The organism is Streptomyces rectiverticillatus (assembly GCF_013394065.1).
GTDB lineage: Bacteria > Actinomycetota > Actinomycetes > Streptomycetales > Streptomycetaceae > Streptomyces > Streptomyces rectiverticillatus.
Genome location: NZ_CP040752.1, coordinates 4850081 through 4963502, shown reverse-complemented (window position 1 = coordinate 4963502; position 113422 = coordinate 4850081). Strand labels below are relative to the sequence as shown.

102 protein-coding genes, 2 tRNA genes and 1 riboswitch (2 of these 105 cut by a window edge) are annotated in these 113422 nt (G+C 72.5%); of the genes, 42 read left to right on the top strand and 62 right to left on the bottom strand.

Features of this window, described 5'->3' with window-relative positions; translation table 11 throughout:
• A protein-coding gene (locus FGW37_RS21810; RefSeq protein WP_179082594.1) for an alkaline phosphatase crosses the window boundary here: on the top strand, positions 1-583 show its 3' end. 794 nt of this gene lie to the left of the window's left edge; only the last 583 of its 1377 coding nucleotides appear in the window; the start codon falls outside the window, past its left edge; it ends in the stop codon at positions 581-583.
• A 342-nt stretch (positions 584-925) separates the two neighbouring features.
• A complete protein-coding gene (locus tag FGW37_RS21805) occupies positions 926-1864 on the top strand; it encodes a beta-ketoacyl-ACP synthase III (protein ID WP_179082593.1) in 939 nt (312 codons plus the stop codon).
• Positions 1865-1912: 48 nt separating this feature from the next.
• Here the strand turns inward: FGW37_RS21805 and FGW37_RS21800 are convergent, their stop codons facing one another.
• Positions 1913-2824, bottom strand: coding sequence for a glutaminase (locus FGW37_RS21800; RefSeq protein WP_179082592.1), 912 nt, complete (start codon positions 2822-2824; stop codon positions 1913-1915).
• A gap of 187 nt (positions 2825-3011) precedes the next feature.
• Between FGW37_RS21800 and FGW37_RS21795 the strand changes: the two genes are divergently transcribed.
• Together FGW37_RS21795 and FGW37_RS21790 are read left to right on the top strand one after the other, a co-directional pair.
• Entirely contained in the window at positions 3012-3602 is a 591-nt protein-coding gene (locus tag FGW37_RS21795) for an N-acetylmuramoyl-L-alanine amidase (protein ID WP_179082591.1), read from the top strand.
• A gap of 43 nt (positions 3603-3645) precedes the next feature.
• On the top strand, positions 3646-4593 hold the full coding sequence (locus tag FGW37_RS21790) for a 1-aminocyclopropane-1-carboxylate deaminase/D-cysteine desulfhydrase (protein WP_179082590.1): 948 nt from the start codon (positions 3646-3648) through the stop codon (positions 4591-4593).
• A 6-nt stretch (positions 4594-4599) separates the two neighbouring features.
• Here the strand turns inward: FGW37_RS21790 and FGW37_RS21785 are convergent, their stop codons facing one another.
• Positions 4600-6201 carry a Na+/H+ antiporter gene (locus FGW37_RS21785; protein ID WP_179082589.1) on the bottom strand — a complete coding sequence of 534 codons (1602 nt, stop codon included), beginning with the start codon at positions 6199-6201 and terminating at the stop codon, positions 4600-4602.
• A 94-nt stretch (positions 6202-6295) separates the two neighbouring features.
• Between FGW37_RS21785 and FGW37_RS21780 the strand changes: the two genes are divergently transcribed.
• From FGW37_RS21780 to FGW37_RS21765, 4 genes are all read left to right on the top strand, one after another.
• Complete coding sequence (locus tag FGW37_RS21780; protein ID WP_179082588.1) at positions 6296-6556, top strand: UBP-type zinc finger domain-containing protein; 261 nt, start codon at positions 6296-6298, stop codon at positions 6554-6556.
• A 22-nt stretch (positions 6557-6578) separates the two neighbouring features.
• Entirely contained in the window at positions 6579-7103 is a 525-nt protein-coding gene (locus FGW37_RS21775; RefSeq protein ID WP_179082587.1) for a GNAT family N-acetyltransferase, read from the top strand.
• A gap of 230 nt (positions 7104-7333) precedes the next feature.
• The gene (locus FGW37_RS21770; protein ID WP_030366270.1) at positions 7334-7747 is read left to right on the top strand and encodes an ATP-binding protein; all 414 of its coding nucleotides are present in this window, start codon (positions 7334-7336) and stop codon (positions 7745-7747) included.
• 40 nt (positions 7748-7787) lie between these two features.
• Positions 7788-8678: an RNA polymerase sigma factor SigF gene (locus FGW37_RS21765; RefSeq protein WP_058046202.1), complete on the top strand. Its 891-nt coding sequence runs from the start codon at positions 7788-7790 to the stop codon at positions 8676-8678.
• A gap of 65 nt (positions 8679-8743) precedes the next feature.
• On the opposite strand, the gene FGW37_RS21760 is transcribed toward FGW37_RS21765, so the two are convergent.
• Positions 8744-9223: a hypothetical protein gene (locus FGW37_RS21760; RefSeq protein ID WP_179082586.1), complete on the bottom strand. Its 480-nt coding sequence runs from the start codon at positions 9221-9223 to the stop codon at positions 8744-8746.
• Positions 9224-9315: 92 nt separating this feature from the next.
• Between FGW37_RS21760 and FGW37_RS21755 the strand changes: the two genes are divergently transcribed.
• Both FGW37_RS21755 and FGW37_RS21750 read left to right on the top strand, forming a co-directional pair.
• Positions 9316-10284 (top strand): diacylglycerol/lipid kinase family protein, encoded by a 969-nt coding sequence (locus FGW37_RS21755; RefSeq protein WP_179082585.1) that lies wholly within the window; start codon positions 9316-9318, stop codon positions 10282-10284.
• Between the two features lie 322 nt (positions 10285-10606).
• Positions 10607-10864 carry a WhiB family transcriptional regulator gene (locus tag FGW37_RS21750; RefSeq protein ID WP_004937597.1) on the top strand — a complete coding sequence of 86 codons (258 nt, stop codon included), beginning with the start codon at positions 10607-10609 and terminating at the stop codon, positions 10862-10864.
• 171 nt (positions 10865-11035) lie between these two features.
• Here FGW37_RS21750 and FGW37_RS21745 read toward each other — a convergent pair whose 3' ends face one another.
• Together FGW37_RS21745 and FGW37_RS21740 are read right to left on the bottom strand one after the other, a co-directional pair.
• A complete protein-coding gene (locus FGW37_RS21745) occupies positions 11036-12505 on the bottom strand; it encodes a sensor histidine kinase (protein WP_179082584.1) in 1470 nt (489 codons plus the stop codon).
• A gap of 359 nt (positions 12506-12864) precedes the next feature.
• Positions 12865-13515, bottom strand: a complete 651-nt coding sequence (locus tag FGW37_RS21740; RefSeq protein ID WP_179082583.1) for a TetR/AcrR family transcriptional regulator — start codon at positions 13513-13515, stop codon at positions 12865-12867.
• An 83-nt stretch (positions 13516-13598) separates the two neighbouring features.
• On the opposite strand from FGW37_RS21740, the gene FGW37_RS21735 reads away from it, so the two are divergent.
• Entirely contained in the window at positions 13599-14354 is a 756-nt protein-coding gene (locus tag FGW37_RS21735; protein WP_179082582.1) for an SDR family oxidoreductase, read from the top strand.
• 57 nt (positions 14355-14411) lie between these two features.
• Here FGW37_RS21735 and FGW37_RS21730 read toward each other — a convergent pair whose 3' ends face one another.
• Positions 14412-15491: an SIS domain-containing protein gene (locus tag FGW37_RS21730; protein ID WP_179082581.1), complete on the bottom strand. Its 1080-nt coding sequence runs from the start codon at positions 15489-15491 to the stop codon at positions 14412-14414.
• A 204-nt stretch (positions 15492-15695) separates the two neighbouring features.
• Between FGW37_RS21730 and nagB the strand changes: the two genes are divergently transcribed.
• Complete coding sequence (nagB, locus tag FGW37_RS21725; protein WP_179082580.1) at positions 15696-16481, top strand: glucosamine-6-phosphate deaminase; 786 nt, start codon at positions 15696-15698, stop codon at positions 16479-16481.
• A 74-nt stretch (positions 16482-16555) separates the two neighbouring features.
• Here the strand turns inward: nagB and FGW37_RS21720 are convergent, their stop codons facing one another.
• From FGW37_RS21720 to FGW37_RS21705, 4 genes are all read right to left on the bottom strand, one after another.
• Positions 16556-18046, bottom strand: coding sequence for a glycoside hydrolase family 3 protein (locus FGW37_RS21720; RefSeq protein ID WP_179082579.1), 1491 nt, complete (start codon positions 18044-18046; stop codon positions 16556-16558).
• Between the two features lie 25 nt (positions 18047-18071).
• Positions 18072-18902, bottom strand: coding sequence for a carbohydrate ABC transporter permease (locus FGW37_RS21715; protein WP_179082578.1), 831 nt, complete (start codon positions 18900-18902; stop codon positions 18072-18074).
• Positions 18899-19879 (bottom strand): carbohydrate ABC transporter permease, encoded by a 981-nt coding sequence (locus FGW37_RS21710; RefSeq protein WP_179082577.1) that lies wholly within the window; start codon positions 19877-19879, stop codon positions 18899-18901. The genes FGW37_RS21715 and FGW37_RS21710 overlap by 4 nt, the downstream gene beginning before the upstream one ends.
• Positions 19880-19971: 92 nt before the next feature.
• Positions 19972-21240 carry an extracellular solute-binding protein gene (locus tag FGW37_RS21705; RefSeq protein ID WP_179082576.1) on the bottom strand — a complete coding sequence of 423 codons (1269 nt, stop codon included), beginning with the start codon at positions 21238-21240 and terminating at the stop codon, positions 19972-19974.
• 241 nt (positions 21241-21481) lie between these two features.
• On the opposite strand from FGW37_RS21705, the gene FGW37_RS21700 reads away from it, so the two are divergent.
• Positions 21482-22252, top strand: coding sequence for a GntR family transcriptional regulator (locus FGW37_RS21700; protein ID WP_179082575.1), 771 nt, complete (start codon positions 21482-21484; stop codon positions 22250-22252).
• Positions 22253-22406: 154 nt separating this feature from the next.
• On the opposite strand, the gene FGW37_RS21695 is transcribed toward FGW37_RS21700, so the two are convergent.
• The 7 genes from FGW37_RS21695 to FGW37_RS21665 form a co-directional block, all read right to left on the bottom strand.
• Positions 22407-23729, bottom strand: a complete 1323-nt coding sequence (locus FGW37_RS21695; protein WP_179082574.1) for an MFS transporter — start codon at positions 23727-23729, stop codon at positions 22407-22409.
• 37 nt (positions 23730-23766) lie between these two features.
• Entirely contained in the window at positions 23767-24297 is a 531-nt protein-coding gene (locus FGW37_RS21690; RefSeq protein ID WP_179082573.1) for a glycine-rich domain-containing protein, read from the bottom strand.
• 42 nt (positions 24298-24339) lie between these two features.
• Positions 24340-25581, bottom strand: coding sequence for a hypothetical protein (locus FGW37_RS21685; RefSeq protein WP_179082572.1), 1242 nt, complete (start codon positions 25579-25581; stop codon positions 24340-24342).
• A 129-nt stretch (positions 25582-25710) separates the two neighbouring features.
• Complete coding sequence (locus FGW37_RS21680; RefSeq protein ID WP_179082571.1) at positions 25711-25863, bottom strand: hypothetical protein; 153 nt, start codon at positions 25861-25863, stop codon at positions 25711-25713.
• 146 nt (positions 25864-26009) lie between these two features.
• Positions 26010-27515 carry a SulP family inorganic anion transporter gene (locus FGW37_RS21675; protein ID WP_179082570.1) on the bottom strand — a complete coding sequence of 502 codons (1506 nt, stop codon included), beginning with the start codon at positions 27513-27515 and terminating at the stop codon, positions 26010-26012.
• A 35-nt stretch (positions 27516-27550) separates the two neighbouring features.
• Complete coding sequence (locus tag FGW37_RS21670) at positions 27551-28168, bottom strand: carbonic anhydrase (RefSeq protein WP_179082569.1); 618 nt, start codon at positions 28166-28168, stop codon at positions 27551-27553.
• A 497-nt stretch (positions 28169-28665) separates the two neighbouring features.
• Positions 28666-29568 carry a Gfo/Idh/MocA family protein gene (locus FGW37_RS21665; protein ID WP_179082568.1) on the bottom strand — a complete coding sequence of 301 codons (903 nt, stop codon included), beginning with the start codon at positions 29566-29568 and terminating at the stop codon, positions 28666-28668.
• Between the two features lie 157 nt (positions 29569-29725).
• Here FGW37_RS21665 and FGW37_RS21660 point away from each other — a divergent pair, with 157 nt between their 5' ends.
• The 5 genes from FGW37_RS21660 (at position 29726) to FGW37_RS21640 (ending at position 35986) form a co-directional block, all read left to right on the top strand.
• Entirely contained in the window at positions 29726-29983 is a 258-nt protein-coding gene (locus FGW37_RS21660) for a DUF3311 domain-containing protein (protein ID WP_179082567.1), read from the top strand.
• On the top strand, positions 29980-31605 hold the full coding sequence (mctP, locus tag FGW37_RS21655; protein ID WP_179082566.1) for a monocarboxylate uptake permease MctP: 1626 nt from the start codon (positions 29980-29982) through the stop codon (positions 31603-31605). Before FGW37_RS21660 ends, mctP begins: the two co-directional genes overlap by 4 nt.
• 227 nt (positions 31606-31832) lie before the next feature.
• A riboswitch (adenosylcobalamin-variant (AdoCbl-variant) riboswitch) is annotated at positions 31833-31933 on the top strand.
• 172 nt (positions 31934-32105) lie between these two features.
• The gene (locus FGW37_RS21650; protein ID WP_179082565.1) at positions 32106-34514 is read left to right on the top strand and encodes a ribonucleoside-diphosphate reductase subunit alpha; all 2409 of its coding nucleotides are present in this window, start codon (positions 32106-32108) and stop codon (positions 34512-34514) included.
• On the top strand, positions 34514-35530 hold the full coding sequence (locus FGW37_RS21645) for a ribonucleotide-diphosphate reductase subunit beta (RefSeq protein WP_058046180.1): 1017 nt from the start codon (positions 34514-34516) through the stop codon (positions 35528-35530). Before FGW37_RS21650 ends, FGW37_RS21645 begins: the two co-directional genes overlap by 1 nt.
• Positions 35531-35620: 90 nt before the next feature.
• On the top strand, positions 35621-35986 hold the full coding sequence (locus tag FGW37_RS21640) for a YciI family protein (protein WP_179082564.1): 366 nt from the start codon (positions 35621-35623) through the stop codon (positions 35984-35986).
• A gap of 62 nt (positions 35987-36048) precedes the next feature.
• Here the strand turns inward: FGW37_RS21640 and def are convergent, their stop codons facing one another.
• The 8 genes from def to FGW37_RS21600 all read right to left on the bottom strand — a co-directional run bounded on the left by def (position 36049) and on the right by FGW37_RS21600 (position 44028).
• The gene (def, locus tag FGW37_RS21635; protein ID WP_179082563.1) at positions 36049-36687 is read right to left on the bottom strand and encodes a peptide deformylase; all 639 of its coding nucleotides are present in this window, start codon (positions 36685-36687) and stop codon (positions 36049-36051) included.
• 68 nt (positions 36688-36755) lie between these two features.
• A complete protein-coding gene (locus tag FGW37_RS21630; RefSeq protein WP_058047142.1) occupies positions 36756-37742 on the bottom strand; it encodes a tetratricopeptide repeat protein in 987 nt (328 codons plus the stop codon).
• A 276-nt stretch (positions 37743-38018) separates the two neighbouring features.
• Positions 38019-39281, bottom strand: a complete 1263-nt coding sequence (locus FGW37_RS21625) for an HD domain-containing protein (RefSeq protein ID WP_179082562.1) — start codon at positions 39279-39281, stop codon at positions 38019-38021.
• Positions 39282-39298: 17 nt separating this feature from the next.
• A complete protein-coding gene (locus FGW37_RS21620) occupies positions 39299-40666 on the bottom strand; it encodes an HD-GYP domain-containing protein (protein WP_179082561.1) in 1368 nt (455 codons plus the stop codon).
• A 256-nt stretch (positions 40667-40922) separates the two neighbouring features.
• Positions 40923-41336 (bottom strand): mycothiol system anti-sigma-R factor, encoded by a 414-nt coding sequence (rsrA, locus tag FGW37_RS21615; RefSeq protein WP_246430490.1) that lies wholly within the window; start codon positions 41334-41336, stop codon positions 40923-40925.
• Positions 41333-42064, bottom strand: coding sequence for a sigma-70 family RNA polymerase sigma factor (locus FGW37_RS21610; protein ID WP_425506571.1), 732 nt, complete (start codon positions 42062-42064; stop codon positions 41333-41335). Before FGW37_RS21610 ends, rsrA begins: the two co-directional genes overlap by 4 nt.
• A gap of 382 nt (positions 42065-42446) precedes the next feature.
• The gene (locus FGW37_RS21605; protein WP_179082559.1) at positions 42447-43106 is read right to left on the bottom strand and encodes an alpha/beta hydrolase family protein; all 660 of its coding nucleotides are present in this window, start codon (positions 43104-43106) and stop codon (positions 42447-42449) included.
• Between the two features lie 91 nt (positions 43107-43197).
• Positions 43198-44028 carry an SOS response-associated peptidase gene (locus FGW37_RS21600; RefSeq protein ID WP_179082558.1) on the bottom strand — a complete coding sequence of 277 codons (831 nt, stop codon included), beginning with the start codon at positions 44026-44028 and terminating at the stop codon, positions 43198-43200.
• Positions 44029-44070: 42 nt separating this feature from the next.
• On the opposite strand from FGW37_RS21600, the gene FGW37_RS21595 reads away from it, so the two are divergent.
• From FGW37_RS21595 to FGW37_RS21580, 4 genes are all read left to right on the top strand, one after another.
• On the top strand, positions 44071-44784 hold the full coding sequence (locus FGW37_RS21595; protein ID WP_179082557.1) for a M50 family metallopeptidase: 714 nt from the start codon (positions 44071-44073) through the stop codon (positions 44782-44784).
• 119 nt (positions 44785-44903) lie between these two features.
• Positions 44904-46274, top strand: coding sequence for a 3-phosphoshikimate 1-carboxyvinyltransferase (gene aroA / locus FGW37_RS21590; protein WP_179082556.1), 1371 nt, complete (start codon positions 44904-44906; stop codon positions 46272-46274).
• A gap of 20 nt (positions 46275-46294) precedes the next feature.
• Positions 46295-47302, top strand: coding sequence for a ribosome small subunit-dependent GTPase A (gene rsgA / locus FGW37_RS21585; RefSeq protein WP_179082555.1), 1008 nt, complete (start codon positions 46295-46297; stop codon positions 47300-47302).
• 87 nt (positions 47303-47389) lie between these two features.
• Positions 47390-47713 carry a DMT family transporter gene (locus tag FGW37_RS21580; RefSeq protein WP_030366234.1) on the top strand — a complete coding sequence of 108 codons (324 nt, stop codon included), beginning with the start codon at positions 47390-47392 and terminating at the stop codon, positions 47711-47713.
• A 430-nt stretch (positions 47714-48143) separates the two neighbouring features.
• Here the strand turns inward: FGW37_RS21580 and FGW37_RS21575 are convergent, their stop codons facing one another.
• On the bottom strand, positions 48144-48794 hold the full coding sequence (locus FGW37_RS21575) for a TetR/AcrR family transcriptional regulator (protein WP_179082554.1): 651 nt from the start codon (positions 48792-48794) through the stop codon (positions 48144-48146).
• A 126-nt stretch (positions 48795-48920) separates the two neighbouring features.
• Between FGW37_RS21575 and hisN the strand changes: the two genes are divergently transcribed.
• On the top strand, positions 48921-49727 hold the full coding sequence (hisN, locus tag FGW37_RS21570; RefSeq protein WP_179082553.1) for a histidinol-phosphatase: 807 nt from the start codon (positions 48921-48923) through the stop codon (positions 49725-49727).
• Between the two features lie 166 nt (positions 49728-49893).
• The gene (locus FGW37_RS21565; protein ID WP_179082552.1) at positions 49894-50316 is read left to right on the top strand and encodes a CBS domain-containing protein; all 423 of its coding nucleotides are present in this window, start codon (positions 49894-49896) and stop codon (positions 50314-50316) included.
• Positions 50317-50477: 161 nt separating this feature from the next.
• On the opposite strand, the gene FGW37_RS21560 is transcribed toward FGW37_RS21565, so the two are convergent.
• Complete coding sequence (locus FGW37_RS21560; protein WP_179082551.1) at positions 50478-51968, bottom strand: catalase; 1491 nt, start codon at positions 51966-51968, stop codon at positions 50478-50480.
• Between the two features lie 205 nt (positions 51969-52173).
• On the opposite strand from FGW37_RS21560, the gene FGW37_RS21555 reads away from it, so the two are divergent.
• A complete protein-coding gene (locus tag FGW37_RS21555; protein ID WP_179082550.1) occupies positions 52174-52590 on the top strand; it encodes a Fur family transcriptional regulator in 417 nt (138 codons plus the stop codon).
• Between the two features lie 65 nt (positions 52591-52655).
• On the opposite strand, the gene FGW37_RS21550 is transcribed toward FGW37_RS21555, so the two are convergent.
• The 4 genes from FGW37_RS21550 to FGW37_RS21535 all read right to left on the bottom strand — a co-directional run bounded on the left by FGW37_RS21550 (position 52656) and on the right by FGW37_RS21535 (position 57983).
• A tRNA-Met gene (locus FGW37_RS21550) sits at positions 52656-52729 on the bottom strand.
• Between the two features lie 99 nt (positions 52730-52828).
• Positions 52829-54706 (bottom strand): tetratricopeptide repeat protein, encoded by a 1878-nt coding sequence (locus tag FGW37_RS21545; RefSeq protein WP_179082549.1) that lies wholly within the window; start codon positions 54704-54706, stop codon positions 52829-52831.
• A gap of 236 nt (positions 54707-54942) precedes the next feature.
• A tRNA-Met gene (locus tag FGW37_RS21540) sits at positions 54943-55016 on the bottom strand.
• 42 nt (positions 55017-55058) lie between these two features.
• The gene (locus FGW37_RS21535; protein WP_179084835.1) at positions 55059-57983 is read right to left on the bottom strand and encodes a UPF0182 family membrane protein; all 2925 of its coding nucleotides are present in this window, start codon (positions 57981-57983) and stop codon (positions 55059-55061) included.
• A gap of 144 nt (positions 57984-58127) precedes the next feature.
• Between FGW37_RS21535 and FGW37_RS21530 the strand changes: the two genes are divergently transcribed.
• Positions 58128-58727 carry a PPA1309 family protein gene (locus FGW37_RS21530; protein WP_246430488.1) on the top strand — a complete coding sequence of 200 codons (600 nt, stop codon included), beginning with the start codon at positions 58128-58130 and terminating at the stop codon, positions 58725-58727.
• Positions 58728-58823: 96 nt separating this feature from the next.
• On the opposite strand, the gene FGW37_RS21525 is transcribed toward FGW37_RS21530, so the two are convergent.
• From FGW37_RS21525 to FGW37_RS21510, 4 genes are all read right to left on the bottom strand, one after another.
• On the bottom strand, positions 58824-59912 hold the full coding sequence (locus tag FGW37_RS21525) for a YlbL family protein (protein WP_179082548.1): 1089 nt from the start codon (positions 59910-59912) through the stop codon (positions 58824-58826).
• 111 nt (positions 59913-60023) lie between these two features.
• Entirely contained in the window at positions 60024-60266 is a 243-nt protein-coding gene (locus FGW37_RS21520) for a hypothetical protein (RefSeq protein WP_179079115.1), read from the bottom strand.
• A 174-nt stretch (positions 60267-60440) separates the two neighbouring features.
• A complete protein-coding gene (locus FGW37_RS21515; RefSeq protein WP_425506570.1) occupies positions 60441-60899 on the bottom strand; it encodes a molybdenum cofactor biosynthesis protein MoaE in 459 nt (152 codons plus the stop codon).
• Positions 60900-61009: 110 nt separating this feature from the next.
• The gene (locus FGW37_RS21510) at positions 61010-62137 is read right to left on the bottom strand and encodes an SDR family oxidoreductase (RefSeq protein ID WP_179082546.1); all 1128 of its coding nucleotides are present in this window, start codon (positions 62135-62137) and stop codon (positions 61010-61012) included.
• 191 nt (positions 62138-62328) lie between these two features.
• Here FGW37_RS21510 and FGW37_RS21505 point away from each other — a divergent pair, with 191 nt between their 5' ends.
• Positions 62329-63756, top strand: a complete 1428-nt coding sequence (locus FGW37_RS21505; RefSeq protein ID WP_179082545.1) for a zinc-dependent metalloprotease — start codon at positions 62329-62331, stop codon at positions 63754-63756.
• A complete protein-coding gene (locus FGW37_RS21500) occupies positions 63753-64274 on the top strand; it encodes an NUDIX hydrolase (protein ID WP_179082544.1) in 522 nt (173 codons plus the stop codon). Before FGW37_RS21505 ends, FGW37_RS21500 begins: the two co-directional genes overlap by 4 nt.
• 96 nt (positions 64275-64370) lie before the next feature.
• Here the strand turns inward: FGW37_RS21500 and FGW37_RS21495 are convergent, their stop codons facing one another.
• The 4 genes from FGW37_RS21495 to FGW37_RS21480 form a co-directional block, all read right to left on the bottom strand.
• Positions 64371-65129: an AIM24 family protein gene (locus FGW37_RS21495; protein ID WP_179082543.1), complete on the bottom strand. Its 759-nt coding sequence runs from the start codon at positions 65127-65129 to the stop codon at positions 64371-64373.
• 17 nt (positions 65130-65146) lie between these two features.
• Positions 65147-65830, bottom strand: coding sequence for an AIM24 family protein (locus tag FGW37_RS21490; RefSeq protein WP_168094117.1), 684 nt, complete (start codon positions 65828-65830; stop codon positions 65147-65149).
• A gap of 16 nt (positions 65831-65846) precedes the next feature.
• Positions 65847-67622 carry a TerD family protein gene (locus FGW37_RS21485; RefSeq protein WP_179082542.1) on the bottom strand — a complete coding sequence of 592 codons (1776 nt, stop codon included), beginning with the start codon at positions 67620-67622 and terminating at the stop codon, positions 65847-65849.
• Positions 67623-67762: 140 nt separating this feature from the next.
• Positions 67763-68359, bottom strand: coding sequence for a M48 metallopeptidase family protein (locus FGW37_RS21480; RefSeq protein WP_179082541.1), 597 nt, complete (start codon positions 68357-68359; stop codon positions 67763-67765).
• A gap of 269 nt (positions 68360-68628) precedes the next feature.
• Here FGW37_RS21480 and FGW37_RS21475 point away from each other — a divergent pair, with 269 nt between their 5' ends.
• Both FGW37_RS21475 and FGW37_RS21470 read left to right on the top strand, forming a co-directional pair.
• Positions 68629-69753: a ThiF family adenylyltransferase gene (locus FGW37_RS21475; RefSeq protein ID WP_179084833.1), complete on the top strand. Its 1125-nt coding sequence runs from the start codon at positions 68629-68631 to the stop codon at positions 69751-69753.
• 42 nt (positions 69754-69795) lie between these two features.
• Entirely contained in the window at positions 69796-71178 is a 1383-nt protein-coding gene (locus FGW37_RS21470) for an ABC1 kinase family protein (protein ID WP_179082540.1), read from the top strand.
• Between the two features lie 18 nt (positions 71179-71196).
• On the opposite strand, the gene FGW37_RS21465 is transcribed toward FGW37_RS21470, so the two are convergent.
• The 5 genes from FGW37_RS21465 to FGW37_RS21445 form a co-directional block, all read right to left on the bottom strand.
• Complete coding sequence (locus FGW37_RS21465; RefSeq protein WP_058046146.1) at positions 71197-71412, bottom strand: hypothetical protein; 216 nt, start codon at positions 71410-71412, stop codon at positions 71197-71199.
• A gap of 111 nt (positions 71413-71523) precedes the next feature.
• Positions 71524-71850 (bottom strand): hypothetical protein, encoded by a 327-nt coding sequence (locus tag FGW37_RS21460; RefSeq protein WP_058046145.1) that lies wholly within the window; start codon positions 71848-71850, stop codon positions 71524-71526.
• Positions 71847-72209, bottom strand: coding sequence for a WhiB family transcriptional regulator (locus tag FGW37_RS21455; protein ID WP_030366211.1), 363 nt, complete (start codon positions 72207-72209; stop codon positions 71847-71849). Before FGW37_RS21455 ends, FGW37_RS21460 begins: the two co-directional genes overlap by 4 nt.
• A gap of 131 nt (positions 72210-72340) precedes the next feature.
• Positions 72341-72667, bottom strand: coding sequence for a hypothetical protein (locus tag FGW37_RS21450; protein ID WP_179082539.1), 327 nt, complete (start codon positions 72665-72667; stop codon positions 72341-72343).
• Between the two features lie 160 nt (positions 72668-72827).
• Positions 72828-75032, bottom strand: a complete 2205-nt coding sequence (locus FGW37_RS21445) for an ATP-dependent DNA helicase UvrD2 (RefSeq protein ID WP_179082538.1) — start codon at positions 75030-75032, stop codon at positions 72828-72830.
• A 191-nt stretch (positions 75033-75223) separates the two neighbouring features.
• Between FGW37_RS21445 and FGW37_RS21440 the strand changes: the two genes are divergently transcribed.
• A complete protein-coding gene (locus FGW37_RS21440) occupies positions 75224-75481 on the top strand; it encodes a mycoredoxin (RefSeq protein ID WP_179082537.1) in 258 nt (85 codons plus the stop codon).
• A gap of 94 nt (positions 75482-75575) precedes the next feature.
• On the opposite strand, the gene nudC is transcribed toward FGW37_RS21440, so the two are convergent.
• From nudC to FGW37_RS21415, 5 genes are all read right to left on the bottom strand, one after another.
• A complete protein-coding gene (gene nudC / locus FGW37_RS21435; RefSeq protein ID WP_179082536.1) occupies positions 75576-76517 on the bottom strand; it encodes an NAD(+) diphosphatase in 942 nt (313 codons plus the stop codon).
• A gap of 56 nt (positions 76518-76573) precedes the next feature.
• Positions 76574-78001 (bottom strand): dipeptidase, encoded by a 1428-nt coding sequence (locus tag FGW37_RS21430; protein ID WP_179082535.1) that lies wholly within the window; start codon positions 77999-78001, stop codon positions 76574-76576.
• An 82-nt stretch (positions 78002-78083) separates the two neighbouring features.
• Positions 78084-82058, bottom strand: coding sequence for a UvrD-helicase domain-containing protein (locus tag FGW37_RS21425; RefSeq protein ID WP_179082534.1), 3975 nt, complete (start codon positions 82056-82058; stop codon positions 78084-78086).
• A 72-nt stretch (positions 82059-82130) separates the two neighbouring features.
• Positions 82131-85550, bottom strand: a complete 3420-nt coding sequence (locus FGW37_RS21420) for an ATP-dependent helicase (protein ID WP_179082533.1) — start codon at positions 85548-85550, stop codon at positions 82131-82133.
• Positions 85551-85756: 206 nt separating this feature from the next.
• Complete coding sequence (locus FGW37_RS21415) at positions 85757-86125, bottom strand: MGMT family protein (RefSeq protein WP_246430486.1); 369 nt, start codon at positions 86123-86125, stop codon at positions 85757-85759.
• A 197-nt stretch (positions 86126-86322) separates the two neighbouring features.
• Here FGW37_RS21415 and FGW37_RS21410 point away from each other — a divergent pair, with 197 nt between their 5' ends.
• From FGW37_RS21410 to FGW37_RS21380, 7 genes are all read left to right on the top strand, one after another.
• Entirely contained in the window at positions 86323-88980 is a 2658-nt protein-coding gene (locus FGW37_RS21410; protein ID WP_179084832.1) for a lysylphosphatidylglycerol synthase transmembrane domain-containing protein, read from the top strand.
• A gap of 65 nt (positions 88981-89045) precedes the next feature.
• On the top strand, positions 89046-89438 hold the full coding sequence (locus tag FGW37_RS21405; RefSeq protein ID WP_030366201.1) for a TOBE domain-containing protein: 393 nt from the start codon (positions 89046-89048) through the stop codon (positions 89436-89438).
• 13 nt (positions 89439-89451) lie between these two features.
• Positions 89452-90207, top strand: a complete 756-nt coding sequence (gene modA / locus FGW37_RS21400) for a molybdate ABC transporter substrate-binding protein (RefSeq protein WP_179082531.1) — start codon at positions 89452-89454, stop codon at positions 90205-90207.
• Positions 90204-92210 carry an ABC transporter permease gene (locus FGW37_RS21395; protein WP_179082530.1) on the top strand — a complete coding sequence of 669 codons (2007 nt, stop codon included), beginning with the start codon at positions 90204-90206 and terminating at the stop codon, positions 92208-92210. Before modA ends, FGW37_RS21395 begins: the two co-directional genes overlap by 4 nt.
• Positions 92211-92339: 129 nt before the next feature.
• Positions 92340-93908 carry an alpha/beta hydrolase gene (locus FGW37_RS21390; RefSeq protein WP_179084831.1) on the top strand — a complete coding sequence of 523 codons (1569 nt, stop codon included), beginning with the start codon at positions 92340-92342 and terminating at the stop codon, positions 93906-93908.
• A gap of 137 nt (positions 93909-94045) precedes the next feature.
• Complete coding sequence (locus tag FGW37_RS21385; protein WP_179082529.1) at positions 94046-95086, top strand: hypothetical protein; 1041 nt, start codon at positions 94046-94048, stop codon at positions 95084-95086.
• Between the two features lie 52 nt (positions 95087-95138).
• On the top strand, positions 95139-96722 hold the full coding sequence (locus FGW37_RS21380) for an alpha/beta hydrolase (protein ID WP_179082528.1): 1584 nt from the start codon (positions 95139-95141) through the stop codon (positions 96720-96722).
• Between the two features lie 73 nt (positions 96723-96795).
• On the opposite strand, the gene moeZ is transcribed toward FGW37_RS21380, so the two are convergent.
• From moeZ to FGW37_RS21325, 12 genes are all read right to left on the bottom strand, one after another.
• Positions 96796-97974 carry an adenylyltransferase/sulfurtransferase MoeZ gene (gene moeZ, locus FGW37_RS21375; RefSeq protein WP_179082527.1) on the bottom strand — a complete coding sequence of 393 codons (1179 nt, stop codon included), beginning with the start codon at positions 97972-97974 and terminating at the stop codon, positions 96796-96798.
• A gap of 87 nt (positions 97975-98061) precedes the next feature.
• On the bottom strand, positions 98062-98835 hold the full coding sequence (locus tag FGW37_RS21370) for a spherulation-specific family 4 protein (RefSeq protein ID WP_246430830.1): 774 nt from the start codon (positions 98833-98835) through the stop codon (positions 98062-98064).
• Positions 98832-99746: an NAD-dependent epimerase/dehydratase family protein gene (locus tag FGW37_RS21365; RefSeq protein WP_030366193.1), complete on the bottom strand. Its 915-nt coding sequence runs from the start codon at positions 99744-99746 to the stop codon at positions 98832-98834. The genes FGW37_RS21370 and FGW37_RS21365 overlap by 4 nt, the downstream gene beginning before the upstream one ends.
• A gap of 94 nt (positions 99747-99840) precedes the next feature.
• The gene (locus FGW37_RS21360; RefSeq protein ID WP_179082525.1) at positions 99841-100956 is read right to left on the bottom strand and encodes a hypothetical protein; all 1116 of its coding nucleotides are present in this window, start codon (positions 100954-100956) and stop codon (positions 99841-99843) included.
• Positions 100953-102518 (bottom strand): DUF3492 domain-containing protein, encoded by a 1566-nt coding sequence (locus FGW37_RS21355; RefSeq protein ID WP_343067146.1) that lies wholly within the window; start codon positions 102516-102518, stop codon positions 100953-100955. Before FGW37_RS21355 ends, FGW37_RS21360 begins: the two co-directional genes overlap by 4 nt.
• Positions 102519-102695: 177 nt before the next feature.
• Positions 102696-104396 carry a dipeptide ABC transporter ATP-binding protein gene (locus FGW37_RS21350; RefSeq protein ID WP_179082523.1) on the bottom strand — a complete coding sequence of 567 codons (1701 nt, stop codon included), beginning with the start codon at positions 104394-104396 and terminating at the stop codon, positions 102696-102698.
• On the bottom strand, positions 104393-105382 hold the full coding sequence (locus tag FGW37_RS21345) for an ABC transporter permease (protein ID WP_179082522.1): 990 nt from the start codon (positions 105380-105382) through the stop codon (positions 104393-104395). Before FGW37_RS21345 ends, FGW37_RS21350 begins: the two co-directional genes overlap by 4 nt.
• Positions 105379-106383 carry an ABC transporter permease gene (locus FGW37_RS21340; protein WP_179082521.1) on the bottom strand — a complete coding sequence of 335 codons (1005 nt, stop codon included), beginning with the start codon at positions 106381-106383 and terminating at the stop codon, positions 105379-105381. Before FGW37_RS21340 ends, FGW37_RS21345 begins: the two co-directional genes overlap by 4 nt.
• Complete coding sequence (locus FGW37_RS21335; protein WP_179082520.1) at positions 106380-108101, bottom strand: ABC transporter substrate-binding protein; 1722 nt, start codon at positions 108099-108101, stop codon at positions 106380-106382. The genes FGW37_RS21340 and FGW37_RS21335 overlap by 4 nt, the downstream gene beginning before the upstream one ends.
• Positions 108102-108285: 184 nt before the next feature.
• A complete protein-coding gene (locus tag FGW37_RS33995; RefSeq protein WP_311766081.1) occupies positions 108286-108378 on the bottom strand; it encodes an Ms4533A family Cys-rich leader peptide in 93 nt (30 codons plus the stop codon).
• An 85-nt stretch (positions 108379-108463) separates the two neighbouring features.
• Entirely contained in the window at positions 108464-110074 is a 1611-nt protein-coding gene (locus FGW37_RS33410) for a DUF3152 domain-containing protein (RefSeq protein ID WP_246430484.1), read from the bottom strand.
• Positions 110067-111050, bottom strand: a complete 984-nt coding sequence (locus FGW37_RS21325; RefSeq protein ID WP_179082519.1) for an alpha/beta fold hydrolase — start codon at positions 111048-111050, stop codon at positions 110067-110069. The genes FGW37_RS33410 and FGW37_RS21325 overlap by 8 nt, the downstream gene beginning before the upstream one ends.
• A 141-nt stretch (positions 111051-111191) precedes the next feature.
• Between FGW37_RS21325 and FGW37_RS21320 the strand changes: the two genes are divergently transcribed.
• From FGW37_RS21320 to FGW37_RS21305, 4 genes are all read left to right on the top strand, one after another.
• Positions 111192-111422 (top strand): hypothetical protein, encoded by a 231-nt coding sequence (locus tag FGW37_RS21320; RefSeq protein ID WP_179082518.1) that lies wholly within the window; start codon positions 111192-111194, stop codon positions 111420-111422.
• Positions 111423-111596: 174 nt separating this feature from the next.
• Positions 111597-112235 carry a TetR/AcrR family transcriptional regulator gene (locus tag FGW37_RS21315; protein WP_179082517.1) on the top strand — a complete coding sequence of 213 codons (639 nt, stop codon included), beginning with the start codon at positions 111597-111599 and terminating at the stop codon, positions 112233-112235.
• 60 nt (positions 112236-112295) lie between these two features.
• Positions 112296-112523, top strand: coding sequence for a DUF3107 domain-containing protein (locus tag FGW37_RS21310; RefSeq protein ID WP_179082516.1), 228 nt, complete (start codon positions 112296-112298; stop codon positions 112521-112523).
• A gap of 211 nt (positions 112524-112734) precedes the next feature.
• Entirely contained in the window at positions 112735-113013 is a 279-nt protein-coding gene (locus FGW37_RS21305; RefSeq protein ID WP_179082515.1) for a hypothetical protein, read from the top strand.
• 42 nt (positions 113014-113055) lie between these two features.
• Here FGW37_RS21305 and FGW37_RS21300 read toward each other — a convergent pair whose 3' ends face one another.
• Positions 113056-113422, bottom strand: the end of a protein-coding gene (locus FGW37_RS21300; protein WP_179082514.1) for a ferritin-like fold-containing protein. It continues 380 nt past the right edge of the window; 367 of the gene's 747 nt are visible here — the last part of the coding sequence; its start codon lies off the right edge, out of view — the gene reads right to left on this strand; it ends in the stop codon at positions 113056-113058.

The following is a 113422-nucleotide window of genomic DNA, read 5'->3' as shown; positions in this document are numbered from 1 at the left end:
CGGCAACGTGCCGGTCGAGTGGACCGGCAAGGCCGCGGCCAAGGGCGGCACCGAGCCTCAGCGCTGCGTGACGAACAACCCCGAGCGCAAGGCCGGCACCCCGAGCCTTGCGAACCAGACCCGCAAGGCGCTGCAGCTGCTGGAGGCCAAGCAGAAGGGCGCGGGGTCCGAGAAGGGCTTCTTCCTGCAGGTCGAGGGCGCCTCGATCGACAAGCGCGACCACGCCGCCGACCCGTGCGGCCAGATCGGCGAGACCGCGGCCCTCGACCGCGCCGTGAAGGTCGCCCGCGACTACGCCGCGCAGCACCCGGACACCCTGGTCGTCACCACCGCCGACCACGCGCACACCAGCCAGATCGTCCCGCTGGAGGCCACCCCGCCCGGCCTGTCCTCGACGCTGGTCACCGACGAGGGCGGCAAGCTGAAGGTGAACTACTCCACCAACACCCCGGGCAAGGCGCAGGAGCACACCGGCACCCAAGTGCGCATCGCGGCCCAGGGCCCGCAGGCGGAGCGCGTCCTCGGTCTCACCGACCAGACGCAGCTGTTCACGACGATCCGCAAGGCGCTCTCGCTGCGCTGACGCCGGAGCGTGGCCGGCGCCGCACCGAGCGGCACCGGGCGGCTCCGGCCGTGCCGCAGTCGACAACGTCACAGATCACCACAGGGGGGACAGGGCCCGGCCGCTCCAGCGGCCGGGCCCTGCGGGTTGTGCCAGTTATCCCGGCAGAACATTGGGCGGATCACATACCCGGTTGCGGGCGTCCAGCGTCAAGACTGTGAATTCCGTACCGGATGCCGGTGGGCCGATGCCCTGCGCCGCTCTCGTACATCCCCTTCCGTACGTCTTCACGTCTTCGCCCCGCACGTCTTTCGCACCACCCCGCTCGTACCACCCCGCCAGCCCTCGCAGGAGGAACCGCCGATGACCGGGTCCCGCGTCCTCGCCCTCGGCCACTACCAGCCCGCCCGGGTGCTGACCAACGACGAGCTGTCGACCATGGTCGACACCAGCGACGAGTGGATCCGCTCCCGCGTCGGCATCCGCACCCGCCGGGTCGCCGCGCCCGACGAGACGGTCGCCGACATGGCGGCCGAGGCCGCCGGGAAGGCGCTGGCGAACAGCGGGCTCGCGGCGGAGGAGATCGACCTCGTCCTCGTCGCCACCTGCACGGCCGACGACCGCAGCCCGAACACGGCCGCCCGGGTCGCGGCCGCGCTGGGCCTCGCCACGCCCGCCACCATGGACGTCAACGTCGTCTGCTCCGGCTTCACCCACGCGCTGGCCAGCGCCGACCACGCCATAAGGGCCGGCGCGGCGACGAACGCCCTGGTCGTCGGCGTGGAGAAGTTCACCTCGGTGACCGACTGGACCGACCGGACCACGTGCGTCCTGACCGGCGACGGTGCGGGCGCCGCCGTGGTCACGGCCTCGGCCGAAGCGGAGATCGGCCCCGTGGTGTGGGGCTCGGTGCCCGGCATGGGGCACGCCGTGCGGATCGAGGGCACGCCGTCCCGCTTCTCCCAGGAGGGCCAGTCGGTCTACCGCTGGGCCACCACGCAGCTGCCGCCCATCGCCCGCCGGGTCTGCGAGCGGGCCGGGGTGGCGCCGGAGGAGCTGGCCGCGGTCGTCCTGCACCAGGCCAACCTGCGGATCATCGAGCCGGTCGCGCGCAAGCTCGGGGCGGTCAACGCGGTCGTCGCGACGGACGTCACCGAGTCGGGCAACACATCCGCCGCGAGCATCCCGCTCGCGCTCTCCAAGCTGGTCGAGCGCGGGGAGGTGCCGTCGGGCGCGCCGGTCCTGCTCTTCGGCTTCGGCGGCAACCTCTCGTACGCGGGCCAGGTCATCCGCTGCCCGTAAGGGGCGCGATCCATTGCGGTGCGCCCCTTACCGGACCTCCGGCACCTCTCAGAACACCGACCACCCGGTCAACGTGGTGAAGTGGTCCAGCGCCGCCACACCGGCGACGGAGTTCCCCCGCGTGTCGAGCCCGGGGCTCCACACACACAGCGTGCACCGGCCCGGTATGACGGCGACGATGCCGCCCCCGACGCCGCTCTTGCCGGGCAGCCCCACGCGGTAGGCGAAGTCCCCGGCCGCGTCGTACGTGCCGCACGTGAGCATGACGGCGTTGACCTGCTTCGCCTCGCGGCGCGGCAGCAGCCGTGAGCCGTCGGCCCGCAGGCCGTGGCGGGCCAGGAAGCTGCCCGCACGGGCGAGGTCGCGGCAGCTCATCTCGATGGAGCACTGCCAGAAGTAGTGCTCCAGGACGGTGGGGACGGGGTTGTCGAGGTTGCCGTAGCTGGCCATGAAGTGGGCCAGGGCGGCGTTGCGGTCGCCGTGCTCGGTCTCGGAGGCGGCGACGGCGGGGTCGAAGGCCAGGTCGGGATTGCCGCTCTCGGCGCGCAGGAACTCCAGCATGGTGGTGCTGGCGTCGCCGGTGAGCGTCTGCAGCCGGTCGGTGACGACGAGCGCGCCCGCGTTGATGAACGGATTGCGCGGGATGCCGTTCTCGTATTCGAGTTGGACCAGCGAGTTGAAGGGATTTCCGGACGGTTCCGTTCCGACCCGGTCCCAGATCTTCCCGCCGCCCTCGGCCAGCACGAGCGCCAGGCTGAAGGCCTTGGAGATGGACTGCACGGAGAAGGGCTTCTCCCAGTCCCCGACGCCGTAGACGCCACCGTCCACGTCCGCGACGGCCAAGCCGAACTGATTGACGTCCACTTCGGCGAGGGCGGGGATGTAGTCGGCGACCTGGCCGCGGCCGACGAGGGGGCGGGCGAAGGCGGTGACCTCTTCGAGGACGGCCTGGTAGTCCACAGTCCTTGGTCCGTACTTCCGTGTCGACGGCGCTGTCGACGATGCGATCGGTGGGATATTCGGCCAACGGCCGGATCGGCTCGCACGATATCCGAACGCCCGGCCCACCTGCGAACTTTTGGGTACAAGGGGGTCATTCGGCCTACGCGACCGGCGTACGCCAGCTGCCGAACCGAGGGAGGGCGGCATGGCCCCACCCATGTCCGCGAACGAATTCCTGGCCGCGCTCAGACGCGAGGGCGCCACCGTCGTCGAAGTGGACGGCTGGCGCAACCACAACCGGGCCGGGCACGGCCCCTGGGGACCCGTCAACGGCGTGATGATCCATCACTCGGCCACGTCGGGCACCGACAGCACCGTGCGCCTGTGCTGGAACGGCTACGACGAGCTGCCGGGGCCCCTGTGCCACGGGGTCATCGCCAAGGACGGCGCCATCCACCTCGTCGGCTGCGGGCGCGCCAACCACGCCGGGGGCGGCGACGGGGACGTCCTCGATGCGGTGATCGCCGAGAAGCGGCTGCCGCCCGTCCGGTGGGCGGACACCGACGGGAACGTCCACTTCTACGGTTTCGAGTGCGTCAACCGCGGCGACGGCGAGGACCCCTGGCCGCAGGACCAGCTGCTGGCCGTCGAACAGGTGGCGGCCGCGATCTGCCGGCACCACGGCTGGACCGAGCGCTCCGTCATCGGCCACCTGGAGTGGCGCCCGGGCAAGTGCGACCCCGTGGGCTTCTCCATGGAGTGGCTGCGCGAGCGGGTCCGTGAGCGGCTGAAGTGAGGCTCCCCGTGGCCCGCCCGCCCGCTCACGCGACAATGGGGGCGTGACCAGCCATCCCCCCGCCGCCGGCAGCGCCGGGCTCGCCGGCCTGCGGCCGCGGCTGCCGTCCCCGCTCGTGGAGCTCCCGGACGAGAGGTTCGCCCGGCACGGCGTACGGCTGCTGCTCAAGCGGGACGACCTGATACACCCCGAGCTGCCCGGCAACAAGTGGCGCAAGCTCGCGCCCAACCTGCGGGCCGCTGCGGAGGAGGGCCGGCACACCCTGCTGACGTTCGGCGGCGCCTACTCCAACCACCTGCGGGCCACCGCCGCGGCGGGCCGCCTGCTCGGCTTCGCCACCGTCGGCGTCGTGCGCGGCGAGGAGCTCGCCGACCGCCCGCTGAACCCGTCGCTGCGCTACTGCGCCGCCTCCGGCATGCGGCTGATGTTCACCGACCGCTCCACCTACCGCCGCAAGGCGGAGCCCGAGGTGCTGGCCCGGCTGATCGAGCGGGCCGGCGGCGACTGCTTCGTCGTGCCCGAAGGCGGCTCCAACGCGGCGGCCGTGCTCGGCTGCGCGGAGCTCGGGCGCGAGCTGCGCGGGATGGCGGACGTCGTCGGGGTCGCGTGCGGCACGGGCGGCACACTCGCCGGCCTGGCCGCCGGGCTGGGCGAGGGGCAGCGGGCCATCGGCTTCCCCGTGCTCAAGGGCGGCTTCCTGAGCGCGGAGACCGAGCGCCTGCAGGGCGAGGCCTACGGCGGGCGGCGCGGGACGTGGCGGCTGGACGAACGCTTCCACTGCGGCGGCTACGCCAGGACGTCCGCCGCGCTGGAAGCCTTCGCCGACGACTTCACCGCCCGCCACGGCCTGCCCCTGGAACGGCTGTACGTGGCGAAGATGCTGTACGGCCTGACGACGCTGGCGGAGGAGGGCGCGTTCCCGAGGGGAACGACGGTGGCGGCGGTGATCACGGGCCGCGGGGGCCCGGAGCCTGCGGCTCCGGCGCGGTGAACCGCGTCAGCCCGCCTCCCCCTCGCGGTACGCGGCGGCCTCTTCCAGGTCGAGACGGCGCAGGAGCGTACGGAGCATCTCGTCATCGATCCGCCGCTGATCCCGCAGAGCGACGAAGACCTCCCGCTCGGCCCCGATCATCTCCCGGGCGAGCCGCCGGTAGATGTCGTCGGCCGACTCCCCCGTCACCGCACTGACCGTCCCGAGCCGCTCCCACACCGCATTGCGGCGCCGCTCCATGACGACGCGGAGCCGGTCGGCGAGCGGCGGGGGAAGCGCGTTGCGCTCGTCGGCGAGCAGCTCGTCCAGGCGGCGCTCGGCGGCGAGGGAGGCCTCGTTCTGCGCCTGGGCCTCCGCAAGGGTCTCCGCGGCGCTGTCGCGCCCGGGCAGCCGCAGCACGCGGATCAGCGGAGGCAGGGTGAGCCCCTGGACGACGAGGGTGCCGATGACGGTCGTGAAGGTCAGGAAGAGGACGAGGTTGCGGTGGGGGAAGTCCTCCCCGGCGTCCGTGGTGACGGGGATGGAGAAGGCGATGGCGAGGGAGACGACGCCCCGCATGCCGGCCCAGCCGACCACGAGCGGGCTCTTCCAGGTGGTGTCGGTCTCCCGCTCGCGGATCCGCGCGGACAGGGCGCGCGGCAGGAACGTCGCCGGGTAGACCCAGACGAAGCGGGCGGCCACGACGGCGAGGAAGACGGCGACCGCGTACCAGGCGGCCGCCCCCGCTCCGTAGGTGCCGAGGCCGCGCAGCACCACGGGCAGCTGCAGTCCGATCAGGGCGAAGACGGCGGACTCCAGGACGAAGGAGACCATCTTCCACACGGCGGCCTCCTGCAGCCGGGTGGCGAAGTCGACCTGCCAGGCGCGGTGTCCGAGCCAGAGGCCGACGACCACGACGGCGAGCACCCCGGAGGCGTGGACCTCCTCGGCGGCGGCGTAGGCGGCGAAGGGGATCAGCAGGGAGAGGGTGTTCTGCAGCAGCGGTTCGCGCAGGTGTTTGCGCAGCCAGTGCAGCGGCACCATGAGGGCCAGGCCGACGCCGATGCCGCCGAGGGAGGCGACGGCGAACTCCCTGATGCCCTCGCCCCAGGTCGCGCCCGCGCCGACGGCGGCGGCGAGGGCCACCTTGTAGGCGGTGATGGCGGTCGCGTCGTTCACGAGGGACTCGCCCTGCAGGATCGTGGTGATGCGCGAGGGCAGGCCGAGGCGGCGGGCGATGGCGGTGGCCGCGACGGCGTCGGGCGGGGCGATCACGGCGCCGAGCACGAGGGCGGCCGTCGGCGGCAGCCCGGGCACGACGAGGTAGGCCGCGTAGCCGACGGCGAGCGTCGCGAAGAGGACGTAGCCGACGGACAGGAGCGCGACGGGGCGGATGTTCGCCCGCAGGTCGAGGTAGGAGCTGTCGAGCGCGGCCGTGTGCAGCAGGGGCGGCAGCAGGAGGGGCAGCACGATGGCCGGGTCGAGCGTGTAGTCCGGTACGCCGGGGAGCTGGGAGGCGACGAGGCCCGCGGCGACGAGCAGCAGGGGCGCGGGCACGGGGGTGCGCCGCGCCGCGCCGGCGACGGCGGCTCCGCCCGCGACCAGCATCAGCAGTGGCATGACGTCCATCGGTGCGGGCCTGTCTCCTCGTGGGTGCGGTGCGGTGGCGCGTGCCGACGGTGCGGGCGCTCGCGCCTCGGCGGTGCGATCTAATCTGGCAATCATGAGCGAGTGCCTGCATCTTCCCGGGCTGCCGCGCCCCGAGCCCGTCGCCGTGCACCCGACGTGCCCGGAGTGCGAGGCGGCCGGCAGCCACCCCGTGCAACTGCGGCTGTGCCTGGTCTGCGGCCACGTCGGATGCTGCGACTCCTCGCCGTACCGGCACGCCACGGGCCACTTCCGGGAGACGGGGCACGCGGTGATGCGCAGCTACGAGCCGGGTCAGAGCTGGCGCTGGTGCTACGTGGACCAGCGGCTGGTCTGACGGCGCCCGCTAGCATGCACGCATGATCCGAGCCGCGACGCCCGCCGACGTGCCCGCCCTCCATGTGATGATCCGCGAACTCGCGGCGTACGAACGGTCGGTGGAGGACGCCCGGGCGACCGAGGAACAGCTGCACGAGGCGTTCTTCGGAGCGCACCCCGCGGCGTTCGCCCTGATAGCGGAGAGTGACGGAGCTGGGGGCGGTGAGGCGCCCGGGGCGGCGGAGCCGGTCGGCTTCGCGATCTGGTTCCGCAACTTCTCCACCTGGACGGGCACGCACGGTGTCTGGCTGGAGGATCTCTACGTGCGCCCCGAGGCGCGCGGCGGCGGGTACGGCAAGGCGCTCCTCGCGACCCTCGCCGGGATCTGCACGGACCGCGGCTACCAGCGTTTCGAATGGTCAGTGCTGGACTGGAACACGCCCTCGATCGGGTTCTACAAATCCCTCGGAGCCGAACCCATGGACGAATGGACCACCTACCGCTTGTCCGGAGAACCCCTCCGCGCCCTTGCGGCGCTCGCGCAGAGTGACGAAAATCCCAACTAGGCGACAGCTCTTTCGATTTGGGACCGCAAGCCCCTAGCCACTGTCCGTGCTCATGGGTTTACCATGAGTGACAGTCGCGGGGCTGCTCCACGGACCCGCAGATCGCGATAGCGTCGCAGCCGAACCATGTGCCGCACCGGCCCGCGCGCGACCTTCGACCGAAGGGCGGCCGAGGGCGGGGGCCGGCGCTCGTAACAGCTCAAGAAGCTTGTGCCACCTTGGAGGTGAGGGTGTCCCCAATCGCAGGCGAGCCCGGGACCCAGGACTTCGTGGAAGTCCGGCTGCCCGCTGCGGGTGCCTACCTGTCGGTGCTGCGAACGGCGACAGCCGGTCTCGCGGCCCGCTTGGACTTCACCCTCGACGAGATCGAGGACTTGCGCATCGCGGTGGACGAGGCGTGCGCGATCCTTCTGCAACAAGCCGTGCCCGGCTCCGTTCTCAGCTGCGTCTTCCGCCTGGTGGGCGATGCGCTGCGGGTGACCGTCTCGGCACCCACCACGGACGGCCGCGCACCCGAGCGCGACACCTTCGCCTGGACGGTGCTCTCCGCCCTGGCCGGTGAGGTCGACTCGACCGTCGCCGACGACCGTACGGTCAGCATCAGCCTGCACAAGAAGCGCGGCGCCGGCCCCGGACAGCCGTGACGGAAGAGGGGGCTCCGTGAGTACTGCATCGTCGCGGGGGGTGCGTACCCCGGCCATCCCGCAGCAGCCTGCCCGACAGCTGCCGGGCGATCCTGCGAATCCCGCGCCGGACGAGGCGAGCGACCCACCAGAGCGGGCGGACCACATGGACCAGCACCAGCACCGGCACTCCACCGCGCAGGACCGCAGTGGTGCCCGGGCCCTGTTCATCGAGCTGCGGGCGCTGCCGGACGGTTCGCCCGAGCGGGCCGAGCTGCGCAACCACCTCGTGCGGATGCACCTGCCGCTGGTGGAGCACCTGGCCCGGCGCTTCCGCAACCGCGGGGAGCCGCTGGACGACCTCACCCAGGTCGCCACCATCGGCCTGATCAAGTCGGTGGACCGCTTCGACCCGGACCGCGGCGTCGAGTTCTCCACGTACGCGACCCCCACGGTCGTCGGGGAGATCAAGCGGCACTTCCGCGACAAGGGCTGGGCGGTCCGCGTCCCGCGCCGGCTGCAGGAGCTGCGGCTGGCCCTGACCACGGCCACCGCCGAGCTCTCCCAGCGGCACGGCCGCGCGCCCACCGTCCACGAGCTGGCCGAGCACCTGGGGATCTCCGAGGAGGAGGTGCTGGAGGGGCTGGAGTCCGCCAACGCCTACAGCACCCTCTCCCTGGACGTCCCCGACACGGACGACGAGTCCCCGGCGGTCGCGGACACCCTCGGCGCGGAGGACGAGGCGCTGGAGGGCGTCGAGTACCGCGAGTCCCTCAAGCCGCTCCTGGAGGACCTGCCGCCGCGGGAGAAGAAGATCCTGCTGCTGCGCTTCTTCGGCAACATGACCCAGTCGCAGATCGCCCAGGAGGTCGGGATCTCGCAGATGCACGTGTCACGGCTGCTGGCGAGGACGCTGGCGCAGCTGCGGGACAGGTTGCTGATCGAGGAGTAGCGGTTTCCTTCACCGGCCCGCCCGGCGGGTGGGAACCGGCGGTCCGGGGCGGGGCGCCCCGGCGCTCACTCCCGCGGACCGATCCCGAGGGCCTCGGTCGCCGTCGGGTTCACGAGCAGCACCAGCGTGCCCAGGGCCACGACGACCAGCGCCACTGCCGCAGCGATCATGGCGCCCCCGGCGACGTACAGCGTCCAGGCGACCGGCAGCGCCATGATCTGCGTGATCATGGCCGGTCCCCGGCTCCACCGGCGGCGCAGCCACAGCCCGCGCGCGGCCACCAGCGGCAGCACGGCCAGCGCGAGCACGGTCAGGCCGCCCGTCTCCGCCTGCTGAGGGCTGTCCGGCTTGCCGAGCAGGCCCATGACCAGCAGATAGACGCCGGCGGCGGCGAGCGCCACGCCCTCCAGGCCGGTCAGCACGGCCGCGGCCGTCAGCCGGGCCGGACGGGGCCCGGCGGGGGCGGGGGCCCCGGCGGCCTGCTGCCGGGGGCCGGCGGGGCCGCTCTTACGGGCGTTCTTCGGCGCGGACTGCTTGCTGCTCACCCCAGCAGGGTAGCCGTACCGCAGGCGATGCGAGGGGGCCCGAAGGCGGGCCGGGGCCGATCGTGTACCGACAGGTAGGTAGGCTGGCGCGCATGCGTGCGCTTCTCGTGGTCAACCCCTCGGCCACCACCACCAGTGCCCGTACCCGTGATGTCCTGGTCCACGCGCTCGCCAGCGATCTCAAGCTGGAGGTCGCCACCACGGAGTACCGGGGCCATGCCCGCGATCTGGCCCGGCGGGCGGCCGAGAGCGGGAACACCGGACTGGTGGTGGCACTCGGCGGCGACGGCACGGTCAACGAGGTCGTCAACGGCCTCCTGCACGCCGGCCCCGACCCCGAGGGCCTGCCCCGGCTCGCCGTGGTGCCCGGCGGCTCCACCAACGTCTTCGCCCGCGCCCTGGGCCTGCCCAACGACGTCGTGGAGGCGACCGGCGCCCTGCTGGACGCCCTGCGCGAGGGGACCGAGCGCACGGTCGGCCTCGGCCTCGCGGGCGGCACGCCCGGCACCGAGGACGAGGGGGTCCCGTCCCGCTGGTTCACCTTCTGTGCGGGCTTCGGCTTCGACGCAGGGGTCATCGGCCGGGTGGAGCAGCAGCGCGAGCGCGGCAAGCGGTCGACGCCTGCGCTGTACGTGCGACAGGTGATGCGGCAATTCGTCGGGGAGACCCACCGCCGGCGGGGCACGATCACCCTCGAACGGCCGGGCGAGGAGCCACTCGAGAATCTCGTCATGTCGATAATCTGCAACACGGCGCCGTGGACGTACCTCAACAACCGTCCGGTCTACGCGTCGCCGCAGGCGTCCTTCGACACCGCCCTTGACGTGCTGGGATTTACCAGGCTGTCGACGGCGGCGGCCGGCCGCTACGTCACCCAGCTGCTCACGTCCACGCCCGAGCGCGGCCCCCGGGGCAAGCACACCGTGTCCTTGCACGACCAGACGCAGTTCACCTTGCATTCGCAGGTTCCGCTGCCGTTCCAGATGGACGGTGACCACCTGGGAGTGCGGAGCAGCGTGACGTTCACAGGCGTTCGCCGTGCACTGCGTGTGATTGTGTGAGTGCTAGGGCCGAAAGTCCTTCCACTCGAACGTTTAGGCTGGGTTCCACCCCCTGGAAGTACGGCTGTGACCTAGCCGACACCGAGGAATCAAAAAAAACTTTCCAGAAGGGGTTGTATCCGCCGCCGAGGTTTGCGAGTCTCTTCATGGCGATCGGGACGTCCGCTCTTCCGGCCTTCCGATACAGCCCGAACCCCTCCCTTTTCCTGATGGACCGCACCAGTTTCACGACTGGGCGTCGGCCCTTCCCCCGCGGAGGGATTCGTGAAAGCGTTCACATTCACAAGCAACGTAGCCGCAATAACGAGGAGATGGAGCAGCCATGGACTGGCGTCACAACGCCGTTTGCCGCGAGGAAGACCCCGAGCTGTTCTTCCCCATCGGCAACACCGGTCCTGCGCTGCTGCAGATCGAGGAAGCCAAGGCCGTCTGCCGCCGCTGCCCCGTGATGGAGCAGTGCCTGCAGTGGGCGCTCGAGTCCGGCCAGGACTCCGGCGTCTGGGGTGGCCTCAGCGAGGACGAGCGCCGCGCCATGAAGCGCCGCGCCGCTCGCAACCGGGCGCGCAACGCCACCGCCTGACGACGCCCCTCGGCCCCCGAGCCGCAGCGCGCAGTACCCCCTGACGCTCCCCCCGAGCTTCGCCTGGGGGCGCCCCACATCACGTGAGCTTTGAGCCCCGGACCTGATGGTCCGGGGCTCAGTGCTGTTCTCCTCGACAGACCCCGACAGGCCTCGACAGACCCCGACAGGTCAGCCCTTCTCGGCCCGTACCGGGATGTCGAGGACGACCCTCGTGCCCTGCCCGGAAGCGGGCACCATGTCGAACGTTCCACCCATCTCGCCCTCGACGAGGGTGCGGACGATCTGCAGGCCCAGGTTGCCGGCGCGCTGCGGGTCGAAGCCCTCGGGCAGTCCGCGGCCGTCGTCCTGCACCGAGATCAGCAGGCGGGCGTCGCGCCGGGTGCCGCTGCGCACGGCGGTGACCTCCACCGTGCCCCGCTCCCCCGGCCCGAACCCGTGCTCCATGGCGTTCTGCAGCAGCTCGGTCAGCACCATCGACAGCGGGGTCGCCACCTCGGCGTCGAGGATCCCGAAGCGGCCCGTGCGCCGTCCGGCGACCCGGCCGGGCGAGATCTCGGCGACCATCGCCAGCACCCGGTCGGCGATCTCGTCGAATTCGACCCGCTCGTCCAGGTTCTGCGAGAGCGTCTCGTGGACGATGGCGATCGAGCCGACCCGGCGGACGGCCTCCTCCAGCGCCTCGCGCCCCTCGGCCGAACCGATCCTGCGGGCCTGGAGCCGCAGCAGGGCCGCTACGGTCTGCAGATTGTTCTTCACCCGGTGGTGAATCTCCCGGATGGTCGCGTCCTTGGTGATCAACTCTCGCTCGCGGCGTCGCAGTTCGGTGACGTCGCGTAGCAGTACGAGCGAACCGATGTGATTTCCCTTGGGTTTGAGGGGAATCGCCCGGAGCTGGATGACTCCGTCGTTGCCCTCGACCTCGAACTCGCGCGGCGCCCAGCCGCTGGCCAGCTTGGCGAGCGACTCGTCGACCGGACCGCGTGAGGGCGCCAACTGAGCGGTGGTCTCGCCCAGATGATGCCCCACGAGGTCGGCGGCGAGGCCGAGGCGGTGGTAGGCGGAGAGGGCGTTGGGGCTCGCGTACTGCACGATGCCGTCGGCGTCCAGCCTGATGAGACCGTCGCCGGCGCGCGGGGAGGCGTCCATGTCGACTTGTTGACCGGGGAAGGGGAACGCGCCGTTGGCGATCATCTGGGCCAGGTCCGAGGCGCTCTGGAGGTAGGTGAGCTCCAGCCGGCTCGGGGTGCGCACGGTCAGCAGGTTCGTATTGCGGGCGATGACGCCGAGCACCCGGCCCTCGCGGCGGACGGGGATGGACTCGACGCGGACGGGGACCTCCTCGCGCCACTCGGGATCGCCCTCGCGGACGATCCGGCCCTCGTCGAGGGCGGCGTCCAGCATGGGGCGGCGGCCGCGCGGCACGAGGTGGCCGACCATGTCGTTCTGGTAGGAGGTGGGGCCGGTGTTGGGCCGCATCTGCGCGACCGACACGTAGCGGGTGCCGTCGAGCGTGGGTACCCACAGGACGAGGTCGGCGAAGGACAGGTCGGAGAGCAGCTGCCACTCCGAGACCAGCAAGTGCAGCCACTCCAGGTCGGAGTCGCAGAGGGCCGTGTGCTGACGTACGAGGTCGTTCATGGAGGGCACAGTGGTGAGCCTACCCGGGGCCGGGACGCTCATCCCGGGGCGGCCGTGGGCCCGGTGCGGGCCTGCCGTGGGCCCGGTGCGGACGGCCGAGGGGCCGTGCGGACCTCGGTGGATACCCGGGGAAACCCGGGCGGGAGAACCATGGACAGAGAAGAATGGTCTAGTCCACAATGGGTAAGCAAAGTTTCCGCCTTCCCCGCACAGGAGGGCGGAGCGAGGCCCGGCGCTCTCTGCCCTGATCGCGCCACGGCCTCCAGTCGGCCCACTCAGGCTGCGAGGTCCGCACACCCCGCAGCCCGGCGGGCCGATACGGCTCCGGGCTGCGGTGCCGGCCGGGTCGAGGGTCCCGGTCAGGCGCCGCGGCCCGAAGTGACCCCTCCGGGGCCCGCCTCTCCCGCCCGCTCCCGCGGCCAGGCCTGCATCGCGACGTCGGCGACCGCCTCCAGGGTGGCGCGGTCCGCGCCGTCCCGCGCCTGCTGCGACATGCCCTGCAGAACGGCACCCGTATAGACGGCGAGGGTGTGCGCGTCGGTGTCCGCCGGCAGGACGCCCGCGGCGACGTCGGCGGCGATGCGGCCCTCGATGAACGCGACGCCCTTGTTGCGCCGCTCCTGAAGCGCCTCGACCACTTCGGCCGACTGCTCGGTGCAGTTCGTGGCCGCACTGATGATCATGCAGCCGCGCGGCAGGCCGGGAAGGGTGTGGGCGACCGCGGCCTCGTGCAGGAGGCGGTCCGCCGCACTGCGGGCGGTCGGCGCCTCGGCCAGGGCCTTCGCCGTGAAGAGGCCGTAGTTCCGCACGTAGGCCTCGATCGCCTCCTCGAACAGGGTGCGCTTGTCGCCGAACGCCGCGTAGAGGCTGGGCGCCTTGATGTCCATGGCGCGAGTGAGGTCGGAGATGGAGACGGCCTCGTAGCCGTGCTCCCAGAAGGCCTTCATCGCCTGCTCCAGGGCCGTCTCGCGGTCGAAGGACCGGGGCCTGCCCCGCTGTTTGGTCGCCATGCCCCACATTCTATAGCGCTCGCTAAAAAACCTGTGCTACGTTCTTTCTGTAGCACTCACTAAAGAAAGAGGGGGGCGCGGCCATGGGCACGCTCACGGGCAGGACGGCACTGGTCACAGGCGGCAGCCGGGGCATCGGGCGGGGCATCTCGGAGCGCCTGGCCGCGGAGGGGGCCCGCGTCGCCGTGCACTACGGGCGGGACGCCGCTTCCGCCGAGCAGACGGTGAAGGCGATCGAGGCCGCGGGCGGCGAGGCCTTCGCGATCCGGGCGGAGCTGGGGGCGGCGGGGGACGCCGAGGCCCTGTGGGCCGCTTTCGACGAGCGGGCGGACGGCCTGGACATCCTGGTGAACAACGCCGGCATCGACGGCGTGCGGGTGCCGATCGGTGAGGTGACCGAGGAGGACTTCGATCGGGTCTTCGCCGTCAATACGAAGGCGCCGTTCTTCGTCACCCGCCTCGGCCTGGACCGCCTGCGCGACGGCGGGCGCATCGTCAACGTCTCCACGGGGCTGACCCACGGCGCGGCGATGCCCCAGCTGATCGCCTACACGATGACGAAGGGCGCGGTGGACGCCTTCACCTCGGTGCTGGCCAAGCAGCTGGGCGAGCGCGGCATCACGGTCAACGCCGTGGCGCCTGGCGTGATCGACACCGACATGAACGCCGCGTGGCTGAACAGCGGCGCGGAAGTGCGGGCGGGCGTCGCCGCCCTGTCCCCCTTCAACCGGGTGGGCGAGCCGCGCGACGTCGCCGGCATCGTGGCCTTCCTCGCCTCGGACGACAGCCGGTGGGTGACGGGGCAGTGGATAGACGCGACGGGCGGCGCGCTGCTCTGACACCCGCCAGCAGGCGGCCGCGGGACGGGGGGCCGCGGCCGCCGGGGCGGTGTCCGGTCAGCGTGTCTCGGTGACCTTGGCGAGGGCCCGGGGTGCGTCCGGGTCCTGGCCGCGGGCGATGGTGATCTCGTAGGCCAGCATCTGCAGCGGCAGGATCTCGAGGAGGGGCTGCAGTTCCTCGGGCACGCCGGCCGTGGGGAGGGCGAATCCGGTCGTCGCCCGGGCCACCTCCGCCTCGGTGCCGACGATCATGAGGTCCGCACCCCGGCCGCGCAGCCGTTCGAGCACCGGCTGCAGGGCCGCGCCGCCGCGGCCCTCGGTGACGATGGCGATGACGGGCGAGATGTTGTCGACCATGGCGAGCGGGCCGTGCAGCAGATCGGCGCCCGAGTAGGACAGGGCGGGGATGTAGCTGGTCTCCATCAGCTTCAGCGCCGCCTCCTTGGCGGTCGGGTAGCCGTAGCCGCGGGAGGTGAGGACCATCCGTTCGGCGAAGCGGTAGCGGGCGGCGAGCTGTCTGACCTCGGGGCCTCGGTCGAGGATGCGTTGAGCGAGGCCCGGCAGGGCCCTGGCCGCGGTCGTGCCGTCTCCCCCGCCGGGGCGCAGGCCCTGGACGAAGAGGTAGAGGGTCAGCAGGGAGGCGGTGTAGGTCTTGGTGGCGGGCAGGGCGCGCTCGGGGCCGGCCAGGATGCCGATGTGGTGCTCGGAGACGGCGGCGAGCGGGGAGTCGGCGTTGTTGGTCACCGCAAGGGTGATCGCCCCGGCCTCGCGGGCGGCCTTGGTGGAGGCGACGAGGTCCGGGGAGCCGCCGGACTGGCTGACGGTCACGGCGAGTACGTCCGTCAGGTCGGGCCGGGCGCCGTAGGTCGTGACGGTCGACATGGAGGTCAGGCCGCAGGGCTTCCCGAGCTGCACTTCGAGGAGGTACTTGGCGTAGAGGGCGGCGTTGTCGGAGGTGCCCCGGGCGGTGAGGAGCACGAAGCGCGGCCGGCGAGCGGCGATGAGCCGGGCGGTCTCGGCGATGACGGGGGCGCCGTCGTCGAGGATGCGGTGCAGGACGGCCGGCTGCTCCGCCATCTCGCCGGACATGATCCCGCCCGGCTGCTCGCTGTGGTGGGCGGGGGTCGAGACGCTCATGTCCGGTTACCTCCCGGGCGGGGCTGCGGGGGTCACGGTCCGGCGGCCCGCCGCGTGGCGCCGGGACCCTCTCAGTCGAGCACGGAAAGGGCCGCGCCCGCCAGCCGGAAGCGGGCTCCGGGAGGCTTCCCCGTACACATCCCTCTGTTAGATTGGTCTATACCACACGATCCGCTCCACTCTTTAAGATCGGCAGGCCCCAGCGTGGAAGTTGTCATCGTCCCGGACGCCAAGGCAGGCGGCGAACTCATCGCGGAGGCCATGGCCGCCCTCCTGCGCCGCAAGCCCGGCGCTCTGCTCGGCGTGGCCACCGGCTCGACGCCGCTGCCCGTCTACGAGGCCCTGTCCGCCAAGGTCCGCTCCGGCGCGGTGGACGCCTCGCGCGCCCGCGTCTGCCAGCTCGACGAGTACGTCGGCCTGCCCGCCGACCACCCCGAGTCCTACCGCTCGGTGGTGCTGCGCGAGGTCGTCGAGCCGCTCGGCCTGACCGAGGCGTCCTTCATGGGCCCCGACGGCACCGCCGAGGACGTCCAGGCCGCCTGCGAGGAGTACGACCGCGCGCTGCCCGCGGCCGGCGGGGTGGACCTCCAACTGCTGGGCATCGGCACCGACGGGCACATCGGCTTCAACGAGCCGTGCTCCTCCCTGGCCTCCCGCACCCGGATCAAGACGCTGACCGAGCAGACCCGCGTCGACAACGCGCGCTTCTTCGACGGCGACATCGACCAGGTGCCCCACCACGTCATCACCCAGGGCATCGGCACCATCCTGGAGGCCCGCCACCTGGTGCTGCTGGCCACCGGCGAGGGCAAGGCGGACGCCGTGGCGGCGTCCGTCGAGGGCCCGGTCTCGGCCCTGGTGCCGGCCTCGGCGCTGCAGCTCCACCCCCACGCGACGGTCGTCGTCGACGAGGCGGCCGCGTCCAAGCTGAAGCTGGCGGACTACTTCCGCGCCACGTACGCGGCGAAGCCGGCCTGGCAGGGGCTGTAAGTCCTGCGCCCGGTAACGGCGGAAGGGGAGCCCGGCAGTGCCGGGCTCCCCTTCCGCCGTTACCGGACCGGCCGTCAGTCCCGCGCCCCCGCGATGACCTCCGCCGCAGCCGCCCCGCACACGCGGGCCGCGCCGTGCGTCGCCACGTGCAACGCCCCCCGCGGCGGGGCCTCGTTCAGGCCCATCTCCACCACGACCGTGTCCGGCCGCGCCACGAGCAGCGCGTCCAGGGCCTCCGCCATCCACCCGTGCCGGTGCGCGTCCCGTACGACGGCGACGATCCGCCGTCCGCGCGCCGCATCGAGCACGTCGGAGGCGCGGGCCGCGTCGTGACCGTAGGTGCCGGTCTCCGTGCCGGGCAGCAGCCGGGCCAGTTCGGCGCCGACGCCCCAGGGGGTCTCGTCACCGACGGCGATGTTCGCCAGCGGGGTGAACGCGGCCACGTAGGCGGGCCCGGCGAGGGGCTCGTGCGCGGGCGAGGCGGTCACCCGCAGGGCGCGCCGCGCCGCGGTCAGCCCCACCTCGGGGGCAGGCGCGTTCCCCTCCTCGGCCGCACCCGCCCCCGAGGTCCAGCGCGCCAGGGCGCGCACCCGTGCCGCGGCGTCGGCGAGCCGCTCCTCCTGCAGCTCGCCGGCGCGTACGGCTGCGACGAGCGCGTCGCGCAGCCGCAGCACGGTGTCCTCGTCGGCCAGTCCGCCGCCGACGCAGATGGCGTCGGCGCCCGCGGCGATGGCCAGCACGCTGCCGCGCTCGATCCCGTGGGTGCCGGCGATGGCCCGCATCTCCATGCCGTCGGTGACGATCAGGCCGTCGAAGCCGAGGCCCCCGTCGGCGACGGGCGCGCGCAGCAGTCCGTGCAGGGCGGCGGGGCTGAGGGTCGCCGGCAGGTCCGCGTCGAGCGCGGGCAGCAGGATGTGCGCGCTCATGACGGCTTTGGTGCCGGCGGCGACCGCGGCGTGGAAGGGCACCAGTTCGCGCGCCCGCAGCGTGGTGAGGTCCGCGTCGATGCGGGGCATGTCGTGGTGGGAGTCGACGGCCGTGTCGCCGTGCCCGGGGAAGTGCTTGGTGCAGGCGGCGACGCCCGCGGACTGCAGGCCCTCGACGTAGGCGGCGGTGTGCCGGGCGACGAGCTGCGGGTCGGCGCCGAAGGACCGGACGCCGATGACCGGGTTGTCCGGGTCGGAGTTGACGTCGGCGGACGGCGCCCAGTTGAGGTTGACGCCGCACGCGGCGAGCCGGCGGCCCAGCTCCCGGGCGACGGCCCGGGTCAGTTCGGTGTCGTCGACGGCGCCGAGGGCGAGGTTGCCGGGGAAGGAGGAGCCGTTGCGCACCTCCAGCCGGGTGACGTCACCGCCCTCCTCGTCGATCGCGACGAGCACGTCGCCGCACTCGGCGCGCAGCTGTGCGGTGAGCTTGGAGAGCTGCTCGGGCGAGGTGATGTTGCGGCCGAAGAGGCCGACGGAGGCGAGCCCTTCGCCGAGCCGGCGCAGCAGCCACGCCGGGGCGGTGGTGCCGGTGAAGCCGGGCTGCAGGACGGTGAGGGCGTTGCGCGTGAGCGTGTCCATGTCCGTGTCCATGAGAAGTGGGCCCCTAACCCTTCACTGCGCCGGAGGTGAGGCCGCCGACGGCCTTGCGCTGGAGGATGACGAAGAGGATCAGGATGGGCACGGCGAAGAGCGAGGAGGCGGCCATGGTGGCGCCCCAGTCATCGCCGAAGGCCGTGCGGAATCCGGTGAGCCACACGGGGAGGGTCTGGGCCGAGGCGTCCTTGTTGAGGATCAGGACGTAAGGGAACTCGTTCCAGACGGTGATGAAGCCGAAGAGCGAGGTGGCCATCAGGCCCGGCGCCAGCAGCGGGAAGATCACCTTGATGAACGCCTGGGTGCGGGTGCAGCCGTCGACCATCGCGGACTCCTCCAGCTCCTTGGGCACGGCGGCGACGTAGCCGCGCAGCGTCAGGACGGTGAAGGGGAGCACCATGACGGTGTAGATGGCGATCAGCGGCACGAGGCTGTTCAGCAACTCCGCGTCCCTCACGATGATGTAGTACGCGAGGGCCATGACCTCCCAGGGGGCCATCTGGGCCATCATCATCACCAGGATGAAGCTCTTGCGCCCCTTGAAGCGCATCCGCGCGACGGCGAACGAGGCGAACAGGGCGATCACCAGCGACAGTGCGACGGCGACGAGGGTGACGGTGAGGGAGTTGCGCACAAGCGTCCAGAAGCCGTCCGCCTCCACCGCCCGCTCGAAGTGCTCGAAGGTGGGGCTGGCCGGGAACCAGACGGGGTCCTCACTGACGATGTCCTTGTTGGCCTTGAAGGCCGTGCTGAACATCCAGTAGACGGGGAACACGAACGCGAGGAAGAGAACGACCGCGGTCGCTCCCGGCCAGATCCGGCCCAGGGTCGATCGCCTCACAGCTCGTCCTCCTCTTGCTTGAGCACCAGGCGCAGGTAGTACGCCGTCAGGGCCAGCAGGATCACGATGGTCAGGATGGAGATGGCGGCGCCCATCCCGAAGTGCTGGCTGCCGAAGCCTTCCTGGAAGGCGTAGACGGGGAGGGTCTCCGTGAGCCGGTCCGGCCCGCCCTCGTTGATCGCGAACACCTGGGTGAACGACTTGAAGATCCAGATGACTTCGAGGAACGTCGTGGCCAGGAAGAAGGGCTTGAGGAAGGGGAAGGTCACCGAGGTGAACTGCTTCCGGGCGCCTGCGCCGTCCAGCGCGGCCGCCTCGTAGAGCTCCTTGGGGATCGTGGTGGTCGCCGCGTAGAGGTTGATGGCCACGAAGGGCACCGACTGCCAGACGATCAGCACGGTGATCACGAAGAAGGTGGAGAACTGCCCGCTGGTCCAGCTGTAGCCGGCCATGGAGTGCCAGCCGAGCTTGTCCAGCACGTGGTTGACGACGCCGAAGCGCTGGTCGAACAGCCACTGGAAGACGGTGGTCGCCGCCACGACGGGCATGGCCCAGGCGAGGACGAGGCCGAGCGAGAGCAGCAGCCGCAGGGCGGTGCCGAGGCGGGCGAGGAGCAGGCCGATGAAACAGCCCAGCGCCATGATGAGGACGACGTTGGCGAGGGTGAAGACCACCGAGCGCCCGGTGACACCCCAGAACTCGGAACTTCCCAGCTGCTCGGCGTAGTTGTCCGTGCCGGTCCACTCCGTGAGGTGCTGGATCAGCTGGCGCGGGCCGAGGTTCTGGAACGACAGCAGGCCGTTCTTCAGCAGTGTCCAGCCGAGCAGCAGCACCGTGACGGCGGCGGCGGGGAGGATCAGCAGATACGGCACGCCCCGGACGAGCCGGCCCGGTCCGCGGCGGGGCGGCGGAGCGGCGCCCTTGCCGGTCCGGGAGGCGGGCCCGGTGGCCGCCACCTCTTCGATCTGCGCTGACATCGTCGTCCGCCTTCTCCCCTGTCGAACGGTATTGCTGTGGTGCGCGGCCGGGTAGGGGGCCGTCGTTCACGGCCCCCTACCCGGCCGTCGGGTCACTGCTTCTGGCTGAGGCGCTTGTTGATGTCCGCCTCGACCTGCTTGGCGGCGTCCTCGGGGGACTTGCCGTTGAGCACGGCCGTCATGTACGCCTTGATCGGGTTCGGGGCGTTCTCCACCGCGGCCCACTCGGGGATCAGCGGGGTGGTGCCGCCGCCCTTGGCGGCCGGGGCCGCGGCCTCGGCGGCCGGGTTGCCCTTCACCTGCGCCAGCAGGGACTCCTTGTTGGGGAGGGAGCCGACCTCCTTGGCCAGCGCGCCCTCGTTCTTGTCGGACAGCGCGATCTTCAGGAACTCCTTGGCGAGCTCCTGCTTCTTGCTGCCCGCGGCCACGGCGAGGTTGGAGCCGCCGAGGAAGACGCCCTCGGGCTTGCCGGCGGTCTCACCGGGGATGGTGAAGTAGCCGAGGTCCTTCTCGATGGCCGGGTTGGCCTTGACGGCGGTGCCCGCCTCCCAGCCCATGCCGATGAAGGCGCCGGTCTTGCCCTTGGCGAAGACGTCGGCCTGCTGCGGGGTGGCCTCGTCCTTGTCCTTGGGGGCCTTGCTGAAGGCCTGGTACTGCTTGTAGATCTCCATGGCCTTGGCGACCTTGGGGTCGGCGAGGTTGGACACCCACTTCTTGCCGTCCTTCTTCACCAGGTCCGCGCCGGTGCCGATGGTCAGGCCGTCGAAGAAGTACCAGTTCTGGCCGGGCAGGTAGAGCGGCTCGGCCTCGCCCTTCTTCTGGATGGCCTCCAGGGCCTTGAAGAAGTCGGCGCGGGTCTTGGGGACCTCGGTGACGCCCGCGTCGGCCCACACCTTCTTGTTGTAGATGACGACGCGGCTCGCGGCGTACCAGGGCGCGGCGTACTGCTTGCCCTCGAAGACCGAGGGCTTGTTGAGCGACTCGGACCAGTCGGCGCCGATCTCCTTCTTCAGGTCCCCGAGGTCGGCGAGGCCGCCCGTCTGCGCGTAGGAGGGGGTCTGGGTGTTGCCGACCTCGACCACGTCCGGCGGGCTGGACTCGGAGAGGGCCGTGGTCAGCTTCTGCTGGATGCCGTCCCACTTCTGGACCTGGACGTCCAGCTTGGCGCCGGTCTTCTGTTCGAACTCGGCCTGGACGGACTTGGTCCAGCCCGGCGGGTTCGAGCCGTCCATGAACCAGACGGTCAGGCTCTTGGCCTTGCTCCCGTCACCCGATCCCCCGTCACCGTCGCTGGACCCACAGGCAGCAACACTCACCAACATGGCCGCGACGCCCGTCGCCGCTATGAGCCCTCGCTTCACAGCACTCTCCTCAAGGACCGAATGTGGTCTTTAATGGTTTAGACCAGTGCCCGCAGCTTGGCCTAGACCTTTTGGGGTGTCAAGGGTGTATAAGAGTCGCTGTCGGCTCCGTTACCGGACCGACACCTCGAGGTCGACCTGGGCGTCTCCGGGCCCCTCGGGCTCTGCCCGTGCCACCATGTGACCGCGACAGACGGAGGAGCCGGTGACAGCAGCAGGATCGGAGTCGGGAAGGCGGACGATGGCGACCGACGGTGGTACGGCCGAGGGCGGCAGCGCGTCGGGCGGCGCGCGGATCGCGCGCGTTCCCAAGTACTACCGCCTCAAACGCCATTTGCTGGACATGACCGAAACCATGCCCCCCGGCACCCCCGTGCCGCCGGAGCGGACCCTGGCCGCGGAGTTCGACACCTCCCGCACGACCGTCCGCCAGGCGCTCCAGGAACTGGTCGTGGAGGGGCGGCTGGAGCGCATCCAGGGCAAGGGGACGTTCGTCGCCAAGCCCAAGGTCTCGCAGGCGCTGCAACTGACCTCTTATACGGAGGACATGCGCGCCCAGGGCCTGGAGCCGGCCTCCCAGCTCCTGGACATCGGCTACGTCACCGCCGACGACCGGCTCTCCAAGCTGCTGGACATCGCGACGGGCGGCCGCGTCCTGCGCATCGAGCGGCTGCGGCTCGCCAGCGGCGAGCCGATGGCGATCGAGACGACCCACCTGTCGGCCAAGCGGTTCCCGGCGCTGCGGCGCAGCCTCGTGAAGTACACCTCGCTGTACACCGCGCTCGCCGAGGTCTACGACGTCCGGCTCGCCGAGGCGGAGGAGACCATCGAGACGTCCCTGGCCACGCCGCGCGAGGCGGGCCTGCTGGGCACGGACGTGGGCCTGCCGATGCTGATGCTCTCCCGCCACTCCCTGGACGCCAAGGGGGAGCCGGTGGAGTGGGTCAGATCGGTCTACCGCGGCGACCGGTACAAGTTCGTGGCGCGACTGCGGAGGCCGGCGGAGGAATAGGGGGCACCCGGCCCCGGCTGGGGGTCCGGGGGTTATCCCCCGGAACAACACAGCGTGGCGCGGCTGCGGAGGCCCGCGGGGGAATAGGCGGCCCCCGGCCTGGCTGGGGGTCCGGGGGTTATCCCCCGGAACGACACAGCCCGGGGCCCGGGCGTCAGCCCTCGGAACGCCGCAGCGTCGCGCGGCTGCGGAGGCCCGCGGAGGAGTAGGCGACCACCGGTACGATCGCCAGGGCCAGCAGGCCGCCGCCGGCGGCGAGGGCCGGGTAGCCGCTGCCGGCGACGACCAGGCCCGAGGTCATCCCGCCGGTGGAGCCCGCGATGGCGATGCCGACGTCGACGAGGCCCTGGGTCGAGGCGCGCGTGGCGAGCGGCACCGCTTCGGTGATCATGGCGGTGCCGCTGACCAGGCCGAAGTTCCAGCCGAGGCCCAGCAGGACGAGCGCCGCGGCGAGGGCCGCGCCCTGGTGCGGCGGGGCGAGGGCGGCGAGCAGTCCGGCCAGGAGCAGGGTGACCCCGGCGGCCGCGGCGACCCGCGGCGCGCCGAAACGGTCGACGAGCCTGCCGGTGAGCGGGGACGGCAGGAACATCGCCGCCACATGGAGGGCGATGACCAGGCCGGTGGCCTGCGTGCCGTGCCCGTGGGCGCTCATGTGGACGGGCGTCATCGTCATGATGCCGATCATCACGAGCTGGCTGAGGACCATCACCGCCGTCCCCGTGGCCACCCCGCGCACGTGGGCCCTCTCCCCCGCAGGGCCACCCTCCGTACCCCCGGCATCCGCACCGCCCGCGGCGGCCCGGTCGGCCGCCTCCGCCGCGGCCAGTTCGCGGGCCCGCAGCAGCGGGTCGGGCCGCAGCGAGGTGCCCATGACGACCGCGGCCGCCGCGTAGGCGACGACGGCCAGGAGGAACGGCCCGGCGAGCCGGGGTATGCCCCAGGCGTGCGCGACGTCCCCGGTGACGGTCACCAGGTTGGGGCCGACGACCGCGCCGAACGTGGTGGCCAGGAGCACGGTGCTCACCGCGCTCGCCCGGCGCGCGGGCGGCGCGAGGTCCGCGCCCGCGTACCGGGCGAGCAGGTTGACGGCCGTGCCCGCCCCGTAGACGAAGAGGGAGAGGAACAGCAGCGGCACCGTGTCCAGGGCGGCCGCCACCACGACCCCGAGGCTGCCGAGGGCGGCGGTCGCGTGGCCGAGGGTGAGGCCGGGCCGGCGGCCCCAGCGCTCGCTGAGGCGGCCGATGACCATGGCTCCGAGCGCCGCACCGGCGGTGAACAGCCCGCTGGGCACGCCGGCCAGGCCGGTCGAGCCCAGCATGTCCTCCGCGAGCAGCGCGCCGACGGTGATCCCGGCGGCGAGGCCCGCTCCGCTGAGCACCTGGGAGATCACCAGGACGGACATGATCCGCTTCTGTTCGGGGCCGGTGGCGCTCCCCGGGGTGCCGTGCGTGGCCGGTGCAGCGGGCCGAGCGCCCATGGCTTTTCCCTCTCCCTGCGTGTCGGTGGACGGCGTGCTACGCGGCCTGCAGCGGCTCCAGCGCGGCTATCTCCTCCAGCGGCATGTCCAGCTGCCGGTGCAGGAAGCGCACGATCGTCCAGTGGGGCAGCGCGCCCTCGTCGAACGGGCCGAACTCCGCGACGTACAGCGGGATCCAGCGCAGCGCCTCCTCGATGACCTGCTCGCGGCCGGGCTCCTGCTGGTAGTCCTCGTAGGCGATGCTGCGGTGGTGGATGAAGAAACGTCCCGGCAGACGCTCCTCGCACAGCTCCCGGTACTCGCGCGTCTGCAGGATCAGGTAGTGCCAGATCTCGTCGATCTCCTGCTCGACCGGCAGGAAGAGGCCGCTGAGCCGCTCGCGGTGGCGGGAGACCAGGTAGAGGTAGCGCAGGGCCTCCAGGACCTGGCGCTCGACGTAGTCGGGCTCCCCGCCCGTGCTGCCGGTGAAGTACCGCACCACTTCGGCGTGCAGCTGTTCACCGAGCAGCGCCTTGAGGTCGTCGGCGGAGACCTTCGGGGGCGTGTTCGGCTGCGGAGTAGTGGCCATGATGGGGTCGTCCCGTTCCCGTAGTCCTGATGTTCAGAGGGTTCAGAGGTCGCGTGCGAGCCAGGCGTACTTGCCGGACTTCCCGATGGGAATGTGCTCCCGGTGCTCCAGGGCGCACGGCAGCCCGGTCAGCTCGCGGACGCCGAGCTCCAGCGCGGCGCTCTGCGCCTGCCCGAGCGGACCGCCGTCGAAGGTCGTGTACAGCAGGCGGGCCGTGGTGCCGCCGTCCTCCACGCGCAGCTGGTGCAGGAAGATCCCGGGCGCGGCGGCGCTGATGCGCTCGTCGAGGTCCCCCTGGGCCACGGGCCCGTCCGGCGCGGCGAGCAGTTCCTTCTCCCGGCCGCAGAAGCTGGAGATCTTGGTGGGGTCCGGCGTGCCGTCCAGGGTGCGCGCGCAGTCGCCGGAGCGGTAGCGGATCAGCGGCATGTACGGATTGCGGACGCTGGAGACGATGAGGCTGTAGAGCGTGCTGCCGGGGGCGACCGGGATCAGCTCGACGCTCATCTTGTCGAGGTACGGCCGGTAGCGGCCGTGACGGTCGCTGTAGTAGAGGTAGCCGAGCTCGGTGCTGCCGAAGAGGTCGATGACCGGGCAGTCGAAGTGCTCGTGCAGGTACCGCCGGACGTTGGCCGGAGTGTATTCGTAGGCGTGGATGATGCTGTCGGGCCGCGGGAAGGCCTCCCACAGGCCCCACGCCCGGGCCTTGTGCACCAGATGCGCCAGGTGGTAGCCGGAGCAGTCGAGGTGGTAGCGGCCTTCGGGGTGTTCCCGGCGGGCCGTCTCGATCTCCCCGAGCATCCGCTCGACCTCTTCGCGCGTCCACAGCGCGGGATCGAGGCGGAGGTTGACGTAGAGCGTCCGCTCGTCGAGCCGCCGGTCGTCGAGGTCCGGGACGGGGCTCGGCTCGGCCCCGCGCTTCTTGGCGTTCACCCGTGCCACGTGCTCGGTCGCCAGCACCGTGGTCAGCGAGACCCTGCGGCAGCCCTGCTCCCAGGTGCCGGAGATATCGGGGTGTTCGCTCCACAGCCGGTAGTACGAGTTGAGCAGGAAGTAGGGAGGCCGGATGATCTGCATCCGGGCGTGGTTGGTGCCCGTGGAGAGGACGAACTCGGCCTCGCCCGCCTCAAGCGCCTTCTCCAGGGCGGGAGTCATCCAGTTGTCCGGGAAACCGTCGGCTATCTCGGGTTTCTCGAGTACGGGGAAGTGTCCCCGCTCGATCGACGCGCGGTAGATCGGTATGTCCCTGATCTGCTCGACGACGCCGGCCGTCGGCTGCCCATCCATGTGCCACCCCGGGAGTGATCGGAGAACGGAAGGCCCCGCACGGCGCTGACGGGGCCGGTACGCACGGAGTGGACCGCGCACACACGGTGGTCACGGTCCACTCCGCTCGCTTCGGTCAGTCTCCGGTGGTCAGGAGATACAACCCGCCTTGGGCGCCGCGCTGATGCAGCCGGCCTTGGGGGCGGCGCTGATGCAGCCGTCCTTCGCGGCCTGGGCCGAGTTGGCGGCCACCCAGCCGCGCCAGACGTTCTCCTGCGCCATCTTCTTGATCAGCTTTTCCATAACGCACCTCCGAAAAGTGAGGAATTGCGGCGATGACAGTGCATTTGTGCCGCCGCAACAGACAGTAAAGCGTTGGCCAAGCCAGTGTCAACGGTTTACCAAGTGACGCGCACTCACTTGGCTGTGGTACGACTGCAGTTGGCCTGTTACACCACTGCCTTCTCCGGCTCGGGGGCCGGCTCCGGCTCCGGGTGCCGCATCCGCACCGGCTCGATGCCGGGGCCGTTGTGCCGGGCCGCCCAGCCCTCCAGGGCCGTACGGCACGCGTGGTCCAGATGGCGCACGCCCGACAGGTCGATCTCGATGGGCCGGTCCTGCGGGAGGGCCTCCAGCGTCTCCAGGATCCGGGGCAGCCGCAGGAACGTGGCGTTCCCCACCACCGTCGCGACCATCCGGCCGTCGGTGAGTTCACGGACGTCGAGCTGGACCTTCGAGGTGTCCCACGCCGTCTTCACCACGGCCAGCAGGATGCCGAGCACCACACCCTCGAACATGCTGGTCGTCACGATGGCGACGGCGGTCACGCCGAGGACGACGACCTCGCCGCGGTGCTCGCGCCACAGCGGGCCGAGCTCCTTCACCGGCACCAGCTTGCAGCCGGCGTGGACCAGCACGCCCGCCAGCGCCGCCAGCGGGATGACACCGATCGCCGCCGGCAGCAGCACGGCGAAGAGCAGCAGCCACGCGCCGTGCAGGACGCGGGAGAGCGACGTCTTCGCGCCCGCCTGGACGTTGGCGGAGCTACGGACGATCACCGCCGTCATGGGGAGGGCGCCGAGCACGCCGCACACCGCATTGCCCACGCCCTGGGCCAGCAGCTCCTTGTCGTAGTGCGTGCGCGGCCCGTCGTGCATACGGTCGACCGCGGCCGCGCTGAACAGCGTCTCCGCCGACGCGATCAAGGTGAAGGCGATGACGGTGCCGAGGACCGCGAGGCCGCCCAGCGACGTCAGGTCGTTCAGCCCGGGCGGCTGGATGGCATCGGCGAGCCCGCGCACCTCGACGTTGGCCACGTCGAGGCCGCCCAGCGCCGTCACGGCCGTGGCCAGGGCGACCGCCACCAGCGGCGCCGGCACCAGCTGCGCCTTGGCGGGCAGCTTCTTCCACACGACGAGCACGGCGATGGTCCCGGCGCCGACCGCGAAGGCGGTCAGGGCGGCGCTGTGGGTGGCGATGTCGCCGACCAGGCCGGGGATGCCGGCGATCTTGTCCACGCCGGAGCGCGGCTGTTTGACGCCGGCCATCGTGTACAACTGCCCGAAGATCAGGACGAGCCCGATACCGGCGAGCATGCCGTGCACGACCGAGACGGAGATCGCACGGAACCAGCGTCCGAACTTCAGGAATCCGAGGACGAGTTGCAGCACGCCGGTGGCCAGCACGATGGCGCCGAGCATGCCCAGGCCGAATTCCCGGACGGCCTCGAAGACGAGCACGGTCAGCCCGGCCGCGGGGCCGCTGACCTGGAACGTACTGCCGGGCAGGGCGCCGACGACGATGCCGCCGACGATGCCGGTGATCAGGCCGAGTTCGGCCGGAACCCCGGAGGCCACGGCCACGCCGACGCACAACGGCAGGGCCACGAGGAAGACGACGAGCGAAGCGAGCGCGTCCTGACGCAGGACGGCGGGCTGCTTGAGGGCGGAGAACATGGGTGAGGGTCCCTTGGAGGTCACGTGAGGACGGATCACAGGGGTCCGAACGACACCGGGTCGCTCTCGGGGAGGTGGACTTCGACCGCGCCGGTATGCACCTCGTAGTACCAGGCGTGCAACCCCAACGTGCCCTGCTCCATGCGCTCTTGGACGCAGGGGTAGGAGCGGAGCGTCTCCAGCTGGGCGACGGCGTGCCGCTGCACGGCCTCCGCCATGTCATCGGTGAACGTCTCGACCGCCCGGGCGGGGGCGTCGGCGGGAACGGACCGCTCGAGCCAGCCCTGGACGGCGGGGACGGAGGAGAGATCGTCGCCGCGGACGACGGCGGTGACGGCACCGCAGTGGGAGTGGCCGCACACGATGATGTCGCGGACGCCCAGCACGCGCACCGCGTATTCGATCGTGGCGCTCTCGCCGGAGGGGTCGTCACTGCGGTATTCCGGGACGATGTTCCCGGCGGTACGGAGCTCGAAGAGCTCTCCGGGGGACGCCCCGGTGAACAGCGCGGGGACGACGCGGGAGTCGGAGCACGTGATGAACAACGTCTCGGGCGACTGGCCCGCTTCGAGCGCGCGGAAACTTTCGGCGCGCTCCGGATCGGCCACGTGCGTGGCGGCGAAGGAACGCGCGTTGTCAATGAGGGACTTCATGATGGCCTGCCTCCTGCGTACCGCGGCATGACGCCGGGGCGCGGTGTGGTCGGGTCGGGTCGAGCATGACGAGCATGCGAGCGCATGCCGGTGCTACAGCATCGGAGCACGGGCACCGGCTGTCTGTCTGCAGCCATTGTGCACGACTGCGGAGACCAACACTTTACCCGTGTATTACCTCCTCGTGAAAGAGAAATTTTTCGTCAAAAAACGGACGTCGATGGCTACTTGACGCTGGATTGGTACAGTCCCGAACTATTCGATTCCCCGGAGATTTTGGAGGAATTGATTCCGTCTCAGCTGCAACCACGGGCCCCATCAGCTGCGTCTTCATTGCAATATGCGGAGGAACGCATTACCCGTGCATTACACACGTAATTGCTTTACGGGCGGCAGTACGGGGGGGCGCATGCATCACACACCGGGGCGATCGGCGGCCGCGCGGAACCGGTTGTCATGATCGCGCTAATCCTGCCCGGCGGCTGCCGGCTCGTTGCTCAGTTATTACGGAAGCGCGCCGCCCAGCAGGCCGCCGTGATGACGTCGTCCACGAGGACGGCCTCCGTCACGGGGCAGGCGGGCTCCCGCCCCTCCCGCACCGCCGCCGTGAAATCGGCGATCAGCGGCACGTGCGGCTCGGGTCCGAGCTCCGCGTCCAGCGGGTCCAGCGACAGGAAGCGGCCCCCGGCGGTGACGTCGAGGCGGTCGCGCTCGGTGCCGCCGATCCAGGCGAAGCGGCACTCGGCCGACGTGCCCGACGCCCAGCCCAGGGAGATGTGCGCGCGGCGCTCGGCCCCGGCGGCGAACCTGCGGCCGAAGCGCGCGCCCACGCGCACGGGCGGGCCCAGGACCGACAGCAGCAGGTCCAGCCGGTGGCTGCCCGCGTCGGCGAGCACGCCGCCGCCGGCCACGGCCGGGTCGGTGCGCCAGTGCGCAGGGTCCTCCGGCGCCGGATCGAAGGGGGCGCAGAAGGTGATCTGCACGCGCGCGGGCTCGCACGTCGTCAGCGCCTCGCGCAACTGCCGTGCGGCAGGCCCCAGTCTGCGGTGGTACGCCACGCCTGCGCACAGCCCCGTCCGGGCCGCCTCCGCCGCCAGGACACCCCCGCCGCCGAGCGCGCCCGCCAGGGGCTTCTCGACCAGGACGTGGCAGCCGGCGCGCAGCGCGTGGAGCGCGAGGGGCACGTGCGCCGCGACGGGCGTGGCCACGTACACCGCGTCGGCGGCCGTGAGCCGGCCGAGGTCGTCACCGCCCGCGGGCACCCCGTGCTCCGCGGCCGTGCGGGCGGCGCGCGCCGGGTCCCTCCCCCAGACGTACGCCGTCTCCTCGCCCAGGCCGCGCAGGGCCGGCAGTACGCGACCCCGCACGACGTCGCCGCAGCCGGCGACCGCCCACCTCAAGTCCCCTCCATGTCCATCAACTCACCATAAACGGAACGCCTTTTCAACAGGCCCGATGTCGTTGTCATACCGATATGCGGACAGGGGGTGACGCCCAGCGGGGCCCTCGCCTAGATTTCCTGCGCATCACGCAGTGATCACACAGGGGGGAGTCACCATGACGGAACCACCGGAGGGCGGCAGGAGGGCGGTCGTCACCGTGCCCCTGGCCGTGGCGGGGCTGTGTCTGGCCGTACCGTTCGTCGCGATGCTGTGGGTCGACTCCTACGCCAGGACCGCGCCCGCCTTCATCGGCATCCCCTTCTTCTACTGGTACCAGATGCTGTGGGTGCCCGTATCGACCCTGCTCACCGTCGTCGCCTACGTGCTCGTGCGGCGCCAGGAGCGGGCCCGCAAGGCGGGTGAGCGGCGATGAAGGACGGCGTGAACGGCGTGGCGCTCGCCGTCTTCATCTTCTTCTTCCTCGCCGTGACGGTCATGGGCTTCATGGCCTCGAAGTGGCGGCGTGCGGAGAATGCGGACAACCTCGACGAGTGGGGGCTGGGCGGCCGGTCCTTCGGCACCTGGGTCACCTGGTTCCTGCTCGGCGGCGACCTCTATACCGCGTACACCTTCGTGGCCGTCCCGGCGGCGATCTACGCGGGCGGTGCGGCCGGCTTCTTCGCGGTGCCGTACACGATCCTCTGCTACCCCCTGGTCTTCACCTTCCTGCCCCGTCTGTGGTCGGTCTCCCACAAGCACGGCTACGTGACGTCGTCGGACTTCGTCCGCGGCCGCTTCGGCTCGAAGGGCCTCTCGCTCGCCCTCGCGCTCACCGGCATCCTCGCGACGATGCCGTACATCGCGCTGCAGCTCGTCGGCATCCAGGCGGTCCTGGACGTGCTGGGCGTGGGTGGCGGGTCGAACTGGTTTATGAAGGATCTGCCGCTGCTCATCGCCTTCGGCGTGCTCGCGGCCTACACCTACTCCTCCGGGCTGCGGGCGCCCGCGCTGATCGCCTTCGTCAAGGACGCGCTGATCTACATCGTGATCATCGTGGCGATCATCTACATCCCCATCAAGCTGGGCGGTTTCGACCACATCTTCAGCAAGGCGGGCGAAGCGTTCGCGGTCAAGAACCCGGAGACCGGAAAGCCGCGCGGCGCCCTGGTGAGCGGTCCGGACGCGCAGTGGGCGTACGCGACGCTCGCGCTCGGCTCGGCGATGGCGCTCTTCCTCTACCCCCACTCGGTGACCGCGGTTCTCTCCAGCAAAGGCCGCAACGTCATCCGCCGCAACACCACGATCCTGCCGCTGTACTCCCTGATGCTGGGCCTGCTCGCGATGCTCGGCTTCATGGCCATCGCCGCGGGGATCAAGGTGAAGAACGGGCAGCTCGCGATCCCCCAGCTGTTCGAGAACATGTTCCCGGACTGGTTCACGGGCGTGGCCTTCGCCGCCATCGGCATCGGCGCCCTGGTCCCGGCCGCGATCATGTCGATCGCCGCGGCGAACCTTTTCACCCGCAACATCTACAAGGACTTCATCCGGCCGGACGCCTCGCCCGGGCACGAGGCGAAGGTCTCCAAGCTCGCCTCGCTGCTGGTGAAGGTCGGCGCGCTCGTCTTCGTCCTCACCATGGACAAGACCGTCGCCATCAACTTCCAGCTGCTCGGTGGCATCTGGATCCTGCAGACCGTCCCCGCGCTCGTGGGCGGGCTCTTCACCCGCTGGTTCCACCGCTGGGCCCTGCTGGCCGGCTGGGCCGCAGGGATGGGGTACGGCACCTGGAAGGCGTACGACACGCCGAGCGCGACGCAGGATCATTTCGGGAATACCAACCTCATCCCCCTTATTGGAGAAAAGGGCTATATCGGGCTCACCGCCTTCGCGCTCAATGTGATCGTCGTCATCGTTCTGACGTTCGCCCTGAAGGCGCTCCGCGTGCCGGACGGCACGGACGAGACCACGGCGGCGGACTACACGGCGGACGCCGGCGACCCCGGGGTCCGGAGCGAGCTCCCGCCGGCCACCGCAGGGGCCCCTGGAGGCCATTAGAGCGACCCTCCGCGGGGCCCTCGCCCCGCGGAGCCGACCGGGCCGTCACGCCCCCCTGGAAGGGGCGTGACGGCCCTTCGCCGTGCCCCGCGCCCGACCCCCCTCCGACCTGCGAACCCACCCTCAACACCGGGGCCTGATAACACATTCCGACCCATGCGCTTACCGCGCGACACAACATGTGGGGGCGCGTGCGAGGGGCGGCACTAGATGTATGCTCGTCCTCGCTGTCGTCGCAGGGGAATCCGGTGAAAATCCGGAACTGTCCCGCAACGGTGCATGTATGCCGTTAAGCCGCGCATGCAGGAGTCCGAGTACCTGCCGGCAGCACGCCCTCCACCGAGCCTGCCCTGGGCTCGGCTATGGGCGTTGAATTCGTCCGGGCCTCGCGGGTTGGGCCGGCGGACGCCTACGAGGCATGCCCTGGTCCATCAGGCGTGCCCGTGCGCGACCGTCGTGCCCTCCCGCCGGCCCACCCAGCCGAGCGAGGGAGAGCCTCAGTGACCATCGCGCCCGCAGACCCGGTTTCAGGGTCCGTCTCAGTGACTGCGGAAGAAGCGACCGGCGGCCCCGGGACCGCGCTGCTGCGCACCCTGACCGACCTCACCGCCGACCTTCCCGCCACCGACCCGGGCAAGGTCGCCGCCGCCGCGCTGCGGGGCCGGAGCGCGAGCTCGGACGAGGCCGAGCTGCGCTCCCTCGCCACCGAGGCCGCCGCCGGGCTGATCGCCGAGGAGCCCGAGTACTCCAAGCTCGCCGCCCGGCTGCTCACCCGCGCGATCGCCGATGAGGCCGCCGGCCAGGGCGCCACGTCCTTCTCCGCCTCGGTCGCCGTCGGCCACCGGGAAGGCCTGATCGCGGACGACACCGCCGCCTTCGTGGCCACCCACGCCGCGCGCCTGGACGAGCTGGTCGAGACGGCCCTCGCCGACGGCGCCGACGACCGCTTCGGCTACTTCGGCCTGCGCACCCTGCACAGCCGCTACCTGCTGCGCCACCCGATCACCCGCAACGTGATCGAGACCCCGCAGCACTTCCTGCTGCGCGTGGCCTGCGGCCTGGCCGAGGACCACTCCGTGCGCGCCGTCGCCGACGTCGCCGAGCTGTACGGCCTGACGAGCACCCTGTCGTACCTGCCGTCCTCCCCCACGCTCTTCAACTCCGGCACCCGCCACCCGCAGATGTCGTCCTGCTACCTGCTGGACTCCCCGCTGGACGAGCTGGACTCGATCTACGACCGCTACCACCAGGTGGCGCGCCTGTCGAAGCACGCCGGCGGCATCGGCCTGTCGTACAGCCGCATCCGCTCGCGCGGCTCGCTGATCCGCGGCACCAACGGCCACTCCAACGGCATCGTGCCGTTCCTGCGCACCCTCGACGCCTCCGTCGCCGCCGTCAACCAGGGCGGCCGCCGCAAGGGCGCGGCCTGCGTCTACCTCGAGACCTGGCACGCCGACATCGAGGAGTTCCTGGAGCTCCGCGACAACACCGGTGAGGAGGCCCGCCGCACCCACAACCTCAACATCGCGCACTGGATCCCGGACGAGTTCATGCGCCGCGTCGAGGCCGACGCCGAGTGGTCGCTGTTCTCCCCGGCCGACACGCCCGACCTGGTCGACCTCTACGGCGACGAGTTCGACGCCGCGTACCGCAAGTACGAGGCCGAGGGCAAGGCCGTCAAGCAGATCCCGGCCCGCGTGCTCTACGCCCGCATGATGCGCACCCTCGCGCAGACCGGCAACGGCTGGATGACGTTCAAGGACGCCGCCAACCGCACCGCCAACCAGACGGCCGAGAAGGGCGCGGTCGTCCACTCCTCGAACCTCTGCACCGAGATCCTCGAGGTCACGAACGACGGCGAGACCGCGGTCTGCAACCTGGGCTCCGTCAACCTCGCGCAGCACCTCGGTGCCGGCGGCGAGATGGACTGGGAGAAGCTCGACCGCACGGTCCGCACGGCCGTCACCTTCCTCGACCGCGTCGTGGACATCAACTTCTACCCGACTGAGCAGGCCGGCAGCTCCAACAACCGCTGGCGCCCGGTGGGCCTGGGCCTGATGGGCCTGCAGGACGTCTTCTTCCGCCTGCGCATGCCCTTCGACTCGCCCGAGGCGAAGGAGCTGTCCACCCGCATCTCCGAGCGCATCATGCTCGCGGCGTACGAGGCCTCCGCCGACCTCGCCGAGCGGCACGGCCCGCACCCGGCCTGGTCCGCGACCCGCACCGCCCGCGGCGTGCTGCACCCGGACCACTACCCCAACGCCGTCGCCGCCTGGGAGGACCGCTGGGAGGCGCTGCGCGCCCGCATCGCCGAGGTCGGCATGCGCAACTCGCTGCTGCTCGCCATCGCCCCGACGGCCACCATCGCCTCCATCGCCGGCGTGTACGAGTGCATCGAGCCGCAGGTCTCCAACCTCTTCAAGCGCGAGACGCTCTCCGGTGAGTTCCTTCAGGTCAACACCTACCTGGTGGAGGACCTCAAGGAGCTCGGCGTGTGGGACCGCACCACCCGCGAAGCGATGACCGAGGCCAACGGCTCGATCCAGGAGATGCGCTGGATCCCGCAGGAGGTGCGCGACCTCTACCGCACCGCCTGGGAGATCCCGCAGCGCGCCCTGATCGACATGGCCGCGTCCCGTACGCCGTACCTGGACCAGAGCCAGTCGCTGAACCTCTTCATGGCCTCGCCCACCATCGGCAAGCTCAGCTCGATGTACGCGTACGCCTGGAAGCAGGGCATCAAGACGACGTACTACCTGCGCTCGCGCCCGGCGACCCGGATCGCCCGCGCGGCGTCCGGCGGTACCGCCGCCGCCCCCGCCACCATCCCCGTGCAGCAGGCCGCGCCCGACGCGGACGCCATCGCCTGCTCCCTTGAGAACCCCGAGTCCTGCGAGGCCTGCCAGTAATGTCGACCGAACGCCAGAAGAACCTGCTCGACCCCGGCTTCGAGCTGACGCTGCGCCCCATGCGGTACCCGGACTTCTACGACCGCTACCGCGACGCGATCAAGAACACCTGGACCGTGGAGGAGGTCGACCTCCACTCGGACGTCGCCGACCTCGCCAAGCTCTCCCCGGGCGAGCAGCACATGATCGGCCGCCTGGTCGCGTTCTTCGCGACCGGTGACTCGATCGTGGCCAACAACCTGGTCCTGACGCTGTACAAGCACATCAACTCCCCCGAGGCGCGGCTGTACCTGTCGCGGCAGCTCTTCGAGGAGGCCGTGCACGTCCAGTTCTATCTGACGCTGCTGGACACCTACCTGCCCGACCCGGACGACCGCGCCGCGGCGTTCGACGCGGTGGAGAACATCCCCTCCATCCGTGAGAAGGCCCAGTTCTGCTTCAAGTGGATCAACGAGGTCGAGAAGCTGGAGCGGCTGGAGACGAAGGCCGACCGCCGCCGCTTCCTGCTCAACCTGATCTGCTTCGCCGCGTGCATCGAGGGCCTGTTCTTCTACGGCGCCTTCGCCTACGTGTACTGGTTCCGCAGCCGCGGCCTGCTGCACGGCCTGGCGACCGGCACCAACTGGGTCTTCCGCGACGAGACCATGCACATGAACTTCGCGTTCGAGGTCGTGGACACCGTCCGCCAGGAGGAGCCCGACCTCTTCGACGACGAGCTCCAGCAGCAGGTCACCGACATGCTGAAGGAGGCCGTCGACGCGGAGCTGCAGTTCGGCCGCGACCTGTGCGGCGAGGGCCTGCCGGGCATGAACACCGAGTCCATGCGCGAGTACCTCCAGTGCGTCGCCGACCAGCGCCTGCAGCGCCTGGGCTTCAAGCCGGTCTTCGGCTCGGAGAACCCGTTCTCCTTCATGGAGCTGCAGAACGTCCAGGAGCTGACCAACTTCTTCGAGCGCCGCGCCTCCGCGTACCAGATGGCGGTCGAGGGCTCGGTCGGCTTCGACGAGGAGTTCTGAGCCCGGCGGGTTAATTCCCTCCCCACCTCGCATCGCGTGCCTCCCGTCCGGGAATCCAAGTGCGGATCCGGACACGACGGGAGGCACGCGATGCCGCGTTTCATGATGATCGTCAAAGCGAGCGAGGAGTCCGAGGCCGGCACGATGCCGACCAAGGAGATGCTCGCCGAGATGGGTGCGTACAACGATCAGCTGCAGCAGTCCGGGGCGATGCTCGCGGGCGAGGGGCTGCGCCCCAGCTCCGCGGGCGCGCGGGTGACGTACTCGGACGGCCCGCCCGTCGTCACGGAGGGGCCCTTCGGCGGGAGGGCGAAGGACCTGGTCGCCGGCTTCTGGGTCATCCGGGCCGGCTCCATGGACGAGGCCCTGGAGTGGGCCCGGCGTATCCCCTTCCGGGAGGGCGAGGTCGAGGTGCGCCCGGTCTTCGAGGCCTCCGACTTCCCGGACGGCCCGTAGCACGCATGTGGCGGGCGCCCCACGAGGGGGCGCCCGCCACATGCGTTGCGTCGTGCGCGAGGTCAGTCGTTGGCGACGACCGGGTAGCGCGGCGTGCCCTCTTCCATCTGCTTCAGGGCGTCCTTGCGGTCGCGCTTGGAGAGGCGGTCGATGTAGAGCCGGCCGTAGAGGTGGTCGGTCTCGTGCTGCAGGCAGCGGGCGAAATAGCCGGTGCCCTGGACGCGGACGGGGTTGCCCTCGGCGTCCTGGCCGCGGACGACCGCGTAGTCGGGGCGGGCGAGGGAGGCGTAGGCGGTGGGGACGGAGAGGCAGCCCTCGTTGGAGTCGTCCAGGATCCGGCGGTCGGCCGGGAGGTCCTCCAGGACGGGGTTGCACACGGTGCCCACGTGGCGGACGCCCTCGTCGTCCATGCAGTCGTAGACGAAGACCTTGAGGTCGACGCCGATCTGGTTGGCGGCGAGGCCCACGCCCTCCGCGGTGCGCTGGCTCGCGAACATGTCGTCGATCAGCTGGGCGAGCTCGCCGTCGAACGAGGTGACGTCCTTGCACTCGCGGTGCAGGACGGGGTTGCCGACCACGGTGATCGGGCGGGACGTGCCGCGCTCGCGGTGCGCGCGCTCGCGCTCCTCGCAGTCCTCGGTGTCCACGATGAACTCGCCGTCCACCGGCTGGTCGGTCTCTTGCTGCGACTGCTGCGACATTCCGCCGTTATGCCTCTCTCAAAACCCAAAAGGATGCCTATACAGGGTAAGGGGCCCCCTCGGGGGCGTCAGCAGACCTCTTCCAGATCACGCCACTCGCGTGTGTCGGGGCTGTCCGCGACCCAGCCGTCCAGCAGGCCCCGCACCAGCCCGGCGGGGGCGGCGATGCCGCACTCGCGCTCGGGCACCCACAGGGAGCCGGAGCCGGCCGTGCGGTGGCCGAGGGGGCCGGGGTGGCCGGGCTCGCTGTGGTCGTGCGGGTCGAGGTGCTCGCCGTTGCCCTCGTCGCTGGGCATGCGGCTCTCGGAGCACGTGCGGCACAGCAGGCGCACGGAGGAGGACCAGTCCTCGGCGGCGAAGCCGGCGTCGGCGGCGAGGCGCTCCAGGGCGTCCCGGTCGGCCTCGGTGGCGGCCTCCAGCAGCACGACCCACGTCGGGACGGGCGAGGGGGCCCACAGCTCGATCTCGTCGAAGACGGGGTAGGAGGGCCCGGCGGCGGTGACGCGCTCGCCGTGCGGGACGCCGTCGTGCAGCACGACCTCGCCCCAGCGGCGGCCCGAGGAGGGCAGCGGGATGGAGAGGACCTCCATACGGGCCGGGTCGAGCCTGCGGCCCCAGACGACCTCCGCCTCGCCCTCGGGCGAGAGTCTCACGGCCGCGCTGCCCAGCTCCATGCCGACGGGCTCGCCGGCCGGGGTGCCCTCGCCGGGGACCCGCAGGCCGTACGCCTGCCAGGCGCGGCGGGCCAGGGGCCAGTCCTGCAGGGCGGTGGCGGCGATGCCCACGTTCCACCAGTCCGGGGCGCCGGCCTCGCGGTCCAGGAGCGCCACGGCGCGCAGCCCGGCCGCGCGGGCCTGCTCCCAGTCGTGGCGGAACTTGTGCAGCAGTGCCAGGTTGAACCACGACTCGGAGAGCCACGGCTCCATGTCGGCCGCGCGCGTCAGCAGTGCGCCCGCGTCCTCGTACCGGCCGTCGCCGATGAGCGTGAAGGCACGGTCGGTGGCCTGCCGCCACGAGGCGGAAGGCCGGTGCCGTACCTTGCCGAAGATCCTCACGATTCCCGCCTGCCGGTTTCTGCGTGCGACCACGCCGGATGACCCAGGTGAAGGCCGCCGTCCTCCCTGACGACAACCTGCCACATCTCACTCGCTCCGGGAAGTCGCGCCCGATCCGCCTCCGTGCCGGAGGCGGCGCGCCCGACGCCCCCCGTCGTCTCCCTGGTTTTCCCGTCTTTCTCTGTCGTCTTCTCCTCTTCGCATCCAACCATGCCCCTTTGGACGCCCGCTCATTACCCGTGGGTTCACCGCGGTACTCCCGCTTTGACCGGACTCTTACCCCTGGTCCGGCCCCGGTCCACTCCGGCTGCGCCCCGGCTCCGCTCCCCCGCCGCCGCCCCCGCGCGCGAGCACCCTGGCCAGGGCGGCCACGACCTGCGGGTCGTGCTCGTGGGCGGTGTCGAGGCGCAGCCGCTCCAGGGCGCACAGGGGCCCGCAGCCGGTGCGGCCCACGAGGTCCTCGTAGGCGTTGACGGTGCGGACGACGCGGGCGGCGAGCGGCTGCTCGCGGTAGGGGTCCGCTTGGCGCTCCACGACGACGGCGACGTCGGACGGCACCCCGGTCTGGCGGACCACGGCCCCGCCCAGGAGGGCGATGCGGCGGCGCTGCTCGGGGGGCAGCGGCTCCGTGGCCCCGGCGGGGACGGGGTCGAGGAGGGAGAGCTGGCCGATGTCGTGCATGAGGGCCGCGTACTCCAGAACGGTGAGGTCCGTCTCGGACAGGCCGAGCTCACGTCCGGCGGCCCGGCTGAGGGCGGCGACGCGGCGGGCGTGCCCGGCCGGGGTGTGGCCCGCGATCTCCGTGGAGCGGGCGAGGGAGGCGATGGTCTGGTGGTACGTGGCCCGTACGGCGGTGTAGCGGTGGAAGGAGAGCTGGGTGAGCAGCAGGGGCAGGCAGAAGACCGGCAGGGCCCACAGGCCGGCGACGCCCACGGCCAGGGCCATGACAGCGCCGGTGGCGCAGATCGCGGTGCCGATGCCGGCGAGGGCGCGCAGCTCGTCGCGGAGGACGGGCCCGTAGGGGCCGCCGGTGCGGGCGCGGGTGAGGACCGCGGCGAGCACGGCGTCGAAGAGAGTGGTCAGCGCGAGGACGAGGAGCAGGACGAAGGCGTAGGCGGGGCCGTGGCCGGGCCAGCGGTCGAGGGCGCCGGAGTGGTGCAGGGGCTGGAAGCAGACGGCGGCGAAGCCGGTGGTGAGCAGGCGGCGGGCGAGGTGGTCGCGGGTGGGCGGGCGGCCGACCGCCCCGGCGAGGGTCGCGGCGAGCACGACGGCGACGACCTGCGGGGCGCAGTGCGCGGTGGGCCGGCCGCCGATCTCCCCGAGGAGGGCGTAGGAGAGGGCTCCGGCGGCGCCGACGGGGGCGGTCTGGCGGTCGCCGGGGCCGGTCGTGGGGCGGCGGCGCCGGGCGGCCTCGCCGACGGCGATCAGGAGGCCGTAGGCGAGGGCGACTTGGGGCTGGGCGACGCCGTGCCATGCGGTGCGGGCCAGGGCGGCCAGGGAGAGCGCCAGGGCGGCGGCGTGCACGCTCCGTATCAGCATTCCGTCACCGCGTCCCGTCACCCCTCACCTCCCGGGTGGCCGGCCCCGGTGACCGGCCGGCGGGAAGAAGGGACGTTTCCGTTGGGCGGAGTTGCACTCTCCGTAGCCTCTGAGGTCACTGTCGAATGCCATCCGTGACGGTCGAGGGCCGCGGACAGGGCCGCGACCATGCGAGGGTCGAACTGGCTTCCCGCGCAGCGGTGGAGCTCGGCGAGGGCGGCTGGCACGGGACGGGCCCGGCTGTAACTGCGCGTGGAGGTCATGGCGTCGAACGCGTCCGCGACGGCCACGATGCGGGCGAAGAAGGGAATCTGAGGTCCCATCAGGCCGTAGGGATAGCCGGTGCCGTCCAGACGCTCGTGGTGGTGGAGGATCGCGGCCCGCGCCTCGTCCAGGAAGCCGATGCCGCGCACCATCTCGTGCCCGTACTCCGGGTGCAGCTCGATGACGCGCCGCTCCTCCGTGGTGAGCGGTCCGTCCTTGCGCAGCAGGCGGGTGGGGACGCCGAGCTTGCCGACGTCGTGCAGGATGCCCGCGAAGCGCAGCGCCTCCAGCCGCTCGCCGGCCATGCCGAGCTCGCGGCCGATGAGCACCGAGGCGCGCCCCACGCGCTCGCTGTGGCCGCGGGTGTACTGGTCCTTGAGGTCGACGGCCTGGACGAGCGCCCGGATGGTGGCCTGGTGGGCGGCCCGCTCGCGCTCGCAGCGGTCCAGGAACCAGGACGAGACGGACATCGGCAGCAGGACGAGCAGCGCCGTGGCCGGGCCGTAGGTGCTGTGCCACAGGGCCGCGGTCAGCAGCCCGATGGGGCCGTGCACGAGGGCCGGCAGCAGCGGGCCGGGCAGCAGGAGCCCGCTCCATGCGGCGCGCGGGCGGCGGCGCTCGGCGGCCACGCGGACGGCGCCGTCGAGGGCGGCGGCGGCGAGCGAGAGGACGAGGGCGGCGGCGAGGGCGGGCGGCAGGGCGGAGGGGAAGTCCGCGGGGGCGACCGGGGGGAAGCCGGCGCCCGGGGAGGCGGGCGAAGCCGTGGCCGGGGCCGTGAGGGCGAAGACGTGGGAGGCGGCGCAGGTGGCCAGCGAGAGCTGGGCGGCGTGCCACAACCGCCGGACCCACACCGGGCGCTGCTCGACGCGGCCGGCGAGCGCGCCCGGCACGGCCACGAGCCCCGCGGCGGCGGGCGGCAGCAGGAACGCCCCGGCGAGCAGGACGGGCAGGGTCAGGGTGCGGCGCGGCAGGCGCTCGCAGACGGCGCAGACCGCGGCCAGGAGGGCCACCGCGCCCCAGGGGACGCCGTGGGCGGCCCGCAGGGCGGGCGCGGCGCACAGGGCGGCGGCGAGGGCAGCGCACAGGACACAGGCGCGCGCTGCCGCCGGAAGTGCCCCCATGCTGCGTCCTCCCGTCCCGTGAGGTGCCGACATGCTTGCCGTCAGGAAGGGGAGAATAGGGTTCGGCAGGGCCGGGGAACGGCGCATTCGGGGATTGCCCCGCGCGAACCGACCAGATGCACACCTTCGGGTGATAATCCCCTCCGGGCGGCATGCCGGGCCCGGGCCGCATCAGGCCTGGAAGGGCTACGCAGAGGGACGCAGGGGAACTACGCGGACGTACGCGGACCGCACGGTGCAGGCACGGCGCCCGCGTCTACTCCTGTGCCGTGGCGCCCAGGGGGCCCGCACCGGCGGAGCCGCCCGACGCGCTGCGGACGCCCCGGTCGCCCGGGGCGCTCTGGACGCCCTGCGTCCGGGCGGCGGCCTCCGCCGCCCTGGCCTCGGCCACGACGTCCTGGTCGGGCACCGACTGCCCGGCACGGATCAGCTCGATCCGGCCCATCACCTTCGAGCGCAGGTCGGCGGGCACGTCATCGTGGCCGCAGCAGCGCTTGACCAGCTTCTTCACCGCCTGTTCCAGGCCGTATTTCTCCAGGCACGGGGAGCACTCGTCGATGTGCACCTCGAACTTGGCGCAGTCCCCGTCGGGCATCTCGTGGTCGAGGAACTCGTAGAGGTGGTCGAGGACCTCGGAGCAGTCCGTCTCGTGCGGGTCTCCGCAGCTCATGAGTCCGAGCCTTTCCGGTTGTGCGACTCGTCGGAGCCGTTCGGCGCGGGGGCCGCCCCGGCCGGGACGAGACCCCGCTCACGGGCGTAGTCCTCCAGCATTCCGCGCAGCTGGCGGCGGCCCCGGTGGAGCCGGGACATGACCGTGCCGATGGGCGTACCCATGATGTCCGCGATCTCCTTGTAGGCAAAGCCCTCGACGTCCGCGAGGTAGACCGCTATCCGGAATTCCTCGGGGATGGCCTGGAGGGCCTCCTTGACATCGGAGTCCGGAAGGTGGTCCAGCGCCTGGGACTCGGCGGAGCGCAGGCCGGTCGACATGTGCGACTCGGCACGGGCCAGCTGCCAGTCCTCGATCTCCTCCGACGCGCTGCGCAGCGGCTCGCGCTGCTTCTTGCGGTAGGAGTTGATGAAGGTGTTGGTCAGGATGCGGTACAGCCACGCCTTGAGGTTCGTGCCGTCGCGGAACTGGTGGAAGGACGCGTACGCCTTGGCGTAGGTCTCCTGCACCAGGTCCTCCGCGTCCGCCGGGTTGCGCGTCATGCGCAGGGCGGCGGAGTACATCTGGTCGAGGAAGGTGAGGGCGTCGCGCTCGAACCGGGCGTTGCGCTCGGCGGCGGTCTCCGCGCCGGCGGCGTCGCCCGTGGCGGCGGCGTTCTCGGTGACGCTCTTCATGCCCGTGGCCCCGGTGTCTTCGGTCCCCTCGTCGGTCCCAGTGACCGGACCCACCTCCTCCAACACGACGGCAGGACCGGATGCGGACCCGCTCGAATCGGAGAATAGACGACGATCCCGCCCGTCCGCCGCTCCAGCCGGGGCGGGCTGCGCCACATGCAGTGCCGCCCACCCCAGGTCAGCGGTCTGCGGGCGGGACAGGCATGCGATCGAACCCATGCGGCGAGCTCCCATTCCTCGGTCGGCCAGTAGCCACCGGTCCAGTAGCTGATGACGACTGGCACAACATCGCCCGGGCGCGGGGCATTCCCGGAATCCTCCGGAATTCAACGGCTCTTCCGGAATCCGGAATTCCGAGGCTGCGGCGAATTCGGCTACTACGGCGGACCCGGCTGCTGCGGATCCGGCTGCTACGGCGGCTTCAGCGGCGGCGGCTTCAGCGGTCGGTGCCGTCGACGCCGACGCCGCCGGCCCCGTCGATGCCGCCCAGCCAGCCGGCTACGGCCCCGGTGAGGCCGGCCAAGGCCTCCTCCTGCCCGATGTCCGCCTTCTTCGGCACGGCGAAGCCGTGGTCCCCGTAGGGCACGGGGACCAGGCGGGTGCCGGGCGGGAACTCCTCGGGGCGGCCGAACGGGTCCTTGGCGCCCTGCACGACGAGGGTGGGCAGGCCGGTGCCGGCCAGCTCGTCCGCGCGGGACTTCTCCGGCTTGCCCGGCGGGTGGAGCGGGAAGCTCAGGGCGAGCACGGCGACGGCGCCGAGGCCGGCCGCGGTGCGGCAGGCGACGCGGGCGCCCGCGCTGCGGCCGCCGGCCACGACCGGATGCCCGGGCTCCCGCAGCGCCGGCCACAGGGCCGTCCAGGCGGCGTCCAGCGTCTTCGGCGCCGGGGCGACCTTCTTGCCGGCGACGCGCCAGGGCTGCTCCACCAGGGCGACGGTGACGCCGTGGGCGGGCAGTGCGGCGGCGAGGGCCTGCAGGTCGCGGGCCTCGATGCCGCCGCCGGCGCCGTGGCCGAGGGCGAGCACGAGGCGCGCCTGCGGGGCGGGGTACCAGTGGATACGGGCGTCACCCGCGGGGGTGGGAACGGTCTCGATCACCCGTCCATCTTCGTCCACCGCGCCCCCCGGAGCCCCTTCACCTCAGCCGAAGCCCCTTCACCTCAGTACGGCGTCTCGGAACAACGGCGCCTCAGAACAGCGTCGCTTCCTCCGGCGCGTCCAGTTCCTCCAGGAGCTCGGGGCCGTTGTTGCGGACGTCGCTGACCGCGGTCGCGACCGGGTAGGCGCGCACGGATCCCGCGGGCGGCGGGGCGAGCAGAGCGCGCAGCTCCTCCATGTCCGTGCACGCCGGGTCCAGCCAGGCGTCCCACCGGTCGGGCGGCAGCACCAGCGGCATCCGGGGGTGGATCTCGGCCAGGGAGCGGGGGCCGCCGTCCGGCGCCGCGTCCTCCTCAGGGGAGGCGAACGGCGCGGGCTCGGCCTCCGTCGTGATCACCGTGCAGGTGGCCCACCAGGCGTGGGGGTGGTCGGGCGGCAGCGCGGGGTCGCGCCAGAACTCGTACAGCCCGGCCATCGCCATGACCGAGCCGTCGGCCGGGGTGACGAAGTAGGGCTGCTTGCGGGTCCTCTTCTTACGGCCCTGCTCCTCCAGCTCCCGCTCGGCCGCTCCGGTGACCCACTCGTAGTATCCGTCGGCGGGTATCAGGCAGCGGCGCCTCTCGAAGGCCTGCCGGTAGGACGGCTTCTCGTGGACGGTCTCGGACCGGGCGTTGATCATCTTCGCGGCGCCCTCGGGCGACTTCGCCCACGGCGGGACCAGGCCCCAGCGCAGCGGGCGCAGCTGGCGAACCGGACGCCGGTCGGCTGCGTCTTTCAGAGGACGTTCGAGCACCGCATGGACGCTCTTCGTCGGGGCCACGTTCCAGTCCGGAGCGAGGGCCTCGGACGGCTCCCACTTCCCGATGCCGAAGAGCCCCACGAGATCCTCGGGCTCCCGGCTCGCCGCATATCGACCACACATGTTCGCCAACCCTGCCACGGACCTACGAGGAGCCGCGCACAAATGGACAGCACCGAAGCCACCGCCCTGTGGGACCGCGTGGTGGGAACCCAGCCCGCGCCCTCCGTGTGGCTGGTGGCCGCCACGGGGCTGGTCGCCCTCGCGGCGGTGGCCCAGCGCGACATATGGCTGGTGACCCGCAACGCCGTCACCATCGCCCACGAGGGCGGCCACGGCCTGGTGGCCCTGCTCGCCGGGCGGCGGCTGGAGGGCATCCGGCTGCACTCGGACACCTCCGGCCTGACCGTCTCGCGCGGCAAGCCGACCGGCCTCGGCATGATCCTCACCGCCGCCGCGGGCTACCCCGCCGCCTCGTTGCTGGGGCTCGGCGGCGCGTGGCTGCTCTCCGCCGGTCACATCACTGCGCTGCTGTGGCTCGCCACGGCGCTGCTCGCGGCGATGCTGCTGATGATCCGCAACGCCTACGGGGTGCTGACGGTGGTGCTCTCGGGCTCCTTGTTCGTGCTGATCTCCTGGCTGGCGAGGCCCGACGTGCAGGCGCTGTTCGCGTACGTGGTCGTGTGGTTCCTGCTGCTCGGCGGCGTCCGGCCGGCCTTCGAACTGCAGCGCAAGCGCCGCTCCCGCGGGGCCCCGGACTCGGACGCCGACCAGCTCGCCCGGCTCACGCACCTGCCCGCCACGGTGTGGCTGGTTTTCTTTCATGTGATCTCGCTGTGCGCGCTGACCGGCGGAGGGCGCTGGCTGCTGCGCCTGTGACCCGGGAGGGGCGCGTACGGGGCGCGCCGGGGCACCGGCGGACGCCGCCCGGGCCGGGAACCTCAGGCCATAGGACTTCGGGGACCGAACCACGCGGCGAACGTCAGTAAGGTAAAGGCATGACCGAGAACCCCGCGCACACAGACCTCTGGCCCGCCCCCCTCGCCACGGGAGCGGTCGACGCGACCGTCACCGTGCCCGGTTCGAAGTCGGTCACCAACCGCGCCCTGGTGCTGGCCGCGCTCGCCTCCGAGCCCGGCTGGCTGCGCCGCCCCCTGCGCTCCCGCGACACCCTGCTGATGGCCGAGGCGCTGCGCGCCATGGGCGTCGGCATCGAGGAGACCGTCTCCTCCAGCTCCGGCGATACGGACGGCCCGGCCGGCTCCGGCGAGGCGTGGCGGGTGATCCCCGCGCGGCTGCGCGGCCCCGCCACCGTCGACGTCGGCAACGCCGGCACCGTGATGCGCTTCCTGCCGCCCGTGGCGAGCCTGGCCGACGGCCCGATCCGCTTCGACGGCGACCCCCGCAGCTACGAGCGCCCCCTGCACGGCGTGATCGACGCGCTGCGCGCCCTGGGCGCCCGCATAGACGACAACGAGCGCGGCGCCCTGCCCCTGACCGTGCACGGCGGCGGCGCCCTGGAGGGCGGCACCGTCGAGATCGACGCCTCGTCCTCGTCGCAGTTCGTGAGCGCGCTGCTGCTGTCCGGACCGCGCTTCAACCAGGGCGTGGAGGTCCGGCACGTCGGCTCCGTGCTGCCCTCGATGCCGCACATCCGGATGACCGTCGACATGCTGCGGCAGGCCGGTGCGCAGGTGGACACCCCCGAGTCCGGCGGCGAGCCGAACGTGTGGCGGGTCTCCCCCAGCGCCCTGCTCGGCCGCGACGTCGTGATCGAGCCGGACCTGTCCAACGCGGCGCCGTTCCTGGCCGCCGCCCTGGTCACCGGCGGCCGGGTCACCGTCCCCGACTGGCCCGAGCGCACCACCCAGCCCGGCGACGCCCTGCGGGAGATCTTCACCGCGATGGGCGGCTCCTGCGAGCTGACCGAGGCCGGCCTGACCTTCACCGGCACCGGCCGCATCACCGGCATCGACGCCGACCTGCACGAGGTCGGCGAGCTGACCCCGGTGATCGCCGCCGTCGCGGCGCTCGCCGACTCCGAGTCCACCCTGCGCGGCATCGCCCACCTGCGGCTGCATGAGACGGACCGGCTGGCCGCCCTGGCCAAGGAGATCAACGAGCTCGGCGGCAACGTCACCGAGACCGAGGACGGGCTGCACATCCGCCCGCGCCCGCTGCACGGGGGCGTCTTCCACACCTACGAGGACCACCGGCTCGCCACCGCGGCCGCCGTCATCGGCCTCGCGGTCGACGGCGTCCAGGTGGAGAACGTGGCCACCACCGCCAAGACCCTGCCCGACTTCCCGGAGCTGTGGACCGGGATGCTGGGAACCGTCGCGGGGGCGGCGACGGCGCCGAGAGTCTGAGAGATCCAGGAAAGCCAGCAATGCGCCGCTACGGCAAGAACCCCGACGAGGACGACGTCCGCGTCCGCCCCAACCGCAAGGGCAACCGCCCCCGCACCAACATCCGCCCCAAGCACGAGGACGCCGCCGAGGGCTTCGTCCTGACCGTCGACCGCGGCCGGCTGACCTGTCTGGTCGAGGACCGGATCGTGATGGCGATGAAGGCCCGCGAGCTGGGCCGCAAGGGGGTCGTGGTCGGCGACCGGGTCGCGGTCGTCGGGGACCTGTCCGGCGCCAAGGACACGCTCGCGCGCATCGTGCGGGTCGAGGAGCGCTCGTCGGTGCTGCGCCGCACGGCGGACGACGACGATCCCTTCGAGCGCGTGGTGGTGGCCAACGCCGACCAGCTCGCGATCGTCACCGCCCTCGCGGACCCCGAGCCGCGGCCCCGGCTCATCGACCGCTGTCTGGTCGCCGCCTTCGACGCGGGCCTGGAGCCGCTGCTCGTCCTGACGAAGTCGGACCTGGCCTCGCCGGACAAACTCCTGGAGTCCTACGGCTCGCTGGGCGTGCACCACGTGGTCACCAGCCGCGAGGAGCTCGCGGACGGCGGCGCCGCGGACCGGGTCCGCGAGCGGCTGGAGGGCCGGGTCACCGCCTTCGTCGGCCACTCCGGCGTAGGCAAGACGACTTTGGTCAACGCTCTCGTCCCGGACCGGCAGCGAGCCACCGGCCGCGTCAACGCGGTCACCGGCCGCGGCCGGCACACCACCACCTCCGCGCTGGCCCTGCCGCTGCCGGGAGGTTCGGGCTGGGTCATCGACACCCCGGGCGTCCGGTCGTTCGGCCTCAACCACATCGATCCGTCCCGCGTCATCCACGCCTTCCCCGACCTGGAACCGGGCACGGAGGGCTGCCCGCGGGCCTGCAGCCACGACGAACCGGACTGCGCGCTGGACGCGTGGGTGACCGACGGCCATGCCGATCCGCAGCGGCTCTACTCGCTGCGCAGACTGCTTTCCACGCGGGAGCGACGCGAAGGCGATTGATCGCCTACGTTTGCGAGTGACCGCCAGTGGCAAGGGCATCAAGCACACCGGGACGGGCGGCGGTCACGAGACACGGGAGGCAAACTGATGGCGTGGCTGCTGGTCGTGGTCGCCGGACTGCTGGAAACCGGCTTCGCGGTCTGTCTCAAGCTCTCCCACGGTTTCACCCGGCTGTGGCCGACGATCGCGTTCGCGTGCTTCGCGCTCGGCAGCTTCGGCCTGCTGACGCTCTCCCTCAAGAAGCTCGACGTGGGCCCGGCCTACGCCGTGTGGACGGGCATCGGCGCGGCCGGCACGGCCATCTACGGCATGGTCTTCCTCGGCGACCTGGTCTCGACGCTGAAGCTGGTGTCGATCGGTTTGGTGATCCTGGGAGTGATGGGGCTGCAGCTGTCGGGTTCGGCGCACTGAGGCATACGCATACCGCGCCGGTTGCGGCACAACGACGGTCGGCCACAACGAGGTTGCCGGTCGGTGCCGAACCCGGGCAGTCCACTGGAGACCCGGCGGACAACCCGAACCGCCCGCGGAACCGGCACCCTTCGTCCCGTATGCGCCCTGGAAGACGGTCTGTACGGAGCCGCGCAGGGCGCGTGCCTGACGCTTCGTCAGCGCGGCCCCACAGGCCCGCCGGAGGGATGCCGGGACCGGAACGTCGCCGACGGGTACGTCCGCCGGGGCGACTACGACCTCACGGAATTCCGCCAGGCCGACATCGCGATCCGCAAGGGCCTGGCCAACGCCCGGGCGCGGGCCGGGACCGGGGCCGGGACCGGGACCGGGCGACGAGAACAGCGTACGGATCGGGTGGCTGAGGCGGCCATGCCCGCCCCCCGACCGGTCACTGCTCCTGGGGGGGCGCTTCCGTCGTGTACTCGCCCACCAGGGCGCGGACCAGACGGGCGACGTGGCCGGCGGCCTCCTCGTCCGACGCGCCCGGGGCGACGACGTAGGACAACGTCAGCCGTACGGCCGCTTCGCACGCCCACCGCGTGACCTCCGGCGCCCGGTCGGCGGCCGTGCCGGAGACCGCCCGGACGGTGCGGTCGCGGACGGCCTCGGCGAGGGCCGCGGCGCCGGGCCCGGAGCGCCCCCGGGGAGGAGCGAACGGCCCCCGCGGGGCCGGCAGGGCGGGTGCCGCGGCGGCCGGGAGCCGCTCCCCGCGGCACCCCGTGAGCGCGGCCCGGACGAGGGGGTTGGCCCGGGCCGTGCGCAGGATCCAGCAGGTGGCGGCCGCACAGCGGTCCCCGGCGTCCGCGGCGGCGCCGGCGGGCACGGCCGCCAGGGCCCGCTCGACACCGGCGAGGAAGGCCTCCGCCTCCCGGCGGACCAGGGCGCGGGCGAGGCCGTCCTTGCTGCCGAACTCGTTGTAGAGCGTCTGCCGGGAGACCCCGGCCGCGGCCGCGACATCCACCATCCGGACCCCGTTCCAGGGCCGGGTGCGAAGCGCCGCGAAGGCCGCGTCCAGCAAGAGCTCTCGTGCCGCGGGCATCGTCGCCTCCCCGGCCGTCCGGCCGCACCACGACTGTGGCCACAGAATTGACGTGCCGCCATACGGTGTCAAGAGCCCTGGGCGGGCCGCGAGTGCCGGAGCGGCGGCCACGGGTACTGTTCAGCCATGTCCGACTACCACGATGATCTGCGGCTGGCCCATGTCCTCGCGGATGCCGCCGACGCGGCCACCATGGACCGGTTCAAGGCCCTCGACCTGAAGGTCGAGACCAAACCGGACATGACCCCGGTGAGCGAGGCGGACAAGGCCGCCGAGGAGCTGATCCGCGGTCACCTGCAGCGCGCACGGCCGCGCGATGCGGTGCTGGGCGAGGAGTTCGGCAGCGAGGGCACGGGCCCGCGCCGCTGGGTGATCGACCCGATCGACGGCACCAAGAACTACGTGCGCGGGGTGCCGGTCTGGGCCACGCTGATCTCCCTGATGGTGCAGTCCGAGTACGCCGGGGAGATCAGCTGGGAGCCCGTCGTGGGCGTGGTGTCGGCTCCGGCGCTGGGCCGCCGGTGGTGGGCCGCCAAGGGCTCCGGTGCGTACACCGGCCGCAGCCTGACGTCGGCGACCCGCCTGCAGGCCTCCCGCGTGGAACGTATCGAGGACGCCTCGTTCGCCTACTCCTCGCTCAGCGGCTGGGAGGAGCGCGGCCTGCTGCCGGGCTTCCTCGACCTCACCCGCGACTGCTGGCGCACCCGGGGCTACGGCGACTTCTGGCCGTACATGATGGTCGCCGAGGGGTCGGTGGACATCTGTGCCGAGCCGGAGCTGTCCCTGTGGGACATGGCGGCGAACGTGGTCATCGTGGAGGAGGCCGGCGGCCGCTTCACCGGGCTGGACGGCCGGCCGGGCCCGCACAGCGGCGACGCCGCGGCGTCCAACGGCCTGCTCCACGACGAGCTCCTGGGCTACCTGCGCACGTAGCGCGCCCGGGCGGATCGGGCGGATCCGGGAGTGCCGCCGAGCGCGGATACAGCCCTGCGCGCCCCTTGTTGGGCACGCGGTGCCGTGTGACGATGAAGGCCCCACGCTTGTGAACTTGTGAATCCCGGCAGGGGGTTCGCGGTCCACCAAGGAGGTGGCTCCAGCCATGCTCGTCCGCGACGCCATGAGCACGGTGGTCCTCACCATCGGCCCCGCCCACACCCTCCGACAGGCAGCCAGGCTGATGTCCGCGCGCAGGATAGGCGCCGCGGTCGTCCTCGATCCCGACACCAGCGGCCTCGGCATCCTCACCGAGCGGGACATCCTCAACTCCGTCGGCGCCGGGCAGGACCCGGACCGGGAGACCGCCCACGCGCACACCACGACGGACGTCGTCTTCGCGGCGCCCGAGTGGACGCTGGACGAGGCCGCGAACGCCATGTCGCGCGGCGGCTTCCGCCACCTGATCGTCCTCGACGGCCAGGGGCCGGTCGGCGTGGTGTCGGTGCGCGACATCATCCGCTGCTGGCTGCGGACGGGCGCGCGGGGGGCCCGGGAGGACGCGGCCGCGGGGGCGCTGGCGGGCTGAGGACCTCCGGGCAGCCGGGAAGGCCGGAGCCCATTGGCGTCCGGCCTCCCCGGTTGGTACGGCAAGCGGCCGTTGAAACTCCCCCGCGGCGAGTCACCACGTCCGCGAGAAGCGACTGGGGACTCCCCCCGGCGGTGACCGGGGGGCAGCCGCAAAGGGAGTCAGCCGCGCAAGGCCTGGACGGCGGCCTCCAGTCGCTTGCCGTAGTCTGCGTCCGCCTGGCGGAAGTTGCTGATGGCCCGCTCGGCGATGTCGTCGCGCGACACCTTCGCGATGAAGCCCGCGAGGTTGGCGATCAGGCGCTCCTTCTCCTCCTCCGACATCAGCCGGTAGAGGTTGCCCGCCTGGACGAAGTCGTTGTCCTCGGCGTGCGAGGGCGCCGCGTGGTTGCCGGTGCCGCCGGTGACGGAGGTGGAGCCCCACAGCGGCTGCCCGGTCTCCCGGGGGCCGCCGAAGCTGTTGGGCTCGTAGTTCTTGGCCCCGCCGTGGCGGCCGTCGTAGGCGTAGCCGTCACGGCCGTAGGTGTTCGCCACGGTGGCGCGCGGGCGGTTCACCGGCAGGTGGTCGGCGTTGATGCCGACGCGGTAGCGGTGGGCGTCGCCGTAGGCGAAGAGCCGGCCCTGCAGCATCTTGTCCGGGGAGGGGCCGATGCCCGGCACGAAGTGCGCCGGCGAGAAGGCGGACTGCTCGACCTCGGCGAAGACGTTGTCGGGGTTGCGGTTGAGCTCCAGCCTGCCGACCTCGATCGGCGGGTAGTCCTCGTGCGGCCACACGCGGGTGAGGTCGAACGGGTTGAAGCGGTAGCGGGCCGCCTCGTCCGCCGGCATGATCTGCACCTGCAGGGTCCAGGTGGGGTACTCGCCGCGCTCGATGGCCTCGCGCAGGTCGCGCTGGTGGAAGTCGGGGTCCTCGCCGGCGATGCGGTTGCCCTCGTCCTGGGTGAAGTTCTTGATGCCCTGGTCGGTCTTGAAGTGGTACTTGACCCAGAAGACCTCGCCGGCCGCGTTCTGCCACTGGTAGGTGTGCGAGCCGTAGCCGTTCATGTGGCGGTACGAGGCGGGGATGCCGCGGTCGCCGAAGAGCCAGGTCACCTGGTGGGTGGCCTCGGGCGAAAGCCCCCAGAAGTCCCAGACGTTGTCCGCCTCCTGCGAGCCGGTGTACGGGTCGCGCTTCTGGGTGTGGATGAAGTCGGGGAACTTGATGGCGTCCTTGATGAAGAACACCGGGGTGTTGTTGCCGACGAGGTCGTAATTGCCCTCCTCGGTGTAGAACTTCAGGGCGAAGCCGCGGGGGTCGCGCACCGTGTCGGCGGAGCCGAGGCTGCCGGCGACGGTGGAGAAGCGCAGGAACGTCTCGGTCTGCTTGCCCACCTGGGACAGGAACTTGGCCCGGGTGTACCGGGAGACGTCGGCGGTGACGGTGAACGTGCCGTACGCACCGGCGCCGCGGGCGTGCACCACGCGCTCCGGGATGCGCTCGCGGTTGAAGTGCGCGAGCTTCTCCAGCAGCGACTGGTCCTGGATCAGAGCGGGGCCGCCGACACCGGCGGTCTCGCTGTTCTGGTTGTCCGCGACCGGAGCTCCGGACTCCGTGGTCAGCGGGCCCGTCGTGGGAATGGTCTCGCCCTGAACCGACACGTGTGCCTCCGTCATCTCGTCCCTCACTCGGCCACTGGGCACGAGCCGATCATCTGGCTCGACCCGATCGTTCTGGCTTGACCTGATCGCTTGGCCTGAGCCGAGCTCGATCCTACATTAGACAATGTCTAAGTCAAGATGGACCTAACATAAAAACGAGATCCAATCGTGGACGAGGGCCGCTGCTACGCTGGTCCTATCTGACTGATAGGTGAATGGCATGAGTGACCTGCTGGAACGGCTCCGGGGACGCGGCTGGCGGCTGACCGCACAGCGACGCGTCGTGGCCGAGGTCCTGGACGGGGACCACGTGCACTACACCGCGGACGAGGTGCACGCCAGGGCCGCGGAACTACTGCCGGAGATCTCGCGCGCGACCGTGTACAACACCCTCGGGGAGCTGGTCTCCCTGGGCGAGGTCATGGAAGTGAGCACGGACGGGCGCGCCAAGCGTTACGACCCCAATGCCCACCACGCGCACCAGCACCTGGTGTGCTCCCAGTGCGGCACCATCCGCGACGTGCACCCCACAGGTGACCTGCTGGCCGTCCTGCCGGCCGACGAGCGCTTCGGCTTCCAGGTGGCGGCCGTCGAGGTCACGTACCGCGGCGTCTGCCCCAACTGCTCCGCGAGCTGAGCGGAGCGGGGGCGCCCGGAAACGGCGAAGGCCCGGATCCTCAGGATCCGGGCCTTGCCTTGGAGTAGCGGGGACAGGATTTGAACCTGCGACCTCTGGGTTATGAGCCCAGCGAGCTACCGAGCTGCTCCACCCCGCGTCGGTAGCTTCACCCTAACCCTTCCGGCGCAGGAGAAGCAAACGGGTTACCGCGGTCCGTCCTTCGCCGTCGTCCGTCCGTCCTTCGCCGTCGTCCGTCCTACGCCGTCAGCTCCTGCTGCAGCGCGTCGCGCAGGCGCGCCGCGCGCTCGGCCACCTCCGGCGGGCCGAGCGCGACCGCCCGGTCGCACCAGTGCCGCCCCTCGGTGAGGTCGCCGCAGCGGGCCGCCAGCAGGGCGAGCCGCAGTGCGGCGCGCCCGTGCCCGGCCTCGGCCGCGCGGGCCCACCACAGGGCCGCCTCCGGCTCGCTGCCCTCGCGGGCCAGCAGCAGCCCCAGGTTGAAGGCTCCGTTGCGGCTGCCGGCCTCGGCCGCCTCGCGGTACCAGTGGGCGGCCTCGACGACGTCGCCCCGCTCGGCGACGATCATCCCCAGCCGCACCTGGGCCCGCCGGTGGCCCTGCCGGGCCGCCCGCTCGTACCACTCCTCGCACTCCTCGCGGGCCTCCTCCTCCCGGTCGAGCAGCGCGCCCAGCCGGAAGGCGGCCTCCGCGCTGCCGCCGCGCACGGCCACCCGCAGATGGCGCTCGGCGGCCTCCTCGTCGCCGTCCCGCAGCAGGGCCATGGCGACCTGGAGGGCGGCGTCGGTGTGCCCGGCCGTCGCCGCGCGCTCGTACCACTGGAAGGCCGCACGGTCCTCGTCGCGCCCGGCGTAGAGGATGCCGAGATTGAAGGCGGCGTCGACGCTGCCCGCCTCGGCCGCCTTGGAGAACCACGGCTCCGCGCCGGCCGCGTCGCCGCCCTGGAGCAGCAGCACGGCGAGGGCGTTGGCCGCCTCCTTGTGCCCGGCGTAGGCCGCGCGGCGGTACCACTGCTCGGCCTGGGCCGTGCGGCCCTGCCCGGCGCAGAGCAGGCCCAGGTTGTAGGCGCCGTTGACGTCGCCGTGGTCGAGCGCCGTGCGGTACCAGCGCTCGGCCTCCTGCGTCTCGCCCCGGTCGGCGTGCAGGGCGCCCAGGGCGTTGGCGGCGTTGCCGTCGCCGTCCTGGGCGGCGCGGCGCCACCACACGGCGGCGCTGTCGGCGTCCCCGGCGTCGCGCAGCAGGAAGCCGAGCGCGCAGGCGGCCCGGGGCTCGCCGTCCTTGGCGGAGGTCAGGTACCAGCGGGCGGCCTCCTGGGTCTCGCCGCGGCCCTCCAGCAGGGTGCCGAGGTGCAGGGCGGCCCGGCGGTGGCCGCGGGCGGCGGCCTGGCGGTACCACTGCTCGGCCTCGCGGGCCGGGCCCCCGCCGTCGCGGCCGCCCGCCGCGGCGGCGCGCAGCTCGCGGACGGAGGTCTCGACGCCGCCCGGGCCGAGGCTCTCGGCGCGCGAGCGCGGCGCCCGGCCGTCCAGGATCCTGGCCAGGCGGTAGGCCGCCTCGCGGTGGCCGCGCTCGGCCGCGGACCGGAACCAGCGCTCGGCCCCTACGTCGCTGCGGTGCTCCAGCAGGTCGGCGAGGGCGTAGGCGCCGAGGGCGTGCCCGGTTTCGGCCGACTGGCGCAGCCAGTACTCGGCGGCGGGCTCGTCCCCGCGCTCGCGGTGGTAGCGGCCGAGGGCGTGCGCGGCGGCGGCGGAACCGGCGACGGCGGCGATGCGCCACCACCCGGCGGCCTCGTCGGCGTAGCCCCGCTGGTGCAGCAGGACGCCGAGGTTGTTGGCGGCGGAGCGGTCGCCGTCGGCGGTGGCGGCGCGCAGGTGGCGCTCCGCCCCGTCGAGGTCCCCACGGCGCAGCAGCAGGGCGCCGAGCATGCTCAGAGCGGCGGGGTCGCCGCTCTCCGCGGCGCGGCGGCGGGCGGTCTCCAGCTCGAGGTCGGCGGCGTCGCCGGCGTCGGCGGAGTCCGCCGTGCCGGGACGGAACCCCGGCATTTCCTGGTCGCTCCCGTCACCGGGAGCCTCTACAAGCCGGCCTGTCTCCCACAGCGTCGTCCTGTCCCCCATAAGCCCCATCGTCGCACCACCCGCAACCCGCGTACACCTGGTATACCGCAGCCAGTGAGGTCACTTCAGCGTTTTGTCGACTTCCCGACTTCCCGACACGACGGGGCTCCAAACTCTCCACAGAAGCCCCGCACACAACCCGCACAGTCCGCGTCACCCGGACACCGCACGGCCGGGGTGGCCGGCGGGGTCCGGGAACGACAAGGCCCGGAGTCCGAGGCTGGACTCCGGGCCTTGTCATGAAGTAGCGGGGACAGGATTTGAACCTGCGACCTCTGGGTTATGAGCCCAGCGAGCTACCGAGCTGCTCCACCCCGCGCTGTTGTGGAACAACCGTACCACGGCGCGGGGTGGATCTTGATCAACTGCCGGGCTTGCCGCTCTGCTCGGCGGCCTTGTCACCGCTCTTGTCGCCGCTCTTGTCGCCGCTCTTCTCGGCGGCCTTGGCCTCGGCCTTGGCGGCCCGGTCGAGGGCGTCCTTCAGGGAGTCCTGGGCCTTGCCGTACTCCGCCCAGTCCTTGTTCTCCAGGGCCTTCTGGCTGGCCGCGAAGGCGTCCTGGGCGTCCTTCAGGGCCTGCTTGACCGTGGGGTCCTGAGAGGGAGCCGGTTTCTGGGTGCCTTCGGACGGCTTGGCGGGCGCGGTCTTGCTGCCGAAGATCTCATCCAGGGCCTCGTCGAGGGTGTCCCTGAAGGCGATCTTGTCGCCGTAGTTCACCAGCACCTTCTTCAGGAGCGGGTAATTGGAGCCGGCACCTCGCAGATAGACCGGTTCCACGTACAACAGCCCGCCGTCCAGCGGCACGGTCAGCAGGTTTCCGTACTCGACCTCGGAATCGCCCTTCTTCCAGATGTTGATCTGGTCGGCGACAGGTGTGTGGCTGTTGAATTTGCCCTGGGCCAGCCTCGGTCCCCAGACCGAGGTCTCGGACGGCAGTTTCAGGATCCTGATCTTGCCGTAGTCCTTGCTCTTGGCATCGGCGTCCACGGCCATGAAGGCACCGAGGTTCGTCCGGTTCTTGGGCGTGAAGGTCGTCGTCAGCGAGAACGTCTGCTTCTCCTGGCGAGGCATCTTCATGCTCAGGTAGTACGGCGGAACCGCGTTGCCCTTGGTGTTGGTCGGGTCGTCCGGCACCTCCCAGCGCTCACTGCCGGTGTAGAACGTCTCCGAGTCGGTGACGTGGTACCGGGAGAGCAGCTCGCGCTGGACCTTGAAGAGGTCCTGCGGGTAGCGCAGGTGGTCCATCAGCGCGGAGCCGATGGTGCTCTTCGCCTTCACTGTGCCGGGGAACGCCTTCATCCAGGTCTTGAGGACCGGGTCCTTCTCGTCCCACTGGTACAGCTTCACCGTGCCGTCATAGGCGTCCACGGTCGCCTTGACGGAATTGCGGATGTAGTTGACCTGATTCTGCTGGGCGACGACGGCGCGCTGGCCGGTCGTCAGCGAGTCGGCCGTGGTGTCGCCGAGCGTCGTACGGGAGGCGTACGGATAGCCGTTCGTCGTCGTGTACGCATCCACGATCCACTGGATGCGGCCGTCGACCACCGCCGGATAGGCGTCACCGTCGATGGTCAGCCACGGGGCGACCGCCTCGACGCGCTCCTTGGGGGTGCGGTGGTACAGAATCCGCGAACCCTTACCGATGGCACCCGAGTAGAGGATCTGCGGCTCGCCGAAAGCCACCGCATACGCGGCACGGTTGACGGGGTTGGACAGGTTGACCCCGCTCTTCCCCTTGTACGAGTAGCTCCGCTCGCCCTTGTCCGAGGAGTAGTCCAGCTCCTCCTGCGGACCGCCGACGATCGAATACTGCGTCGTCTTCTCGCCGTAGTAGACGCGCTGCTCGTAGGGGCCGAACAGGCCCTCGGTCGGCAGGCTCTTGGCCGTGAAGTCCGGTGCCCCGGCCTTGTCGGTCGTAGTGCCCTTCGCGGTGATGGCACCGTAGCCGTGGGTGTACTTGAAGTGGTCGTTGATCCAGTTGCGCTCGGGAATGCCCTTGAGGTTGAGCTCGCGCAGACCGATGACCGTGTCCTGCTCCTTGCCGTCCACCTTGTAGCGGTCGACGTCCAGCGTGGAGGGGAACTGGTAGTACCCCTTGACCTGCTGCTCCTGCTGGAAGGCGGGCGAGACGAGATTCGGGTCGAGGAGGCGGAGGCTGGCCGTCGAATTCACCGCGGCGCGCAGCTTCTCGGGGTCCTTGCCCGTCAGGTCGCTGTTGCCCTTGTAGTTCTGGACGTCCGCGTCGCCGATCCCGTACGCCTCACGCGTCGCCGTGATGTTCTTCTTGATGTACGGCGCTTCCTTGGCCTGCTCGTTCGGCTGGACCTGGAACTTCTGCACGATCGCCGGGTAGAGCCCGCCGATCAGGACGGCCGAGAGCACCATCAGCCCGAAGCCGATCACCGGCAGCTGCCAGGTGCGCCGCCACAGCGTCGCGAAGAACAGCACCGCGCAGATCAGCGCGATGATGAACAGGATCGTCTTGGCCGGCAGATACGCATTGGCGTCGACGTAGCGCAGCCCCGTCCAGCCGTCGGTGGACTTCAGGCCGCTGGACTTCACCGCCAGCCCGTAGCGGTCCAGCCAGTAGGCGATGGCCTTCAGGCCCACGAAGATGCCGAGCAGCACCGACAGGTGCCCCGTGGCCGCGGCCGTCGCCCGGTGGCCCGGGCTGGTCAGCCGCAGACCGCCGTAGAGGTAGTGCACGAGGGCGGCGGCGATCAGCGACAGCACCGCGGCCGCGAAGCCGAAGCTCAGCAGGAAGCGGTACCAGGGCAGGTCGAAGGTGTAGAACGCGATGTCCTTGTGGAACTGCGGGTCCTTCTGGTGGAAGGGCACGCCGTTGATCCACTGCAGCCAGGTGCGCCACTGCCCGGCCGCCGAGGCGCCCGCGACCAGGCCCACGAGGGCGGTGACCGCGAGGAGCACCCACTTCTTGTACGGCGCGATGCTCATCCGGTAGCGGTCGAGGCTCTGCTGTTCCATCGACATCGCGCTCAGCGGCGGCCGCAGCCGGTGCGCCAGCCAGATGTTGGTCCCCACCGCCAGCGCCATCAGCAGGCCGAAGACCGCGAAGAGCCCGATCTTGGTGCCGAGGGTGGTGGTGAAGACCGAGGAGTAGTCCACCGAGCGGTACCAGAGCCAGTCCGTCCAGAACCCTGCGAACATCACGAAGAGCATGGCCAGTGCGGCCAGCACGCCCAGCGTGGTGAGCAGGGTCCGGATCCGCCGGGACGGTCGGCCGACTCTGATCCGTGGCCCTGTCGGGCCTCCGCCGCGGTCCGGCATCTGGAAAGCCAAGGTGCGCACCTCGAAGTTCGCTGTCAGGGGAGCTGTCGATCAGGGCCCAGCGATACTAGGGCCCAAGGTGGCAACTTACCGAGGCTTTACTCAGTTCCCGTTTTCGGTCACTCTCAGGGCACGATATTGCTCATGTCCAGCACTTCCAGCACCCCCGACCCCTCCCTCCCCTCCGGCCCCGGCGGCCCGGGCGGCGACGTCCCCATGGCGGCCAGCCCGCTGACCCGCGCCGTTCTCGAGATCGACCAGTACGCCTCCACCCTCGGCTGGGACCAGCCCGCGCGGCTGTTCGCCCTGGTCGACACGGCCAAGCTGCGCGCCCAGGAGCCCGGCCTCGCCGATCAGCTCGGCCTCGACGCGAGCGCCCAGGCCGGCTCCCTCACCCCGATCGAGCAGGACGAGGTCCCGGCGGGCACCGCCCTGGACAAGTTCCTCGGCACCATCGCGTGGCCCGGTGCCGTGACGGGGTGTGCCCTGACCGTGGAGCGGCTGATGCTGCCGCCGTCCGCCGAGGGCACCGTGCCCAACGGCCTGAACGAGAAGCAGCTCGCCAAGTGGGTCGCCGCCCACCCGGACCGGCAGGAGGTGCGGATGACCGTCGCCGTGCTGCGGGACGGGGCGCGGGAGACCGCGGTGCGGCTGCGCGAGAAGGACTCGCCGACCGAGGTCCTCACGGGCCCGGACCTGGTGCCGGGGCTGGCGGAGGCGCTGGCGGCGACGTTCGAGGACTAGCCACTCGGTACGCCTTGAGCGCCGGGCGCGGTGAAAACAACAGCCCGTCCGGCGTTTGAGGACCGGGGTCCGGGGCGGAGCCCCGGAAGGCAGGACTCAGCCTGCCGAGCACAGCGGCAGCCCCGCCGAGTCCCCCTTGCGGATCTTCTCCAGCGCACCGACGGCGTCACCTATGGTGTCGACCTTGACCAGCGTGAGCCCGGACGGCTTGTCCTTCGCGGCGGCCGCGCAGTTGTCCTTGGGCGTGAGGAAGTAGCGGGCGCCCTTGGCGCGCGCACCCACCGTCTTCATCTCGACGCCGCCGATCGGGCCGACCTTGCCGTCTTCGTCTATGGTCCCCGTGCCGGCGATGAACTTGCCGCCGGTCAGGTCCCCGGGGGTCAGCTTGTCGACTATCCCGAGGGCGAACATCAGGCCGGCGCTCGGCCCGCCGACGTCCGCCAGCTTGATGTTGATCGTGAACGGGAAGGTGTGGTCCGTCCCGGCCTGGATGCCGACCAGGGCGCGCTTGTCGTCGGGCGCCTTGCCCGTCGTGAGGGCCACGTCCTGCTCGACGGACGGCTGGCGCTTCTCCTTCTCGGCCGCGGCGGCCTCCTTGGCCGGAACGATCCGGAAGGTGACCTTCTGGCCGGGCTGGTGCTTGGTGACCAGCTTGGCGACGTCCCCGGGCTGCTTGATCTCCGTGCCGTCGACGGCCTTGATCACGTCGCCGGCGTGCAGCCGGCCCTCGGCCGGGCTGTTCTTGACGACCGACGCCACCACCGTGCGGGTGCCGACCGGGATGTCCAGCTGCTTGAGCGCCGCCACCTTGGCGCTCTCCTGGGACTGGCTGAACTCCTCCGCCGTCTCCTGGTTGAGCTCGTCGGGCGTCTTGTCGTCCGGGTAGAGCGTGCTGTGCGGGACGACGAGGTTGTCGTGGGCGACCCAGCCGTAGACCGCCTCCACCAGGTTCATCCGGTACCGCGAGCCGGTGACGCGGACCGTCGTCATGTTGAGGTTGCCGCTCGTCGGATACGTCTGGTGCCCCGAGATCTGTAGCACCGGCTCCCCGTCGTGCTCACCGAGCGTGTTGACCGTCGGCCCGGGCGACATCTCCGAGTAGGGCACGGGGATCAGCACGCCTGCGCAGAGGAGCGCGATCAGCATCAAGAGGGAGGCGAGCATCGTCGCGGTGCGGCGGGGCATGGAACGACAGTACGGGACGGGTCCGACAGTCCACCCGCGGGGCGGTCCGTCCGGGGAGGCCACCCGGGGCTCGCGGAAAAACACCGGCGCCCCGGCGCGAGCCGGGGGCGCTCAGGAGACCCCGGTACCGGAATCCTGCCGTTCCATCGCCTCGCGCCGTTCCATCGCCTCGCGCCGTTCCATCGCCTCGCGCCGTTCCATCGCCTCGCGCCGTTCCATCGCCTCACGGAACCGGGCATACCCCGCGAGCTCGGAGATGTCCCCGCTCTTGCGGTTACGAGCGGCCCAGGTGCCCCACAGCAGGGCAACGACGGCCGCGGCAACCGGAATCAGCAACCACACGAGTGCCGCCATACCGACCTCCGACCCCCGGACACCACCACTGAAAAGACCGATGAGCAGATTAGTCTTTCGTACAGTCAACGCTCGCGTCAGGGGGCCGGTTACGCAACCGGAAGTGATCCTTCAGGAGATCGGCGACGCCAAGCGCCTACCTCCCCCAGCTACCGCTGGGGGCACCCCCATCGCCTAAGCACCCACCCACTCCTCGGTGCCGTCCGAAAAGACCTGGTGCTTCCAGATCGGCACCTCGCGCTTGAGGTCGTCGATGAGCCGCCGGCACGCCTCGAACGCCTCCGCCCGGTGCGGGCACGAGACCGCCACCACGACGGCCAGGTCGCCGATCTCCAGGTCGCCCACCCGGTGCACGGCCGCCAGCGCCCGCACCGGGAAGTCCGACGCGACCTTCTCGGCCACGCGGCGCAGCTCCGCCTCGGCGGTGGGGTGCGCGGAATAGCCGAGCCCGCGGACGCCGGAGCCGCCGTCGTGGTCACGCACGGTGCCCACGAAGAGCGCCGTGCCCCCGGCGGCGTGGTCGCCGACCGCGGCGAAGACCTCGTCCACGGACAGAGGGGTGTCGCGGACCGCCAGAAGGCGGACCGGATCCGTCGCGGCGAGCTCGCCGGGGTGATCGTACGTACGGGCCATGTCCCCCATCGTGCCGTACGGAGGGCGTGGGCGAGGACCGGCCTTTCAAACAGCCGTACGAGACGGTCTGCGGACGGTCCTCCAAGGCCCGGGCCCTCGCCGCGGGGTCCCTAGAGGCGGCGGCGCGCCTTGCGGGCGCGGCGGACCAGTGCGGCGGTGCCCAGCAGTGCCACGGTCGCCCCCGCGGCGCCCGCGGCGGTGGCGTCCTTGCGGCCCAGGCGGCGGCCTGCGACCGTGTGCCGGCCGGAGACCTCCTCCAGCAGCTCGGCGAGGACCTCCTCGTTCGTCCAGCGCGGCCGCCAGCCGGCCTCGTGCAGCCGGCTCCCGCTGACCACCCACGGGTGCATCGTGTACTCGAGGTCGCCCGCGGGCGACGGCGTCAGGCCGAGGCGGTGCAGCCGGGAGGCGGCCCCGAGGGCGACCGCGGAGGGCAGCTCCATGCGGCGGATGCCGGAGAGCTCCTCGACCTCCTCCTGCTCCAGCCAGCCGTCGCAGCCCACCGCGAGCTCCCCTTCGGCCTTCTCCAGGGCGGCGAACTCCAGGGCGCTGACCAGGTCCTCCACGTGGCAGAACTGCCAGGTCGGCCGGGATCCGGCGACGACCAGGAGGCGGGGCGACTCGAAGTAGCGGGTCAGGGCGGTGTCGGTGCCGCCGACGAGGACGGCGGGCCGCAGCACCGTGACGTTCAGGCCGGGGTGGGCGCGCGGGGCCCGGCGGGCGAGCCGTTCGATCTCCAGCAGGTCGCCGACGCCGGTGGCCTCGGCGGTGGCGCGCAGCTCGGCGTCCTCGGCGAGCGGCACGTCGTTGTCGGGCAGGGCCCCGTAGACCATCGCGGAGGTGCACAGCACGACGCGGTGCACTCCGGCGGCCGCGGCGGCCGTCAGGACGGTCTGGGTGCCGCGCACGTTGTAGGCGGTGCGGGCGGCCGCGTCGGTCTCCAGGTCGAGGTCGAGCGCGAGGTGCACGACGACGTCGGCGCCGCGCAGCTTCTCGGCGATCGCCGGGTCGCGGACGTCGAGCACGTGCCACTGCGCCTCGGTCACGTCACCGCGGCGCTCGTCGATGGCCACGACCTGCTTGATGTGCTCGGACGCGGCGAGCCGCTGCGTGAGCAGGGCGCCGGTGCCGCGCGCGGCACCGGTGACCGCCACGACGGGCCTCCGGCCGCCGTGCGGGCTCGTACTGTCTCGCGCGGAACCGTTTCGCGCTGCGCGAACTTCTGGGTCGGGGGAACTCACCGGGCGTCTCCAGCGGTTGTCTTCAGTACGTACGAGAGATGACGCGTACGGACCAGGTGACGTCCATCCTGCCGCAGGCCCCGGGTCGGCGAAGCACCAAGCCCGGATACCGGTGAGGTGTCTAGGCTGGTGGTGATGTCGGGCATTCGCCGCCGGTCCTGTGCCGGCGGCCCTACGAGCCGAGGAAACCCGTGAGTGACACCCCATTCGGATTCAATCTTCCGCCGGAGGAGCCGGAGAACGGCGGCGACGGCAAGAAGAAGGGCGAGGGCCAGGGCGGCCAGGGGCCTGCGAATCCGTTCGGGTTCGGCGGGCCGGGCGGCGCGGGGGACAACCCCTTCGCCGCGATGTTCGGCGGCATGAACCCGGGCGACCTCGGGGCGGCCTTCCAGCAGCTCGGGCAGATGCTCTCCTACGAGGGCGGCCCGGTGAACTGGGACATGGCCAAGGACATCGCGCGCCAGACCGTCGCGCAGGGCACCGCCGACGGCACCAAGGACGCCAGCGTCACCTCCGGCGAGCGGAGCGCGGTCGAGGAGGCCGTGCGCCTGGCGGACCTGTGGCTGGACGGCGCGACGTCGCTGCCATCGGGCTCGGGCACGGCGGTGGCCTGGAGCCGCGCCGAGTGGGTCGAGGCGACCCTTCCGGTGTGGAAGGAGCTCGTGGACCCCGTGGCCGAGCGCGTGGGCGCGGCCATGGGCGACGTCCTGCCCGAGGAGATGCAGGCCATGGCGGGCCCGCTGCTCGGCATGATGCGTTCCATGGGCGGCGCCATGTTCGGCACGCAGATCGGCCAGGCCGTGGGCGTGCTGGCGGGCGAGGTGGTCGGCTCCACCGACATCGGCCTGCCGCTGGGCCCCGCGGGCAAGGCCGCGCTGCTGCCGGTGAACATCGCGGCGCTCGGCGAGGGCCTCGGTGTCCCGCAGGACGAGGTCCGGCTCTACCTGGCCCTGCGCGAGGCCGCCCACCAGCGCCTCTTCGCACACGTGCCGTGGCTGCGCTCGCACCTCTTCGGCGCCGTCGAGGGCTACGCGCGTGGCATCAAGGTCGACACCTCCAAGCTGGAGGACGTGGTCGGCCAGCTCGACCCCACCCACCCCGAGCAGCTGCAGGACGCCCTCCAGCAGGGCATGTTCCAGCCGGAGGACACTCCGGAGCAGAAGGCGGCCCTGGCCCGTCTGGAGACCGCCCTGGCGCTCGTCGAGGGATGGGTGGACGCCGTCGTGCACGCGGCCGCCGCCCCGCACCTGCCGTCGGCCGGTGCCCTCCGCGAGACGCTGCGCAGGCGGCGTGCCTCCGGCGGCCCGGCCGAGCAGACCTTCGCCACGCTGATCGGCCTGGAGCTGCGCCCGCGCCGGCTGCGGGACGCCTCCCGGCTGTGGGCCTCCCTGGCGGACGCACGCGGCCCGGAGGGCCGTGACGCCCTCTGGGAGCACCCGGACATGCTGCCCACGGCGGCCGACCTGGACGACCCGGACGGCTTCGTCCACCGCGAGCACCTGGACTTCTCCGAGATCGACAAGATGCTCGGCGAGGCGGCCAAGGGCGAAAAGGGCGGCCAGGGCGAAAAGCAGGATGAAAAGGGCGAGCCCGAGGGCGAGGGCGACGACAAGAAGTGAGCCTGCACGAGGATGCGGTCCGCGTCCTGAAGGAGTACGCGGACCAGGAGGAGCTGCGCGGGCTCTACCTGGACCACCTGGCGTCCCACCCGGACGGCATGTGGAAGCCCTGTGAGGCCGGTCACGTCACGGCGAGCGCCCTGGTGATCGACCCGTCGCGCGGGCAGGTGCTGCTCACGCTCCACCGCAAGCTGCGGATGTGGCTGCAGATGGGCGGCCACTGCGAGCCCGGTGATGCGACGGTCAAGGCGGCGGCCCTGCGGGAGGCCACGGAGGAGTCCGGGATCGCCGGGCTGACGCTCCTGCCGGGCGGCCCGGTGCGGCTCGACCGGCACCCGATCCCCTCCCCCTGCAACTGGCACCTGGACGTCCAGTACGCGGCCCTCGTGCCCGCGGGTGCGACGGCGGCCATCAGCGACGAGTCGCTGGACCTGCGCTGGTTCCCGTACACCGAGGTGAGCGAGGTCGCCGACGACTCGGTCGTGCAGCTGATGCGGCGCACGCTGGAGCGGCTGTAAGAGCCTGATGCGCCCCGATGGCGCAGGGCATAAGTAAGGGGCGGTCACCATGGGTGACCGCCCCTTACTTATGCTCCGCCCGGCGAGCGGCCGGGCTCAGTTGGACCAGATGTTGCCCTGGTTGCGGCCGTGCGCACCCTGCTGGCCGACGCCGTACTGGGCCATGAGGCCCTGGCCGATCTCGGCACCCTGGGGCGGCAGGAGCTCGCTGGGCTGGACGAGGGCGTAGCCGTGGCCGGCGAAGCTCAGCTCCCAGCCCTCCCCCGTGCCGCCGCGCCGCCGCCACACGCCCGAGGACGACGTCTGGGCCTGCATCTGCACGCGCAGGGACGTCGACCAGGCGATCACGGCGTCGGCGTCGGCGCTGACGACCCGGTCGGGCGTGACCTGGAGCATCAGGGGCTCGCCGGAGGTCATCAGCGCGACCTTGCCCTGGCCGCTGATGTTGAGCTGGTAGGCGCCGGTGCCGGAGATGCCGTACTGGCTGTCGACGGCGATGGTCTCCCAGTGCAGCGTGGAGTCCAGGGCGAGGACGTAGGCGCCGTCCACGGTCAGTCCGTCGCGGTCGACGTCGACCACGTGGACGTGCTGGGCCAGGTTGGCGAAGTAGACCGTGCCCTGGCCCGAGCAGCGCATCAGGTCCAGGCCCTCGCCCGTGTGGGCACGGGAGTTCTGCTGGCCGCGGGTCTGGTACTCGCCGTCGAACTCGATCAGGCCCTGGTAGGCGACCATCGACCCCTTGCGGGCGAGGACGTCGTCGTGGCCGGTGAGGGAGACGCGCAGCATCTGCGGGTTCTGCAGGGCGTAGCGGTCCTGCGTCTGGGCCTCGGTGAAGCCGAAAAGCGGGCTCTGCATGATGTCCTCGTTCCCCCTCAGCCCCGGGCCCGGAGCCGGTCGGTGCTGTCCTCGCTGGGCTGTACGACCACGAAGCCCTCTCCGGAGAAGCCCAGTTGGTAGGCCTCGCCGCTGCCCCGGCCGATCAGCGAGGAGGCCTTGAAGCTGCGCTTGCCCTTCATCCGGAGGTTGCTGGACCAGGCGACGAGCGCGTCGGGGTCGACGTAGGTCTCGTCGTCGCCGCGCCCGCAGTCCACGACGATGGGGGTGCCGCGGGAGGTCAGGGCGACCCAGCCGGTGCCGCTGATGCCGACGTTGAACAGGCCCTGTCCGGCGAACTTCGCCATGCCCTTGACGCGCTCCACGCCCCACTGGAGGTGGGCGTCGAAGGCGAGGACGTTGGTGCCGTTGACGGAGAGGGAGTCGCCGTTGAGCTGCAGGCAGACCACGTCGGCCCCGTAGTCGGCGAGGTAGAGCAGGCCGTCGCCGTGGCAGCGCATGAGGGGCACGCCCTCGCCGGTGAGCCACTGGGAGGCCATCTGGCGGACTGCCGGCGGGTTCGGGTCGTACTGGACGTAGCCCTCGTAGGCGACCATCGAGCCGGTGCGGGCGAAGAGGTCCTGGCCGGTCTGCATGGCGACCTTCAGCATGCTGCTGCCGTGGTTCTCCATGCGGGCGGTGACGGGGGTGGGGGCGTAGCCCTGGATCGGTGTCTGGTTCATGGTCTTCGCTGGTCCCTCAGACCTCGTAGGGCTGGACGACGACGAAATTGCCGGGGGCGCCCCGGAATTGGAGGTTCACGGCTTCTCCGCTGTGCCCCGGGTAGGAGCTGCGGCGCAGGCGCACCTGGCTGGAGATGATCACCTGGGCGCCCGCGGACCAGGCGATGACGGCGTTGCTGTCCGCGTAGGTCGACGGGGTGACCGGCAGCACGACGGGGATGCCGTGGGTCTTGACGACGACGGTGCCGTGGCCCTGGAACTGCATGGTGAACAGGGCGCCGCCGGGGATGCCGTGGCCCTCGATCCGGCGGACCTCGTGCTGCAGCGACTCGTCGAAGGCGAGCACCGACTCCGCGGAGACGCAGATGGCGTCGCCCTGGAGCTCGATGGGGTGCACGTGGGCGGAGTTCTCCGCGAGGAAGACCTGCCCGCGGCCGGTGCAGCGCATCAGCTGCAGCTCCTGGCCGGTGGCGTTGCCGACGATGCGGCCGGCGAAGCCGGCGCCCTTGTAGCCGAAGTCGACCTTGCCCTGGTACAGCACCATGCTGCCCTGGCGGGCGAGCACGGGCCGGCCGTCGACGCCGAGGTCGACGCGGACGAGCTTGGGGTTCTGCTGGGTCCAGCGCTGGCCGGTGGGGGCCTCCCGGTACTTCTGCAGCGCCGTCTGGACGCCCGCCGCTGCGGCCGGCTGGCCGTAGGGCTGCTGGCCGGGCTGGCCCGGGAAGGGCTGGCCGGGCTGGGGCGCGGGGTGCGGCTGGCCGGGGTAGGGCGCGTTCTGCTGGGGCGCCTGGGGCGGCTGGCCGTAGGGCTGCTGGCCGGGCTGGCCGTAAGGCTGCTGGGGCGGCTGACCGTACGGGGCGGGCTGCTGCTGGCCGTACGGGCCCGGCTGGCCGGGGACGCCGGGCGGGCCGGGCGGCGGCGGGGTGAACTGACCGCCGGTGGAGGCCCCCGGGCTGTTGAAGAAGCCCGGAGGGGCGATCGGCGCGGCCAGGGTCTGCGCGGCGTGCACCTGCCCGGCGGGCGGTGCCGGCGGCGGGGTGCTGCCGGGCGGGGGCGGGAACCCCTGGTGGGGCGGCGGCGTCCGGGCCTGGTGGGCGGCGGGCGCCGGGGCCGGAGCGGGCGCCTGGGGCGCTACGGGCGCGGGGGGCTGCGCCCCGGGCGCGGCGAAGGCCGGGGGCGGGCCCGCCTGCTGCGGAGGGGCGAAGGCGGGCGCTGCGACGGGCGCGGGTGCGGCCGGGGCCTGCGCCTGGGGCTGAGGCTCCTCTTCGAGCACCTCACCGCCGAAGTGCTGGAGCAGCGCCTCCAGTCCGCCGTCGAAGCCCTGTCCGACGGCGGCGAAGCGCCAGACGTCCTTCAGGTAGATGTCGCCGAGCATCACCGCGCGTTCGGTGCTGAATTCGGTCCCGGTGAAGGAGTAGCGCGCGACTTCCTGGCCGCCGGCGACGATACGGAGATAGCCGGGTGCGGTCTGCGACATCTGGCCCGCACCGTCGAGGGTGGCCGTGAAAGAGAGCCGCTGGATGTGCGCGGGGATCTGGTCGAGGGTGACGCGGAAGGATTCCGTGTCACCAGCCTGCGCCCCGAGCTGCTGAATGGCGCCCTCGGGCGACTTGGGCTGGTTGAAGAAGACGAAATACCGGTCGTCCGAGAGCCGCTCCGCGGCGTCGAGGCCGAAACAGCTGATGTCGAAGGTCAGGCCGGGGCCCGCGATCTGCACTCCCACGTACAGATCGGTCCCCGCCGTCAGGTCACTGATCTTGGCCTTGTGGCCGCGCTGGAATTCCCTGGCCATGCGTAACGACCGTCCCCCATCCGAACGTGCGATGAAAACGTGTGATGAATGCGTTGCGTCAGGCTAACGGCTGAGGGCTGATTCATCCGACTCCGGACCGGACGTGTCCCCCGTGGGGGACTGCCGGCGCCGGACCCGGCTCATTCGCCGCGCGCTGCGGGGAGGTGCGGCAACCTGTCGGCGGCCACCACACCTTCGAGGTAGCCGCGGGCACGCTCGGTACGCGGGTAGGCGTCGAGGAGCCGCCAGAAGCCGGGGCCGTGGCCGGGGACGAGCAGGTGCGCCAGCTCGTGCAGGAGGACGTAGTCGAGGACGTATTCGGGCATCCCCTGCAGCCGGTGCGAGAGGCGGATGCTGCCCTCGGTGGGGGTGCACGAGCCCCAGCGGGTGTTCTGGTTGGTGACCCAGCGGACGGTCGCGGGGCGGGCCCGTCCGTCCAGGTACTGCGCGGACAGGCGCGCGGCGCGCTCGGCGAGCTCGGTGTCGCCGAGCATCCGCTTGCTCTCCTGGGCGGCGAGCCGGTCGAGCATCACCGTCACCCAGCGCTGCTCCTCGGCCTCCGACATGCGGGCGGGGATGAGGACGACGGTGCGGTCCGCCTCCCGGTACGCGGAGACCGTCCTGCGGCGGCGCGCGCTCCGTCGGATCTCGACCGCTCCGGGCTCGCCGCCGCCGGTGAGCGGGCTGGGAGCACTGCGCGGCGGTCGTGCGGCACTGTGCAGAGGGTCGACGGGCACGGCCCCGACGTTACCGGCTGGCGGCGCGTGAAGTCCCGCCCATCACTCCTTGTCGGCCGCAAAGACCCCACAGGGACCGGGCTTGTACGACCATCACACCGCGCTTGTGGACAACTTCTCACAGTGACCGCGCGGACGGTCCATGCTGAAGGCCGATCAAGCGATCAAGGGGGAGGACCATGCCGACCGAGGGGGGAACCGTGCAGAGGACCGCCGTGCAGAGGACGGCCGTGGAGGAAAGCTCCGTAACGGGTACGTCCGCGCATCCCATGCTCAAGCCCGCGCTGCGGCGCAGCTGGCGCAATCGCGACACCGTCCAGTTCGGGGTGGCCCCGGCCCATGCCGTGACGGTGGGTCCGGTGGACACGGCCACGGGCAGCTTCCTGACCCTGCTCGACGGCACGCGCGGCATGCCGCTCCTGCGCGAGGAGGCGAGAGCCGTGGGGTTGCCGGAAGGACGGGCGGACGCCCTGGTGGAGCGGCTCTCCGCGGCAGGGCTGCTCGACGACGTGCGCGGTGGCGGGGAGGCTGCGGCGGCCCTGCGGGAGACCGGGCCGGCGCTGGACCGGCTGCGGCCCGACCTGGCTTCGCTGTCCGTGCTGCATCCGGGGCCGGGCGAGGCGATGCGGCTGATGGCGGCGCGGCAGGCCATGCGGGTGCAGGTGCGGGGCGCCGGGCGGGTGGGCTCGGCCGTCGCGGCACTGCTGTCCGCGTCCGGGGTGGGCGGCGTCGATGTGATGGACGGCGGCTGTGTGGAGCCGTGGGACGCGGGGCCCAGTGGGCTGGACGCCGCGCGGACCGGGGAGCGGCGGGAGGCCGCGGCGCGGCGGGCCGTGCGGGCGGCGGCGCCGGGGGTGCGGCGCAGGCCCCGGCGGGGTGGCGAGCCGGAGCCGCCGCTGGCGCTGGTGGTCTTCGCCCCGCGGGACGGTCTCGCGGCCTACGCTCCCGACCCCGGGTCCTCGCAGGAGCTCCTCGCATCAGGTACGCCGCACCTGTACGCGGGGGTGCTGGAAGCCACCGGGCTGGTGGGGCCGTTGGTGCTCCCCGGCGGGACGGCGTGCGCGGGCTGCATCGAGCTGGGGCGGGCCGGCCGTGACCCCGCCTGGCCCCGGATGCTCGCCCAGTGGAGGTCCGGCCGCGGCTCGGGGGTACCGTCGTGCGACATGGCACTGGCCACGGTCGTGGCGGGGCTGACCGTGGCGCGGGCACTGGCCTTTCTCGACGGTGGGTCCCCGGCGAGCGCGGGGGTGCGGCTGGAGCTGGCTCTGCCCGGTCCGGCCTGGTCCCCGCGGCCCGTCGAGCCGCATCCGCGGTGCCCCTGCGGCGCGGCGCGTTCCCCGGATCCCGGGTATGCCGCGGCCATGGGGTCACCGCACGGGACAATGAGCAGGTAACCGCCGTCCGCGGCGTGGCTGTTCAGCTAGTTGGAGGGGCGAATGTCTGATCTACCCCGCAAGGCGGTAACGCGCACCGCCAAGTTGGCCGCGCTGCCACTGGGGTTCGCGGGGCGCACGGCCCTGGGACTCGGCAAGCGCATCGGGGGCCGGCCGGCGGAGCTGATCGCGACGGAGTTGCAGCAGCGCACCGCAGAGCAGCTCTTCGCGACACTCGGGCAGCTCAAGGGGGGTGCGATGAAGCTGGGTCAGGCGCTGTCGGTCTTCGAGTCGGCGCTTCCCGAGCAGATCGCCGGGCCCTACCGGGCCGCCCTGACCAAGCTTCAGGAAGCCGCCCCTCCCATGCCGGTGAAGACGGTGCACGCGGCCCTGGCGGAGCGCCTCGGCGAGGACTGGCGGGATCTGTTCGAGGAGTTCGACGACCGCCCGGCGGCGGCCGCCTCGATCGGGCAGGTCCACCGGGCGGTGTGGCACGACGGCCGGCGGGTCGCGGTCAAGGTGCAGTACCCGGGGGCGGGCGAGGCGCTGCTGTCGGACCTCACCCAGCTGGGGCGGTTCGCGAGACTGCTGGGGCCGCTGGTGCCGGGCATGGACATCAAGCCGCTGATCTCCGAGCTGCGCGACCGGGTCTCCGAGGAGCTGGACTACGGCCTGGAGGCGCGGGCCCAGAGCGCGCACGCGCAGGAGTTCGCGGGCGATCCGGATGTGGTGGTGCCGGCCGTCGTGCACCAGAGCGACCAGGTACTGGTCACCGAGTGGATGGAAGGGCTGCCGCTGTCCGAGGTGATAACGGAGGGCACCCAGGAGCAGCGGGACCGGGCCGGGCAGCTGCTGGCGCGCTTCCTCTTCTCGGGCGCGGCGCGCACGGGGCTGCTGCACGCCGACCCGCATCCGGGCAATTTCCGGCTGCTCACCGGGGACGATCCTGACGGTCCGCCGGAGAAGTGGCGGCTGGGTGTGCTGGACTTCGGCACGGTCGACCGGCTGCCGCAGGGCCTCCCCGCGGAGATCGGCACCGCGCTGCGGCTGACGCTGGACGGCCGGGCCGAGGCGGTCCACGAGCTGCTGCGGGAGGAGGGGTTCGTCAAGCCGGAGATCGAGCTGGATCCGGGAGCCGTGCTCGACTATCTGCTGCCGATCATCGAACCGGCGCAGGTGGCGGAGTTCACCTTCACCCGGGGCTGGATGCGAGCCCAGGCGACGCGGATCGCCGACCCCCGCTCCCCCGCGTACCAGCTGGCCCGCCGGCTCAACCTCCCGCCGTCCTATCTGCTGATACACCGCGTGACGATGAGCACCATCGGGGTGCTGTGCCAGCTGGGCGCGACGGTGCGGCTGCGCGAGGAGATGGAGGCGTGGGTGCCCGGCTTCGCGGCGGCGGGTGGCGGCGCGGCGGAAGAGGAGAGCCGGGAGACGCCTGCCTGACGGGGCCGGGCCCCGGCCTCACCACCAGGAGGAGTCGAGGCGGCCCTCGATCGATCTGATGTTGGCCCGGGCGCAGTCGTCGCAGAAGTAGCGGCGGCTGCCGTTCTCGAAGGAGCAGGTCCAGGTCGGCGGCGCACCGTCGGCGGGGGTGCCACAGCGAGCGCAGGTGATGGTCTCGGCGGGCTCGGTGGCCTCAGGGTCCAACTGCCCTGATTCATGCGTCTTCTGGTCCACTCCCAGACGATATCCCCGCGAAGGGGCCGGGAGGGCACAACGCACCCGACGCCCCGCGGGGCCGGTCCGTTCGGATCCGGCCCCGCGGGGGTGACGGCGAGGGTGGGGCGGTCAGTGCATGACCGCCATGGCCAGGGCCCGGCGGGCGCGCATCGAGGCGCGCTCGGCGCGGCGCTGCATGCGCCGGGCGGCGGCCAGCCGAGTGGCCCTGCGTTCGGACTCGGCCTCCCTCAGTCGCTCGTGCATATGGGCACGGGCCAGGGCTTCTGGGATGAGTTGCATTTCGAGGTTCCTGTTCTGGCGCGAGGCGATCGCGCTGAAGGCATCACGGGTGGGGACTTCGGGGCCGAAGGGCTCGGCGGAGGGGCGGTGCATCGTCGGATCCTGCTTCTTGGGGTCGTGCGTGGTGGGGCGGTCGATGGTGCCGAAGACGTTCATGCGGCGACCGGGTTCTTGCGCGGGCGGCCACGGGGCCGCTTGCGGGCCACCACGACGCCCTGGACGAAGAGCTCGCCTCCCCAGACGCCCCACGGCTCGCGGCGGTCCATCGCGCCGGCGAGGCAGGCCTCACGCAGCGGGCAGGTCCGGCAGAGCGACTTGGCGTACTCCACGTCCGCGGGCGACTCGGCGAAGAAGACCTCCGGGTCGTAGCTGCGGCAGGGGACGGGGGTGCCCAGGTTCTCGATCGCGTCGTCGAGGTCGGTCAGGGCGGTGAGGGGGGTCAAGGTGTCCTCCGTGGGGACGGGCGGGGGGATCAGGTCGGTCGCTACTGACGGGGTGTGTGCCTTGAGTTGCACGGTGTCTTTTTCCTCGTCTGTCTTCCGGCTCTTGGCCGGGCTGGTTCCCCTCGGCGAGGGGGCAAACAAAAGGGCCGCGGATCCCGGTGTGGGTTCCGCGGCCCTGGAAGGTGCCGACCTGATCATGCCGATCAGGCTGGATCTCTCCAGGGTTCGAGCCCACGGAAGGCCCACATCGTGTGGTGCTGGTGCTGCGTGCTGACGGATCCGGCGCCGTTGGTCGTCGCCGCAAGGGCATAGGCCTGGGCCTGTGCCGTTGCTGCTGCCTTTACCGCGGACGCCTTGGTCGGTCGCTCATTGATCAGGGAGGTTTCATTGATCAGGGCGGAGCCGTTGATCAGACCGAGACCGGCGCCGGACAGACCGGTGCCCCGGAGCGAGACGAAGGAGAAGCCGAGCGGACGGGCGGCGATGACCGGGCGATCGGTCATTTTGTTGCTGGTCTTGAAGCTGATCATTGGTCTCGCCTCCTCTCGGCGTCTTCGGGGACCTGTCGGAACAGGTCCGGGCTTTTAAGTTCAGTACAGCCGGTTCAGTACAGCACGGATCCGCCGGCTCCCGGAAGAGCCGTTGTCTCCGTGCTCGGAAGGCTATGGGTATGCCGTCCGCGTGCGCAAACTATTTTTCGCGAGATTCTTCGGATGCGTCGTGGGACGCATCTTCCGACGTCAGATAGGTGCCTGCACACAGAGCGAGGACGTCGGCACCGAACGAGTCGAGCTTGCGTCCTCCAACCCCTGAGATGCGCGAGAGCTCCGCTTCGGTTCCCGGAACGGCCTCCGCGATGGCGAGCAGTGTCTTGTCGGTGAAGACGCAGTAGGCGGGCTGGCCGAGCCGGCCGGCCTCTCCGGCGCGCCAGTCGCGCAGCCGTTCGTAGAGCGCCTCGTCGAGCTCGCAGGGGCAGTCCTCGCAGCGCATGAGCTTGATCTCGCCCGCGTCGGTCAGGGTGCGGCCGCAGACGCGGCAGCGGGCGGAGCCCCGCTGCCGGCGGCGGGCGGGACCGCGCTCGACGCCCGCCGTGCCACCGGGAGAGCCGGAGCCGGGCCGGACGGCGGCGGAGCCCGGCCGCAGGCCGTTCAGGAAGCGGGTGGGGCGCCTGGAGGGGCGGCCGCCCGGCGTGCGGGAGAGCGCCCAGGACAGGGAGAGGTGACGGCGGGCCCGCGTGACGCCGACGTAGAGGAGGCGGCGCTCCTCCTCGATCTGCTCGTCCGTCTTGGCGTATGTGATCGGCATCATGCCCTCGGCGAGGCCGACGAGGAACACGGCGTCCCATTCGAGGCCCTTGGCGGCGTGAAGTGAGGCGAGAGTCACACCCTCGACGGTGGGGGCGTGCTGGGCGCTCGCCCGCTCGTCAAGCTCGGCCACGAGATCGGCGAGGGTGGCGGCCGGTCTGGCCCGGACGAAGTCCTCGGCGAGGCGCACGAGGGCCGCGAGGGACTCCCAGCGGTCCCGCACCGCCCCCGAGCCGGTGGGCGGCTCGGCCGTCCAGCCACGCGTGCCCAGGACGGCCCGCACCTGGGACGGGATGTCGTCGGCGCCGTCGAGCTGGGTGTCGCCCCCGCCGGCGCGGGCAGCGCCGCGCAGCAGCAGCCCGGCCTCGCGCACCTCCGGCCGCTCGAAGAACCGCTCGGCGCCGCGCAGCTGATAGGGCACCCCGGCATCGGCGAGGGCCTGCTCGTAGACCTCCGACTGGGCGTTGATGCGGTAGAGGATCGCGATCTCGCTCGCGGGCACGCCGGAGTCGATGAGGTCCCGGACGCGGCGGGCAGTGCCCTCGGCCTCCGCGGGCTCGTCCGCGTACTCGCCGTAGACGGGCTCGGGGCCGGCCTCGCGCTGGGAGACGAGCTCCAGGCGGTGCTCGGCGGCCCGGCCGCGGGCCTGAGAGAGCAGGCCGTTGGCCAGGTGGACGACCTGGGGGGTGGAGCGGTAGTCCCGGACGAGCTTGACGACGGTGGCGTGCGGGTGGCGGGTGCGGAAGTTCAGCAGGTGGTCGGGGGTGGCGCCGGTGAAGGAGTAGATGGTCTGGCTGGCGTCGCCGACGACGCACAGGCTGTCCCGGTCGCCCAGCCACAGCTCCAGGAGGCGCTGCTGGAGGGGGCTGACGTCCTGGTACTCGTCGACGACGAAGTGCTGGTACTGACGGCGGACGGTCTCGGCGATGTCGTGCCGGTCCTGCAGGACGCCGACGGTCAGCAGCAGGACGTCCTCGAAGTCGATCACGCCGCGGTCGCGCTTGAGCTCCTCGTAGGCGGCGTAGACCCGGGAGGTCTCGGCGGGGTCCCGGGGCATGTCGCGGCGCGCCTTGGCGGCGGCGGCCGGATAGTCCTCGGGGACGGTCTGGGTGACCTTGGCCCATTCGATCTCGCCGGTCACGTCCCGCAGCTCGGTGCGGTCGAGGCGGATGCGGCAGCGGGCCGCGGCCTCGGCGACGATCTGGACCTTCCGCTCGGCCAGGCGCGGCAGCTCCCCGCCCACGGCCTTGGGCCAGAAATACTGCAGCTGGCGCAGGGCGGCCGAGTGGAACGTGCGCGCCTGGACGCCGCCGGCGCCGAGCTGGCGGAGCCGGCCGCGCATCTCGCCGGCGGCGCGGTTGGTGAACGTGACGGCGAGCACACTGGAGGGCTGCAGGACTCCGGAGCGGACGCCGTAGGCGATGCGGTGGGTGATCGCGCGGGTCTTGCCCGTGCCGGCGCCGGCCAGCACGCACACCGGGCCGCCGAGGGCCGTCGCCACCTCGCGCTGCTCGGGGTCGAGCCCGTCGAGCACCGCGTCCGGGGAGTCCGGAACCGGCGGGAAGAGGGTGGAGTGCGTTGCTGCTGTCACCCCGCCATGCTGCCAGGTCCGCAGGGGCGACCGGGAATGCCGTCCACAGGGGTGCCGCGGCAGTCGTACGAATACGGGAATGGCTGTGGACAGGTGCACGTTCTACCACCGGAACAACACCCGGATCGGTACCCACGGCACGACCGGGAACGGACCGGAACACCACCACGAGAGAAGGGGCACGAGGTCGAATGTCGGGCACCGTGACGATGTACAGCACCACCTGGTGCGGCTACTGCCGCCGCCTGAAGAGCCAGCTGGACCGCGAGGGAATCGCCTACAACGAGATCAACATCGAGCTCGACGCCGAGTCGGCGGCCTTCGTGGAAAAGGCGAACGACGGCAACCAGACGGTCCCGACGGTCCTGGTGAACCCGCTCAGCGGCGCCGCACCGGTCACCATGACCAACCCGTCCCTGGCCCAGGTCAAGCAGGCCCTGGCGTCCTGACGCGGGCGCGGAGACAGAACGGCCCCGGTCCGCGGACCGGGGCCTTCGCCGTCTCCGTGAGGAACGCGGGTGTGACGCGTTCCTCAGGGCTTCCTCAGGGCTGGCTCTGCGGCAGCGGCTCGCCGTACCAGAGCTCCAGCAGCCGGGCCGCGATCGAGATGCCGGTCGGGGGCAGGACCTCCCCCGAGGCGAAGGCGGCCCGCAGCTCCTTGCGCGAGAACCAGCGCGCCTCGTGGATCTCTTCGCCGTCCACCTGGATGTCGCAGGACGTGGCCCGGGCCATGAAGCCCAGCATCAGGCTGGACGGGAACGGCCAGGGCTGGCTCGCGACGTACTCCACGTCCCCGACGACGACGCCCGCCTCCTCGGCGACCTCGCGCCGCACCGCCTGCTCCAGCGACTCCCCCGGCTCGACGAAGCCCGCGAGCGTGGAGAAGCGGCCCTCGGGCCAGTGCATCTGGCGGCCGAGCAGCGCGCGGTCCTCCCCGTCGGTGACCAGCATGATCACGGCCGGGTCGGTGCGCGGGTAGTGCTCGGCGCCGCAGGCCGGGCAGCGGCGGATGTGGCCCGCGGCCGCGACGACCGTGCGCTCGCCGCAGCGCGAGCAGAAGCGGTGCAGCCGCTGCCAGTTCTCCAGGGCCACCGCGTGCACCATCAGGCCGGCGTCGCGCGGCGAGAGCAGCAGGCCGGCCTCGCGCAGCCCGGCGGGGCGCGCGGACTGGTCCATCCGGCCCGGCAGGGCGTCCTTCTGCAGTGCGAAGTAGGCGATGCCGTCCGCGTCCTGGCCGAGGAAATAGCGGTGCGTCTCGGTGACGGGCGCCTCGAAGGCGGGCGTCATCACGAGCTCGGTGCGGCCGTCGGGGGTGTCGTCGATCAGCACCTGACCGCCGGAGACCACGAAGACTCTCGTGGAGGGGTGGCTCCAGGCCGCGGCGAGCCACGCCTCGTCCAGGCGGTGGTGGGCGGCACGGTCGATGCCGCTCTCGGCGGTGAGGGTGATCGGCCGGGCGGCCGAGAGATCGGTCCAGGTGGTCACTGCTGCTTCCAACTCCCCCTACGAATCCCTGCGAATGGTCGTCTGTGGTGCGCGGACTAGCCGGCGAGCCCTCCCCCGGGCTCCGTCCCGGACGCGCCCGCGGCCGCGAGGTCGGACCACAGGTGGGCGGAGGTCTCGACGCCCTTCATCAGGAGGTCCAGCTCGACCTTCTCGTTCGGTGCGTGCCAGCCGTCCGAGGGCACCGAGATGCCGAGGAAGAGCACCGGGACGCCGAGTACGTCCTGCAGGTCCGCGGCGGGGCCGGAGCCGCCCTCGCGGGTGAAGCGGACCTTCCGGCCGAAGGCGCGCTCCATGGCCCGCACGACCGACCGGAGGTACGGGTGGTCCAGCGGGGTCAGGCAGGGGCGGGTCGCGCCCCAGAAGGTGATCTCATGGCGGATGCCGTCCGGGAGGGTGTCGGCCACCCACCGGCGCACGGCCTGCTGGACGTGGCCGGTGTCCTGGCCCGCCACGAGCCGGAAGGACAGCTTCAGCTGGGCGGTGGAGGGGACGATGGTCTTCCCGCCGGGGCCCTGGTAGCCGCCGCCCATGCCGTTGACCTCGGCGGTGGGGCGCGCCCATATGCGCTCCAGGGTGCTGTAGCCCGCCTCGCCCAGAGGGGCGTGCGAGTGGGCGGTGCGCAGCCACTGCTTCTCGTCGAAGGGCAGCTCCGCGAAGAGCTCGCGCTCACGGTCGGTGAGCTCGACGACACCGTCGTAGAAGCCGGGGATCGCCACGCGGAGGTTCTCGTCGTGCAGGGCGGCGGCGAGCCGGGCCGCCTCCATGGCGGGGTTGGGCACCGCGCCGCCGAAGGAGCCGGAGTGGATGTCCTGGTCCGGGCCGTAGAGGTCGATCTGGCAGTCGGCGAGGCCGCGCATGCCGGTGCAGACGGTCGGGGTGTCCTCGGACCACATGCCGGTGTCGGAGACGATGACCGCGTCGCAGGCGAGGCGGTCGGCGCGGGCCCGGACGAGGTCCGCGAAGTGCTCCGAGCCGGACTCCTCCTCGCCCTCGATGAGCAGCTTGAGGTTGACCGCGGGCGCCGTGCGGCCCGTGGCGGCCAGGTGGGCGCGGACGCCGAGGGTGTGGAAGAAAACCTGGCCCTTGTCGTCGGCGGCGCCGCGGGCGTACAGCCGGCCGTCCTTGACGACGGGCTCGAAGGGCTCGGTGTGCCAGCCGTCCTCGCGGGCGGCGGGCTGGACGTCGTGGTGGCCGTAGACCAGGACCGTCGGGGCCCCCTCGTCGCCCGAGGGCCACTCGGCGAACACCGCCGGGGCGCCGTCGGTCTCCCAGACCTCGGCGGTCGGGAAGCCGGTCTCCGTGAGCTTCGCGGCCAGCCAGTCGGCGCTGCGGCGCACGTCCCCGGAACGGCCGGGGTCGGCCGACACGGAGGGGATGCGGAGCCACTCGACGAGATCGTCGAGGAACGCGGCGCGGTGGCCTTCGATAAACGCGCGGACGGCGCTGTCCGGAGTCTCGCTCATGCCGTCGAGCCTATCCGGACACACGGCGTGACCATGACCGGCCCGGCGTACCGCCGGACACACCTTCCGTCATCACGCCTGCTCACGGGCGCTCCCCCAGGAGGAGCCGCTCCAGCCCGGCGCGGTCGGGGAGACCGTCCGGGCGGACGGTCTCGCCGTCGCGCACGTAGACGAAGGCGGCCGTGACCGAGGACAGCGGGATCCCGTGCTGCTCGGCCCAGGCCACGCGGTAGATCGCGAGCTGCAGGGGGTCGGCGTCGTGGGCGCGGCTGGTCTTCCAGTCGACGATCTCGTACGTGTCGCCGCCGGGGCCGCGGTCACGGTAGACCGCGTCGATGCGGCCGCGGACGACCCGGCCCGCGAGGGTGAGCTGGACGGGCACCTCGATCCGGTGGGGCACGCGGCGGGCGTACGGGGTGCGCTCGAAGGCCTCCTTGAGCTCGGCGAGGTCCTGCTCGTCGGCGATCTCCGGGCCGAAGCCGTCCTCCGCGCCGCCGGGCAGCTCGTCGGGGCCGAGCAGGGGCAGGGGCAGGGGCAGCGGCTCGAAGCGGGATTCGATCCAGGCGTGGAAGCGGGTGCCGCGGCGGGCCGCGGGCTGCGGCGGGCGCGGCATGGGCCGGGCGAGCTCGCGCGCGAACCCGTCGGGGTCCGCGGCGAGCCGGACCAGCTGCCACGCGCTGAGCGAGGCGGGCAGGGGCACGTCGCGCTCACGCGCGCGTGCCCGGCGGAGCTCGCCCGCCAGGGCGTCGAGATCGCGGTCCCAGGAGGCGGCCAGGCGGGCCTCTTCGGGCACGAGCGCGGACGCCGGGAGCCCGTCGGGCTCCGGCGCCGGGTGGGGCAGCCCTCCCGCGGGCCCGGACCGGGCCGGGGCGTGATCGTCCCGTACGGCCCCGGGGCCGCCGGGCGCACAACGAGGACCGGGCAGCACCGGGCCACCGCCGGGGGCACCCGCGGCGCCCTCCGGACGGGCCGCCGGGAGAGCGTCCCAGGCACGGTGGTCGGCAACGGCCCCGGGACCCGACCCCGGCGCGCAGGCGTCCCCGCCCTCCTCAGAGCCCGTCGCCGCCCCCGGACGAACAGCCGGAACGGCATCCCAGGCACGGTGGTCGGCAACCTCCCCAGGACCCGACCCCGGCGCGCAAGCGTCCCCGCCCTCCTCAGAGCCCGTCGCCGCCTCCGGACGAACAGCCGGAACGGCATCCCAGGCACGGTGGTCGGCAACCTCCCCAGGACCCGCCGTCGTCTCCGAATGGGCCGCCGGAAGGGCATCCCAGGCATCAGGGGCGGCCAAGTGCCCGGAACCCGCACTCGGCGGCGCCGAAGCGTCCCCGCCATCCGCCTCCGGGCGGGCCGTCGGCAGGGTCTCCCATGTGTCGGGGGCGGCGAAGTGCTCGTCCTCGTCTTCGTACTGGGCGGGCTCCCCTGCGTACGCGGCGTCGTCCTCGTCCTCCGGCGGAGGCGGCCAGTCCGGGTCGTATGCCGGCTCGGGCTCCGCGGCGGAGGCGCGGGCACCGTCGGGGAGCACCGGCGCACCGGCGCCCGCGGCGGCCCCCGCGGCCCCGCTCTCCAGCCGTTCCAGGTGCGCCAGCACCGCGTCCGCCGCGGCACGGCGGCGCGCGAGGGAGTCCGGGTCCAGGGGCAGCGGCCAGGAGCGGTCGGTCTCGTCCTCCTGCAGCGCGGGGTTCTCGGCGTCCTCCTCCGGAGGGGCGGCCCAGGCCTCGATCTCGCCGTGGCCGGCCTCGCAGTGCGCGCGGAGGGCTTCGAGGAAGGCGGACGGCCCGCGGGGCTTCTTCTGGCTGGGGCCCCACCAGTGGCCGGAGCCGAGGAGCAGGGAGCGGGGGCGGGTGAAGGTGACGTAGCCGAGGCGGAGTTCCTCGATGCGCTGGTGTTCCTTCACGGCGGCCTTGAAGGCGGCCATGCCCTTGGCGTCCCACGCGGCGACGTCGGGCAGGGTGTCGGCGTCGCCGCGCAGGGCGTGCGGGAGGACCTTGGCCTGGGCTGTCCAGGAGTCGCGGGACTGCTCGCTGGGGAAGGTGCGCTCGACGAGGCCGGGGACGGCGACGACGTCCCACTCCAGGCCTTTGGACTTGTGCGCGGTGAGGACCTTGACGGTGTCCTCCCCTCCGGGGAGGGAGCTGTCGAGGCCCTTCTCGTACTGCGCGGCGGTGCGCAGGAAGCCGAGGAAGGCGAGCAGGGTGGTCTCGCCGTCGACGGCGGCGAAGCCCGCGGCGATGTCCATGAAGTGCGAGAGGGTCTCGCGGCGGCGGGCGGCCAGGGCGTGCGGCGAGGCGGACAGCTCGACCTCCAGGCCCGTGACGGCCAGGACGCGGTGGAGGACGTCCATGAGGGGGTCGGCCAGGGAGCGGCGCAGGTCGCGCAGTTCGGCGGCGAGGCGGGCGAAGCGGACGCGGGCCTCGGCCGAGAAGGGCAGGCCGTCGTCCGGGGCGTCGGTGGCGAGGAAGGTGTCGAGCGCGTCGGCGAGGGAGACCGTCTCGGCGGGGTCGGTGCCCTCGACGGCCTCGGCGAGGCGGCGCTCGGGGTCGCCGCCCGCGCTGCCGTAGGGCACGAGCGTGCGGGCGCGGCGGCCGAGGAGTGCGAGGTCGCGGGGGCCGATGCGCCAGCGCGGGCCGATCAGCAGCCGGACCAGGGAGGCGTTGGCGGCGGGGTCCTGGAGGACCTCGCAGACGGCGACGAGGTCGGCGATCTCGGGCAGGTGCAGCAGCCCGGACAGGCCGACGACCTCGACGGGCAGCTCGCGCCGGACGAGCGCGCCCTGGATCTGGGCGAAGTCGGCTGCGGTGCGGCACAGGACGGCGATGTCGCCGGGGCGGGTGCCGGTGCGCACGAGGTGGGCGAGGGAGTCGGCGAGCCACTCCAGCTCCTCGGCGTGGGTGGGCAGCAGGGCGCAGCGCACCACACCGTCCCGCTCGGCGCCGGGGGCGGGGCGCAGGGCCTCGACGCCCTCGTGGCGCTCGCGCAGCTCGGCGGCGAGGCCGTTGGCGAGGTCGAGGAGGCGGCCGCCGCTGCGCCGGTTCTCGCTGAGCGCGAAGCGCCGGGCGGGGCTGCCGTCGGCGAAGGGGAAGTGCTGCGGGAAGTCGTCCAGGTTGGCGACGGAGGCGCCGCGCCAGCCGTAGATGGCCTGGCAGGGGTCGCCGACGGCGGTGACGGCGTGGCCGGTGCCGCCGCCGAAGAGGCCGGAGAGCAGGATGCGCTGGGCGACGGAGGTGTCCTGGTACTCGTCGAGGAGGATGACCGCGAACTGCTCGCGCAGGATCCGGCCGACTTCGGGGCGGCTGCGGGCGAGCTCGGCGGAGAGGGCGATCTGATCGCCGAAGTCGAGCAGGTCGCGCTTGCGCTTCTCCGCGCGGTAGCCGCCGACGAGCTCCAGCAGTTCCAGGCGGGCGCGGGCGGTCTCGGGGACCTTGCGCAGGTCGGCGTTGGTGAGCCGGGCGCCCTCCAGGGCGGCGAGCAGCTCGCGGTCGTGGGCGCGGAGGCGCTCGGCCGGCACGAGGTGCTCGGCGAGCTCGCCGTCGAGGGCCAGGAGGTCGGCGACGAGGTCGCCGAAGGAGCGGGTGAGCGCCGGGAAGGGGCCCGGGGAGCCGCGCAGGACGCGGGCGGCGAGCTGGAAGCGGGTGGCGTCGGCGAGGAGGCGGGCGCCGGGCTCCAGGCCGATGCGCAGGCCGTGCTCCTTCAGGAGGCGGCCGGCGAAGGCGTGGTACGTGGAGATCTGCGGCTCGCCGGGGGCCTGGTCGGGGTCGGCGGCCACGGGCTCGGGGTCGGTGACGCCGGCCGCGACGAGGGCCTTGCGGACGCGCTCGGACAGCTCGCCGGCGGCCTTGTTGGTGAAGGTGAGGCCGAGGACCTGCTCGGGGGCGACCTGCCCGGTGCCGACGAGCCAGACCACGCGCGCGGCCATCACCGTGGTCTTGCCGGACCCGGCGCCGGCCACGATGACCTGCGGGGCGGGCGGCGCGGTGATGCAGGCCGTCTGCTCCGGGGTGAACGGGATGCCGAGGAGCTCCTTGAGCTGCTCGGGGTCGGTCAGGCGCGGGGTCACGGCACACCACGCTAACGGCCCCCACTGACACTCCGGAATCGCCGCAGGTCAGCCCCGGTTCTGCGGGTCTCCTCACTCCACGAGCTGGCGGCCCTCGGGGCGGGCGGTGCAGGAGGCCCGGAAGGAGCAGTGCGAGCAGTGCTGGCCGGGGCGGGGGGCGAACCGCTCCTCCAGGACCCGGCCCGCCGCCTCGGCGAGCAGCCCGCCGACCCACTCGCCCTCGCCCAGCGGCTCCTGGCCCTGCACCTTCGGCACGGCGTCGCCGCCGTCCCGCTTCGCCGCGCCCTGGCGCAGCTGGACGAGCTCGGCGCCGCCGGCCAGGGGCCGGGCGCCGTCGAAGACCTCGTCGACGGCCCCGTGCTCGACGGCGAGCTGGTAGACGGCGAGCTGGGGGTGGCGCTCGACCTCCTTGGCGGAGACGGTGCCCTTGCCGGTCTTGAAGTCGACGACGTAGGCGTGGCCGTGGTCGTCCGTCTCCACGCGGTCCATGGAGCCGCGGATGCGCACGAGGTAGTCCTCGGCCTTCAGGGTGACGTCGAAGGCGTGCTCGGTGGCGACGGGGGCCCGGCCGCCGCGCTCCATGACGTGCCAGCGCAGGAAGCGCTCCAGGGCCGCGCGGGCGTTCTCCTTCTCCTGCGCCGACTTCCACGGGGCGTCGAAGGCGAGCGCGTCCCAGACGGAGTCGAGGCGCTCCATGAGCACGGCGAGGTCGGCGGGGGTGCGGCCGGAGGCCACCTCGTCGGCGAGGACGTGCACGACGTTGCCGAACCCCTGGGCGGCGGTGGCGGGCGCGTCGGCCTTCACCTCGCGGCCCAGGTACCACTGCAGCGAGCAGGTGCCCAGCTGCCCGAGGGCCGAGCCGGACAGGGCGACCGGCCGGGTGCGGTCGCGCAGCGGCACCTCGCTGTGGGTCGGCTCGTGCAGGCCCCACCAGCGGTACGGGTGGGCCGCCGGTACGAGCGGCTGGCCCTCCTCGTCGCGCAGGGCCGCGAGCCGGGCGAGCCGTTCCGCGGCGGCGGCCCGCAGGGCGTCCGAGGCGGCGGGGTCGACGGTGGTGGCGCGCAGCTCCGCCACGAGTGCGGCGACGGCCAGGGGGCGGCGCGGGCGCTGGGTGACGTCGACCGGCTCGACGCCCAGCTCGGTCAGGAACCGGGAGGGCTGATCGCCGTCCTCGGCCGCCGCCTTGACCGCGGTGACGACCACGCGCTCGCGCGCACGCGTGGCCGCCACGTAGAACAGGCGGCGCTCCTCGGCCAGCAGCGCGCCGGGGCTGAGGGGCTCGGCGATGCCGTCGCGGCCGATCCGGTCGGCCTCCAGGAGCGAGCCGCGGCGCCGCAGGTCGGGCCAGAGGCCTTCCTGGACGCCCGCGACGACCACGAGCCGCCATTCGAGGCCCTTGGAGCGGTGGGCGGTCATCAGGCGCACGGCGTCGGGGCGCACGGCCCTGCGGGTGAGGGTGTCGGCCGCGATGTCCTGCGCCTCGAGTTCGTCGAGGAAGTTCAGGGCGCCGCGGCCGCCGGTGCGCTCCTCGGCGCGGGCGGCGGTCTCGAACAGGGCGCAGACGGCGTCCAGGTCGCGGTCGGCGTTGCGGCCGGCCGCGCCGCCGCGGTGCGCCGCGCGCTGCAGGCGGGCGGGCCAGGGAGTGCCGTCCCAGAGGGCCCAGAGGGCCTCTTCGGCGGTGCCTCCGGCTGCGAGGGTCTCGCGCGCCCCGCGGAGGAGGGCGCCCAGGCGCTGAGCGCCGCGGGCGTATGCGGGGTCGTGGACGGCCAGTCGCTCCGGCTCGGCGAGGGCTTCGGCGATGAGGGTGTCGGAGGGACGGGGCACGGCTTCGCCTGCGGCGCGCTCTTCGTCCCTGAGGGCGCGGCCGAGGCGGCGGAGGTCTGCGGCGTCCATGCCGCCGAGGGGGGAGGTGAGGAGGGCGAGTGCGGTCTCGGGGTCGATGCGGGGTGCCCGCGGCTGCGGCGCGGGGTCTTCTTCTCCCGCATCCGTATCCGCATCCGCAGACCCGGCCGGACTGCCGTCGCCCATGGCGGCGGGAGCGGCAGGCACTCCGGCGGACGCGGTCGAAGCGGCAGCCGCCGCGGGTTCCGCAACGTCCTCCGCCACCACCCGCAGCGCCGTCAGCAGCGGTGCCACCGCCGGTTCCTGGCGCAGGGGGATGTCGTCGCCGTCGACCTCCACCGGGACGCCCGCCGAGGTCAGGGCGCGGCGCAGGGCCGGTATGGAGCGGGAGCCCGCGCGGACGAGGACGGACATCTCGTGCCAGGGGATCCCGTCCTCCAGGTGCGCGCGGCGCAGGATGTCGGCGATGTTGTCGGTCTCCGCGCCCGCCGTCGGGTACGTGAAGGCCTCCACGCGCCCGCCCTCGCGGACGGCCGCGAGGTCCCGGTGCGCGCGGACGGCGTCCGCGGGGAGGCGGGTGAGGGGCATCCGGCGGGCGAGCAGCCGGGTGGCCGCGAGGAGGCCCGCGGCGGAGCGGCGTGAGGTGGTGAGGACTTCGACGGGGGCGGGGGCGCCGTCGAGGCGGGGGAAGGCGTGCGGGAAGCCGAGGATGCCGTTGATGTCGGCGCCCCGGAAGGCGTAGATCGACTGGTCGGGGTCGCCGAAGGCGACGAGGGTGCGGCCGCCGCCGGCGAGCGCTCGCAGCAGTCGCACCTGGGCGGCGTCGGTGTCCTGGTACTCGTCGACGAAGACGGCGTCGTAGCGGCCGGCCAGGTCGGCTGCGGCCTCGGGCCGCTCGGCGAGGAGGACGGCGCGGTGCACGAGCTCGGCGTAGTCGAGGACGCCGCGCAGGTCCAGCAGGTCGAGGTACTCGGCGAGGAAGGAGGCGGCCGCCGCCCAGTCGGGCCGCCCGGTGCGGGCGGCGAAGTCGCCGAGGGCGCCGGGGCCCAGGCCGAGCTCGCGGCTGCGGGCGAGGACGGCGCGCACCTCGTCGGCGAAGCCGCGGGTGGTCAGGCAGGCGCGCAGCTCGTCGGGCCAGCGCACGCGGGCGCGGCCGGCGCGCTCGAGCTCGGCCTGGCCGGCCAGCAGCTCGCGCACGACGGCGTCCTGCTCGGGGCCGGACAGCAGCCGCAGGGGGTCGATGAACAGGTCGGCGTCCTGGTGGGCGCGGACGAGGGCGTAGCAGTACGAGTGGAAGGTCGTGGCCCGGGGCGCCGCGGCGCCCGCGCCGAGCCGGGCGGCCATCCGGTCGCGGAGCTCGACGGCGGCCTTGCGGCTGAAGGTGAGGACGAGGATGCGCTCCGGCGGGGTGCCCCGGCGCACCCGCTCCGCGACGGCCTCGACCAGGGTCGTCGTCTTCCCCGTGCCGGGGCCCGCGAGCACGAGCAGCGGCCCTCCGGCGTGCTCAACCACGGCGCGCTGGCGTGCGTCCAGCTCAGGAAGGGCCGTGGAGCCCGGCCGGGTGCGCACGAGGCGGTAGGCACCCTGGGAGGGCTGCCGTGCCTGCTGGTGCTGCGGCCGGGTCGAGCCGGAAGGCGGGAAGGAGCTCACGTGGGTTGCCGGTCCTGGTGGGGGTGCGGGGAATCGTGCGGCCGTGCGGGGCGGGAGGCCGGGGAGTGACGGCGGTTCCCGACGCTACGCCAGGCGGCGTCCGGGGCGCAGGGCGTCGCGGGAGTCGGCGTACGGCTTCAACGGTCTCACCCGTTCGGGTGAGACCGGGTCCGCCCGGGCCCCGCGGCCGCGGGCGGTGGGTGCCGTCAGGTGTGCGGAGTCACATCCCCTGGGCTGCGGCCGTCCCAGCGGGCGAGGGCCATGGCGATCCGGGGGACGTGTCCCCCGGCCGACCGCGCGGCCTCGCGCAGGGGCGTGCCCTCCTCCCGGTAGCGGGCGAGGGCGCGCAGTTCGTGGCCGGGCAACAGGACGCCGTCCGCGCGGACGACGCGCCACCAGGGCACGGGGCCGCCGTAGAGCGCCATGACGCGCCCCACCTGACGGGGCCCGCCCTCGCCCAGCCACTCGGCGACGTCCCCGTAGGTCATCACCCGCCCGGGTGGGATCTGCTCGGCGACCGCCAGCACACGTTCCGCGTACTCGGGAAGCTCCTCGTCCTCGCTCACCCGGTCCATGGTGCCGCACCCCGCCGACAGCCCCGTCCGGTGATCAACCCGGCGATCACGCAGAGTGCGGAATCGCACTACAGGGCGTACGATCCGGAGTCCGCGCCCCCGAATTGCACCCTGATGCCCCCTCGCCCGGCGGGGCCGTGCCACCATCTTCCGGGCGGTGACAGGTGATACGAGACCAAGAAGACGAGAAGGACCGGATGCAGGGCGCGGAGCCTCCTGAGGGGGACCACGCTCCCCGAGCGCTGTCCTCGGCCGGCCCGGGAGCGTACGAGTGCGACGAGGGGGGCGTGCAGATCGACCGGGTCTCCGGTGACGAACCGCTGCTGCCCGCCCGCGTGCACCGCCCGGCCGACCTGGTCCGGCTCTTCCTCGGCATCGTGGGCATCGCGCTCGTCCTCGCCCTCGCCGCCTTCGCACACGGCACCACCACGGGTCTCGCACAGGACATCAACGAGAGCACGGGGCGCGCCCCGCAGCTGCTGGCGAGCTTCGCGGGCCTCGCGGCCAACATCGCCATCTTCATCGTCCCCGTGGCCTTCGCCGTCGAGCGGCTGATCAAGCGGGACGGGCTGCGCATCGCCGACGGCGTGCTGGCCGCCGTCCTTGCGCACGGCGTCTCCCTGGCCACCGACCTGTGGGTGGCCCGCACGGCCCCCGACTCGATCCGCGCCGCCCTCACCCAGCTCGCGCCCACCGGCGGCCTCACCGACCCGGTCCACGGCTATCTGGCGCCCGTGATCGCCTATATGACGGCCGTCGGCATGTCCCGGCGCCCGCGCTGGCGTGTGGCGATGTGGGCGGTCCTCCTCCTGGACGCCTTCGCGGTCCTGGTCAACGGCTATACGACACCGTTCTCGATCGTCACCACGGTCCTGATCGGCTGGACGGTCGCCTACGGCACGCTCTACGCCGTGGGCTCTCCCAACGTCCGCCCCACCGGCCGCCACCTGCTGACCGGCCTGCGCCGCGTCGGCTTCAAGCCGGTCACCGCGCTGCGCGCCGAGGACGGCGCCGACGACACCGAGCCGCACGAGCGGGGCCGCCGCTACATCGTCACCCTGGAGGACGGCCCGCCCCTGGACGTCACGGTCGTCGACCGCGAACAGCAGGCGCAGGGCTTCTTCTACCGCGTCTGGCAGCGCCTCGCCCTGCGCGGCATCACCCAGCGCCGCAGCCTGCAGTCCCTGCGCCAGGCCCTGGAGCAGGAGGCCCTGCTCGCCTACGCGGCCATCGCCGCCGGTGCCAACGCGCCCAAGCTGATCGCCACCTCCGAGCTGGGCCCGGACGCCGTCATGCTCGTCTACGAGCACATCGGCGGCCGCCCCTTCGGGCAGGTGCCCACCGAGGAGATCACCGACGAGCTCATGGCGGGCGCGTGGCGCCAGGTCCAGGCCCTGCAGTCGCGCCGGATCGCGCACCGCCGGCTCGACGGCGACGCCCTGCTGGTGGATCGTTCCGGCAATGTGGTGCTGACCGACCTGCGCGGCGGCGAGATCGCGGCCGGCGACGTCGTCCTGCGCATGGACGTCGCCCAGCTGCTCGTCACGCTCGGCCTGCGGGTCGGCGCGGAGCGCGCCGTGGCCACCGGCGTGGCCGTCCTCGGCCCCGACGCCGTCGCCGACAGCCTCCCCCTCCTGCAGTCCATCGCCCTCACCCGCACCAGCCGGGCGACCCTGCGCCAGCTCGCCCGCGAGCGGGCCCAGCGGGAGCGCGAGAAGGTCCTGGAGGCCGCGAGCGCCGCCAAGGAGGCCAAGACGGCAGCGGCCGAGGAGGAGGTCAGCGGCCGCAAGGCACTCAAGGCCGAGCGCCAGGCCGAGAAGCGGGCCATCGACGAGGCGCTGGAAGAGGCCCGCGAAGAGGACCTGCTGGCGCAGATCCGCCGCCAGGTGCTCCTCATCCGCCCCCAGGCCCCGATAGAGCCCGTACGCCTGGAGCGCATCAAGCCGCGCACCCTGATCAGCTTCGTCGCCGGCGCCTTCGCCGCGTACTTCCTGCTGTCGCAGCTCACCCACGTGCAGTTCGGCGACCTCGTCGACAAGGCGGAGTGGCCGTGGGTCGCAGTCGCGGTGGCCTTCCAGGCGCTGACGTACGTCGCCGCGGCACTCAGCCTGCTGGGCTTCGTGCCCGAGAAGGTGGGCTTCGCCCGCACGGTACTGGCCCAGGTGGCCGGCTCGTTCGTCAAGCTGGTCGCCCCCGCGGCGGTCGGCGGCGTGGCGCTGAACACCCGCTTCCTGCAGCGCTCGGGCGTCCGCCCCGGCCTGGCGGTGGCCAGCGTCGGGGCGTCCCAGCTGTTCGGCCTCGCCTGCCACATCATGCTGCTGCTGTCCTTCGGCTACGTCACCGGCACCGAGCGCAGCTCGTCGCTCGGCCCCTCGCGCACGGTCATCGGCGGCCTGCTGACGGCCGCGGTCCTGGTGCTCGTCGTGGCGGCGATCCCCGTCCTGCGGAAGTTCGTCTCGACGCGCGTGCGGTCGCTGTTCGCGGGCGTGGTCCCGCGCATGCTGGACGTCACGCAGCGCCCGCAGAAGCTCCTCTCGGGCATCGGCGGCATGCTGCTGCTGACGGCCGCGAACGTCATGTGCCTGGACGCCGCGATCCGCGCGTTCGGCGGCGAGCTGAGCTACGCGAGCATCGCGGTGGTCTACCTGACGGCGAACGCGCTGGGTTCGGCTGCGCCGACGCCCGGCGGTGTCGGCGCGGTGGAGCTCGCGCTGACCGCGGCCCTGACGGTGGCGGGCCTGCCGGCGGAGCAGGGCACGCCGGCGGTGCTCCTGTTCCGTCTGATGACCTTGTGGCTGCCGGTCCTGCCGGGATGGCTGAGCTTCACGCACCTGACCCGCAAGGGCGCCATCTAGCAGATAAGCACCCCACCGCCACTCCCCCTTGCAAATACAAACCGTCCAGCCATAACGTGCCGCATATGCGTTCCTACACGATCGGCCGTGCCGCCAAGCTGCTGGGCGTCAGCGCCGACACCGTCCGGCGGTGGGCCGATGCGGGCCGGATACCGACGCGCCGTGACGAGGCGGGGAAGCGGCACATCGACGGGGCCGACCTGGCCGCGTTCTCGGTGTCGCTCGCGGCGGAGGCGGCGGACGGCGAGGACGCGTACACCAGCGCCCGCAACGCCTTCCCCGGCATCATCACGGCCGTCAAGCTCGGCGACGTCGCAGCACAGGTGGAGATCCAGGCCGGTCCGCACCGGCTCGTCTCCCTGCTCACGCGCGAGGCCGTCGAGGAACTGGGGCTGGCGGTCGGGATGGAAGCGGTGGCCCGGGTGAAGGCCACCAACGTGCACATCGACCGCACCTGACCACGGAGAACCGATGCACTCTCGCCGCGCGCTGCCGCTCCTGGCCGGCACGATGCTGCTCCCCCTCCTCGCCGCCTGCGGCAGCGAGGGCAAGGCGGACGCCAAGAACCCGACCGAGCTCACCGTCCTGGCAGCCGCGTCCCTGACGGACGTCTTCAAAGAAGCCGGCGCAGCCTACGAGAAGGAACACCCGGACACCAAGGTCAAGTTCTCCTTCGCAGGCTCGCAGGAACTCGCGGCGCAGGTGCGCCAGGGGGCGCCGGCAGACGCCCTGGTGACGGCGGACACGAAAACGATGCAGGACCTGAAGGGCGAGACGAACACCCCCAAGGTGATCGCGAAGAACCGCCTGACCATCGCCACGGCGAAGAACAACCCCAAGAACATCAAGGCCCTGTCGGACCTCTCCCGCAGTGACCTCAAGGTCGTCCTGGCGGCGCCCGAGGTGCCGGTGGGCCGCTACAGCAAGAAGATCCTGGACGCTCAGCACGTCACGGTGAAGCCGGTCTCCCAGGAGCCCAGCGTGCGCGCCGTCCTGAGCAAGGTCACCCTGGGCGAGGCGGACGCCGGGATCGTCTACGTGACCGACGCGGCCAAGGACAAGGTCGCCACCGTCACGGTCCCCGACGAGCAGAACGCCGTGGCGTCGTACCCCGCGGCCACGCTGAAGGGCTCCAAGCACACGCAGCAGGCGGACGATTTCGTGCAGTGGCTCAGCACGGACGAGGCCCAGCGGCTCCTGCGCACAGCGGGCTTCCAGCAGCCGTGACCAGGGCCCGCACGCCTCTGGCGCTGGGGCTGCCCGCCGCGCTGGCGGTGGCGTTCCTGCTCCTGCCGCTGACCGGCATCCTGGCCCGCACGCCCTGGGAGACGCTCCCGTCCCGCCTCACCTCGCAAACAGTCACCGAAGCCCTTCAACTGTCCCTTCTCATCTCGGCCTGGGCCCTGCTGCTCTCTCTCCTCCTGGGCGTGCCGCTGGCATGGCTGCTGGCGCGGGTGGAGTTCCGCGGCAAGTCCCTGGTGCGCTGCCTGGTGATGCTGCCGATGGTGCTGCCGCCCACGGTCGCGGGCGTGGCCCTCCTGCAGGGCTACGGCCGCCGAGGCATCCTGGGCCCGCCACTCGAAGCAATCGGCATCACCCTCCCGTTCTCGACCCCGGGAGCAGTAGTGGCATCGTCCTTCGTGGCGATGCCGTTCCTGGTGATCAGCCTGGAGGGAGCCCTGGCGGGCCTCCACCCCCGCTACGAGGAGACGGCGACGTCCCTGGGAGCGGCGCCCCTGCGCGTCTTCCGCACGATCACCCTGCCGATGGTGGCACCCGGCCTGATCGCAGGTGCGGCCCTCAGCTGGGCAAGAGCACTGGGGGAATTCGGCGCAACGATCACGTTCGCAGGCAACCTCCCGGGCGAAACGCAAACACTCCCTCTGCAGGTCTACCTGCTCCTCCAGGACGACCCCCAAGGAGCGACAGCGGTATCGCTCCTCCTCCTACTGATCGCCACCGCAGTCCTGATCTCCCTCAGGGGCCACTGGCTGCAGACGCGGAAGAACGGGAGGGGCCGGGGTGGTCCGGGGCCGGCAAGGGGCGTTGGGGGCACCCCCAGCGGTAGCTGGGGGAGTGATTTGCGGCGGGCTTCGGGGTTCCCGGCGCCTCGGACAGGGGCCGTAAATCATGCAGCCCCGGAGGCCCCGGACCACCCCGGCCCCGCCCCCACGCCGCACCCCCTGCGCACCACGGTCACCGGCGCGACGACAGCAACCCTCACCGCACCCCCGGGCACGACCATCGCCGTAGTGGGCCCGAACGGCGCAGGAAAGACCACCCTGCTCAGAGCCCTCCTGGGCCTGACGACCCGCGCGAGCGCCACCCCCCTGCACCTGGGCGACCAGGACATGGCCGAAGAGCCGCCGCACCGGCGCCGCATCTCCTGGGTCCCGCAGGACACCTCCCTCTTCCCCCACCTCACGGCCCTCGCCAACACCGCCTACGGTCTCCGCGCCCAGGGCGTCCCCAAGGCCGAGGCCCACCGCCGGGCCCAGTACTGGCTGAACCGCCTGGACGTGGGCGGCTTCGCCCACCGCAAGCCGGCGAGCCTCAGCGGCGGCCAGGCCCAACGCGTCGCCCTGGCCCGGGCCCTGGCCGCCCGCCCCCGCCTGCTCCTCCTCGACGAGCCTCTCGCCGCCCTCGACCAGTCGGCCCGCTCCGCCGTCCGCCACACCCTCCGCACCCACCTCGCGGACTTCCCCGGCGTCTGCCTCATCGTCACCCACGACCCCGTCGAAGCGGTGTCCCTGGCCGACCACGTCCTCGTCCTGGAGGACGGCGCGACCGTCCAGTACGCGGCGCCGGCGGAGCTGACCCGCCACCCCCGCTCCCCCTGGGTGGCCCGCATGCTGGGCCGCAACGCGTGGCCGGGCAAGGCGACGGCCGAAGGAACCCTCCTCCTGGACAACGGCGCCTGCCTCACAGCAGCCGACAGCCACGAAACAACAGCCGACGGCCGCGAACCGACGGCGGGCCTGGCCGTAGTCCCCCCGGAGGCGGTCTCCCTCCACACGACCCGCCCCACCCCCGGCAGCCCCCGCAACACCTGGCAGGGCATGGTCCGCGAGATCACCGCCCACGGCGGACGCCTGCGCGTCCTCGTCACGGGCGAGCCGGACGTCGTAGCGGAGATCACCCCGGCCGCCGCGGCCGAGCTGAACCTCGCGGAAGGCACACCGGTGTGGGTGAGCGTCAAGGCCACAGAGATCACATTCGTCCCCCTGTAGAGGGTTTGCAGCCAACGCACCACACGCCCGTAACCCACACGCCCGTAACCCGTACGCCCCACCCCGCGCGCACCGCCACCTCCCCGCCCGGACGATGAGCAGGTGACCAGATCCGCACGGGCAAGGGGCATGCTCACCGCCGCACTCCTGGCGGTCACAGCGGCGGGCTGCACGGGCAACGGCGGCAGCGACAGCGGCGGCGGCGCGAGCAGCCCGAGCGGGACCACCCACGCGAACGAGACCACCCGCGCAGGGGCGGCCGCAGGGGCGGCCGCCCAGGACGCCGCCCGCCAGAAACCGGCCTGGAAGCCCTGCCCGCCTCCCACCACGGCGCAGAGCGGCTCGTCGGGCGGGGCCCCGGGCCCGGACTGGGAGTGCGCGACCCTCCACGCGCCGCTCGACTACGCCAAGCCCAGAAGCAGCAGCAACACCATCGACATCGCCCTGATCAGGGCCAAGGCCACGGACCGGGCCCGCCGCATCGGTTCGCTGATCTTCAACTTCGGCGGCCCCGGCGGCTCCGGCATCACCACGCTCCCGGCCTTCGCCGCCGACTACGAGAACCTGCGCACCCGTTACGACCTGGTCAGCTTCGACCCGCGGGGCGTGGGCCGCAGCAGCGGCGTCACCTGCCTGGACGACAGGCAACTCGACGCGTACTACGCCGCAGACGCCACCCCGGCCACGGCGCCTCAGGAGAAGGCCCTGGTGGACCGGGTGACGGCCTACGCGGCCGGCTGCGAGCGCAGGTCCGGCAAGGTCCTCCCGCACGTGGGCACGGAGAACGCCGCCCGCGACATGGACCTGATGCGCCAGGTCCTGGGCGACGCCGAGCTGCACTACTTCGGGGTGTCGTACGGCACGGAACTGGGCGGCGTCTACGCCCACTTGTTCCCGGACAAGGTGGGCCGCGCGCTCTTCGACGGCGTGGTGGACCCCGGCGCGGACCCGGTGCAGAGCGCCCTCGGCCAGACCCGGGGCTTCCAGCTTGCGCTCACCAACTACATGGAGGCCTGCACGAAGACCTCGGACAACTGCCCGACGGAAGACCAGATCAGCGCCCTCCTCCGACGCCTGGGCAAGGAGCCGATCCCGGGCGCCGGCGGCCGCGACCTGACCCGCTCCCTGGCCACGAGCGGCATCGCCCAGTCCCTCTACTCGAAGGACTTCTGGGACTACCTGACCGAGGGCATCGAGGACGCCGAGAACGGCGACGGGCGGCTGCTCCTCTCCCTCGGCGACGCCATGAACGGCCGTGGCCAGGACGGCCGTTACAGCACGCTGCAGTCGTCCCTCAACGCCATCACCTGCGCGGACTTCGCGCAGCGCTACACCGCGGCCGAGATCGAGCCGAGCGTACCCGCGTTCCGCAAGGCGTCCCCCGTCTTCGGGGACTTCATGGCCTGGAGCCTGACCCAGTGCACGGGGTGGCCGGTGAAGGGCGCGTGGCGGACGCCCGACGTCAGCGCGAAGGGCTCCGCGCCGATCCTCGTCGTCGGCAACACCGGTGACCCCGCGACCCCTTACGAGGGAGCGAAGCGGATGGCGCAGGAGCTGGGGCCGGGCGTGGCGGCCGTGCTGACGTTCCGCGGCGAGGGCCACGGCGCCTACGACAGCGGCAACGCCTGTGTCAAGGGGGCGGTCGACGCCTACCTGCTGAACGGTACGGTGCCGGAAACAGACAAGATCTGCTCATAGCACACATAGCACATATCACCGGTGGCGCGGGCCCAAGGCGTGATCGATCCGGATTCGGGGTCGAATGTCAGTGGCTCGCACTACGATCGCCCGCACAGCAGTTCCGCGGACGACGAAGGAAGTTCGGGGGGACGACAGTGCCGTACAAGACGCCGTTCAGGACGCCGCACACCACCGGCGATCAGGCCGACCGCAGGGCCCGGGCCCTCACCGGCGCCCTGGCGATCGCCGCGCTGGTGGCCGCCCTCGTCGCGCTCTGGCAGACGCAGTCCACGCCGCTCGGCGGGCGCTCGTACTGCTGGGGCGCCTGGCCCGAGGGCGAGGCCCCGTTCCGCCGCGGCGACCACGACCGCACCGCCGACGAGAGCGCACCCGCGCCCGGGCGCACGACCGGCCACTGCTCGCTCCGCTGGCGCGGCGGCCACGGCCTCGGCGCGTACGAACAGCAGGTGGATCTCCGTCTGGGCACGGGACCGCGTCAGGAGGGTGAACGCCGCTCGTGGCTGGGGGAGTTATTCGGGGACGGTGACATCCCCCTCCCTGACGGCTTGCCGGGCTTCACGGCCGCCTCCGGCACGGGCGCCCTGGTGCTCCCGGAGAGCTGCGACGTGGACGGCCGCCCGTCGGTGGTGACGCTGAAGAGCATCACGGCCCTCTCCCCCGCCACCACAGGAGAGTTGCTGGTCAGGGCGGCTAACAAGGCGACGAAGGCCACCAGTTGCACCACTCTCCCGCCGATCCGCCTGCACCACGCCCCGTCGGCTCCCCCGCCCTCGGAGACCGAACGAAACGGCTGCGGCATCCCGGGCCTGACCCAAGGCCCGGATCAGAACCGAAACCAGAGCCGAAACCAGAACAGCGACTTCCACAGCTGCGCCGTAGCGGGCGCCCAGGGCTGGGCCGCCCGCTTCCTGACCACCGGCAGGCCCCGCCTGGTCGCCCTCTTCGACGGCCTCACCGGCGACCGCCCGCCGGCCCCCGGCTGGCGGGCGCACGGCAGCATCGACGCGGCCGGAGCCCTGGTCCGGGCCGACTGCGACGGCAGGCCCACCGTCTTCACCATGCGCAGCGGCCCCGGCCGCACCCACACCCCGCTGGACGACCCGCGCGAGGCCTTCCCCCGCTACGTGGACGCCGTCGCCGCGCAAATGGGCTGTGCGCCCCTGCGCGCCGGGTGACGCCTCCACGCGGCGGCTGCTCCACCGCCTTCACCTCCGTACAGTCGGTGGAATGAGTTCCCTACGGCCTCGGGCCACCCCTCGGGCCACCACCCCTCGGGCCACCACCGCCCTCCTCGGCGCCGGCCTCGCGCTCGTGACGGCCCTCGCCGCCACCGGCTGCGGCAGCGGCGACTCCCCGGCCGCCGGGGACGCCAAGAGCGCCGCCGGAGGCGACCGCGCCGCCGACGTCCGACTGCGCTGGACGGCGTGCTCCGCGCCGACCGCCGCACAGGGCAGCGACGGCAAGGCCCCCGGCAAGGCGTGGGAGTGCGCGAAGCTCCCCGTCCCGCTGGACTACGCCAAGCCCGACGGCGAGAAGATCGAGCTCGCCCTGATCCGTACGAAGGCCCGGGACAAGGACAAGCGCCTGGGCTCGCTCGTCTTCAACTTCGGCGGGCCCGGCGGCTCCGGGGTGGCCACCCTGCCGGCCCTGGCCACCGGCTACGACAAGCTGCGCGAGCGCTACGACCTGGTCAGCTTCGACCCGCGGGGCGTGGGCGAGAGCGCGGGCGTGCGCTGCCTGAGCGACAAGGAGAACGACGCCGCGAGCCAGGTCGACGGCACGCCGGACGACGCTGCCGAGGAGCGGACCGCCCTCGCGACGAACAAGGCGTTCGTGGACGCCTGCGCGAAGAACTCCGCCAAGCTCCTGCCCCACGTCGACACGCTGAGCGCCGCCCGCGACATGGACCGGCTGCGGGCCGCCCTGGGCGACGACAAGCTCAACTACTTCGGCATCTCCTACGGCACCGAGCTCGGCGGCGTCTACGCCCACACGTTCCCCGGAAACGTGGGGCGTGCCGTGCTCGACGCGGTGGTCGACCCCACGCAGGACCCCGTGCAGGGCAACCTCGGCCAGGCCAAGGGCTTCCAGCTCGCCCTGGACAACTACCTCAAGGACTGCGCCTCCTCGGCCCAGGCGGCCCGCTGCCCCACGCAGGAGCGGATCGTCTCCCTGCTCAAGAAGCTCGACGCCCAGCCCCTGCCGACGCGCCAGGGCCGCAAGCTGACCCAGGACGAGGCCGTCAACGGCATCGCATCCGCGCTGTACTCCAAGGACACCTGGAAGTTCCTGACGCAGGGCCTGCAGGAGGCCATGAACAAGGGCAGCGGCGACACCCTGCTGCTGCTCTACGACCTCCTCACCGGCCGCGGCTCCGACGGCCGCTACAGCAACCTCGGGCCGGCCAACCGGGCGATCTCCTGCGCCGACGCCCGGCAGCGCTATACCGCCGACGACGTGAAGGGCCGCCTGGCGGACTTCCGGGCCGCGTCCCCGGTCTTCGGGGAGTCCGCCGCCTGGTCGCTCCTCGGCTGCACGGGCTGGCCCGTCGAGGGCAAGTGGAAGACGATCGACGTGAGCGCGAAGGGCTCCGCCCCGATCGTCGTCATCGGCAACACCGGCGACCCGGCGACGCCGTACGCGGGCGCGCACCGCATGGCGGAGGGCCTGGGCAAGGACGTCGCCGTGGAGGTCACGTACAAGGGCGAGGGGCACGGGGCGTACAACAGCGGGAACTCGTGCATGGTCCGCGCGGTCGATGCGTACCTGCTGGACGGCAAGGTCCCGGCGCAGGGCACCACCTGCTCGTAAAGCACTCGGAAAGCGGTGTGGGGGGCGACCTGCTGTCGCAGGCCGCCCCCCACACTCACAAGAACAAACAAGCTCAGTACACCGGCTTGTCCGGCTCGACCTGGTGGACCCAGCCGATCACGCCGCCGCCCACGTGCACCGCGTCGGAGAAGCCCGCCGCCTTCAGCACAGCGAGGACTTCCGCGGAGCGGACACCCGTCTTGCAATGCAGGACGATCCGCTTGTCCTGCGGCAGGTCCTGCAGGGCCGTACCCATCAGGAACTCGTTCTTCGGGATCAGCCGGGCGCCGGGGATCGAGACGATCTCGTACTCGTTCGGCTCGCGGACGTCGATGACGTCGATGCTCTCGCCGTCGTCGAGCCACTCCTTGAGCTGCTTGGGAGTGATCGTGGAGCCGGCCGCGGCCTCCTGGGCCTCCTCCGAGACGACGCCGCAGAACGCCTCGTAGTCGATGAGCTCCGTGACGGTCGGGTTCTCGCCGCAGACCGCGCACTCGGGGTCCTTGCGGACCTTGACCTGGCGGTAGGTCATCTCCAGTGCGTCGTAGATCATCAGACGGCCGACCAGCGGGTCGCCGATGCCCGCGAGCAGCTTGATCGCCTCGTTGACCTGGATGGAGCCGATCGAGGCGCACAGCACGCCCAGCACGCCGCCCTCGGCGCAGGAGGGCACCATGCCCGGCGGCGGGGGCTCGGGGTACAGGCAGCGGTAGCAGGGGCCGTGCTCGCTCCAGAAGACGGACGCCTGGCCGTCGAAGCGGTAGATGGAGCCCCACACGTACGGCTTGCCCAGCAGCACGCAGGCGTCGTTGACGAGGTAGCGCGTGGCGAAGTTGTCCGTGCCGTCGACGATCAGGTCGTACTGGGAGAAGATCTCCATCACGTTGTCGGCCTCGAGGCGGCCCTCGTGCAGGACGACGTTCACGTACGGGTTGATGCCCTGCACCGAATCCCGCGCGGACTCGGCCTTCGGACGGCCGATGTCCGCCTGGCTGTGGATGATCTGGCGCTGCAGGTTCGACTCGTCGACCTCGTCGAACTCCACGATGCCGAGCGTGCCGACGCCGGCGGCGGCCAGGTACATCAGCGCGGGGGAACCGAGGCCGCCGGCACCCACACAGAGCACCTTCGCGTTCTTCAGGCGCTTCTGCCCGTCCATACCGACGTCCGGGATGATCAGGTGGCGGGAGTACCGACGAACCTCGTCAACGGTGAGCTCGGCAGCCGGCTCGACCAGGGGTGGCAGCGACACGGGGTCTCCAGGAGAGGCGTCCCCGCTCGCGCGGGGAACATACAGGCGGCGTTCGGTTCTTCCCCTGTAACCCTGCCACGCCCCGTCTCATTCCGAGACACCCGGTCCGATGCGCGAGACGATCTCGTCCCAGTAGCCGGGCATCACCTCCCAGGGGTCCGCTTCGTCCCGGTCCGTCCTATCGGTGAAGTAGATCGTGCCGGCGCCCTGCCAGCGGGCGAGGCGCAGGGCCTCGTCGAGGTGGGCGCGCGGGACGCCGTGCACGAGGTGGCAGAAGCGGGCCGCCGGGAAGTCGGCGGTCCACTCGGCGACCTGCGACCAGCGGTAGGCCGACCAGGGCCCGTAGAACGTGACGAGCTGGTCGGCGAGGTCCGCGTAGCCGGGCGAGGGATAGGTGCCGTGGACGAGCACGACGTACGCCCGGTCGAGGATCGTCCGCAGGGAGGCGACGGTGCGCCGGGTGCCGGGCAGGGCGGCGGGGTCCGCGGGGGTGGCATCGAGGGCGAACCCGTCGACCTTGTACCAGTTCAGATAGCGCTGGGCCTCGGAGAGGACCTCGCCGAAGGGGCGCTCGCCGAACCGCAGGTCCAGGTGGCCGAGGACCCGGATGCCCGCCTCGCGCAGCCGGGCGGCGGCGGCGACGCGATACGGGTCCGGGCGGTCGCCGGGGCCTCCGGAGGCCGTTCCGCCCGGGGCGGCCATGGCGCCGCTGCCGAGCACGACCCACTCCACGGGGACGTCGGTGCGCAGGAGTTCGCCCCATTCGGCGGGGGCGAGCAGGGGGTGCGCGAAGCCCGGGACGCCGAAGCGCAGCGGGGCCTCGCGGACGGCGCGGGACCGGCGCTGCCCGGGCGGGCTCAGATGCGACACGCGGCCTCCATCCAGATGTCGGCCAGGGACTCCTCCAGGCCGATGCGGGGGCGCCAGCCGAGCCGGTCGCGGGCGGTGCGGACGTCGGCCTGCTGCCAGCTACCGCAGCCATCGGGGTAGGGGTAGGCGGGCGGGGTGCCCAGGTGGGGGTCGTCCAGCTCGTGGAGGGAGCCGCCGTAACCGGCGACGCGGGCGAGCGTGGCCGCGGCCTCGCGCAGCCTGACCGCGCGGCCGGTGCCGATGTTGACGGCGCCCTGGGCGGCGGAGAGGGAGGCGGCGTGCACGGCGCGGGCGACGTCGCGGACGTCGACGAAGTCGCGCTGGACGCCGAGGCCGCTGAGCTTGAGCTCGCTGTCGCCGTTCTGCATGGCGCGGCGCAGGGCGTCGGCGAGCCTGCCGAGCGGGGAGCCTGCGGGGGTGCCGGGGCCGACGGGCGAGAAGACGCGCAGGACGATGGCGTCGAGGCCGGAGCCGAGGACGAGCTCGGTGGCGGCGAGCTTGCTCACCCCGTACGGACCGCCGGGGCGGGGGACGGCGTCCTCGGCGGTGGACGAGCCGGGCTGGGAGGGCCCGTACTCGGAGGAGCAGCCGAGCTGGACGAGGCGGGCGCCGCAGCCGCTGCGGCGCAGCGATTCGCAGACGGTGGCGACGGCGACGGTGTTGTGGCGGGTGAGGTCGCGGGCGCCGCCGCGGGTGGCTCCCGCGCAGTTGATCACGACGCCGGGGTGGACGGCGTTGAGGAAGCGGGTGAGCGCGCCGGGGCTGCCGGTGGCGAGGTCGAAGCGGACGTCCGCGTCGTCGCCGCGACCGAGGGCGGTGAGCTGGACGGCGGGGTCGGCGAGCAGCCGGTCGGCCACGTAGCGGCCGAGGTAGCCGTTGGCACCGAGCAACAGAACCCTCATCGGTCGCGCCCTCGCTCTCGCCCGGCGGTGCGGATGGGGTGAACGGTCATCTTGCTTGCTCCTCTGACGGGGGTGTGCGGTGGGACGGATGCGGTCACCGGGCCCGGGCCGGGGCTTCTCCGGGGTCGGCGGGGACGGGGGCGAACGCCCCGCAGCGGTGGGCGGAGGCCCGGGAGAGTGCGGTCAGGGCGTGGGCGAGGAGGGCGAGCGCAGGGAGCACGCAGGCCACGAGGGGTATGGCGGCGGGCCCGTAGGCACCGGCGGCCCAGGCGACGGCGGGCGCGGCGAACGACGGCGCGGCGAACGGCCCCGCCCCCGGGGCTCCCACGCCCAGCGCCGCCGCGGCGAGTGCGGCCGCTTCCACGCCGCAGGCGGTCAGCACGGCGACGGCGGCGGTCCGCCCGAAGCCGCGGGCGGTGAGCAGCCGGGCCAGGAAGAGCAGCCCGCCGAGCGCGGTGACGGCGGCGAGCTCGCCGGGCGGGACGGCGGGAGCTCCCAGGGCGGCCCGTGCGGACCACAGGAGCGTGGCCAGGATGGCCGTGAACAGCCCTACGGACATGAGGAGCAGGGGCCAGGCGCGGGCCCGGAACTCGGCGCGGGAGCGGCTGGCGACGAGGGCGTGCCGCACGCGCCCGGTGAACCACCGTGCGCACCACAGGGCGGGGACGAGGCCGCACGCGAGGGCGACGGCGACCGGGGCTGCGGCGCGCAGGCTGTCCACCAGGGCCGGGCCGCTTGCGTGGCCGGGAATACCGCCGGAGACGCCGCCGGAGACACTGCCGGGGACACCGCCGGGCAGAAGGCCGGGGGCGTGGCCGGAGAGCAGCACGGCGAGGACGGGGCCGCCGAGGAGGGCGTACGCGACGAGCCAGGCGCCGGCGAGCAGGCCGGCGCAACGCCACGGGGCGCGCAGCGTGTGCGCGAGCGCCGCCGGCTCGCAGGGTGTGCCGGGCGCGGGCCGGGCGGGTTCCTCGCGCTCGGCACGGGCGTAGAGCTCATCGGAGAGGGAGAAGACGTCGCGGTGCCGGCATTCGGCCGCGGCGCGGTCCGTGAGGCCCCCGTCCTCCAGGACGGCGGCGATCTCCAGGGGGTCCACGGCGCGGGCGCACAGCCCGTGGTGGCGGTGCAGGAGAGCCTTCACCGGGTCGGTACGGGGGGCGGCTATGCCGGCGGCGGCCGGTGCGCTGCCGTCCCTCAGGTGCGTGGTCATGAGCGCCCTGCCCAGGTCGGGGAGGACTGGCGCGGCGTCAGGTCGATCGGTGCGCGGGCTTCCGCGGCGCGGGAGAAGGGGACGGAGGGGTCAGCGGTGTCCTCGCGGGCGGGGGCGCGGGAGATGAGCTCGAGGTAGATGCCGTGGAAGTCCGTCACGTGCCTTTCGGTGGTGAAGAGTTCGAGGGCGCGGGCGCGGGCCGCGGCGCCGAGTCTGGCTCTTCGGCCGGGGTCGTGCAGCAGCTCCAGGCAGCCCTCGGCGAGGGCGCCGGGGTCGCGCGGCGGGACGACGAGGCCCGTGCCGCCGACGACTTCGCGGACGGTGGCACAGTCCGGTGCGACGGTGGCGCGCCCGCAGAGCATGGCCTCGGCGAGCGGCAGCGGGAAGGTCTCCGCGCCGCCGGCGAGGACGACGACGGTGCCGGCGGCGTAGGTGTCGGGGGTCGCCCCGGGGGCGTAGGAGACGCCGGAGGCGGGCTGGACGCCGGGCAGCGGGGGCGCGGCGATCCGCAGCCGCACCTCGGGCTCGGCCCGGCGCAGGGCCGCGAGGGCCTCCCACAGGAAGGGGTCGGCGTTGCCGCCGGTCCACAGGACGGTCCGGCCGTCGTCCGTGCCGTCGTCGCCGCTCTCGGCCCGCTCCCCCACGCCCTCGTAGGGGCCGGGGTCGAGGCCGGGGTGCACGGTGCGCAGCCGGGCGGGGTCGGCGCCGCAGCGCTCCTGCCAGCGCCGCACCTGGGCGTCGCCGGAGGTGATGATGTCGGCGCCCGCGTAGATCTCGGCGGTCAGCTGCCGGTGGAAGGCGGACAGCAGGGTGCGGACGGGCAGGGAGAGGCCGGCGGCGCTGGCGGCGCTGTTGAGGTAGTAGGCGCGCAGGCGCACCTCGTACTCGGTGACGAGGAAGGGGGTACCGAAGAAGCGTTTGGCCAGCAGTCCCGGGAGGGCGGCGGGTCCGGCGGTGGTGGCGTGGCACAGATCGACGCCGGCGAGCCCGCGGTCGGTGCCGGTGCCGTACCAGTCGAGGGACAGGGGGCGCAGTGCGCGCTCCAGGAGGGCGGTGACGGCGAGGAGGTCGGCGACGCGGATGCCGTAGGCCGCGGGGTGGGACCCGGGGGTGCGGCAGGCGGTCTCCAGGATGCGCAGGGCCTGTTCGGAGCGGAGGGCCGAGCCGAGGCCGCCGGCGTCGCGGGCGAGGTCGGCCAGGCCGTGCAGGGCGTCGGCGAAACGGTACGCCTGGTCTCTGCGGTCGTCGGGGCCGGGCTCGACGGTGGCGGTCAGCGCCTCGGCCAGCCCGGCGAAATAGGCACCGAAGCGGCGCCGTTCCCGGCGCCCGTACGAGCGGTGCGCGTCCCCCACGGCCCCGGCCGGGTCCCCCCACAGGGGAGCCGTCCGCACGCGCCGGACGTGCTCGGGCAGATCGCACCAGCCGCCCGCGTCCTGCCGGGCGCGCCGGCTCAGGGCGCAGATCTCGAAGTCGTGCCCGGGCAGGCCCCGCACGAGCCGGTCGCACCACTGGCCGCCCTCACCCGAGGCATACGGATACCCACCTTCCGTAAGGAGTCCCACGCGCACGCACGCACCCCCGTCTGTCCCTTGTGGTCGCCCTCATGTGGCTCGTGGCCGCCGAACGGCAGCGGAAGCACGCTATGCGGGCTCGCCCGTGGCGCGACGGACGGTTGTCCGTCGCGCCACCGGAAGGGGTGAACAGAGGTGACTTTCCAGGAGATGAGGCGTTGCCTCGCGCTATGCGGCGGCTTCGGCCCCTTCGAGCCGCGGGACGGCTGCGAGCAGGCCCTTGGTGTAGGCGTGCCGGGGCTGCTCGTAGACGGTGTCGGCCGCGCCCTCCTCGACGATCCGGCCGCCGCGCATCACGACGACCCGGTCGCTTACCTGCCGTACGACCGCGAGGTCGTGGGCGATGAAGACGAGCGCGAGGCCGAGGTCGCGCTGCAACTCGCCGAGCAGCCGCACGACCTGCGCCTGGGTGGTGACGTCGAGCGCGGAGACGGGCTCGTCGCAGACGATCAGCTTCGGCTCGGGCGCGAGGGCCCGCGCGATGCCGACGCGCTGCCGCTGGCCGCCGCTGAACTCGTGCGGGTAGCGGTGGTAGGCGCCGGGGTCGAGCCCCACGCGCTCCAGCAGCTCGCGCACGCGCGCGGCGATCGCGGCCTCGTCGAGCTTCCCGGCGGCGCGCAGCGGGTCGGCGATCGACTCGCCGATGCTGCGCCGGGGGTTGAGCGAGGAGACGGGGTCCTGGAAGACCATCTGCAGCTCGCTGCGGAAGGCGCGCAGTTCGCGCTCCTTCAGGCCGCCGATGTCGCGTCCCCGGTAGCGCAGTTCGCCGCCGGTGGGGGCGAGGAGCCGGACGAGCATGCGGCCGAGGGTCGTCTTGCCGCTGCCGGACTCCCCCACGACGCCGACGGTCTCGCCGGGCCGTACGGTCAGTGAGACGTCGTCGACGGCGGTGACGGCGTCCTTGCCGCGGCCGAACCGCCGCGTGAGGCCGGTGGCTTCGAGCAGCGGCGCCTCGTCCGCGCCGGCGGCCCGCACGCCCGCGCCCGGGCGGCGGGCGTTCACCCGCGGGACGGCGGCGAGGAGGTCGCGGGTGTACGTCTCGCCCGGTGCGCCGAGCAGGGTGCGGACGGGGCCGCGCTCGACGGCGCGGCCGTCCTTCATCACGAGCAGCTCGTCGACGCTGCCGGCCGCCACGCCCAGGTCGTGGGTGACCAGGACGAGGCCCATGCCGGTCTCGGCGCGCAGGTCGCGCAGGAGGCCGAGGATCTGGGCCTGGACGGTGACGTCGAGGGCGGTGGTGGGCTCGTCGGCGACCAGCAGGCGCGGTTCGCAGGCGAGGGCCATCGCGATGAGGGCGCGCTGGCGCATGCCGCCGCTGAACTCGTGCGGGCGGGAGCGGGCGCGGCGGGCCGCGTCCGGGATGCCCACGCGCTCCAGTACCTCGGCGGCACGCGCGCGTGCCGCACGGCGGGAGGCGTCGCGGTGGTGGACGCGGTAGACCTCGGCGATCTGGTCGCCGATGGCCTGGTAGGGGTCGAGGGAGGAGAGCGGGTCCTGGAAGACCATGGCGGCGACGCCGCCGCGGAGCCGTCGCAGGGCGGCGTCGTCGGCGGCCTGGACGTCGTGACCGGCGACGGTCACCGCGCCGGTGACCTCGGCGCCGGTGTCCCGGTGCAGCCCCAGCAGCGCGTAGGCGGCCGTGGACTTGCCCGATCCGGACTCGCCGACGATGCCGAGGGACCCGCCCGGCGGGAGGGTGAACGACAGGTCGTCGACGGCCCGTACAAGGCCGCCTCCGGCCCGGCCGCCGGGCCCGGCCGGAAAGGTGACGGAGAGGCCGGAGACGGCCACCAGGGGGCCGTCCGCCGCCGCTGCGGGCGCGGCGGTGCCGGGCGCCGGCGAGCCGGTCGTGCGGGTCTCGGACGTCATCGCAGGGCCACCCTTCGGTCCGCGACGGCGTAGAGCACGTCCGCCACGATGTTGGCGATGACGACGGCGGTGCCGGTGACCATCACGACGGCGACGACCACGGGCAAGTCGAGGCTCTTGGTGGCGTGCACCAGCAGCTGCCCGACGCCGGGCAGGCCGAACATCATCTCGGTGAGTACCGCGTTGCCGAACATGGACCCGAAGTCGGCCGCCGTCAGGGCGATGACGGGCGCGACGGCACCGCGCAGGGCGTGGCGCGTGACGAGGGAGCGCTCGGCGACCCCGTAGGCGCGGAAGGTGCGGATGTGGTCCTCGGCCAGGGTCTCCAGCACGGAACTGCGGGTGAGCCGGGCGTACTTCGCCGACTCCAGGAGCCCGAGCGCGGCCCACGGCAGCAGCATGTTCCAGGCCCACTGCTCCGGGTCGTCGGTCAGGGGCACGTAGGACGGGAAGGGCAGCCAGGCCAGGTAGGCGCAGAAGAGCATCAGCAGGCCGAGGCCGCTGATGAAGACCGGCGTGGCCGTTCCGGCGAGGGTGAGCCAGGTCAGCACCCGCTCGGTGATCCCGCCGCGGCGCAGCGCGGACAGCAGGCCGGTACCGGTGCCGAGCAGCAGCCAGACGGCCATGGCGCCGACCGCGAGCGAGGCGGTGGCGGGCAGCCGGTCGATCAGCATGTCGGTGACCTGCTGGTTGTTCTGGTACGACAAACCGAAGCAGGGCGCGTCGCAGTGCAGCACCGCGGTGCCGGTGGAGTAGTCGTGCCCGGCGACGATGCCCTGAAGGAAGTGCCAGTACTGGACGTACACGGGGTCGCCGAGGGAGAGCTGCTCGCGGACCTGGGCGATCTGCTCGGGGTTGCAGCGCGGGCCGCAGGCCAGGCGGGCGGGGTCGCCGGGCGCGATGTAGAAGGTCGCGTAGACGACGGCGGAGAGCACGAGGAGGACGGCGAGCGCGCCGGCGGCGCGCCGCAGGACGTATCCGGTCACGCCGCACCTCCTGCGCCGCTCGTGCGCGCCTTGCGCCGGTTCCGGCCGACGCGGAGCCGCGAGGCTTCGCGCGGGTCGAGCGCCGTGCGCACCCCGTCGCCGAGGACGGTGAAGGCGAGCGTGGTGACGAAGAGCATGAGCGCCGGCAGCAGCACGTACATGGGGTCGGCGCGGAACCAGGTGGTGGCCGACGAGAGCATGTGGCCCCAGGAGGGGGTCGGGGGCTTCACGCCGACTCCGAGGAAGGACATGCTCGCTTCGAGCACGATGTTGGTCGGCAGCAGGACGGCCGCGTAGGTGATCACGGGGGCGGCGAGCGAGGGCAGCAGCTCGCGCCGGGCGACCCGCCAGGTGGAGCCTCCGGTCAGCCGGGCGGCCGAGACGAAGTCGAGCTTCATCAGGCCCAGGGTCTGGGCGCGCACGAGGCGCGCCATCCCGCCCCACGCCAGCAGTCCGATGGCGATGACGAGCAGCACCGGGCGCGGGAAGTCCGCCGGGACGACGGCCATCAGGGCGATGGCGAAGACCAGCATCGGCATGGCGACCATGACGTCGGTGAAGTGGCTGAGCGCGCTGTCCACGAAACGGCTGCCCAGCGCGGCGGCCATGCCCACGCCGACGCCGATGAGCACCTGGACGAGGGTGGCGCCGAGGGCGACGAGCAGCGAGACGCGGGCGCCGTAGGCCAGGCGCACGAACAGGTCGCGGCCGGTGCCCGGTTCGACGCCCAGCCAGTGCTCGGCGCTGATGCCGCCGAAGTCGCCGAAGGGCACGCCGCCGCGCGCGGAGTCGACCAGGGAGTCGTGGTACGTGTTCGGGTCCTGGCCTTCCAGCGCGGCCAGCAGGGGCGCGGCGACGGCGAGGAGGACGAGCAGGCCCAGCACGGCGGCGGCCGCGAGCGCGGACTTGCGCGCTGCCAGCCGCCGCAGGACCTGCCGGGCGCCGGAGGCGGGAGCGGCTCCCGCCTCCGGTTCCTTCGTGGTGAGCGGATCGGTGGTCACTTGACCGCGACCTGCGAGACGTCGAGGACACCGGTCCAGTTGCTGATGACGACGTTCTTGACGTCCTTGCCGTAGAGGCGCTTGTAGACCGGGTGGAAGAGCGGGACGGTCAGGGCCTGCTCACCGATCTTCTTGTCGAGGGCGCCCCAGCGCCGTGCGGCGGCGTCGTGGTCCGTGATCTTGTTGATCTCGTCGATCTCGTCGTTGACCTTGGAGTCGTCGAGGCGCGAGGCGTTGAAGTTGTAGCCGTCCTTGACGATCTGCCGGCCGTCGAAGACCGGCGCGAGGAAGGGGCCGCCGGAGGGCCAGTCGGCACCCCAGTGGGCGAGGAAGAGCGCCGGCTGCTTGTCGACGCTGTGGACCTTCTCCTCGTAGTCGTTGTCCTCCAGGCCCTCCAGCTTGACCGTGATGCCGGCCTCCTTCAGGGCCGCCTGGATCGCGGTCGCGATCTCGGGGCTGGTCTCGAAGTTCTGGGCGGTGGAGTGGGTGAGGGTGATCTCCAGGCCGTTCTCGTGACCGGCTTCCTTCAGCAGCTCCTTGGCCTTGGCCGCGTTCCCCTTGGCACCCGCCGGGAAGTGGTCGTGGGCGGTGTACCCGAAGGACTTCTGGTCGGGCAGGAACGTCGTCGCGGGCTCGGCGAGCGAGGAGCCGCCGGCGGCGTTGACGATGCTGGTGCGGTTGATCGCGTAGGCGACGGCCCGGCGGACCTTCGGGTCGTCGAAGGGCTTGGCCTCGGGGTTGAACGCCAGGTAGTTGGTGTAGCCGAAGTGGCCGGTGCCGACCCGGCCGGCGAGCTTCTTGTCGCCGGTGACCTGGGCGAGCTCGGCCGGGCCGAGGTTGGTGTCGGTGGTCACCGCGGCGGCGTCGGCGCCCGAGCCGGTCGACAGCCGCTGGTTGATGACGGCCGGGGACAGGCCGGACTTGACCTCGATCCGGTCGGGGTAGGCGTGCCGCTCCTTGTCCGTCTCCTCCGACCAGTGGGGGTTGCGCTCCAGCGTCAGCTGCTCGCCGTCACCCACGTTCTTGACGACCTTGTACGGGCCGGAGGAGACCGGGTGCTCGGCGTACTTGGCGCCGGTGTCCTTGGCCTTGGGCACGGGGGCGAACTGGGTGGAGGTGGCGAAGTAGGGGAAGTCGCCCTCGGGCTTCTTCAGTTTGAAGACGATGGTCTTCGCGTCGGGCGTCTCGATGGAGTCGAGGCCCTTCTTCTCCTTGTAGGGGCCCTGGTAGGTGTCGCCGCCGATGAGCCAGTCGCGCAAGTACGGGGCGCCGCCGGAGAGTTCGGCGGCGAAGGAGCGCTCGACGCCGTACTTGACGTCGGCGGAGGTGATGGGCGAGCCGTCCTCGTACTTGAGGCCGTCCTTCAGCTTGTACGTCCAGGTCTTGGCGTCGTCGCCGGGAGTGCCGGTGTCCGTGGCGAGGTCGGGGACGACCTTGGTGCCCTCGGCGCCGTTCTCACGGTTGCGGGTGGTGAGGGTGCGGTAGACGAGCGAGGGGATGTTGCCGCCGCCGGAGGTGTACAGGCGGGCCGGGTCGAACTGCTTCTGCGGCGCCCTGTTGAGCACCGTGAGCGTGCCGCCCTTCTCGGGCGCACCGTCGGCGCCGCCGCCCTTGGCGCCGCCGCTCTCCTCCGGGCCGCACGCTGCCGCGCCCCCGATCAGGACCACACTGACGGCGGCGGCCGCCACACGGCGGGATATCGCGGGAAGTTGACGCATGACGAAGGAGGCCTTTCGCGGAAGCGGGAGAGCGAGGGGGGGGCGAGCTGCTGAGCCGGAAGCACCCACGGAAGGCGGTGAAAGGGGGCGCGGAGGCGCCGGACCGCCCCCCGGCGGACGCGACGCTGCATGCGAAAACGCGGAAGTGCAGACGCGGGAAAGTGCTCGGGGGAAGAGTGCGGTCTCAGCGACAGTGAATGTCGGCGACGCTGTGCGCGGCCACGCCGATCAGCGCCAGCTCGAAGCCGGCGGTCTCGGGGGCGTGGTGGTGCGACATGCGCAGAACACTGAACGAATTTTCGCCCCCTGTCCAAGGTGTCTCATATCCGGAGATGAAGCATCCCGGAGAATGAGACATTGGATCACGGGTACGGCCAGGCGTTCGGCTTGCAGGTGACGCCGTCCGACGTGAGGAACTTGGTCTGCTGCATCATCACCGGGGCGAGCGCGCCCTCCTTGGAGCACGCCTCGTGGTCACGCCCGAGGCGGTGGCCGACCTCGTGGTTGATGAGCATCTGCCGGTAGGCGTGCATCTTGTCGCCGTACGTCGCCGCGCCCTGCGCCCACCGGTAGGCGTTGATCATGACGCGGTCGGTGGCGGCGGAGTCGCAGGAGACGTTGTCCTGCGTGGTGTCGAGCCCGGACTTGGCGCACCAGGCGGCCGTGGTGCCCGGGCTGGCCAGGGTGATGACCCAGTCGGCGTCGCCGGAGGAGACCCGCTCGAAGGTGCGGGTGCCGCCGTGGCCCCAGCTGCGCTCGTCGTTGAGCGTGCGGTGCACGGCGGTGGCGAAGAGCTCTCCGTCGAGCGGCAGGCCCTTCTCCACGTCGACGCGGTAGCGCACCACCTCGCCCCGGCCGGGAGCGCGGTCGTGGCCGCCGACGGTGTCGAAGGAGCCGCTGCCCTTGGCCTTCGCGTCCAGGGGGTACTTGCGGTCCATCTTCTGCTCGTACGTGACCGGCGCGGCGACGCCGCCGTTGGGCGTCGGGCGGCTGTCGGAGCGGGAGGCGGCGTCCGGGCTCTGCCGCTCGACGTCCGCCGGGCGGGCCTGCGCCTGGGTTTCCGTGCCGTCCTCGACCTGTCCGGCGACGACGACGGCGAGCACGGCCGTCACGACGGCGGCGGCCACGCCGGTGGCGGTGCGCGCCACGGCGCCGCCGGTCTTCGCCGGGGGGACGCCGCGGGAGCCGCCGGTACGGGGGCGGGCAGTCGCGGGGCGGGGCGCGGGCACGCGCGTGGAGCGGCTGACGGAATCGCTGCCGGCGGCAGGCGCGGGCACGCGCGCGTGGACGTCGGTCAGCACACCGCCCGGACCGTCGACCGGGCCGCCGCCCGGTGCGGGGGTGGAGGGGGCAGGGGCGCCTCCCAGCCAGTACGCGGAGTACGCCTGGTCCACGTAGGCGGCGTGCCCGGCGGCGTCCGTGGTGGCCGCGGGCCCGGCGGCATCCCTGCCGTAGGCCGTGTCATAGGCCCTGTCATAGGCCGTGAAGGTGTCGGACGCGGACGTGTCATAGGCCGCGTCGTGACCCGCGCCGTGACCCGCCTCATAGGACTCGTAGGAGGAGGCGTAAGAGGAGGAGTCGTAGGGGGCATCGTAGGGGGCGTCGAAAGAGGCGTCGCAGGCCGCCGCGTCCTGGCCCGTTCCGTACCCGCCGAGGTATCCGGCCAGCCGCGTGTCGTAGCCGGGCACGCTCCCCGGCCCGTACACCCCCGCGTCCGTCGCAGGGGCGCGCTGCACCCCGATGACGCCCCAGCCGACGCCGACCTCCTGGCGCTGCCCCGGGAACCCCTCGGGGCCCGCCCGGCCCACCGGCCCCGCAGGTCTGACGGGCTCGTAGAGCGGGTCGCCCTCGCCCTCCCCCGGGACGGCCGCGTGCTCGTGGCCGGCCGCGCCCTGTCCGCCGCCCGCACCGGGGGCGGCGGGCACGGCGGGCCGGGAGACGGCGCGGGGGGCGCGTGCGCTGTGCTTACCCACGAGGCGAGGCGCTCCGATCGGCAGTGGCGGTGTCCGCGAGGAGGTCGCGGAAGGCACGAGCCACCGCGTCCGGGTCCTCCATCATGGCGACATGTCCCGATTCCACCAGTGTCAGCAGCCGCGAGTCGCGGAAAGTCCTGCCGGCACGGCGGGCCATCCGGATGGAGACGAGCTGGTCGCGCATTCCGTAGACCAGAAGAGTAGGGGCAAGGACGCGCTCCGCCTGCCGCCACAGCGAATGCTGGCCCCCAAGGGTGTAAGCGTCGACCACTCCGCGTGCGGAGCGGGCCATGACGTCCCAGAAGTAGGGGAGCTCCAGCCGCCGCTCGTACTCCGCGGCGGCCAGCGCGAAGCCCTCGGATGTCACCCGTCCGGGGTCTCCGTAACAGAGCGCGAGGACCTCACGCGTACGCCGCTCGGGTGTCCACTCCTGCGTCATCCGGGCGAAGAGGGGGGCCACCCCGGGCACCGCGAGCAGCGCCGTGGGCACCGCCGTGCGCTGCGGGCGCAGCTCGGGCAGCGCGGGCGAGATCAGGGTGAGCGTGCGGACGAGGTCCGGGCGGACGGCGGCCACGCGGGTCGCTACGGCGCCGCCCAAGGAGTTGCCGATGAGGTGCACGGGGCCGCGGGCGCTCGCGTCGAGGTAGCGGATGACCACGCGGGCGAAGCCGGTGACCGAGTAGTCGCCGTCGTCCGGGGGCGGGGAGTCGCCGAAGCCGGGCAGGTCGAGCGCCTCGCAGGCGGTGTCGCCGGCGAGCAGCTCCATGAGCGCGGACCAGTTCTGCGAGGAGCCGCCGAGGCCGTGGATGCAGAGCGCGGGCGGCAGCCCTTCGCTCCGGGGCGGGCGGGAGCGGACGGCCAGTGTGACGCCGGGCAGCGTCACCGTGCGGACCTCCTCGCCCTCGCTGACGCACGAGGGCCGACCGGGAGGCACCACGGGGACGGTGCGGGCATCCGGTGACTCGGTCGAAGACATGCGGGCAATGTTACGAGACGATCACGCCGGGCCTGTTGTGGCGGGCGTCACAGATCACCTGGCGGCACGGGGTCTTGTCTCCTAGGCTCGACCGCAAGGAGTACGAGGGCGCACATCCCGGATACCGGAAAGAGGTTCCGTATGCCTGTCGACCCGAGCGACCCCGAGACGTTCGAAGAATTCGACGAGGAGGACGCCGACGTGACGGAATTCGACGCCGAGACCCCGGAAGCCGACGCCGCGGAGCAGCACGCCGACGTCACCCCGCACCGCGACGATCCGCTCGCCCTCCTGGACCCCGCCGCGGCCAACGTGGCCGACGTCGCCGAGCAGGCCCGTGTCGTGGACCTGGATGAGGACGACTACCGCTGATCGCCGATGACCGCGGAGTCATGGGCTGACGTGTGCCAATTGTCAGGATTTTGTCAACTTCCCACAGCGTCCGGTCCGTGAAATTCTCCGCTCCGACCACGCACGCCCGGGTTACCCAAAAGTACGATGGCGGACGCGGTGCACACCGTGCAGTGAACGATCATGGGAGGCGGCGTGACAGCCATCGAGCAGACCGAGGCGCGGCCGCGGGGCACGCGCCTGCCGCGCCGAGCCCGACGCAACCAGCTGCTGGGCGCGGCCCAGGAAGTCTTCGTCGCACAGGGATACCACGCGGCGGCGATGGACGACATCGCCGAGCGGGCCGGCGTCAGCAAGCCGGTCCTGTACCAGCACTTCCCCGGCAAGCTCGACCTCTACCTGGCCCTGCTGGACCAGCACTGCGAGAACCTCCTGCACGCGGTGCGCACCGCGCTGGCCTCCACGTCCGACAACAAACTGCGCGTCGCGGCCACCATGGACGCCTACTTCGCCTACGTGGAGGACGAGGGCGGCGCCTTCCGCCTGGTCTTCGAGTCCGACCTGACCAACGAGCCGGCCGTGCGCGAGCGCGTCGACAAGGTCTCGCTGCAGTGCGCCGAGGCGATCAGCGACGTCATCGCCGAGGACACGGGCCTGTCGAAGGACGAGGCGATGCTGCTGGCCGTGGGCCTCGGCGGCGTCTCCCAGGTGGTCGCGCGCTACTGGCTCTCCAGCGAGAGCACGGTGCCCCGCGGCACGGCCGTCCAGCTGCTGACCTCGCTCGCGTGGCGCGGCATCGCGGGCTTCCCGAAGAACGCCCCCGAGCAGGGCTGACCCCGCGCCCGACCGGCTAATGTGTGGACGAATACCCACACCTTCGGAGGGACATAAGCCGTGGAGGTCAAGATCGGCGTGCAGCACGCGCCGCGCGAGATCGTCATCGAGAGCACGCAGAGTGCCGAGGAGGTCGAGCGGGTGGTCTCCGACGCGCTGGCCGGCAAGGCGCCGCTGCTCAGCCTGGAGGACAGCCGCGGCCGCAAGGTCCTGGTCCCGTCCGAGCGCCTGGCCTACGTGGAGATCGGCGAGCCGGCGACCCGCAAGGTCGGTTTCGGCGCGCTCTGAACCCGCGCTTCGGAGGCTGCGGAGGCTTCTCGGAGGCCGCGGAGGCTTCGCACGGCGGGGCCCCGGTGAGGAATCACCGGGGCCCCGCCGTTGTCTTTACCGGTGCACCTCCGGTGCGGGCCGGACGAGGGTTGCCGCGGACCCCCGAGGGGTAGTACGGCTTCGACCGGTTTGCACCCGCTCCTCGCCCCGGTACGGGAGGGAAGTGACCATGATCTTGTGGGAAGCGCTCGGCTCGGTCCTCATCGGACTCGCCGTCTCCTACGGCGCCCTGCGCTGGCTGCCCGAGCGGTACGGGCAGTTCCGCTCCCGGCCCCTGACGCTGGCCACCGGTCCCGTCGCGGCGCTCTTCGGCGCCCTGCTCGCCCACTCGGTCCTCGGCCCGGGCCATACGCCGGCCACGCTGGCGGTGTCACTCGGAGTGGCCGTGGCCCTGCTGTCCCTGCTGCTGCGCCAGGGAGACCGGGCCCGCCGATCAGCCACGGCCTGAAGAGGGCCGGAGCGGCCCGGGCCGGAGCCCGGGCCGGAAGGGTCAGGCCGCGAGGCCCAGCGCCGCCATGCGCTTGGTGTGCGCCTCGGTGATCCGGGAGAACATCTTCCCGACCTCCGCGAGGTCGAAGCCGTCGGCCACGCCGCCCACCAGCATCGTGGAGAGCGCGTCGCGGTCGGCGACCACGCGCTGCGCCTGCGAGAGCGCCTCGCCCATCAGCCGGCGCGCCCACAGCGCGAGGCGGCCGCCCACGCGCGGCTCGGCCTCGATCGCGGCGCGCACCTTCTCGACCGCGAAGGAGGCGTGCCCCGTGTCGTCCAGCACGGTCAGCACCAGGGCGCGGGTGTCGGAGTCCAGGCGGGCCGCCACCTCGCGGTAGAAGTCACTGGCGATCGAGTCGCCCACATAC

Bases quoted from the DNA above. Each gene is read 5' to 3' on its own strand.
- FGW37_RS21560 (WP_179082551.1), bottom strand. From the start codon at position 51,968: ATGACGGAGGCACACGTGTCGGTTCAGGGCGAGACCATTCCCACGACG.
- FGW37_RS21740 (WP_179082583.1), bottom strand. From the start codon at position 13,515: ATGGCGACCAAACAGCGGGGCAGGCCCCGGTCCTTCGACCGCGAGACG.
- FGW37_RS21530 (WP_246430488.1), top strand. From the start codon at position 58,128: ATGTCCAGCACTTCCAGCACCCCCGACCCCTCCCTCCCCTCCGGCCCC.
- FGW37_RS21485 (WP_179082542.1), bottom strand. From the start codon at position 67,622: ATGGCCAGGGAATTCCAGCGCGGCCACAAGGCCAAGATCAGTGACCTG.
- FGW37_RS21520 (WP_179079115.1), bottom strand. From the start codon at position 60,266: ATGGCGGCACTCGTGTGGTTGCTGATTCCGGTTGCCGCGGCCGTCGTT.
- FGW37_RS21535 (WP_179084835.1), bottom strand. From the start codon at position 57,983: ATGCCGGACCGCGGCGGAGGCCCGACAGGGCCACGGATCAGAGTCGGC.
- FGW37_RS21460 (WP_058046145.1), bottom strand. From the start codon at position 71,850: ATGAACGTCTTCGGCACCATCGACCGCCCCACCACGCACGACCCCAAG.
- FGW37_RS21450 (WP_179082539.1), bottom strand. From the start codon at position 72,667: ATGATCAGCTTCAAGACCAGCAACAAAATGACCGATCGCCCGGTCATC.
- FGW37_RS21775 (WP_179082587.1), top strand. From the start codon at position 6,579: ATGATCCGAGCCGCGACGCCCGCCGACGTGCCCGCCCTCCATGTGATG.
- def (WP_179082563.1), bottom strand. From the start codon at position 36,687: ATGTCGCAGCAGTCGCAGCAAGAGACCGACCAGCCGGTGGACGGCGAG.
- FGW37_RS21525 (WP_179082548.1), bottom strand. From the start codon at position 59,912: ATGCCCCGCCGCACCGCGACGATGCTCGCCTCCCTCTTGATGCTGATC.
- FGW37_RS21490 (WP_168094117.1), bottom strand. From the start codon at position 65,830: ATGAACCAGACACCGATCCAGGGCTACGCCCCCACCCCCGTCACCGCC.
- FGW37_RS21305 (WP_179082515.1), top strand. From the start codon at position 112,735: ATGATCTTGTGGGAAGCGCTCGGCTCGGTCCTCATCGGACTCGCCGTC.
- FGW37_RS21365 (WP_030366193.1), bottom strand. From the start codon at position 99,746: ATGAGGGTTCTGTTGCTCGGTGCCAACGGCTACCTCGGCCGCTACGTG.
- FGW37_RS21565 (WP_179082552.1), top strand. From the start codon at position 49,894: ATGCTCGTCCGCGACGCCATGAGCACGGTGGTCCTCACCATCGGCCCC.
- FGW37_RS21625 (WP_179082562.1), bottom strand. From the start codon at position 39,281: ATGCTGATACGGAGCGTGCACGCCGCCGCCCTGGCGCTCTCCCTGGCC.
- hisN (WP_179082553.1), top strand. From the start codon at position 48,921: ATGTCCGACTACCACGATGATCTGCGGCTGGCCCATGTCCTCGCGGAT.
- FGW37_RS21380 (WP_179082528.1), top strand. From the start codon at position 95,139: ATGAGTTCCCTACGGCCTCGGGCCACCCCTCGGGCCACCACCCCTCGG.
- FGW37_RS21390 (WP_179084831.1), top strand. From the start codon at position 92,340: ATGCTCACCGCCGCACTCCTGGCGGTCACAGCGGCGGGCTGCACGGGC.
- FGW37_RS21470 (WP_179082540.1), top strand. From the start codon at position 69,796: ATGTCTGATCTACCCCGCAAGGCGGTAACGCGCACCGCCAAGTTGGCC.
- FGW37_RS21410 (WP_179084832.1), top strand. From the start codon at position 86,323: ATGCAGGGCGCGGAGCCTCCTGAGGGGGACCACGCTCCCCGAGCGCTG.
- FGW37_RS21645 (WP_058046180.1), top strand. From the start codon at position 34,514: ATGTCGACCGAACGCCAGAAGAACCTGCTCGACCCCGGCTTCGAGCTG.
- modA (WP_179082531.1), top strand. From the start codon at position 89,452: ATGCACTCTCGCCGCGCGCTGCCGCTCCTGGCCGGCACGATGCTGCTC.
- FGW37_RS21785 (WP_179082589.1), bottom strand. From the start codon at position 6,201: ATGGACGTCATGCCACTGCTGATGCTGGTCGCGGGCGGAGCCGCCGTC.
- FGW37_RS21670 (WP_179082569.1), bottom strand. From the start codon at position 28,168: ATGAAGTCCCTCATTGACAACGCGCGTTCCTTCGCCGCCACGCACGTG.
- FGW37_RS21620 (WP_179082561.1), bottom strand. From the start codon at position 40,666: ATGGGGGCACTTCCGGCGGCAGCGCGCGCCTGTGTCCTGTGCGCTGCC.
- FGW37_RS21600 (WP_179082558.1), bottom strand. From the start codon at position 44,028: ATGTGTGGTCGATATGCGGCGAGCCGGGAGCCCGAGGATCTCGTGGGG.
- FGW37_RS21405 (WP_030366201.1), top strand. From the start codon at position 89,046: ATGCGTTCCTACACGATCGGCCGTGCCGCCAAGCTGCTGGGCGTCAGC.
- FGW37_RS21575 (WP_179082554.1), bottom strand. From the start codon at position 48,794: ATGCCCGCGGCACGAGAGCTCTTGCTGGACGCGGCCTTCGCGGCGCTT.
- FGW37_RS21805 (WP_179082593.1), top strand. From the start codon at position 926: ATGACCGGGTCCCGCGTCCTCGCCCTCGGCCACTACCAGCCCGCCCGG.
- FGW37_RS21495 (WP_179082543.1), bottom strand. From the start codon at position 65,129: ATGCAGAGCCCGCTTTTCGGCTTCACCGAGGCCCAGACGCAGGACCGC.
- FGW37_RS21710 (WP_179082577.1), bottom strand. From the start codon at position 19,879: ATGTCAGCGCAGATCGAAGAGGTGGCGGCCACCGGGCCCGCCTCCCGG.
- FGW37_RS21735 (WP_179082582.1), top strand. From the start codon at position 13,599: ATGGGCACGCTCACGGGCAGGACGGCACTGGTCACAGGCGGCAGCCGG.
- FGW37_RS21730 (WP_179082581.1), bottom strand. From the start codon at position 15,491: ATGAGCGTCTCGACCCCCGCCCACCACAGCGAGCAGCCGGGCGGGATC.
- FGW37_RS21690 (WP_179082573.1), bottom strand. From the start codon at position 24,297: ATGGCCACTACTCCGCAGCCGAACACGCCCCCGAAGGTCTCCGCCGAC.
- FGW37_RS21640 (WP_179082564.1), top strand. From the start codon at position 35,621: ATGCCGCGTTTCATGATGATCGTCAAAGCGAGCGAGGAGTCCGAGGCC.
- FGW37_RS21685 (WP_179082572.1), bottom strand. From the start codon at position 25,581: ATGGATGGGCAGCCGACGGCCGGCGTCGTCGAGCAGATCAGGGACATA.
- FGW37_RS21325 (WP_179082519.1), bottom strand. From the start codon at position 111,050: ATGTCTTCGACCGAGTCACCGGATGCCCGCACCGTCCCCGTGGTGCCT.
- FGW37_RS21580 (WP_030366234.1), top strand. From the start codon at position 47,390: ATGGCGTGGCTGCTGGTCGTGGTCGCCGGACTGCTGGAAACCGGCTTC.
- aroA (WP_179082556.1), top strand. From the start codon at position 44,904: ATGACCGAGAACCCCGCGCACACAGACCTCTGGCCCGCCCCCCTCGCC.
- FGW37_RS21555 (WP_179082550.1), top strand. From the start codon at position 52,174: ATGAGTGACCTGCTGGAACGGCTCCGGGGACGCGGCTGGCGGCTGACC.
- FGW37_RS21430 (WP_179082535.1), bottom strand. From the start codon at position 78,001: ATGAGCGAGACTCCGGACAGCGCCGTCCGCGCGTTTATCGAAGGCCAC.
- rsgA (WP_179082555.1), top strand. From the start codon at position 46,295: ATGCGCCGCTACGGCAAGAACCCCGACGAGGACGACGTCCGCGTCCGC.
- FGW37_RS21675 (WP_179082570.1), bottom strand. From the start codon at position 27,515: ATGTTCTCCGCCCTCAAGCAGCCCGCCGTCCTGCGTCAGGACGCGCTC.
- FGW37_RS21755 (WP_179082585.1), top strand. From the start codon at position 9,316: ATGCGTGCGCTTCTCGTGGTCAACCCCTCGGCCACCACCACCAGTGCC.
- FGW37_RS21750 (WP_004937597.1), top strand. From the start codon at position 10,607: ATGGACTGGCGTCACAACGCCGTTTGCCGCGAGGAAGACCCCGAGCTG.
- FGW37_RS21695 (WP_179082574.1), bottom strand. From the start codon at position 23,729: ATGGGCGCTCGGCCCGCTGCACCGGCCACGCACGGCACCCCGGGGAGC.
- FGW37_RS21415 (WP_246430486.1), bottom strand. From the start codon at position 86,125: ATGGACCGGGTGAGCGAGGACGAGGAGCTTCCCGAGTACGCGGAACGT.
- FGW37_RS21745 (WP_179082584.1), bottom strand. From the start codon at position 12,505: ATGAACGACCTCGTACGTCAGCACACGGCCCTCTGCGACTCCGACCTG.
- FGW37_RS21335 (WP_179082520.1), bottom strand. From the start codon at position 108,101: ATGCGTCAACTTCCCGCGATATCCCGCCGTGTGGCGGCCGCCGCCGTC.
- FGW37_RS21795 (WP_179082591.1), top strand. From the start codon at position 3,012: ATGGCCCCACCCATGTCCGCGAACGAATTCCTGGCCGCGCTCAGACGC.
- rsrA (WP_246430490.1), bottom strand. From the start codon at position 41,336: ATGAGCTGCGGAGACCCGCACGAGACGGACTGCTCCGAGGTCCTCGAC.
- FGW37_RS21515 (WP_425506570.1), bottom strand. From the start codon at position 60,899: ATGGCCCGTACGTACGATCACCCCGGCGAGCTCGCCGCGACGGATCCG.
- FGW37_RS21360 (WP_179082525.1), bottom strand. From the start codon at position 100,956: ATGACCACGCACCTGAGGGACGGCAGCGCACCGGCCGCCGCCGGCATA.
- FGW37_RS21595 (WP_179082557.1), top strand. From the start codon at position 44,071: ATGGACAGCACCGAAGCCACCGCCCTGTGGGACCGCGTGGTGGGAACC.
- FGW37_RS21720 (WP_179082579.1), bottom strand. From the start codon at position 18,046: ATGGACACGCTCACGCGCAACGCCCTCACCGTCCTGCAGCCCGGCTTC.
- FGW37_RS21440 (WP_179082537.1), top strand. From the start codon at position 75,224: ATGTCGGGCACCGTGACGATGTACAGCACCACCTGGTGCGGCTACTGC.
- FGW37_RS21780 (WP_179082588.1), top strand. From the start codon at position 6,296: ATGAGCGAGTGCCTGCATCTTCCCGGGCTGCCGCGCCCCGAGCCCGTC.
- FGW37_RS21320 (WP_179082518.1), top strand. From the start codon at position 111,192: ATGCCTGTCGACCCGAGCGACCCCGAGACGTTCGAAGAATTCGACGAG.
- FGW37_RS21545 (WP_179082549.1), bottom strand. From the start codon at position 54,706: ATGGGGCTTATGGGGGACAGGACGACGCTGTGGGAGACAGGCCGGCTT.
- FGW37_RS21700 (WP_179082575.1), top strand. From the start codon at position 21,482: ATGGCGACCGACGGTGGTACGGCCGAGGGCGGCAGCGCGTCGGGCGGC.
- FGW37_RS21350 (WP_179082523.1), bottom strand. From the start codon at position 104,396: ATGACGTCCGAGACCCGCACGACCGGCTCGCCGGCGCCCGGCACCGCC.
- FGW37_RS33995 (WP_311766081.1), bottom strand. From the start codon at position 108,378: ATGTCGCACCACCACGCCCCCGAGACCGCCGGCTTCGAGCTGGCGCTG.
- FGW37_RS21475 (WP_179084833.1), top strand. From the start codon at position 68,629: ATGCTCAAGCCCGCGCTGCGGCGCAGCTGGCGCAATCGCGACACCGTC.
- FGW37_RS21660 (WP_179082567.1), top strand. From the start codon at position 29,726: ATGACGGAACCACCGGAGGGCGGCAGGAGGGCGGTCGTCACCGTGCCC.
- FGW37_RS21680 (WP_179082571.1), bottom strand. From the start codon at position 25,863: ATGGAAAAGCTGATCAAGAAGATGGCGCAGGAGAACGTCTGGCGCGGC.
- mctP (WP_179082566.1), top strand. From the start codon at position 29,980: ATGAAGGACGGCGTGAACGGCGTGGCGCTCGCCGTCTTCATCTTCTTC.